This window comes from Nocardia rhizosphaerae (assembly GCF_042650365.1).
GTDB lineage: Bacteria > Actinomycetota > Actinomycetes > Mycobacteriales > Mycobacteriaceae > Nocardia > Nocardia rhizosphaerae.
Window position 1 is genome coordinate 440,142 of the sequence record NZ_JBHSBA010000015.1, and the last position, 115,343, is coordinate 555,484.

Annotated in this window: 102 protein-coding genes, 5 pseudogenes and 1 riboswitch (1 of these 108 only partly in view); of the genes and pseudogenes, 66 read left to right on the plus strand and 41 right to left on the minus strand. The window is 67.6% G+C overall.

The window, feature by feature from the left end; translation table 11 throughout:
* The 3 genes and pseudogenes from ACFOW8_RS24200 to ACFOW8_RS24210 all read left to right on the plus strand — a co-directional run.
* A pseudogene (locus tag ACFOW8_RS24200) lies at window positions 1-541 on the plus strand (pyridine nucleotide-disulfide oxidoreductase); the annotation flags it as partial.
* On the plus strand, window positions 538-1,692 hold the full coding sequence (locus ACFOW8_RS24205; protein ID WP_378553756.1) for an Mrp/NBP35 family ATP-binding protein: 1,155 nt from the start codon (window positions 538-540) through the stop codon (window positions 1,690-1,692). The pseudogene ACFOW8_RS24200 and the gene ACFOW8_RS24205, both read left to right, overlap by 4 nt.
* A 53-nt stretch (window positions 1,693-1,745) precedes the next feature.
* Window positions 1,746-2,579 carry an IclR family transcriptional regulator gene (locus tag ACFOW8_RS24210; RefSeq protein ID WP_378553757.1) on the plus strand — a complete coding sequence of 278 codons (834 nt, stop codon included), beginning with the start codon at window positions 1,746-1,748 and terminating at the stop codon, window positions 2,577-2,579.
* A gap of 2 nt (window positions 2,580-2,581) precedes the next feature.
* Here ACFOW8_RS24210 and ACFOW8_RS24215 read toward each other — a convergent pair whose 3' ends face one another.
* On the minus strand, window positions 2,582-4,276 hold the full coding sequence (locus ACFOW8_RS24215) for an FAD-binding dehydrogenase (protein ID WP_378553758.1): 1,695 nt from the start codon (window positions 4,274-4,276) through the stop codon (window positions 2,582-2,584).
* A 66-nt stretch (window positions 4,277-4,342) separates the two neighbouring features.
* On the opposite strand from ACFOW8_RS24215, the gene ACFOW8_RS24220 reads away from it, so the two are divergent.
* The gene (locus ACFOW8_RS24220) at window positions 4,343-4,588 is read left to right on the plus strand and encodes a hypothetical protein (protein ID WP_378553759.1); all 246 of its coding nucleotides are present in this window, start codon (window positions 4,343-4,345) and stop codon (window positions 4,586-4,588) included.
* A gap of 281 nt (window positions 4,589-4,869) precedes the next feature.
* Window positions 4,870-5,433 carry a cutinase family protein gene (locus ACFOW8_RS24225; RefSeq protein ID WP_378553761.1) on the plus strand — a complete coding sequence of 188 codons (564 nt, stop codon included), beginning with the start codon at window positions 4,870-4,872 and terminating at the stop codon, window positions 5,431-5,433.
* Between the two features lie 13 nt (window positions 5,434-5,446).
* On the opposite strand, the gene ACFOW8_RS24230 is transcribed toward ACFOW8_RS24225, so the two are convergent.
* Window positions 5,447-6,049, minus strand: coding sequence for a TetR/AcrR family transcriptional regulator (locus tag ACFOW8_RS24230; RefSeq protein ID WP_378553762.1), 603 nt, complete (start codon window positions 6,047-6,049; stop codon window positions 5,447-5,449).
* Between the two features lie 140 nt (window positions 6,050-6,189).
* Here ACFOW8_RS24230 and ACFOW8_RS24235 point away from each other — a divergent pair, with 140 nt between their 5' ends.
* Genes ACFOW8_RS24235 through ACFOW8_RS24245 form a run of 3 tightly spaced genes read left to right on the plus strand, consistent with a single transcriptional unit; the run spans window position 6,190 to window position 8,767 of the window.
* The gene (locus tag ACFOW8_RS24235; protein ID WP_378553763.1) at window positions 6,190-7,413 is read left to right on the plus strand and encodes an alkane 1-monooxygenase; all 1,224 of its coding nucleotides are present in this window, start codon (window positions 6,190-6,192) and stop codon (window positions 7,411-7,413) included.
* On the plus strand, window positions 7,413-7,589 hold the full coding sequence (locus ACFOW8_RS24240; protein WP_378553765.1) for a rubredoxin: 177 nt from the start codon (window positions 7,413-7,415) through the stop codon (window positions 7,587-7,589). Before ACFOW8_RS24235 ends, ACFOW8_RS24240 begins: the two co-directional genes overlap by 1 nt.
* Entirely contained in the window at window positions 7,586-8,767 is a 1,182-nt protein-coding gene (locus ACFOW8_RS24245; RefSeq protein ID WP_378553766.1) for an NAD(P)/FAD-dependent oxidoreductase, read from the plus strand. The genes ACFOW8_RS24240 and ACFOW8_RS24245 overlap by 4 nt, the downstream gene beginning before the upstream one ends.
* A 378-nt stretch (window positions 8,768-9,145) precedes the next feature.
* On the opposite strand, the gene ACFOW8_RS24250 is transcribed toward ACFOW8_RS24245, so the two are convergent.
* The 5 genes from ACFOW8_RS24250 to ACFOW8_RS24270 all read right to left on the minus strand — a co-directional run bounded on the left by ACFOW8_RS24250 (window position 9,146) and on the right by ACFOW8_RS24270 (window position 16,274).
* The gene (locus ACFOW8_RS24250) at window positions 9,146-11,173 is read right to left on the minus strand and encodes an SDR family oxidoreductase (protein ID WP_378553767.1); all 2,028 of its coding nucleotides are present in this window, start codon (window positions 11,171-11,173) and stop codon (window positions 9,146-9,148) included.
* Between the two features lie 276 nt (window positions 11,174-11,449).
* On the minus strand, window positions 11,450-12,553 hold the full coding sequence (locus tag ACFOW8_RS24255; protein WP_378553768.1) for a glycosyltransferase: 1,104 nt from the start codon (window positions 12,551-12,553) through the stop codon (window positions 11,450-11,452).
* Window positions 12,550-13,881 carry a glutamate-1-semialdehyde 2,1-aminomutase gene (locus tag ACFOW8_RS24260; RefSeq protein WP_378553769.1) on the minus strand — a complete coding sequence of 444 codons (1,332 nt, stop codon included), beginning with the start codon at window positions 13,879-13,881 and terminating at the stop codon, window positions 12,550-12,552. Before ACFOW8_RS24260 ends, ACFOW8_RS24255 begins: the two co-directional genes overlap by 4 nt.
* Entirely contained in the window at window positions 13,881-15,134 is a 1,254-nt protein-coding gene (locus tag ACFOW8_RS24265) for a GNAT family N-acetyltransferase (RefSeq protein WP_378553770.1), read from the minus strand. The genes ACFOW8_RS24260 and ACFOW8_RS24265 overlap by 1 nt, the downstream gene beginning before the upstream one ends.
* Before the next feature lie 42 nt (window positions 15,135-15,176).
* Window positions 15,177-16,274 carry a hypothetical protein gene (locus ACFOW8_RS24270; protein WP_378553771.1) on the minus strand — a complete coding sequence of 366 codons (1,098 nt, stop codon included), beginning with the start codon at window positions 16,272-16,274 and terminating at the stop codon, window positions 15,177-15,179.
* Between the two features lie 216 nt (window positions 16,275-16,490).
* Here ACFOW8_RS24270 and ACFOW8_RS24275 point away from each other — a divergent pair, with 216 nt between their 5' ends.
* Genes ACFOW8_RS24275 through ACFOW8_RS24300 form a run of 6 tightly spaced genes read left to right on the plus strand, consistent with a single transcriptional unit; the run spans window position 16,491 to window position 23,414 of the window.
* Window positions 16,491-17,318, plus strand: a complete 828-nt coding sequence (locus tag ACFOW8_RS24275; RefSeq protein WP_378553772.1) for a glycosyltransferase family 2 protein — start codon at window positions 16,491-16,493, stop codon at window positions 17,316-17,318.
* A gap of 6 nt (window positions 17,319-17,324) precedes the next feature.
* Entirely contained in the window at window positions 17,325-18,689 is a 1,365-nt protein-coding gene (locus tag ACFOW8_RS24280) for an O-antigen ligase family protein (RefSeq protein ID WP_378553774.1), read from the plus strand.
* A complete protein-coding gene (locus tag ACFOW8_RS24285) occupies window positions 18,686-19,759 on the plus strand; it encodes a glycosyltransferase family 4 protein (RefSeq protein WP_378553775.1) in 1,074 nt (357 codons plus the stop codon). Before ACFOW8_RS24280 ends, ACFOW8_RS24285 begins: the two co-directional genes overlap by 4 nt.
* Complete coding sequence (locus ACFOW8_RS24290) at window positions 19,756-21,351, plus strand: oligosaccharide flippase family protein (RefSeq protein ID WP_378553776.1); 1,596 nt, start codon at window positions 19,756-19,758, stop codon at window positions 21,349-21,351. The genes ACFOW8_RS24285 and ACFOW8_RS24290 overlap by 4 nt, the downstream gene beginning before the upstream one ends.
* Complete coding sequence (locus ACFOW8_RS24295) at window positions 21,260-22,327, plus strand: beta-xylosidase (RefSeq protein WP_378553777.1); 1,068 nt, start codon at window positions 21,260-21,262, stop codon at window positions 22,325-22,327. The genes ACFOW8_RS24290 and ACFOW8_RS24295 overlap by 92 nt, the downstream gene beginning before the upstream one ends.
* Entirely contained in the window at window positions 22,314-23,414 is a 1,101-nt protein-coding gene (locus ACFOW8_RS24300) for a glycosyltransferase family 4 protein (protein ID WP_378553778.1), read from the plus strand. The genes ACFOW8_RS24295 and ACFOW8_RS24300 overlap by 14 nt, the downstream gene beginning before the upstream one ends.
* A 30-nt stretch (window positions 23,415-23,444) precedes the next feature.
* Here ACFOW8_RS24300 and ACFOW8_RS24305 read toward each other — a convergent pair whose 3' ends face one another.
* Window positions 23,445-24,539 carry a class I SAM-dependent methyltransferase gene (locus tag ACFOW8_RS24305; protein WP_378553779.1) on the minus strand — a complete coding sequence of 365 codons (1,095 nt, stop codon included), beginning with the start codon at window positions 24,537-24,539 and terminating at the stop codon, window positions 23,445-23,447.
* 14 nt (window positions 24,540-24,553) lie between these two features.
* Between ACFOW8_RS24305 and rfbC the strand changes: the two genes are divergently transcribed.
* A complete protein-coding gene (gene rfbC, locus ACFOW8_RS24310; RefSeq protein ID WP_378553780.1) occupies window positions 24,554-25,117 on the plus strand; it encodes a dTDP-4-dehydrorhamnose 3,5-epimerase in 564 nt (187 codons plus the stop codon).
* Here the strand turns inward: rfbC and ACFOW8_RS24315 are convergent.
* From ACFOW8_RS24315 to ACFOW8_RS24330, 4 genes are read right to left on the minus strand one after another with little or no spacing between them, the layout of a single operon-like run.
* Window positions 25,095-26,129 carry an NAD-dependent epimerase/dehydratase family protein gene (locus ACFOW8_RS24315; protein ID WP_378554660.1) on the minus strand — a complete coding sequence of 345 codons (1,035 nt, stop codon included), beginning with the start codon at window positions 26,127-26,129 and terminating at the stop codon, window positions 25,095-25,097. The genes rfbC and ACFOW8_RS24315 overlap by 23 nt on opposite strands.
* A gap of 2 nt (window positions 26,130-26,131) precedes the next feature.
* On the minus strand, window positions 26,132-26,779 hold the full coding sequence (locus ACFOW8_RS24320; protein WP_378553781.1) for a PIG-L deacetylase family protein: 648 nt from the start codon (window positions 26,777-26,779) through the stop codon (window positions 26,132-26,134).
* Entirely contained in the window at window positions 26,776-27,552 is a 777-nt protein-coding gene (locus tag ACFOW8_RS24325; RefSeq protein ID WP_378553782.1) for a glucose-1-phosphate cytidylyltransferase, read from the minus strand. Before ACFOW8_RS24325 ends, ACFOW8_RS24320 begins: the two co-directional genes overlap by 4 nt.
* Complete coding sequence (locus ACFOW8_RS24330; protein ID WP_378553783.1) at window positions 27,549-28,790, minus strand: methyltransferase domain-containing protein; 1,242 nt, start codon at window positions 28,788-28,790, stop codon at window positions 27,549-27,551. Before ACFOW8_RS24330 ends, ACFOW8_RS24325 begins: the two co-directional genes overlap by 4 nt.
* A gap of 484 nt (window positions 28,791-29,274) precedes the next feature.
* Between ACFOW8_RS24330 and ACFOW8_RS24335 the strand changes: the two genes are divergently transcribed.
* Entirely contained in the window at window positions 29,275-30,771 is a 1,497-nt protein-coding gene (locus ACFOW8_RS24335) for a sugar transferase (RefSeq protein WP_378553784.1), read from the plus strand.
* 33 nt (window positions 30,772-30,804) lie between these two features.
* Here the strand turns inward: ACFOW8_RS24335 and ACFOW8_RS24340 are convergent, their stop codons facing one another.
* From ACFOW8_RS24340 to ACFOW8_RS24350, 3 genes are read right to left on the minus strand one after another with little or no spacing between them, the layout of a single operon-like run.
* Window positions 30,805-32,436: an ABC transporter permease gene (locus tag ACFOW8_RS24340; protein WP_378553785.1), complete on the minus strand. Its 1,632-nt coding sequence runs from the start codon at window positions 32,434-32,436 to the stop codon at window positions 30,805-30,807.
* On the minus strand, window positions 32,433-33,344 hold the full coding sequence (locus tag ACFOW8_RS24345; protein ID WP_378554661.1) for an ABC transporter ATP-binding protein: 912 nt from the start codon (window positions 33,342-33,344) through the stop codon (window positions 32,433-32,435). The genes ACFOW8_RS24340 and ACFOW8_RS24345 overlap by 4 nt, the downstream gene beginning before the upstream one ends.
* Window positions 33,319-34,011, minus strand: coding sequence for a TetR/AcrR family transcriptional regulator (locus ACFOW8_RS24350; protein ID WP_378553787.1), 693 nt, complete (start codon window positions 34,009-34,011; stop codon window positions 33,319-33,321). The genes ACFOW8_RS24345 and ACFOW8_RS24350 overlap by 26 nt, the downstream gene beginning before the upstream one ends.
* A 101-nt stretch (window positions 34,012-34,112) precedes the next feature.
* Here ACFOW8_RS24350 and ACFOW8_RS24355 point away from each other — a divergent pair, with 101 nt between their 5' ends.
* Entirely contained in the window at window positions 34,113-36,044 is a 1,932-nt protein-coding gene (locus ACFOW8_RS24355) for an acyl-CoA dehydrogenase family protein (RefSeq protein ID WP_378553788.1), read from the plus strand.
* Here ACFOW8_RS24355 and ACFOW8_RS24360 read toward each other — a convergent pair.
* The 3 genes from ACFOW8_RS24360 to ACFOW8_RS24370 all read right to left on the minus strand — a co-directional run bounded on the left by ACFOW8_RS24360 (window position 36,029) and on the right by ACFOW8_RS24370 (window position 39,024).
* Entirely contained in the window at window positions 36,029-36,640 is a 612-nt protein-coding gene (locus tag ACFOW8_RS24360; RefSeq protein WP_378553789.1) for a phosphatase PAP2 family protein, read from the minus strand. The two genes, ACFOW8_RS24355 and ACFOW8_RS24360, sit on opposite strands and share 16 nt — an antisense overlap.
* Before the next feature lie 17 nt (window positions 36,641-36,657).
* On the minus strand, window positions 36,658-37,536 hold the full coding sequence (locus tag ACFOW8_RS24365; RefSeq protein WP_378553790.1) for a nuclease-related domain-containing protein: 879 nt from the start codon (window positions 37,534-37,536) through the stop codon (window positions 36,658-36,660).
* Between the two features lie 114 nt (window positions 37,537-37,650).
* Window positions 37,651-39,024 carry a DUF2252 domain-containing protein gene (locus tag ACFOW8_RS24370; protein WP_378554662.1) on the minus strand — a complete coding sequence of 458 codons (1,374 nt, stop codon included), beginning with the start codon at window positions 39,022-39,024 and terminating at the stop codon, window positions 37,651-37,653.
* Window positions 39,025-39,160: 136 nt separating this feature from the next.
* On the opposite strand from ACFOW8_RS24370, the gene ACFOW8_RS24375 reads away from it, so the two are divergent.
* From ACFOW8_RS24375 to ACFOW8_RS24425, 11 genes are all read left to right on the plus strand, one after another.
* Window positions 39,161-39,796 carry a CDP-alcohol phosphatidyltransferase family protein gene (locus tag ACFOW8_RS24375; RefSeq protein WP_378553791.1) on the plus strand — a complete coding sequence of 212 codons (636 nt, stop codon included), beginning with the start codon at window positions 39,161-39,163 and terminating at the stop codon, window positions 39,794-39,796.
* A 42-nt stretch (window positions 39,797-39,838) separates the two neighbouring features.
* Window positions 39,839-40,237 carry a glycine cleavage system protein GcvH gene (gene gcvH, locus ACFOW8_RS24380; RefSeq protein ID WP_378553792.1) on the plus strand — a complete coding sequence of 133 codons (399 nt, stop codon included), beginning with the start codon at window positions 39,839-39,841 and terminating at the stop codon, window positions 40,235-40,237.
* Between the two features lie 181 nt (window positions 40,238-40,418).
* Entirely contained in the window at window positions 40,419-40,904 is a 486-nt protein-coding gene (odhI, locus tag ACFOW8_RS24385; RefSeq protein ID WP_189034283.1) for an oxoglutarate dehydrogenase inhibitor Odhl, read from the plus strand.
* 70 nt (window positions 40,905-40,974) lie between these two features.
* Complete coding sequence (ftsR, locus tag ACFOW8_RS24390; RefSeq protein ID WP_378553793.1) at window positions 40,975-41,757, plus strand: transcriptional regulator FtsR; 783 nt, start codon at window positions 40,975-40,977, stop codon at window positions 41,755-41,757.
* Window positions 41,758-41,908: 151 nt separating this feature from the next.
* Window positions 41,909-42,382 (plus strand): bifunctional nuclease family protein, encoded by a 474-nt coding sequence (locus ACFOW8_RS24395; RefSeq protein ID WP_378553795.1) that lies wholly within the window; start codon window positions 41,909-41,911, stop codon window positions 42,380-42,382.
* 170 nt (window positions 42,383-42,552) lie between these two features.
* The gene (locus tag ACFOW8_RS24400; protein ID WP_378553796.1) at window positions 42,553-43,110 is read left to right on the plus strand and encodes a MerR family transcriptional regulator; all 558 of its coding nucleotides are present in this window, start codon (window positions 42,553-42,555) and stop codon (window positions 43,108-43,110) included.
* A 66-nt stretch (window positions 43,111-43,176) separates the two neighbouring features.
* A riboswitch (glycine riboswitch) is annotated at window positions 43,177-43,275 on the plus strand.
* 158 nt (window positions 43,276-43,433) lie between these two features.
* A complete protein-coding gene (gene gcvP / locus ACFOW8_RS24405) occupies window positions 43,434-46,244 on the plus strand; it encodes an aminomethyl-transferring glycine dehydrogenase (RefSeq protein WP_378553797.1) in 2,811 nt (936 codons plus the stop codon).
* A gap of 46 nt (window positions 46,245-46,290) precedes the next feature.
* Window positions 46,291-46,656 (plus strand): DUF2255 family protein, encoded by a 366-nt coding sequence (locus tag ACFOW8_RS24410; protein WP_378554663.1) that lies wholly within the window; start codon window positions 46,291-46,293, stop codon window positions 46,654-46,656.
* 288 nt (window positions 46,657-46,944) lie between these two features.
* Complete coding sequence (locus ACFOW8_RS24415; RefSeq protein WP_378553798.1) at window positions 46,945-47,832, plus strand: exodeoxyribonuclease III; 888 nt, start codon at window positions 46,945-46,947, stop codon at window positions 47,830-47,832.
* A gap of 168 nt (window positions 47,833-48,000) precedes the next feature.
* On the plus strand, window positions 48,001-48,261 hold the full coding sequence (locus tag ACFOW8_RS24420; RefSeq protein ID WP_378553799.1) for a DUF3658 domain-containing protein: 261 nt from the start codon (window positions 48,001-48,003) through the stop codon (window positions 48,259-48,261).
* The gene (locus tag ACFOW8_RS24425; RefSeq protein WP_378553800.1) at window positions 48,258-49,028 is read left to right on the plus strand and encodes an AAA family ATPase; all 771 of its coding nucleotides are present in this window, start codon (window positions 48,258-48,260) and stop codon (window positions 49,026-49,028) included. Before ACFOW8_RS24420 ends, ACFOW8_RS24425 begins: the two co-directional genes overlap by 4 nt.
* A 43-nt stretch (window positions 49,029-49,071) precedes the next feature.
* Here ACFOW8_RS24425 and ACFOW8_RS24430 read toward each other — a convergent pair whose 3' ends face one another.
* Window positions 49,072-49,659: a hypothetical protein gene (locus ACFOW8_RS24430; protein ID WP_378553802.1), complete on the minus strand. Its 588-nt coding sequence runs from the start codon at window positions 49,657-49,659 to the stop codon at window positions 49,072-49,074.
* A 182-nt stretch (window positions 49,660-49,841) separates the two neighbouring features.
* Between ACFOW8_RS24430 and ACFOW8_RS24435 the strand changes: the two are divergent.
* The 15 genes and pseudogenes from ACFOW8_RS24435 to ACFOW8_RS24505 form a co-directional block, all read left to right on the plus strand.
* Window positions 49,842-49,997 (plus strand): annotated as a pseudogene (locus tag ACFOW8_RS24435) (aldehyde dehydrogenase family protein); the annotation flags it as partial.
* Window positions 49,998-50,537: 540 nt separating this feature from the next.
* Window positions 50,538-51,530 carry a glycosyltransferase gene (locus ACFOW8_RS24440; protein WP_378553803.1) on the plus strand — a complete coding sequence of 331 codons (993 nt, stop codon included), beginning with the start codon at window positions 50,538-50,540 and terminating at the stop codon, window positions 51,528-51,530.
* Window positions 51,531-51,549: 19 nt separating this feature from the next.
* Window positions 51,550-52,191, plus strand: a complete 642-nt coding sequence (locus ACFOW8_RS24445) for a dTMP kinase (RefSeq protein WP_378553804.1) — start codon at window positions 51,550-51,552, stop codon at window positions 52,189-52,191.
* On the plus strand, window positions 52,179-53,411 hold the full coding sequence (locus ACFOW8_RS24450; RefSeq protein WP_378553805.1) for an MFS transporter: 1,233 nt from the start codon (window positions 52,179-52,181) through the stop codon (window positions 53,409-53,411). The genes ACFOW8_RS24445 and ACFOW8_RS24450 overlap by 13 nt, the downstream gene beginning before the upstream one ends.
* The gene (locus tag ACFOW8_RS24455; protein WP_378553806.1) at window positions 53,408-54,094 is read left to right on the plus strand and encodes a WbqC family protein; all 687 of its coding nucleotides are present in this window, start codon (window positions 53,408-53,410) and stop codon (window positions 54,092-54,094) included. Before ACFOW8_RS24450 ends, ACFOW8_RS24455 begins: the two co-directional genes overlap by 4 nt.
* Before the next feature lie 89 nt (window positions 54,095-54,183).
* Window positions 54,184-55,404 carry a nucleotidyltransferase family protein gene (locus ACFOW8_RS24460; protein ID WP_378553807.1) on the plus strand — a complete coding sequence of 407 codons (1,221 nt, stop codon included), beginning with the start codon at window positions 54,184-54,186 and terminating at the stop codon, window positions 55,402-55,404.
* A gap of 188 nt (window positions 55,405-55,592) precedes the next feature.
* On the plus strand, window positions 55,593-56,402 hold the full coding sequence (locus tag ACFOW8_RS24465; protein ID WP_378553809.1) for a hypothetical protein: 810 nt from the start codon (window positions 55,593-55,595) through the stop codon (window positions 56,400-56,402).
* 8 nt (window positions 56,403-56,410) lie between these two features.
* Window positions 56,411-57,043, plus strand: coding sequence for a hypothetical protein (locus tag ACFOW8_RS24470; RefSeq protein ID WP_378553810.1), 633 nt, complete (start codon window positions 56,411-56,413; stop codon window positions 57,041-57,043).
* Between the two features lie 197 nt (window positions 57,044-57,240).
* The gene (locus tag ACFOW8_RS24475; protein ID WP_378553812.1) at window positions 57,241-58,068 is read left to right on the plus strand and encodes a class I SAM-dependent methyltransferase; all 828 of its coding nucleotides are present in this window, start codon (window positions 57,241-57,243) and stop codon (window positions 58,066-58,068) included.
* Window positions 58,069-58,075: 7 nt separating this feature from the next.
* Complete coding sequence (locus ACFOW8_RS24480; protein ID WP_378553814.1) at window positions 58,076-59,224, plus strand: DegT/DnrJ/EryC1/StrS family aminotransferase; 1,149 nt, start codon at window positions 58,076-58,078, stop codon at window positions 59,222-59,224.
* Window positions 59,225-59,277: 53 nt separating this feature from the next.
* A complete protein-coding gene (locus tag ACFOW8_RS24485; RefSeq protein WP_378553815.1) occupies window positions 59,278-60,300 on the plus strand; it encodes an NAD-dependent epimerase/dehydratase family protein in 1,023 nt (340 codons plus the stop codon).
* A 2-nt stretch (window positions 60,301-60,302) separates the two neighbouring features.
* Entirely contained in the window at window positions 60,303-61,355 is a 1,053-nt protein-coding gene (locus ACFOW8_RS24490) for an NAD-dependent epimerase/dehydratase family protein (RefSeq protein ID WP_378553817.1), read from the plus strand.
* On the plus strand, window positions 61,348-62,064 hold the full coding sequence (locus ACFOW8_RS24495) for a hypothetical protein (protein ID WP_378553818.1): 717 nt from the start codon (window positions 61,348-61,350) through the stop codon (window positions 62,062-62,064). Before ACFOW8_RS24490 ends, ACFOW8_RS24495 begins: the two co-directional genes overlap by 8 nt.
* Window positions 61,958-63,085 (plus strand): DegT/DnrJ/EryC1/StrS family aminotransferase, encoded by a 1,128-nt coding sequence (locus tag ACFOW8_RS24500; protein WP_378553820.1) that lies wholly within the window; start codon window positions 61,958-61,960, stop codon window positions 63,083-63,085. Before ACFOW8_RS24495 ends, ACFOW8_RS24500 begins: the two co-directional genes overlap by 107 nt.
* A 7-nt stretch (window positions 63,086-63,092) precedes the next feature.
* Window positions 63,093-64,919 carry a hypothetical protein gene (locus ACFOW8_RS24505; protein WP_378553821.1) on the plus strand — a complete coding sequence of 609 codons (1,827 nt, stop codon included), beginning with the start codon at window positions 63,093-63,095 and terminating at the stop codon, window positions 64,917-64,919.
* A gap of 159 nt (window positions 64,920-65,078) precedes the next feature.
* Here ACFOW8_RS24505 and ACFOW8_RS24510 read toward each other — a convergent pair whose 3' ends face one another.
* Complete coding sequence (locus ACFOW8_RS24510; RefSeq protein WP_378553823.1) at window positions 65,079-65,426, minus strand: IS110 family transposase; 348 nt, start codon at window positions 65,424-65,426, stop codon at window positions 65,079-65,081.
* 61 nt (window positions 65,427-65,487) lie between these two features.
* Window positions 65,488-65,742: a hypothetical protein gene (locus ACFOW8_RS24515; RefSeq protein ID WP_378553824.1), complete on the minus strand. Its 255-nt coding sequence runs from the start codon at window positions 65,740-65,742 to the stop codon at window positions 65,488-65,490.
* 242 nt (window positions 65,743-65,984) lie between these two features.
* Here ACFOW8_RS24515 and ACFOW8_RS24520 point away from each other — a divergent pair.
* Window positions 65,985-66,125: pseudogene (locus ACFOW8_RS24520) on the plus strand (ISAs1-like element ISMul1 family transposase); the annotation flags it as partial.
* Window positions 66,126-66,241: 116 nt separating this feature from the next.
* On the opposite strand, the gene ACFOW8_RS24525 reads toward ACFOW8_RS24520, so the two are convergent.
* Window positions 66,242-67,054 carry a VOC family protein gene (locus ACFOW8_RS24525; RefSeq protein ID WP_378553825.1) on the minus strand — a complete coding sequence of 271 codons (813 nt, stop codon included), beginning with the start codon at window positions 67,052-67,054 and terminating at the stop codon, window positions 66,242-66,244.
* A 138-nt stretch (window positions 67,055-67,192) separates the two neighbouring features.
* On the opposite strand from ACFOW8_RS24525, the gene ACFOW8_RS24530 reads away from it, so the two are divergent.
* From ACFOW8_RS24530 to ACFOW8_RS24545, 4 genes and pseudogenes are all read left to right on the plus strand, one after another.
* A complete protein-coding gene (locus ACFOW8_RS24530; RefSeq protein WP_378553826.1) occupies window positions 67,193-67,459 on the plus strand; it encodes a hypothetical protein in 267 nt (88 codons plus the stop codon).
* 91 nt (window positions 67,460-67,550) lie between these two features.
* Window positions 67,551-67,926 (plus strand): annotated as a pseudogene (locus ACFOW8_RS24535) (transposase); the annotation flags it as partial.
* Window positions 67,927-67,959: 33 nt separating this feature from the next.
* Entirely contained in the window at window positions 67,960-68,214 is a 255-nt protein-coding gene (locus ACFOW8_RS24540; RefSeq protein ID WP_378554664.1) for an FAD-dependent oxidoreductase, read from the plus strand.
* 82 nt (window positions 68,215-68,296) lie between these two features.
* Window positions 68,297-68,533, plus strand: coding sequence for a hypothetical protein (locus ACFOW8_RS24545; RefSeq protein ID WP_378553827.1), 237 nt, complete (start codon window positions 68,297-68,299; stop codon window positions 68,531-68,533).
* A 257-nt stretch (window positions 68,534-68,790) separates the two neighbouring features.
* Here ACFOW8_RS24545 and ACFOW8_RS24550 read toward each other — a convergent pair whose 3' ends face one another.
* The 8 genes from ACFOW8_RS24550 to ACFOW8_RS24585 form a co-directional block, all read right to left on the minus strand.
* Entirely contained in the window at window positions 68,791-70,458 is a 1,668-nt protein-coding gene (locus ACFOW8_RS24550; protein WP_378553828.1) for a VWA domain-containing protein, read from the minus strand.
* 112 nt (window positions 70,459-70,570) lie between these two features.
* On the minus strand, window positions 70,571-70,825 hold the full coding sequence (locus tag ACFOW8_RS24555) for a WhiB family transcriptional regulator (RefSeq protein WP_378553829.1): 255 nt from the start codon (window positions 70,823-70,825) through the stop codon (window positions 70,571-70,573).
* A complete protein-coding gene (locus ACFOW8_RS24560) occupies window positions 70,822-71,364 on the minus strand; it encodes an HNH endonuclease (protein ID WP_378553830.1) in 543 nt (180 codons plus the stop codon). Before ACFOW8_RS24560 ends, ACFOW8_RS24555 begins: the two co-directional genes overlap by 4 nt.
* A gap of 266 nt (window positions 71,365-71,630) precedes the next feature.
* The gene (locus ACFOW8_RS24565; protein ID WP_378553831.1) at window positions 71,631-73,184 is read right to left on the minus strand and encodes a GMC family oxidoreductase; all 1,554 of its coding nucleotides are present in this window, start codon (window positions 73,182-73,184) and stop codon (window positions 71,631-71,633) included.
* Window positions 73,184-74,698 carry an aldehyde dehydrogenase family protein gene (locus ACFOW8_RS24570; protein WP_378553832.1) on the minus strand — a complete coding sequence of 505 codons (1,515 nt, stop codon included), beginning with the start codon at window positions 74,696-74,698 and terminating at the stop codon, window positions 73,184-73,186. The genes ACFOW8_RS24565 and ACFOW8_RS24570 overlap by 1 nt, the downstream gene beginning before the upstream one ends.
* Window positions 74,695-76,875 carry a choline BCCT transporter BetT gene (gene betT / locus ACFOW8_RS24575; protein ID WP_378553833.1) on the minus strand — a complete coding sequence of 727 codons (2,181 nt, stop codon included), beginning with the start codon at window positions 76,873-76,875 and terminating at the stop codon, window positions 74,695-74,697. The genes ACFOW8_RS24570 and betT overlap by 4 nt, the downstream gene beginning before the upstream one ends.
* Before the next feature lie 69 nt (window positions 76,876-76,944).
* On the minus strand, window positions 76,945-78,234 hold the full coding sequence (locus ACFOW8_RS24580; protein ID WP_378553834.1) for an acyl-CoA dehydrogenase family protein: 1,290 nt from the start codon (window positions 78,232-78,234) through the stop codon (window positions 76,945-76,947).
* Window positions 78,235-78,236: 2 nt separating this feature from the next.
* Window positions 78,237-78,890, minus strand: coding sequence for a TetR/AcrR family transcriptional regulator (locus ACFOW8_RS24585; RefSeq protein ID WP_378553835.1), 654 nt, complete (start codon window positions 78,888-78,890; stop codon window positions 78,237-78,239).
* Window positions 78,891-79,114: 224 nt separating this feature from the next.
* Between ACFOW8_RS24585 and ACFOW8_RS24590 the strand changes: the two genes are divergently transcribed.
* A complete protein-coding gene (locus tag ACFOW8_RS24590) occupies window positions 79,115-81,292 on the plus strand; it encodes a malate synthase G (protein ID WP_378553836.1) in 2,178 nt (725 codons plus the stop codon).
* Window positions 81,293-82,406: 1,114 nt separating this feature from the next.
* On the opposite strand, the gene ACFOW8_RS24595 is transcribed toward ACFOW8_RS24590, so the two are convergent.
* From ACFOW8_RS24595 to ACFOW8_RS24635, 9 genes and pseudogenes are all read right to left on the minus strand, one after another.
* Window positions 82,407-82,784 carry a VOC family protein gene (locus ACFOW8_RS24595; RefSeq protein WP_378553837.1) on the minus strand — a complete coding sequence of 126 codons (378 nt, stop codon included), beginning with the start codon at window positions 82,782-82,784 and terminating at the stop codon, window positions 82,407-82,409.
* 7 nt (window positions 82,785-82,791) lie between these two features.
* Window positions 82,792-83,655: pseudogene (locus ACFOW8_RS24600) on the minus strand (IS110 family transposase); the annotation flags it as partial.
* Between the two features lie 276 nt (window positions 83,656-83,931).
* Window positions 83,932-84,603 carry a hypothetical protein gene (locus ACFOW8_RS24605; protein WP_378553838.1) on the minus strand — a complete coding sequence of 224 codons (672 nt, stop codon included), beginning with the start codon at window positions 84,601-84,603 and terminating at the stop codon, window positions 83,932-83,934.
* On the minus strand, window positions 84,594-85,556 hold the full coding sequence (locus ACFOW8_RS24610) for a hypothetical protein (protein WP_378553839.1): 963 nt from the start codon (window positions 85,554-85,556) through the stop codon (window positions 84,594-84,596). The genes ACFOW8_RS24605 and ACFOW8_RS24610 overlap by 10 nt, the downstream gene beginning before the upstream one ends.
* A 207-nt stretch (window positions 85,557-85,763) precedes the next feature.
* Entirely contained in the window at window positions 85,764-86,435 is a 672-nt protein-coding gene (locus ACFOW8_RS24615) for a LuxR C-terminal-related transcriptional regulator (protein ID WP_378553840.1), read from the minus strand.
* 49 nt (window positions 86,436-86,484) lie between these two features.
* On the minus strand, window positions 86,485-89,034 hold the full coding sequence (locus ACFOW8_RS24620) for an ATP-binding protein (RefSeq protein WP_378553841.1): 2,550 nt from the start codon (window positions 89,032-89,034) through the stop codon (window positions 86,485-86,487).
* 33 nt (window positions 89,035-89,067) lie between these two features.
* Window positions 89,068-89,595, minus strand: coding sequence for a hypothetical protein (locus tag ACFOW8_RS24625; RefSeq protein WP_378553842.1), 528 nt, complete (start codon window positions 89,593-89,595; stop codon window positions 89,068-89,070).
* Window positions 89,596-89,737: 142 nt separating this feature from the next.
* Window positions 89,738-90,181: a hypothetical protein gene (locus ACFOW8_RS24630; RefSeq protein WP_378553843.1), complete on the minus strand. Its 444-nt coding sequence runs from the start codon at window positions 90,179-90,181 to the stop codon at window positions 89,738-89,740.
* 186 nt (window positions 90,182-90,367) lie between these two features.
* Window positions 90,368-94,390, minus strand: a complete 4,023-nt coding sequence (locus ACFOW8_RS24635) for an outer membrane protein assembly factor BamB family protein (RefSeq protein WP_378553844.1) — start codon at window positions 94,388-94,390, stop codon at window positions 90,368-90,370.
* Between the two features lie 165 nt (window positions 94,391-94,555).
* Here ACFOW8_RS24635 and ACFOW8_RS24640 point away from each other — a divergent pair, with 165 nt between their 5' ends.
* The 15 genes from ACFOW8_RS24640 (at window position 94,556) to ACFOW8_RS24710 (ending at window position 112,976) form a co-directional block, all read left to right on the plus strand.
* Window positions 94,556-95,551, plus strand: a complete 996-nt coding sequence (locus ACFOW8_RS24640; protein ID WP_378553845.1) for a PASTA domain-containing protein — start codon at window positions 94,556-94,558, stop codon at window positions 95,549-95,551.
* 2 nt (window positions 95,552-95,553) lie between these two features.
* Window positions 95,554-98,058, plus strand: coding sequence for a VWA domain-containing protein (locus ACFOW8_RS24645; RefSeq protein ID WP_378554665.1), 2,505 nt, complete (start codon window positions 95,554-95,556; stop codon window positions 98,056-98,058).
* A gap of 598 nt (window positions 98,059-98,656) precedes the next feature.
* Complete coding sequence (locus ACFOW8_RS24650) at window positions 98,657-99,754, plus strand: J domain-containing protein (RefSeq protein WP_378553846.1); 1,098 nt, start codon at window positions 98,657-98,659, stop codon at window positions 99,752-99,754.
* The gene (locus ACFOW8_RS24655) at window positions 99,751-101,283 is read left to right on the plus strand and encodes an Hsp70 family protein (RefSeq protein WP_378553848.1); all 1,533 of its coding nucleotides are present in this window, start codon (window positions 99,751-99,753) and stop codon (window positions 101,281-101,283) included. The genes ACFOW8_RS24650 and ACFOW8_RS24655 overlap by 4 nt, the downstream gene beginning before the upstream one ends.
* Entirely contained in the window at window positions 101,280-101,777 is a 498-nt protein-coding gene (grpE, locus tag ACFOW8_RS24660; RefSeq protein WP_378553849.1) for a nucleotide exchange factor GrpE, read from the plus strand. Before ACFOW8_RS24655 ends, grpE begins: the two co-directional genes overlap by 4 nt.
* A gap of 150 nt (window positions 101,778-101,927) precedes the next feature.
* Entirely contained in the window at window positions 101,928-102,596 is a 669-nt protein-coding gene (locus ACFOW8_RS24665; RefSeq protein WP_378553850.1) for a LuxR C-terminal-related transcriptional regulator, read from the plus strand.
* Complete coding sequence (locus ACFOW8_RS24670; protein ID WP_378553851.1) at window positions 102,563-103,753, plus strand: ATP-binding protein; 1,191 nt, start codon at window positions 102,563-102,565, stop codon at window positions 103,751-103,753. The genes ACFOW8_RS24665 and ACFOW8_RS24670 overlap by 34 nt, the downstream gene beginning before the upstream one ends.
* A complete protein-coding gene (locus ACFOW8_RS24675; RefSeq protein ID WP_378553852.1) occupies window positions 103,750-104,799 on the plus strand; it encodes a hypothetical protein in 1,050 nt (349 codons plus the stop codon). Before ACFOW8_RS24670 ends, ACFOW8_RS24675 begins: the two co-directional genes overlap by 4 nt.
* Window positions 104,800-104,922: 123 nt before the next feature.
* Window positions 104,923-105,177, plus strand: coding sequence for a LuxR C-terminal-related transcriptional regulator (locus ACFOW8_RS24680; RefSeq protein WP_378553853.1), 255 nt, complete (start codon window positions 104,923-104,925; stop codon window positions 105,175-105,177).
* Between the two features lie 340 nt (window positions 105,178-105,517).
* Entirely contained in the window at window positions 105,518-106,135 is a 618-nt protein-coding gene (locus ACFOW8_RS24685; protein WP_378553854.1) for a hypothetical protein, read from the plus strand.
* Window positions 106,136-107,112: 977 nt separating this feature from the next.
* Complete coding sequence (locus ACFOW8_RS24690; protein WP_378553855.1) at window positions 107,113-108,537, plus strand: condensation domain-containing protein; 1,425 nt, start codon at window positions 107,113-107,115, stop codon at window positions 108,535-108,537.
* Between the two features lie 5 nt (window positions 108,538-108,542).
* Window positions 108,543-109,799: a glycosyltransferase gene (locus tag ACFOW8_RS24695; protein WP_378553856.1), complete on the plus strand. Its 1,257-nt coding sequence runs from the start codon at window positions 108,543-108,545 to the stop codon at window positions 109,797-109,799.
* On the plus strand, window positions 109,796-110,740 hold the full coding sequence (locus tag ACFOW8_RS24700; protein ID WP_378553857.1) for an ATP-binding cassette domain-containing protein: 945 nt from the start codon (window positions 109,796-109,798) through the stop codon (window positions 110,738-110,740). The genes ACFOW8_RS24695 and ACFOW8_RS24700 overlap by 4 nt, the downstream gene beginning before the upstream one ends.
* A gap of 20 nt (window positions 110,741-110,760) precedes the next feature.
* Entirely contained in the window at window positions 110,761-111,597 is an 837-nt protein-coding gene (locus ACFOW8_RS24705) for an ABC transporter permease (RefSeq protein WP_378553858.1), read from the plus strand.
* Window positions 111,598-111,608: 11 nt separating this feature from the next.
* A complete protein-coding gene (locus ACFOW8_RS24710; RefSeq protein ID WP_378553859.1) occupies window positions 111,609-112,976 on the plus strand; it encodes a hypothetical protein in 1,368 nt (455 codons plus the stop codon).
* Here the strand turns inward: ACFOW8_RS24710 and ACFOW8_RS24715 are convergent.
* The gene (locus ACFOW8_RS24715) at window positions 112,967-113,227 is read right to left on the minus strand and encodes a hypothetical protein (RefSeq protein WP_378553860.1); all 261 of its coding nucleotides are present in this window, start codon (window positions 113,225-113,227) and stop codon (window positions 112,967-112,969) included. The genes ACFOW8_RS24710 and ACFOW8_RS24715 overlap by 10 nt on opposite strands.
* A gap of 119 nt (window positions 113,228-113,346) precedes the next feature.
* Between ACFOW8_RS24715 and ACFOW8_RS24720 the strand changes: the two genes are divergently transcribed.
* Window positions 113,347-114,354, plus strand: a complete 1,008-nt coding sequence (locus ACFOW8_RS24720) for a lipase family protein (protein WP_378553861.1) — start codon at window positions 113,347-113,349, stop codon at window positions 114,352-114,354.
* A 98-nt stretch (window positions 114,355-114,452) separates the two neighbouring features.
* Window positions 114,453-114,932 (plus strand): hypothetical protein, encoded by a 480-nt coding sequence (locus ACFOW8_RS24725; protein ID WP_378553862.1) that lies wholly within the window; start codon window positions 114,453-114,455, stop codon window positions 114,930-114,932.
* A 357-nt stretch (window positions 114,933-115,289) separates the two neighbouring features.
* Here the strand turns inward: ACFOW8_RS24725 and ACFOW8_RS24730 are convergent, their stop codons facing one another.
* Window positions 115,290-115,343, minus strand: the final stretch of a protein-coding gene (locus tag ACFOW8_RS24730) for an MFS transporter (RefSeq protein WP_378553863.1). It continues 1,566 nt past the right edge of the window; the window shows 54 of its 1,620 coding nt (coding positions 1,567-1,620); its start codon lies off the right edge, out of view — the gene reads right to left on this strand; it ends in the stop codon at window positions 115,290-115,292.

Sequence of the window (115,343 nt, forward strand, 5' to 3'; positions counted from 1 at the left end):
CGAGTCCCCGGCCGAGATTCTCGGTGAGGACGGCAAGGTCGTCGGTCTCAAGACCGAACGCACCCAGCTCGACGGCACCGGCAACGTCAAGGGCACCGGCGAGTACAAGCAGTGGGACGTGCAGGCGATCTACCGCGCCGTCGGCTACCGCTCCGGCGATCTCGCCGACATCCCCTTCGACGAGCAGTCCGGCACCATCCCGAATCTCGCGGGCCGGGTCCTGTCCGACGGGCAGCCCCTGCCGGGTGTGTACGTGACCGGCTGGATCAAGCGCGGCCCGGTCGGCCTCATCGGTCACACCAAGGGCGACGCCAACGAGACCGTCGCCTGCCTGCTCGCCGACCGGGCCACCCTGACCCGCCCCGCGCACTCCGATCCCGGCGCCGTACTGGAGTTCCTCACCGGCGCGGGCATCGCGTTCACCACCTGGGACGGCTGGTATCGGCTCGACGCGCACGAACGCGCGCTGGGCGCTCCCGAGGGCCGCGACCGGGTGAAGGTCGTCGAACGCGCGGACATGCTGCGCGCGAGCCGATGTTGAGCACCCCGACCGAGGCCCGGATCCTCGCGGCCCTGGCCGAGGTCGACGATCCGGAGATCGGCAAGCCGCTGACCGAACTGAACATGGTCGACGGTGTCGACATCGAGACCGCCGGGCGGGTGGTGGTCCGCATCCTGCTCACCGTGGCCGGCTGCCCACTGCGCGCGCGGATCACCGACGACATCCGCGCCGCGGTCGGCGCGGTCCCCGGCGTCACCGGAGTCGAGGTCGGCTTCGGTGTGATGAGCGAGGATCAGCGCCGGGCCCTGCGAGTCCAGCTGCGTGGGCCCGAGACCGCGGCGGACGACGGCCTGACCGCCCCCGACACGCCGACCCGGATCTACTGTGTCGTCTCGGGCAAGGGTGGCGTCGGAAAGTCCAGTGTCACTGTGAATCTGGCCGTCGCGCTGGCCCGGCGGGGGCTGCGCGTGGGCATCATGGACGCCGATGTGCACGGGCATTCGGTGCCCGCGATGCTCGGCATCACCGCGGCCCCCACCCTCGTGGACCGGATGCTGATGCCGCCGAGCGCGTTCGGCATCCGGGTCATCTCGATCGGCATGTTCGCCGACGGCAACGCGCCTGTCGTCTGGCGCGGCCCGATGCTGCATCGTGCGCTGCAACAGTTCGTCCATGACGTGTACTGGGGTGAGCTGGATGTGCTGCTGGTCGACATGCCGCCCGGCACCGGGGATATCGCGATCTCGCTGGCCCAGCTGCTGCCCGCCGCGCAGCTGCTGGTCGTCACCACACCCCAGCGCACCGCGGCCCGCATCGCCGAGCGCGCCGGCGCGATGGCGGCCCAGACCGGCCAGCGGGTGGCGGGCATCATCGAGAACATGTCCTGGTACGACACCCCCGACGGCACCAGACACACCCTGTTCGGCGCGGGCGGAGCCACCGCCGTCAGCCGGACGCTGAGCACCCTGCTCGACACCTACTGCCCGGTGCTGGGCCGCATCCCCTTCGACCCAGGGGCCTGCGCGGCGGGCGACGCGGGCACACCGTTCATCCGGACCGACCCCGACGGCCCCGCGGCGCGCGCGGTCGCGGAGATCGCCGCGATACTGGCCCCGCGCCGGTCCGTGCCGGCGGGCAGGCTGCTGCCGGTCACCCCGATGAACCGGTCGGTACAGCGAAATGGTGCGTAAGCGGACGGGACGGGCCTAGTCTGTATCCGCTGCACACTGTGGAGGGTGGAACAATGACGGTCGAAATCGTGACCGAACCGGCGCCGGAAGACCTGTGGACCGGATCGGGCCGCACGGCCGCCGCACCCCCCACATCGATGATCGAGCGGATGACGCTGATCCTGGACGCGTTCGACGCGACCACCCCCACCCTCACCCTGCTCGGGCTCGCCGAACGCACCGGTCTGCCGCGCTCGACCGTGCACCGCATCCTCGACCAGATGATCCGGCTGCGCTGGCTGGCCCACACCCCCGGCGGCTATCGGCTGGGGCTGCGGGTGCTCGAACTCGGTGGACTCGCCGCCGAACACAACGAACTGCGCGAAGCGGTCGGCCCGCTGCTGCACGATCTGAGTCAGCGCACCGGCCTGACCGGGCACCTCGCCGTGCTCGACGGACGGGAGGTGTTGTTCCTGGACAAGGCAGGCGGCCGCAGCCAGATGGCCATCCCGACCAGGGTGGGCGGCAGGCTGCCCGCGCACTGCACCGCCGTCGGCAAGGCGCTGCTGGCGACCTTGGAGCCCGGCATCGCGGAAGCCTCGTTGCGCGGCAACACCACCGCGCGCACCGCCCGCACCATCGTCGACCGCGCCGAGCTGCATCGCGAACTGGCGCGCATCCGCAACCGGCAGGGCGTCGCCGTCGACACCGAGGAATCGCTCCCCGGCGTCGGGTGTGTCGCCGTCCCGATCCGGGGCCGCGGCGTGGCGCTGGCCGCGATCTCGCTGTCGGGCACCCTGCCCGGCGACCGCGGTGCCCTCGACACCGCCCGGCTGGCACGGGCGCTGGCCGCGGTCGCGAAAGAGGCGGCCCGTGCCCTGACCCCACGGCACGGCCGCCCCCAGTAGGTTCAGCCGCGCGGACGCCGGGCCATCGCGCGGCCCGCGGCCCGGCCGGAGAAGATGCAGCCGCCGAGGAACGTGCCCTCCAGCGCGTTGTAGCCGTGCACACCGCCCCCACCGAAACCGGCGACCTCACCGGCGGCGAACAGCCCGCCGAACACCTCGCCGTCCGGTCGCAGCACCCGCGAATCCAGGTCGGTCTGCAGACCGCCCAGGGTCTTGCGGGTGAGGATGTTCAACCGCACCGCGATGAGCGGGCCGTGCGCCGGGTCCAGGATGCGGTGCGGCTTCACCACGCGACCGGCCTTGTCACCGAAGTACTTGCGCGCGTTGGTGAGCGCGGCTACCTGGGCGTCCTTGCCGAACGGGTTGGTGATCTCGCGGTCCCTGGCCACGATCTGGCGTTCCAGCGCGCCCACCTCGAGCTGGGGACCCCGCGCGATCGCGTTCATCCCGTCGACGAGCTCGGCCAGAGTGTCGGCGACCACGAAGTCCACTCCGTGCTGCTTGAACGCCTCCACCGGGCCCGGCGCGCCCTTGGCGACCCGGCTGCGCAGCGTGAGCTTGAGATCCTTCCCGGTGATATCTGGATTCTGTTCCGAACCCGACAGCGCGAACTCCTTCTCGATGATCGTCTGGTTCAGCACGAACCACGAGTAGTCGTGCCCGGTGGCCAGGATCCGCCGCATGGTCGCGTTCGTGTCGAAACCGGGGAAACACGGTGCGGGCATCCTGATTCCGTCGGCGTCGAACCACAGCGACGACGGTCCGGGAATGATCCGGATGGCGTGGTCGGGCCAGATCGGGTCCCAGTTGTTGATGCCCTCGGTGTAGTGCCACATCCGGTCCCGGTTCACCAGCGCCGCGCCCGCCTGCTCCGAGATGCCGAGCATGCGCCCGTCCACGTAGGCGGGCACTCCCGAGATCAGCGTCTGCGGGCACGGCCCGAGCCGCTCGGTGGGCCAGTTGCGGCGGATGAGGTCGTGGGCGTGGCCGATCCCGCCGGAACTCACCAGCACCGACGGCGCCTGGAAGTCGAACTCACCCACTACCTCCCGGTCGGACGCCACCCCGCGCTCGGTATCGCTGGGCGCGAGCACGCTGCCGCTGATCCCGGTGACCGCGCCGTCGGTGACGATCAGCTCGTCGACCCGGTGGCGGAAGGCGAACCGCACCAGTCCGCGTGCCTCTCCGGCCAGCACCGGCTCGAGGAACACTCGCACCACCTCGGGGCCGGTACCCCAGGTGAGATGGAACCGGGGCACCGAATTGCCGTGCCCGTCGGCCAGCCCACCGCCACGTTCGGCCCAGCCGACCAGGGGCGTGACCCGCAAACCCAACGCGTGCAGGTAATCCCGTTTCTCCTCGGTGGCGAACCGCACATAGGCCTCGGCCCACTGCCTGGCCATCCGGTCCTCGTCGTCGCGGTCGAATCCGGCCGAACCGAGCCAGTCCTGCAGCGCCAGCTCGTAGGAGTCCTTGATGCCGAGCCTGCGCTGTTCGGGGCTGTCCACGAAGAACAGCCCACCCAGCGACCAGAACGCCTGCCCGCCCAGATTGGCGCGGTTCTCCTGGTCGACCACCAGAACCTTGCGGCCTGCCAGCACCAACTCGTGGGTGGCGACCAGGCCTGCCAGCCCGGCACCGACGACAATCGCGTCCGGGGTGAAATCTTCGATGGGCTCAGTGGCTGCGCTCGACATACCCGGAACGTAGCATTGGTCTGTCGGGGGCCGGGGGTAAGTCTTGGAAAAAGGCCCTGACCAGCCATGTTTCAGTGTAGAGAGGTCCTCGAATCCATGCAGATCCGTACCAGGGCGGGTGCCGCCGTGCTCGTTTTCGCGGTTATGGCCGGTCTCGGCTCCACGTCGTGCTCCCGGACCGAGCGCTGGTGCGAACGTGACCGCGGCGACGTGCTCGTGGAGAACTCCTACTGTGAACGCGGCGTCCCGGGCTACGAGTGGGAGCCCGACCACGACAAGCCCAAGAAGAAGAAAAAGCCGAAGAAGCGCTGATCGCGCGAGCGGCGTTGGGCCGCACGCGATCCGAGACCCGGTCGTGGCGCAAGTGATGCCGAGATCGCGCCGGGTCGTTGCGGGCAGGCGGGTACCCACTGCGTAAGCGAGCCGAAAACCCTTGCGGTAGACGGTGATATCGCTCGTTCGAATTCTCACAACGGCGTGAGTGGGTGGGTGCCATGGCCTCTCGAAAGGTAATACGTTACGTCGCACGACAGACAGCGCGAGCACTGTCGATAGCGCTCCTGGCCGCGGGCATCGCGACAGCGATGTCACCGATGCCGATCGCGCTGGCACGCAGTTGTGCCACCGTGGACATCGTGATCGCCCGTGGCACACAGGAACCCGGCTATCTCGGCGCCGCCGTCGGTGACCCGCTCTACGGGGTGCTCCGCGCGCACCTACCGGTCGACACCACCGCACATCGCGTGGAGTATCCGGCGGACCTGCTGGTGCCGAGTTCGGTCAGCGACGGAACGAGGGCGATGGTCGGGCACCTGTCGGCTCAGGCGGCGGCCTGCCCCGACCAGCGCTTCGTTCTGGTCGGCTATTCGCAGGGTGCCGTGGTGACCCATGGCGTGCTCGGTTCGGCCGCGGCCACCGCGCTGCCGGGGATCTGGGTCCTCGATCCCGGGCTGTCGCCGCGCATCGTCGCGGTGCTGCTGTTCGGCGATCCACTGCGGCTGGTCGGCGGCGCGGTGGCGCCGCTGTACGCCGATCGCACCGTGAACTATTGCACCGCGGGCGATCCGGTGTGTGCCGGTGGCGTGTTCCCGACCGCGCACGGCGCGTACGGTTGGGCCTTCACCGCCGCCGCGCGGCACGTGGACGCGCGGCTGTGAGGGCGGCTGCCCGTCACGCGGCGGGCAGCACCCCGGCCAGCACGGCGCCGATCTGGGTCACCGCACGGTCGACAGTGCCGGTCGGCTGGAACAGGTGGCTCAGGGTGAGCCGCACCATGATCTCCACGACCGAGGTGAGCTCCGCGTCGGACAGTCCGGCGAGGCGGTAGCGTTCGCGGACGGTGCCGGTGAGCGCGGCGACCGCCCGGCCGAGCACCGGCTCCGGTTCACTCAGCAGTGCGGGCAGCAGTGCGGTGTCGGCGTCGGCGCGCGCCGACAGGACGGCCTTGATCAGCGTGTTGTCGCCGGCGTTGCGCAGGGTGTAGTCGGCGGCGGCGGTCATGCCCTCGCGCGGGTCGTCCGGGTGCTCGGCCAGCGTGTCGGCGATCCCGGCCAGGTAGATCCCGAGCTCCCGTTCGATCAGGGCGTCGGCGAGTGCTTGTTTGGTGCCGATCTCCTTGTAGAGCACCGGCCTGCTGATGCCGACCTCCTTGGCTACCCGCGACATGTTCACCGCGCCCCAGCCCTCGGTCACCACCATGTCGCGCGCGGCGTCGAGCATGCGGTCGCGCAGCACCTGGCGCATTTCGGCGTGGAAGTTCGGTGATGCGGTCACCGGCTCATCGTACATGTCTGCCGAAAGAGGATCGATCATTGACAAAGTGGCTGTGACTGTCTTCACTAGAACACATTCAGTAGATGTGTAAACGAATGCGGCACCACTGCGGTCTGTGTTCGGCGGACAGGAGGACGACGATGACGACGTCTCGGATCGAGCACGACGGGTCGGTGCCGGAGCTGCACTGGCGCGATCCCAAGCGGTACCTGTGGCTGCTCGGGCTGGTCGCGCCCGGCGCCGCCATCCTGGCCTGCGGCTTCGTGTGGGTGTTCGGACAGCTCGGCTGGGGTGCGGTGGCCCCGGTGTGGTGGTGGATCGGGCCGCTGCTGGTGTACGTGCTGCTGCCGATCCTGGATCGCTTCTTCGGCCCCGACGGCACGAACCCGCCGGAGGAGGTGATGGCCGCGCTCGAGCAGGACCGGTACTACCGCTACTGCACCTACGCCTATATCCCGCTGCAGCTGGTGAGCCTGGTGCTGGCCTGCTACCTGTGGTCGGCCGACGACCTGTCCTGGCTCGGTCTCGACGGCGGTCTCGGCCTGGTGTCGAAGATCGGGCTCGCCTTCACCATCGGGGCCATGGGCGGCATCGGGATCAACACCGCGCACGAACTCGGCCACAAGAAGGACGAACTCGAGCGCTGGCTGTCGAAGATCACCCTCGCCCAGACCGGCTACGGCCACTTCTACATCGAGCACAACCGCGGCCACCACGTGCGGGTGTCGACCCCGGAGGATCCGGCCAGCGCCCGCTTCGGCGAATCGTTCTGGGCCTTCCTGCCGCGCAGTGTGTGGGGCAGCCTGCGGTCGGCCTGGGAGCTCGAGCGCACCCGGCTGGAGCGACTCGGCAAGGGGCCGTTCACGATCCACAACGACGTGCTCAACGCCTGGCTGATGACGGTGGTGCTGTGGACCGCGTTGGTGGTGGCGTTCGGTCCGGTGATCCTGCCGTTCCTGCTGATCCAGGCCGTCTACGGATTCTCCCTGCTCGAGACCGTGAACTATCTCGAGCACTACGGCCTGCTGCGGCGTAAGACCGCCTCGGGACGGTACGAGCGCTGCACCCCCGAACACAGCTGGAACAGCGACCATCTCGTCACCAACATCTTCCTGTACCACCTGCAGCGCCACAGCGACCATCACGCCAACCCGACCCGCCGTTACCAGACGTTGCGGCACATGGACGGCGCTCCCGAATTGCCGAGCGGCTACGCCAGTCTGATCGGCCTCGCCTACCTGACCCCGCTGTGGCGCCGGGTGATGGACCCGCTGGTGCTCGCGCACTACGACGGCGACATCACCAGGGTGAACATCCAGCCCGCCAAGCGGGACCGGATCCTCGCCGCCTACGGAGCCCGCTGATGACCGTGTACGTGTGCCCTGTGTGCGACTACCGCTACGACGAACAGCTCGGCGCTCCCCGGGAGGGATTCCCCGCAGGCACCGCCTGGTCGTCGATCCCCGACGATTGGTGCTGCCCCGACTGCGGGGTCAGGGAGAAGCCCGATTTCGTTCCGGGTGAGGCGGTTTCGCGATGACCGGCCGGATCATCGTCGTCGGCGCCGGTGTCACCGGTGCCACCGCGGCCCAGACGCTGCGACGCGAGGGCTACGCGGGGGAGATCCTTCTCCTCGGGGCCGAAACCGACCTGCCCTACCGCAGGCCCGCGGTCTCCAAGGACCTGCTGTCCGGTGCGGGCTCGTTCGACCGGACTGTCCTGAAACCGGCGAAGTTCTGGGCCGACAACCGCGTCGGCTTCCGTCCCGGCTTCCTGGTCGAGTCGATCGACACCGACCGCGCGACAGTGCGATCGGACACCGGCGCGGAATTCGGATACGACAGTCTGTTGCTTGCCACCGGAGCGCGGGCCAGGAGCTGGGAGACCGCCGCCACCCGGGTGCACACGCTGCGGACCCGCGCCGACATCGCGGCACTGCGGACCGCGGTGGTGGCGGGCGGGTCGCTGCTGATCATCGGCGGTGGGCTGATCGGCTGTGAGGTCGCGGCCACCGCCCGCGGGCTCGGCGCCGAGGTGACGCTGCTCGACGCGGCACCGGCGCTGCTGGACCGGGTGCTGCCCGCGCCGGTGTCGGAACTGATCCGGGATCTCCACGAGCAGCACGGAGTGCTGGTCGAGACCGGGGTGACCACCACCGGACTCGCCGACAGCGGCGCCGGGGTCACCGCGACCGCCGCGGACGGTCGAACCTGGTCGGCCGCGACCGCGCTGGTCGCCGTCGGATCGGTTCCCGAGACCGGACCGGCCGAGGCCGCCGGCATCGCCGTGCGCGACGGCATCGTGGTCGACCAGCACTACCGCACCTCGGCACCCGGGGTGTTCGCCGCCGGCGATGTGGCCTCCGTGTACCACCCCCTGCGCGGGGAGTTCGAGCGCGGACAGCACTGGAACGCGGCACAGTCGGCCGGTGCCGCGGCCGCCAGGTCGATGCTCGGGAATCCGGCCGAGCCACCCGAGGTGCCGTGGGGCTGGACCGAGCAATACGGGCGGTCCTTGCAGTTCGCCGGGTGGGTACATCCGCACGACGAGCTGGTGGTCGACGGGGTGCTCGCCGCTGGGGACTTCCTGGCCGTGGCATTGCGGGCCGGTCGCCCCGTCGGGGCCGTCGCCATGGGCAGGCCGCGTGAGCTGCGCGCGACGCGATCGCTCATCGCCGCCGGCGAACCCTGGTCGAGCGCGGTGCCCGCCGCCGGGTGAGACGTCGTTCGCCTCCGCGGTCCCCGATGTCGTCTCGACGGCGGCAGATCACCCCGCCGCCGTTCCTGGTGTGGTCGCTGCTCGCCTGGACCCTGTTCTGCGCCGTCATCTTCGAGCCTGCGCCGATGGATCGTGGCGACGGGCGCCGCCGTCGCAATGCTGCTCGGCATCCGGCGCGAGGCCTAGCAACCCGCCCCGCTCGGCGCCGGCCACACTGATGTCTCACCCGGCGGTTCGACACGGCCGCGCTGGTACCTCGGCGCCGCGGCCTGCGGATTCAGCTCGTGGCCGTGGTGGGGCCGGTGGCCGGGGCCGCGAGCGCCCCGCGCTGACCGATACTGCCGGTCGCGACCACGTCGCGACCGGCAGTATCGCGGTCTACCAGTGCACGCCGGGCAGCATCCGGCTCATCCGCGCCGCGGGGCTGGGCATCACCATCAGCGGGGTGAGCACCGGCGCGAGTACGGTGAGTGCGTTGCGGCTCGGCTCGGCCGGTTCCGGCGCGGGCTCGGCGGGGGCAGGCGCGACGACAGACTTACCCTGCGCAGCGGTGGATTCGCCGAACAACCGGAATCCGGTGTGCAGGATAGTGCGCTTGAGCGAGGGCAGAAACATCTCGACCGCCTGGGCGAAGGTACCCACCGGGGTGTCGATCCGGTCCGGCCGCTCCAGCAGCGCCCTGACCACGATGTTCGCCGCGCGTTCCGGATCGGGCAGCGGCAGCGCGCGGTAGAGATCGGTCGGCGCGATCATCGGCGTGCGCACCAGCGGCATCCGGATGGAGGTGAAACTCACTCCGGCGCCACGGTTCTCGACCGCGGCGATCTCGCTGAAGTTGTCCAGCGCCGACTTGCTCGCCGCGTAGGCGGCGAACCGGGGCACCTTGGTTTGCACCGCGATCGAGGAGATGTTCACGATGTGGCCGAAGCGCCGCTCGCGCATGGATGGCAGCAGTGCCAGGATCAGCCGCACCGCGCCGAAGTAGTTGACCGCCATGGTGCGCTCGAAATCGTGCATGCGATCCACCGAGTTGGCCACCGAGCGGCGGATCGACCGGCCCGCATTGTTCACCAGGTAGTCCACGTGGCCGTGCTCGCGCAGCAGCGCGCCGACCAGCTCGTCGACCGCCGCTGCGTCGGTGATATCGCACGGGTAGGCGAACGCCGTCCCGCCCCCGGCCCGCACGGATTCCGCTGCGGCGGTGAGGTCTTCGGCGCCACGCGCGACCATGAGCACCGTCGCGCCCCGCGCGGCGACGGCGTGCGCGGTGGCGAGCCCGATGCCGGAGGACGCGCCGGTGATGAGCACGACCCGGCCGGCGAGCCGGTCGGCGTCGGGTGCGGGACGGCCGCGGTGCGGATCCAGGTTGGCCCGCCAGTAGTCCCAGAGCCGCTGGGCGTAGGTGTCGAACGAGGGCACGGCGAGTCCGGGCAGCTGGGCCCGGGTGGACTCGGCGACGAACTCGGCGGTGAACCCGACGTGCGGCGCCACCTCGGCCGGAATGCCCGCCTGCTCGAACAGGAAATCGCGGACCGCGTGCGCGCCGGGGACATGGCCGAGCCCGCTGAGCGCGCGGGCACTGCCCGGCACCGTGCCGATCCCGGTGGGCCCACCCGCCGCGGTCGCGAGCGCGCGGTAGATGTCGCCGAACGGCTGCGGTTCGGGATTGACCAGGTGGAAGGTGCGCCCGTCGAGTCCGTCGCGGCGCACCAGCCGCACCATCGCCTCGGCGACGTAGTCGACCGGGACCACATTGGTCGCGCCCAGGTCCGGCAGCGGCAACGGCAGGTCGGCGGGCAGCGCGGCCAGGGACGCGATCGCCTGGAAGAAGTAGTACGGCCCGTCGATCTTGTCCATTTCGCCGGTGCGCGAATCGCCGACGACGATGGCCGGGCGATACACCCGCCACCGCACATCGGTGGCCTCGCGCACCAGCTTCTCGGCGGCGAACTTGGTGCGGTGGTACGGCGAGGTCAGGTTCTGGCCGAGGTCGAAATCCTCCTCGAAGAACTTGCCACGATGGTCACCGGCGACCGCCACCGAGGACACGTGGTGCAGCACGGCGCCGAGCCGGCGTGCCAGCTCGATGACCGAGCGGGTGCCGGCCACATTGGCGGCGTGCGCGGTGGCCTCGTCGGCGGTCATGTCGTAGACCGCGCCCAGATGCAGGACGTGATCGGCGCGCGGCGGCTCGTCGCCGAGGCCGAGGCCGTCGGCGGTGAGATCGCCGACCAGCGCGAAGACCCGGTCGCCGTCGGGATGCTGCGCGGTGAGCGCGGTGAACTTGGTCAGCGATTCGGCACGCACCAGCACGTGCACGATGGCCGTCGGGTCGGCCGCGAGCAACCCGCGCACCACCCGCCGACCCAGAAAACCGGTACCGCCTGTCACGATGTAGGAAACCATCGCCCCTCCTGAAATTCTCGAAACACGGTGTCGTGCAACAGTGATCCGGCATGCGGCGGTGGATGCGGGCATCAACGGTCGATTCCAGCAACGCAGTGGCTGGAGAGAAACCGGGCACATCGTCGTCCCGGCAGGGCTCAACCGTACTCGTCGGTAACCTGGCCGGGCAAGCTCGTGGCGCCCGGTCGCCGTGTGGGAATTGTCACCCGTCGCCGCAGGTCAAATGGTGTGTGTAACAGTAAATTTCAGTAACCGAGAGTTGCGGAAACCTTGTGGCTATCGTCCCGCGACGACCGCGTCGACCACCTCGGCCATCCGTGCGCGGAACACCTCGGGGGCGAAACCGAGCGCGTGCTCGCGCACCTTGGCTGCATCGTAGGCCGCCGGGTCGAACGTGCGCATCCGTTCGGCCAGCGCGGCGACCACGTCCTCGTCGGACCCCGCGGGCACGTACTCCCCGGTGACGCCGGGCCGGACCGTATCGCGCGCGCCGCCGGACCCGACCGCGAGCACCGGCGCGCCGCAGGCCATCGCCTCCACGGGCACGATGCCGAAGTCCTCGATGCCCGGCATGAGCAGTGCCCGGCAGCGCCGGTACATGTCCTGCAGCTCGTCGGCGGAGGTCGCGCCGAGGAAGGTGGTCTCCGGGCCCGCGATCGCTTCCAGCTGCGCGCGGAAACGACCGTCGCCGAGCACGACCAGGCGCACCCCCGCCCGCTGCGCCGCCCGGATCGCCAGGTCGGCGCGCTTGTAGGGCACCAGCCTGCCCGCGCAGAGAAAGAAGTCCTCGCGCGCGATGCCCGGATCCGGAGTGAACCGCGCGACCTGTACCGGCGGGTTCACCACCGAGGCGGGCAGCCCCCACCAGTCGGTCACCCGCTGGGCGACGGCATGCGAATTGGCGACGATGTGCGTCAGGCGCGGCGCGGCGCGCAGCTCGCCACGGCGGGCCAGCGCGCCCAGCGCGCCCAGCGCGAGCTGGCCTGCCCGGCCGCCCGCCTCCTGCGCCCGGAACTCGCGATCCCACGCCCAGCGCGCCGGACTGTGCACATAGGCCACAACCGGCGCGTCGGTAGCCAGCGCCGCCTGGGTGGCGAAGGCGTGATGGCTGATCACCACGACATCGAACTCGCGCAGCGGCAACCCGCGCAGCCTGCCAGGCACCAGCGGCAGCAGCGGCGCGTGCCTGCCGCCGAGCAGAGTGTGGGCGCGGCTGAGCCAGCTGTCGTTGACGGCACGGACGGGTTCGCGCAGCCCGCCCGGCGCGACGATGGGCGCGAAAACCTCGGCGCCGGGCCAGGTGTGGACGAATTCGCCGACCACCGCCTCGGAACCGCCGAACTCGGTGAAACGTTCGTGGACCAGGGCCACACGGGTCATCGGAGAACACTCGTTTCGATCTGTCGGGGCGCCGCCGTGCGGCGCAGGGCGGGGGCGACCGGTCGGCCGCGCAGCAGCCCGTCGACCGTGCCGCGCTCGATCGCGCGGCGATAGACCAGGGCGGCCTCGGCGCAAGCCTCGACGGTGGCGTCGACGGCACCGTCGTCGTGCGCGGCCGAGGTGACGAAGGACTGGCCGAGCACGCCACGGTCGAGCAGCTCCTGCAGAAATAGCGTCCGGAACGCTTGGGACGGTTGACCTTCGGCGTCGAGCGTGCGGAAGATCAGACAGGACGGCCTGCCCGCCACCTGCAGGTGGTCGGTGAGATCGTTGGCCGCGGCGATCGCGTTCACCGCCTCGGCGAGCCTGCGGCCCGCCGCCTCCATCCGGCCGATCGGATCCTCGGTGCGGTAGGCGTGCACCACCGCGCGGAAGGCGGCCAGCCCGGCGGTCTCGGGCCCGTGCGTGGTCGACAACAGGAACACCCGGTCGTGCCCGGTGCGCAAACCGCCACGCTCCATGTACTCGCGCCTGCCCGCCAGTGCCGAGATCGGGAACCCGTTGCCCATCGCCTTGCCCCAGCACGACAGATCGGGGCGTACCCCGTATACCTGCTGCGCGCCGCCCGCGGCCCAGCGGAACCCGGTGATCATCTCGTCGAAGACGAGCAGCGCGCCCGCGCGGTCACAGGCCAGCCGAACCCCTTCCAGATACCCCGGCGCCGGTTCCGCCGTCGCGGTCCCCGCCTCCAGCACGACCGCGGCGATCGCCGACTCGGCGAGCAGGCGTTCCAGCGCGGGGAGATCGTTGAACGGGAACGTCACCGTGTCGACCGCGGGAATCCCCGCCGACATCGGGCCGGTGCCGATGAACCAGTCGTCGACGGAGAAGAACGGCTGCGCGCACACCGCGATCCGTTCGCGCCCGGTCACCGCCCTGGCCAGCCGCACCGCCGCGGTGGTGGCGTCCGAGCCGTTCTTGGCGAACTTCACCATGTCGGCACCGGGAACCAGCGCGAGGAAGTCCTCGGCAGCACGCAGTTCGAGTTCGGTGGGCCGCGAGAAACTCAGTCCGTCGGCGGCGGCTTCGGCGGCCGCGCGCAGCACCGGTTCGTACCCGTGCCCCAACGTGACCGACCGCAGCCCCATGCCGTACTCGACGAACTCGTTGCCGTCGACATCCCAGACCCGGGCGCCCTTGCCGCGCACCAGGATCGGCGCCATCTGCTCGGGGTATTGGTCGGCACCGCGGGCGTAGGTGTGCGCGCCGCCGGGAACGAGGTCGTGCAGGCGCGCCTGGATGGCGTTGCTGCTGGTGAAATCGCGCATCAGGTCAGTCCCCAGAGGTCGTGGTCGGTGGTGTGCCCGCTCGGTCCGCGATGGCCGGTGAGTACCCCCTCGTGGTGGAATCCGGCGGCATCGAGCACCTTCGCGGCGGGGGCGTCCACGGGGACCTCGGCGGCGAACCGCCGCACGCCGAGCGCGCCGAATCCATGGTCGACCACCGCGCGCACCGCCGCGGCCCACAGGCCGGCGTCGACGCGATCGGGGTCGGCCCAGGTGTAGAGGCCGGTGGCCTGGCACGGCAGCGGTGAGTCGTACAGCCGGATCTCCCCGGCCACCGACCCGTCGACCTCGAGCACGAGTCGCAGGCCGGTGGGGGAGTGCAGCCCGAAGCGGGCATGCCACCGGGCGCGGTACCACGCACCGCGGCCACTCGGTTCGCAGACCGAAGGCGCGTACCGCAGCCAGGACTCCCGATCGGCGCTGGTCAGGGTGCGTACCACCGTGTTCGGCTGGTCGGGTACCGGCAGCGATACCGGCCGGGTGGGACGGTAGCGCCGGAGGCGTTCGCGGAGCCGCCAGACCCACAGTCGCGTGGCGGCGAGCGCGAGCACCCGACGTGAGACCGCGCGCGCCGCCGCCGCGGGAGTCGGCCGATGAGCGTCGGCCGGAATGAGCGGCGGGAGCCGATCGGTGGCGAGGTCGGCCGGTGTCATCGCCCACAGCGCGTGGTCCTTGCGCGCCCCGCCCGCGTCGTAGGCCAGCGCCATGGTCGCCTGGTGGCGGAAACCGAGTCCGGCCAGGCAGCGCTGCGCCGCTCGGTTCTCGGTCGACACCGGCGCCAGCAACCTGGTGATGCCGTGGGTGCCGAACATCGTGTCGCACACCAGGAACAGCGCGAGTCCCATCAGCCCACGCCCGGCCGCGTCCGACTCGATCCAGGCGCTGACCTCCGCGGTCGCCGACACCGGGTCGACGACGGTGTAGTCGACCTGGCCGGCGAATTGCCCGTCGATCTCGACGACCCCCGAGTAGCGGCGCCCGGCTCGCATCGCCGCTCGTGCGACCAGGCACTCGCGCGCCCAGAGTCGCGGCGTGTGCCGTTGTTCCCACGCCAACGGTGAACTGGCCCAATAAGGTTCGATATGGGCGCGGTCACGCAGCCGGATCTCGCGCCAGCGCGCGAAGTCCGACAGACGTGGCGGGCGCAGCCGCACGACCGCATCGCCGTGGCGAACCGGGCCGAATACCAGCCGCGACGGATCCGTCGTCGATGCCTCGGATGTCCAGATCGACACCGGCAGGTCTCCCTCTCGTTCGCCCCGCGCCACCGGGCCGGGTCAGGAATCGCGTGGTGTGCTGGACTTGCGTACCGGAGCGGCACGCATCGGCACCTGCCGGGGCAGGACCGTGGTCTCCGGGTCGAATACCCCAGCGAGGGCGGCTCCGCTCTCTCGTGCCACGACCGGTCCGGCACTCGCCGAGAACTCCGTGGCATCCGGTGGCGGAGTGGCGGCCCTGCCGGTGATCACCGGCTGCATCCGCACCGGCTCGGTGGTGGCCGGTGCCGCGGTGGTCGCCGCCCCGCCGCCGGCGATCGCCTGCTGTGCGCCGACCGGCGCCCCGCCGTCGGTGGGTGGCGTGGGATCGGCACCCCCGCGTCCGCCGTTCCGGCGGCGCAGCGCCGCGCGGGCGAGCACGACGGACTCCGCGACGACGATCAGCGTCGCCAACCCGGCGAACAAGCCCTCCTGCACCGGATGCGGAGCCACCAGCTGGGATTTCGGACTCGAGATCACGGTCAGTCGCGGCATGCCCGTCACCTGACGGAACTCCATCTCGCGCGCCACATCCCTGGCATCGAAGCTCAGTTCCGGGCGTAGCGGATCCTCGGAAAGCCGATCGGTGAACGTGTCCTCGACGGCCCGGCGATGCACCTCGAGATCGGCCGCCGAGCGGGCGATGGCCTCGGTCCGCATCTGGGAGGCCACGCTGTCGAGCGATTGCTGTACCGCGAAGACCAGCTTCTCGGCCTGCTCGGGTGACCCGGCCTGCGCCGTGATGATCAACAGCGACGGGGCGGGCCCGGTCATGGCCGAGACGCGCGGACGTAGATCCTGTTCCGAGGGCGCCAGTCCGTTCTTCACGACATCCGACAGCACCCGGCTCTCGGTGACCAGCACGATGTAGGGCTGGGTGAGTTCGTTGAACACCGCGCCGATGGACTGCTGGGAGATCTGCGCGGTCAGGCTGGCCTCGTAGGTGCGCGGGCTGCCGTCACGAACGAGCCACACCGCGCCGCCGACGAGGGCCGCGACCAACGTGGCGATCGGCAGCGCGCGAACCAGATTCCGCAAATGTCCAGCAATGTCCACTCCGGACATCGCCGGACCCGCGGCGCCGGCGTCCCCGGTCGCCGCCGGATCGGTCTCGCTCACGCTGTCCCCACATTCCGCCGAAGATTCCCAGCGATGTTAGCTGGGCTTCCGCTGTGCTGTGAACTCGAACGGATGTGGCGGACGTCATGTCATCCGGCCCCGGGAAATCGGTAACTCCTGCCCGTCCTTCGCCGATGTGAACGATGGTTGCTCGGCGGGTACTGTGCACGAAACGGGACGCGACGCCTGCCCGCCGGATGTGGAGGAAATGCTGTGATGGGGGTGCCCGTTTCGGTGTGTGTCCCGGCGTACAACGCGGCTCGCACCATCACCGAGACCCTCGCGTCCATCCGCGCGCAGACGTTTTCCGACTTCGAGATCGTCGTCGTCGACAATGCCAGCACCGACGGGACCGGGGATCTGGTGCGCGCCGTGGACGACGAACGAATCCGGCTCCACACCAACGACACCGTGCTACCGATGGTCGAGAACTGGAACCGGGCCGTGCGCTGTGCCGGGGGCGAGTTGGTGAAGCTGGTATGCGCTGACGATCTCATCACCCCGGACTGCCTGTCTGTGCAGGTGGAAACCCTCGGCGAGCCCGGAATCGCGGTCGCGGGCGCGAAATTCGACGTGATCGACGATGCCGGTGCGGTGTTGGCCACCGCCCGTGGTCTGGCAGGCCTGGAAGGACGGCGGTCCTCGCGTGCCGCGCTGCGCGCGTTCGTCCGTCGATTGCCCGACGATCTGTGCCCGACCGCCGCGTTTCTCTTCCGGCGGCGCGAGTTCGCGGCGGCGGGCGGATTCCGCGGCGACTTCTTCTACGCCATGGACATCGATCTGGTCGCACAGCTGTGCTCCCGCGGTGCGTTCTACGGGCATGACCGGCCGTTGGCAGTGAGCCGGGCCTCGATGTTCAATCATTCCTCCAGCACCTCCACACTCAGCAAATTCTCCGATGTCGTGCGGTTCAACCATGCCGCGCGCCGCGACTACCGCGACCTGGTGGCGCCGATGGATGTGCTGGCGGGCGATCTCGTGGTGCTGCGCCAGGCGGTCGTCCGGCTCGGTGTCCGGGTCACCGGCCTGGTCGGGCGGAGCTGAGCTGTCGTGAACCCGCTGCTGTATCTGGCCGCTATCCCGGTGGGCTGGGTCTTCCTGCGCTGGATCCGGTTCCGGCCGCAGCGCGGTGTGCTGCTGGTGGCCGCGCTTGTCCCGTTCAACGGCCTGCTCGAGATCGCGCCGGGCTGGATGCAGGTCAACGGCTGGAAGGAGGCGCTGCTCTGCCTGACACTGGCGGTGGCGCTGTTCGTCCCGCACCGCCGGTCCGAACCGCGGCCTGCGTTGCCGTGGTGGTCGTTCGGCGTCGCGCTCTGCGTGTTCGGGGTCGTGTCGGCGTTCGTGACGGCCGGAATGCTCGGCCTGTTCGCCATCAAGATCACGTTCTTCTATTTCCTCGTCGTCCCGCTGATCCTGTATCTCCGTCCGTTCACCGCACGGGACCGCGATCTGCTGGTCACGATCATGATGGTGGAATCGGTCGGGATCGCGCTGTTCGGCCTGGCCCAGCAGGGGATCGGTGGAGCCGGGCTCGCGCGCATGGGCTACGAATACAACGAGACGATCCGCTTCGCCGGTGGTGTGCTGCGCTCCTTCGGCACCTTCAATCAGCCGTTCCCCTTCGCGTTCTACCTGGTGATGGTGCTGCTGGTCGGTGGTTCGGTCGCCCTGGCGAATCCGCGGCGCCCGCGCAACCGGGTGTTTCTGATGGCCACGCCGATCCTGGTCCTCGGCGCGGCGGCCAGTGTGGTGCGCGCGGCCCTGGCCGGGCTGCTCGTCGGTGCGCTGCTGCTGGCGGTGGTGCGTTACCGGCGCCAGCTGATGCCGGTGATCCTCGGTTCGGTGGCGGTCCTCGTCGTCGGCGGTGTCGCGGTCTCGCAGGCGGGCAGTTCGCTGTTCTCGGCATCGAGCCTGGCCGACCGCAGCACCGGGTGGAACACCGTCATCCGGACCGTCGGCAGTCATCCCTTCGGCGACGGCCTGGGCTCGACCGGCGCGGCCGCGGCCAAACTCCTTGTCCAGGAACTGGGGCCGATGGCCGAGAAACTGCCCTATGCCACCGGTGAGGTGCAGATCTACGGACGCCCCTATCAGCCCGACAACTACTACGTGAAGTTGCTGATCGAGCTGGGGCCGATCGGATTGTGGTTGTTCTCGGTGATCCTGGTGGTGATCTATCTGATGGCGGTGCGCGCCGCGCGCACCCTGCGCGGTCCAGACGCGGCGCTGGCCCTCGGCGTCGCGGCGTCGGTACTCGCCAGCGCGGTCGCCGCCCTGGCATCGAGCTACTTCGAGATCTTCCCGAGCGACTTCTATTTCTGGTTGCTCGCCGCGGTGGTCGGCTGTGCCGTCACCCAGCAGTCACCGTCTCCGGCCACCGTGCCGGACGCCGTCGGAGAGCAGGTCACGCGATGAAGGAACCGTCCAGCCCCACCGCCGCGTCGACCGCGCTGTGCTTCGGCGCACTCGCGCTGCGGCCGAACGGGGCAGGCGTCGCCACCTACCAGCGCGAACTATTGCCGCGCCTGGCCGAACTGCTGCCGGGCACCGCGCTGTCGGCTCTGGTCCAGGCAGATGCCGTGCCGGTGCTGCCGCCGGGGGTCACCGCGCGGGCGCGCCCGGTCGCGGCGGGTGCGCGCCGCGCCTGGCACGGCTTCGCGCCGCTGCGCGCAGTGGAGGTCTTCCACGGTCTCGACGTCGACGTACCGCTGGTGGGGCCCCGCGCCTCGGTGAGCACAGTGCACGACCTGTCGGTCTTCGATGTGCCGTGGGCCTTCAGCCGATTTCGGGCCCGCGGCGAGCGCCTGCTGGTGCGCGGCGCGCTGCGTCGCGCCGACCTGCTCATCGCCGTCTCCGAGTTCACCGCGGAGCGGATCGCCGACCGGTTCGGCCGCGAGGCGGTGGTGGTGCCGCTGGCCCCGGCCGCCTGGGCGCGGGTACCCGACGCGGCGGCCGTCGAGCGGGTCCGCACCCGGTTCGCGCTACCGGAGCGCTTCGTCTTGCAGGTGGGCACCGTCGAGCCCCGCAAGCAGGTCGCGCTGCTGGCCGAGGTGGCCCGCGCACTCGACGTTCCGCTCGTGCTGGCAGGTGCCGGGTCCGACGGTCCGGACGCGCCCGCGGGGGCGCACGGTCTCGGCTATGTGGATCTGGCAGATCTCCCCGCGCTCTACGCTGCCGCCACCGTGGTCGCCTACTGCTCGCAGTACGAGGGGTTCGGATTGCCGCCGGTCGAGGCGATGGCCTGCGGTGGGGCGGTGGTCGCGAGCGCGGTCGGCGCGCTGCCGCAGGTATGCGGTGACGGCGCGGTCCTGGTCGAACCCGCGACCACCGACGCCTGGGCACGCGCGCTGCGCCCGCTGCTGCACGACGCGGCCGCCAATCGTGAACTGCGCGAGCGTGGGCTGATCGCGATGGCGAAGCTGAGCTGGCAGGCGACCGCAGAGGCCACCGTCGCGGCCTATCGCACGGCCGGGTTGCTACCGTGACCGAATCGGTGCCGGTGGCCGCGCTGGACGAACCGCCGGAGAGCGTGCGCCGCGCGCAATCCGGTCGTGCGGCCGCGAGCAACACCGCGGCGATGCTGGGGGCCAGGATCTTCGCGGCCGTGCTCGGGTTGCTCGGCACCACGCTCATCGCCCGGTCGCTCCCGGCCGTCGAGTGGGGCTACTTCTCCTTCGTCTTCGGATTGCTCGGCATGCTGGCGATCGTCACCGACCTGGGTGTGGGGCGCGCGGTGATCGGCAAGCTGGTCCACGGCGACGCGGAGGAGGCCGCCGGGGTCGCCACCTCGTTCATCGTGTTGCGCGCCGTCCTCGGGCTCGTCGGTTACGCGCTGGCCATCGGCTATGTGCTCGTCCTGCGGTGCCCGGCGCCGGTGGTTGCCGCGACCGCGCTGGCAGGCCTGGTGGTGGTGATCGCGACCCCTAGCCATGCGCTGACGATCCTGTTCCAATCCACCATGCGGTTGACCCTGGTCGCCGCGGCGGAGTCGCTGGCCAGGTGCGTGCAGCTGGCGCTCACGGTGGCCGCGGTGCTGTGGGCACCGACCCTGCTGTTCGTGGTGGTGCCCGCCATCGCCTACGAGGTGGTCGCGGTGATCGTGAAGGTCGTCGCGGTGTCGCGCGGGCTCGGTGGACCGGTCCCGGCGCGACGGATCGAGCTGCGCTGGTGGGGCCCCATGTTGCGGGAGGCGTTGCCGCTGAGCATCGGCCTCGCGCTGATCATCATGCTGCAGAAGGTGGGGCTGCTGCTGCTCGGCCACGCCGACAGCTTCGAAGCGGTCGGTCTGTTCGCCGTCGGCATGAAATTCGCGGATCTGCTCGACACCGCCGCGATGGCGGTGGTCGCACCGCTGACCACGCTGTTGATCGCCCTGTGGCCCGACGACCCGCTGCGGTTCCGGCGCTACTTCCGGCAGGCGAACGTGGTCCTGCTCGGCCTCGGCCTGACGGCGGTGGTGGCGTTCTGGCCGGTGGCCGAGGACGTGATCGGGCTGCTGTTCGGCGGGAACTTCGCGGTGGCGGCGGACGCGAGCCGGATCCAGGTGGTGGCGGGCCTGCTCGGGGCGGTGGCACACCTGGGTCTGGTCGCGCTGATGGCGACCGGGCGCGTCGTCCTGATCCCGTGGATCGCGGGCGGTGCCCTCGCCGTGAATCTTGGTGTGGCGTGGCCGCTCATCTCCCGGATGTCCTACGAGGGCGCCGCCATCGCCGGGCTGTCGGCCCAGGTGGCGCTGCTGGCGGCGGTGTGGGTCGCGGTGGTCGCGACCGTCCGGCTGCGGCGGCTGCTCCCACTCGCGACACCGGCCGCGATCAGCGTGACCGCCGTCGTCGTGATCGCCACGGCAACCGCGGTGCACGGGCGCTGGTCGCCGCCATGGATTCTCACCTCCGCCTGCGCCTGCCTGATATACCTTCTGATCGCCGGAAGCATCATGCGAAGGGCCGAAGGATTGCCGATACGAAGCCTGCGAGGACCGAAAACCGATGACACTGTGGCGAATCGCGCGGGCGAGTGTGACCGTGATCGTCCTGGCGGCGATGCTCGGTTGCGCGCCGGAACCGACGGCGAGCAGTGAGCCGGTGGCGCGGTCCGGCCTCGGCATCTCGGGCGGGCACTCCTGGCTCCAGCTCGGCGCGGCGGAACTGGACAAGCAGATGGGCCTGGTCGCGGAAACCGGCGCCACCTGGGTCCGGATCGATATCGATTGGTCGGTGATCGAACCCGTGCGTGGCAGCCAGGATTGGTCGGCCACCGACCGCGCGGTCCGCGCGGCACGAGCGCACGGCCTGTCGGTGCTCGCGATCCTCACCTACGCCCCCGCCTGGGCGAGCCCACACGGCGGTGAGGGTGGCAGCAAAGCCGTGCCGCAGCCGGTGCTGTTCGGCCGGTTCGTCGGCGACGCCGTCGCGCATTACCGCGACCAGATCTCGCACTGGGAAGTCTGGAACGAGCCGAATGCCGGCGCCTTCTTCGCCCCGCGTCCCGATGTGGCCGTGTACGCGCACCTGCTCCGGCAGGCCGCCGAGGCGGTGCGCGCGCGTCAGCCGCACGGGCAGGTGATCGTCGGTGGCTTGGCGCCCGCGCTCGACGACGGCCGCGATATCGCACCGACGACCTTCGTCGAAACGCTGTACGCCCTCGGTGCGGGCAAGGACTTCGACGCGATCGCGGTACACCCGTACTCCTATCCGGAGCTGCCCGACTCGGCGAGCTGGTACAACGCCTTCACCAACCTGATGCGGATCCGGCGGATCATGGACGCCAACAACGACGGCGCGATGCAGTTGTGGCCCACCGAGTTCGGCGCGCCGACAGGTGCCGGGGCGCGGGCGGTGAGCGAACAGACCCAGGCCGAGATCATCGACCAGGGACTCGGCATGGCCGCTGCCATCCACGATGTCGGTCCCGTGTTCGTATACTCGCTGGTCGACGCGGGCCAGGACCCGCACGATGTCGAGGACAATTTCGGGGTGCTGCGCCGGGACTACACCGAGAAGCCCGCGCTTGCCGTGGTGCGCAGGCATGCGGAGGTGCTGCGTGGCGGCCGATAGTCGTGCGCGGCGAGTGGTGTTCGTCGCCCACACCGGTAACGCGTCCGGGGCCGAGAAGGTCATGCTCGACCTGGTCGGGCTGGCCGTGGCGCGCGGAATCCGGGTCGAGGTGGTGTGCCCGGCGGGTCCGCTCAGCGCGCGACTGCCTGCCGAGGTCGGGCACGTGCCGATCCCTGAGCTCGGGCTCACCGGCCAGCGGGGTCTCGCCCGCTGTGGTGCCGCGCTGGTCATGTTCTGGCACTGGGTGCTGGCCGCACGGGCATTGCGGGGGCTCATCCGGGACGGGCGCACCGACGTGGTGGTCAACTCGACCATGGCTTTGCCCGCGGTGGCGTTGTCGGGCTCGCGGCGACGGTCGACGATATGGCTGGTACACGACGTGCTCGCCAGCACAAGACAATTCGCGGTCGCCCGGCTGGGCAAGCTGACCGCGGGACGTGCGGTGGCGGTGTCCGAGCGGGCCGCCGCCCCGGTGCGCGCGCTCGGCTATCCGGTCGAGGTCGCCTGGCTCGGTGTGCCGTGGCCGGTCGAGCCCGCCCCGGTAGTGGCGCGCCGACCTGCGGTGATCGGCATTCTCGGCGTCATCACCGCGTGGAAGGGACAGCACGTGTTGCTGGAAGCCGTGGCCGAGTTGCCCGAGCTGACGGTCGAGATCGCGGGTACCGCGTTGCCGGGCGACGAGTTGTATCTGGCGACCCTGCACGAGCGCGCGGCCGCGCCCGACCTGGCGGGCCGGGTCCGGTTCGTCGGTCAGGTCGACGCGTTGTCGACCATCCGCGGCTGGGACGTTCTCGTTTCGGCGAGCGTGCTGCCCGAAGCCGGCCCGCTGGTGGTGCTCGAGGCGATGAGTCTCGGTGTCGCGGTGGTGGCTACCGACCACGGCGGCAATGCCACCGACGACGTCGCACTCTGCGTTCGCCCCGACGACCCGATCGCCCTGCGAGCGGCCCTGCGGCGCCTGCTCGACGACCAAGGCCTGCGCGACCGGTTGCGCGACGCCGGGCGCGCGCGCGTCGCGGCCCGCCACGATCGTTCCCGCACGCTGCCCAGGCTGTTCGCCGCCGTCTTCCCCGACGCAGTGGACTGAGAACGGCCGCCCGCCCGCGTGACGGGCTCGCTACGGCATCGCGGGCCGGCGGGGACCGGCCGGGTCGTCGACGAACCAGCGGCCGTCGAGTTCGGGAAGGCGGGTGCGTACCTCGGCGAGCAGATCGGGCAGAGTCAGCAGGACGGCGTCCGGCGCCGCCGCGACCAGCTCGGCGGGCGAGATGATCGGAACATCGGTGCCCGGCATCCGCCGCCCCTGCTTGGCCGGGGCCGCGTCGGCGACGCCCGCCAGCAGTTCGCGCCGGGCGCCCGCCATCGACAGCAACGCCACCGCGCGCGAGGCCGCCCCGTAGGCGTAGACCCGAAGTCCTTTCGCCGCAGCGGCGTCCAGCCACGCTGTGAGCGCGTGCACATGCCGGTCGACCACCTGCTGCAGGTCCGCCGCGTGGTCGACCACGCCCGCTTCGGCGGCAAGAACCCGCGCGACGGTCGCGTCGGCGGGATGGTCGCCGTGCCGCGCGGCCAGCAGCACCGTGCCGCCGTACAGGTCGAACTCCCACACGGTCACCACGCTCATCCCGGCGACGCCGAGCAGAGTGCGCAGTGCCGACAGGGAGTAGTACGCGAAATGCCCGTGCCGCAACGCATTCCACTGGCCCTGCGCGACGATCGCGGCCAGCGAGTGGTATTGCACGAGCAGGACCCCGTCGGGTGCGGTCGCCCGCGCGCGGGTGGCGAACGCCGCGCGCTGATCCGGTTCGTGCATGATGCCGAAGCAGTCGAGGACCACGTCGGCCTGCCGCGCGGTCTCGGTGAAACCGTGGCCGGTGAGCAGCGGCAGCCAGCTGCCGCCGTGTGGGCTCCCGAACTCGGTCACCGTGTCCCCACACAACAGTCCCGCTGACCGCACCCGAGCCACCGCGTCGGCGGCCTGATCGCGCAGCGCCTGCGGTTCGATGCCGCGCGGCTCCGCGGTCACGGTGTCGTCGTCGGCGAGCTGGGCTAGCCCGCATCGACCGCAGCGATCCATCCGCAGCGGATGGGCGGCTTCGGTGGGCTCGACCGGGGTGTCGCGGGGAGGAAAATGGTCGGCGGCGGGCACCGCACCGAGATCGAGGACGGTGGTGAGCGTGGTGTGACCGCAGCCGCGGCATCGGCGGGTCATGGCAGGATGTCGGGGTGCGTATCGAACCCACCGACCTGGCCGATGTGGTGGTGCTCGCGCCGGAGCCGTTCCGCGACGAGCGCGGCCTGTTCACCCGCACCTTCGACGCCGAGGAGTTCGATACCCATCTGGGCGTCCCGGGCGCTGCGGCGGCGTTCGTCCAGGACTCGCAGTCGCGGTCGGTGCTCGGTGTGGTGCGTGGGCTGCACGGCAGAGGGGGACGTGGCGAAGCGAAGCTGGTGCGTTGTGCTCACGGTGCCGTCTACGACGTGCTCGTCGACATCCGCCCCGGTTCGCCGACTTTCGGTGCGCGGCAAGCCTTCCGGCTCGACGACGAGTTGTTCCATCAGCTGTATGTTCCGCCCGGTTTCCTGCACGGCTTCCAGGCACTCACCACGACCGCCGATGTCTGCTATCGCATCGACCGGCCGCACGACCCGAGCGAAGACCTCGCCGTCGCCTACGACGATCCCGAGCTGGCCATCGATTGGCCGCTGCCGGTGAGCGTGGTGTCCGCGCGGGACGCGAGTGCGGGCAGCTGGGCGCGGTTGCGCGCTACGCTGGTGCCCGCACACTGATCCGGCGCAATCGATCGTCGAGCACGGCGGCCTCGCAGAGCCCGCGCAGGTGGGGTAGCCGGGTGAACCGATGGAAGAACGCCTCCTCGGTGAGCCCGCGCGCGGTGTACTCGGTGTAGAGCTCGGCGGCACCCGCGGGGACCGTCCACCTCGCCTCGAAGCCGAGAATGTCACGCGCGCGGGAGAAGTCGACCCGGTAGGACCGGGGGTCGGCGCCACTCTCGCCGGTGATCACCAGCGTCGAGCCCGGCACGGTGTCCACCACCGCGCCCGCGATCTCGGCGACGGTGAGGTTGTTGACCTCCGTGCCGATATTGAACGCGCGCGCCGACACGTCGACCGCCGCGGCGGTCAGACACAACTCGAACGCGGTCGCGATATCGGCGGCGTGCACCAGCGGCCGCCACGGGGTGCCATCGGAGAGCACCTTCACCTCGCCGGTGAGCACGGCGTATCCGACGAGATTGTTGAGCACGATGTCGGCGCGCAATCGCGGGGAGAAGCCGAAGGCCGTGGCATTGCGAAGGAAGACCGGGGTGAAATCGGCATCGGCGAGCGCGGCCACATCGTCCTCCACCCGCACTTTGCTCTGCGCGTAGGGGGTGATCGGGCGCAGCGGCGCGTCCTCGGTGACCAGCCCGTCGCCCGCGGCGCCGTACACCGAGCAGGTCGAGGCGTAGAGGAATCGGCGTACCCCGGCCTGCTTGGCCAGCCGGGCCAACCGCACCGACGCGTGATGGTTGATGTCGTAGGTGATCTCGGGCGCCAGTGCCCCGAGCGGATCGTTGGACAGGGCGGCGAGATGGATCACCGCGTCGAACCCGCGCAGGTCCTCGACGGTGACGTCACGAAGGTCGACGCGCCGCCCCGCTGGATCGCCCGCGAAGCCGCCGAGCACACAGTCGGCGAAGTAGCCGATGTCCAGGCCGGCGACCTCGTGGCCCGCGGCCCGCAGGATCGGCACCATCACGGTGCCCAGATACCCCTGGTGCCCGGTGACCAGTACCCGCATGTTCATTCTCCCCATCTGATGGTGGCTTTTTCGAGCACGAACGCCTCGGCGTACGGTGCGTGGCATTGCACGCCGCGGATCCGGGCGAGGCCGAGGAAGGCCTGCTCGTCGAACCAGTCGCGGCCGGTCTGGGACAGGTAGTACTCGTGCAGCAAGCGCGACTTACGATGCGCGAGTTCGGCGGTGAGCGGGTGGTACAGCGCCGGGGTCGGGGTGTCGGTCTCCCACTTGAGGATCTCGTAACCGAGGATCAGGTGGTCGCGGAACTCCGTCGGCACGAGTTCGGCCAGCAGCCGGTGGTCCTGGTGGGCGTCCCCACGATGTGGCGCGAACACCACGTCGGGTTCGCCCCCGCGCCGGAACTCGGCGAGCGCGTTCTTGATCCGGTCCCAGTGTGCCGGTGCTCGGCCGTCCGGGACGTCGAGCACCTCGAGCAGCGGTGGCCGGCCGGCGCAGAAGGCGGTCAGCGCCGCCCGTTCTTCCGCCTCGCGCGCGGTGCCCGCACCCGAAAGCACCAGGGCGCGTACCTCGACCTCGGGGTCCGCGCCGGTCAGCGCCAGCAGGGTGGCGCCCATCCCGATCGCGATGTCGTCGCAGTGCGCGCCGAGCACGGCGATCCGCCGCGGCGGGCGGGCGAACAATCCGATCACGCCTGCTCCCAGACCATCCACGGTCGTGAGCCGTTGCGGTAGGCGTCGTCGAGTTCGGCGCGCTCCTTGAAGGTGTCGGCGGGCTTCCAGAATCCGAGGTGTCGATAGCCGAAGAGCCTGCCCTGGCCCGCCAGCGTGCCGCAGGCATCCTCCACCAGATCGCCGCCGGGCGGCAGCAGATCGAAGATCTCCTGGCTGAGCACGAAGTAGCCGCCGTTCTCCCACAGCGGCATGCGCGCGACCGGGATGATGTCCTTGATCTCGCCGCCGTCGCTGATATCGACACAGTGGAACGAGGACTGCGGCGGCACCACCATCATGGAGGCCGCTGCGCCCGAGGCGTGGAACCGCTCGATCATCGTGTCCAGTGGCGCGTCGGTGAGCACATCGGCGTAGTTGGCCAGGAAGTACTCGTCACCGCCGAGGTGCGCACGCACCCGGCGCAACCGCTCGCCGATCGCGGACTCGACGCCGGTGTCGACGAAGGTGATCGTCCAGTCGCTGATATCGGCGCCGAGCAGCTCCACCCGGCCGTCGCGGATGACGAAATCGTTGGAGGCGGTTTCCTGGTAGGTGAGGAAGAAGTTCTTGATGTGCTCGGCGCCGTAGCCGAGACACAGCACGAACTCGGTGTGGCCGAAGTGCGCGTAGTACCGCATCACATGCCACAGCAGCGGCCGGGGTCCGACCAGCTGCATCGGCTTCGGGACGACATCGCCGGAACCGCCACGCATCCGCATGCCGTAACCGCCGCAGAACAGCACGACCTTCATCGATTCACTTTCGTTTCCAGTGCCCCGCGGTGCAGGACCGGTAGCGGGTAGATCAGTTCGCCACCCCAGTCACCGACATGGCGCAACTGGGCGGTGATCTCGGGCTCGAGATTCCATGGCAGGACCAGCACCACGTCCGGCCGGTCGGCATCGATGCGCTCGGGCGGATGGATCGGGATGCGCGTGCCCGGGGTGTAGCGACCGTGCTTGTACGGGTTGCGGTCCACGGTGTATTCGAGCAGGTCGGGCCGGATCCCGCAGTAGTTGAGCAGGGTGTTGCCCTTGCCCGGCGCACCGTAGCCGACGACCCGCTTGCCGTCCTCCCGGCACCGCAGCAGGAAACGCAGGAGTTCCTGGCGCACCGATGCCGCGCGGCCTGCCAGATCGGTGTACCCGTCGGGAGTGTGCAGACCCGCCGCGCGCTCGAGCTCGAGGACCTGTTCGACCCGTTCGGCAGGTCGGGCAACGGCATCGGGCCGCGCCCACAACCGCAACGAACCGCCATGGGTGTCGAGCAGTTCGACATCGACGACGGTGAGTCCGCCCACCGCCAGTGCCCGCTGGGCGGAGTGCAGGGTGTAGTACTGGAAGTGTTCGTGATAGATGGTGTCGAACTGGCCGAGGCGCACCAGGTTCAGCGCGTGATGGACTTCGATGCTGAGCCATCCGTCGTCGCTGAGCAGCTCGCGCAGGGCGCGGGTGAATCCGCGCAGGTCGGGAATGTGCGCGTACACGTTGTTGGCGACCACGAGGTCCGCGGGCCCGTGTTCGGCGCGGATCGCGGCGGCCGACTCCTCGTGCAGGAACGTCGTCTCCGTGGGCACACCGACCGCGCGGGCCGCGGCACCGACATTGACAGACGGCTCGATGCCGAGGCACGGGATGCCGCGTGCCACCGCGTGCCGCAGCAGATATCCGTCGTTGCTGGCCACTTCGACGACGAACGATTCGGTGCCGAGACCGAGGCGGGCGGCGGCGGTCTCGACGAACCGCTCGGCGTGGCGAACCCAGCTGTCGGAGAACGAGGAGAAGTAGGCGTATTCGGTGAATGTCTCCGCGGGGGTGATCAGCGCCGGGATCTGTAACAGCAGGCAGGACTCACACAGGCGCAGGTGCAGGGGATAGGTCGTCTCCGGCAGCTCCAGTGCGGCCGGTTCCAGAAAACTCTCGCACGGTGGCGTGGCACCCAGATCGAGGACACTGGTGAGCCGATCGGATTCACACAGCCGACATTGCACGCGGTCCACCTTCACCAGACACGAAATTGTTCCGGCAGATACCGGACATGCCGGAATTCGGTCCGGACGGCGGAGACGTTACAGGTGCATCGGCATTGCGTGATGTTCGGAACAGTGCGGTCAGGCGGCCCGGAATCGGTGCGGGATGCGATCGCCGCAGGTCGCCCCCATCCCGGCTACCTTCTGGCGAAGTGTGAAATCCTCACCGGAATGTGAGATCAGGCACCCATGAAGGTCACTTTCCTGCATTCATGTGGAAATGCGATCGAGCGCGACGTGCGTCCGGCGTGCGATCGGGCCGTGATGGGCTAATCTCTGGAATGCCTTGGAGCGCTTCAGCTTCGATGTGGAGATTTTCCTGTGGTGTGTAACGATCGTCCCACGGGGTTCGAATCGAGGGGCGTAGCGGTCATCACAACGGTCGCATTCTGGTCGATGGCGATCGGAACAGTTCGACTCCCGATAGGGGAGGTGTGTCGGTTTCATGAGCTACGAGCTCACCAGAGGTGGCGATATCGATGCCGTCGCCGGAGTGCGTTCGCTACGGGGCGCGCAGCGGGTCGGCTGGCAGTCCGCGTTCGTGCGACGGCTGGCGGTCACCGATGCCATCGCCGTGTTCGGTGCGGTCGGCACCGCGCAGTTACTTCGATTCGACGGGCCGGAGGATCCGCCGCTGGCCTGGCCGCTGCCCTATGAGATCGGCTACTCGGTCGTGTCGCTGGTCCTCGCGGCGGGCTGGCTGGCGTTGCTGCACGGATACGGCTCACGCACCCCCCAGGTGATCGGTGCGGGGAGTGAGGAATTCCGCAGGCTGGTCTCGGCGTCGTTGAAGCTGTTCGGCGTGCTGGCCATACTGGCCCTGCTGTTCCGCATCGAGTTCGCCCGTGGCTATCTCGCGATCGCGTTGCCTGCCGGCTTACTCGGTCTGATTGCGGGCAGGTTGGCATGGCGGTGGCAGTTGCGTGGTCTCCGTGCCGACGGGCACTGCCAGGCCTCGGTCCTGGTCGTCGGGTCGCCCGAGGCGGCGCGCGCGATGGCGAGCGCGTTCACCGACAAGCCCGACTCCGGATACCGGGTGGTCGGCGTGTGTGTACCGCCGGGTGCCGGTGCCGATGTCGAAACCGTCGGCGGCGCTTCGGTTCTCGGCGACGACCGCTCGGTACTCGAGGCTGTGCGCCGCAGTGGTGCCGACTCCGTCGCCGTGGCGGCCACCGATCATCTCGGTCCGGCCGAACTCCGGCGCATGGCGTGGGACCTGGATCCGCTCGGCGTCGACCTCATCGTGGCGCCGGGGGTGGTCGATATCGCGGGCATCCGGCTGAACCACCGGCTGGTGGCCGGGATGCCGATGCTGCACATCGACCGTCCGCGCTACGGGCGGGCGAAGTCCCGGCGCAAGGCGGCATTCGACTTCTGTTTCGCCGCGGCGGTCGTGCTGTCCAGCGCGCCGCTGCTGCTCGCCATCGCCGTGGCGGTGAAGCTGAGCAGTCCTGGCCCGGTGTTCTACCTGTCGGAGCGAATCGGTCGCGACGGGACACCGTTCCGGATGATCAAGTTCCGCAGCATGCAGACCGGTGCCGACCTCGCCGTGCACGAGCTGATCGCCGAGCACGGCGGCAATCCGGTGTTCTTCAAGGTGAAGGACGACCCGCGGGTGACCCCGGTCGGCCGGTTCCTGCGCAGGTACAGTCTCGACGAGCTGCCACAGTTCTTCAACGTGCTGCGTGGCGAGATGAGCGTGGTCGGTCCGCGGCCGCAGGTGCAGCGCGAAGTGGACGCCTACGACGGCGAGATGCGCAGACGGCTGCTGGTGAAACCGGGACTCACCGGATTGTGGCAGGTCAGTGGACGCTCGGACCTGTCACCGGAGGACTCCGTCCGGCTCGACCTGTCCTATGTCGAGAACTGGTCGATGGTGCTGGATCTCGCCTTGATCGCCCGCACGATCGGGGTGGTCACGCGCGGCGAAGGCGCCTACTGAGCCGGTGCGCCGTCGCGCACCGGCTCGAGGCGGTCACCGAAGATCGCGCCGCCGGAAGGCCGCCAGCCCAACGGCGAGCCCGGCCACGGCGACCACCAGCAACCAGAGCAGCGGGGTGAGTGCGAAGGTGCCGCCCGGCAGCTTCGGCGGATGCACGAACGGCACCAGGTCCATCACCCACTGGGGAAAGGTGCCGAACGCGCCGAGGAGTTCGATGCCGATCATCGTGCTCAGGACCGCCCAGGCCACCGACGCGTACTTCGGCAGCACGCCGAACAGCAGCACCGCGATCGCGGTGACCACCCAGACCGCGGGCAGCTGTACCGTGACGGCCGCCATGGATTCGCCGAGTCTGCCGCCGATGTCGCCGTCGCCCGCTCCCCACACGAGGCCGATTCCGACACCCGCGACCAGCAGAGCTACCGCGGGTGCAAGGAGCGCGAACAGCAGGTGGCTGGTCGTGTAGGTGACCCGTCCGACGGCCGCGGCCAGCACGGTCTCGGCCCGTCCGGTGTTCTCCTCCTCGTGCAGGCGCAGCACCGACGAGATCGAGTACGCCGACGCCGCGGCGGCCAGCATCATGATGGCGTAGGCGATGAACGACTTCTCCAGATCGGCCGAGCCGCCGAGCGAGGCCATGATGTCGCGCAGGTTGTCGCTGCCTTCCAGCATGCCGCCGATGCTGCTGATCGAACCGCCGATCAGCAGCCCGTAGAGAGCGAATCCGACGGTCCACGCCAGCATCGACCCACGCTGCAGCCGCCAGGCCAGGCCGACCGGTCCCGCGAGCGAGCCGCCCGCCATCGCGGGGCCGGGTCGTTCGGCCAGCAGGCCTGCGCCGATATCGCGAGTGCGCAGCAACTGATAGGCCAGCAGCGTGGCGCCGGCCGCGAGGGCGACCAGCGGCAGCAGCACCCACCAGCGTTCCTCGGCGAACGGCCGGATCTGCAGCGACCAACCGAGCGGTGAGAACCACGACAGCACACCGTTTCCGGCGTCACCGACCGCGCGCACCGCGAAGGCGGCGCCGAGCGCGCCGAGGGCGAGCCCGCGGGCGATCCGCGCGCCGGTGCTCACCTGCGCGGCGACCGCGGCGAGCGCGCCCCACACGATGGCCGACATGGCCAGCGACACGCCCCACGCCACCGAACCCGCGACCGGCAGGCCGGTGGCCAGCAGCGAAGCGGTACAAGCGATTCCGGCCACCGTGGCGGCGCCGAAGGTGAGCAGCAGGGTGCCGGTGAGACCCGCGAACCGGCCGATGCTGGTGGCGCCGACCAGTTCGGCGCGGCCGGTCTCCTCTTCGACCCTGGTGTGCCGGATGACGGTGAGTACGGCCGCGATGGCGATCATCGCGTACATCGCCCCGGCCTTCCAGGTGCCGATGGACCCGAGGCTGGAACCGAAGACGGGTCCGTACATGGCCAGCAGCGCGGGACTCGACGCGGTGGTCGCGGCGAAGGTGTCCAGTTGCTGCTGGGTGGCGTAGAGATCCTTGATCGAGACGATCTGCAGGGCGGGCATCAGCCCGATCGCCAGCGACCACAGCGGTGCGATCACCCGGTCTCGGCGCAGTGACAGCCGCAGCATCTGGCCGGTGCCGGCGAATTCGCTTGCCGTGTGGGCTCTTGCGAGCAGGCCGGGAGCGGCCGTGATGGCGGTCATGCGCGCACCCCCGCTTCGGTCTCGGCGCCGACATGGTAGTGCCGCAGGAACAGTTCCTCCAGCGTCGGCGGCGCACTGGTCAGGCTGCGCACACCCGCGGCACCGAGCACCCGGATGAGCTCGCCGAGGTGCTCGGCGTCGACCTGGCAGCGCAGGGTCGAGCCGTCCAGCTCCACATCCGCGACTCCGGGCAGCGCGCTGAGATCGCCTGGGTCACCGACCAATTCGGCGGTGATGGCGGTGCGGCTGAGATGGCGCAGCTGGTCGAGCGAGCCGGATTCCACGGTGCGGCCCGCGCGGATGATCGTCACCCGGTCGCACAGATGCTCGACTTCGGACAGGATGTGGCTCGACAACAGGACGGTCACCCCGCGCGCGGCCGCCTCGCGCACGCACTCCTGGAAGATCTGCTCCATCAACGGATCCAGACCCGAGGTCGGCTCGTCGAGCACGAGCAGATCGGCGTTCGCCGAGAAGGCCGACACCAGAGCCACTTTCTGGCGGTTGCCCTTGGAGTAGGCGCGGGCCTTCTTCGTCGGGTCGAGCTCGAACCGCTCGATCAGTTCGGCGCGGCGCGCGGTGTCGATGCCGCCGCGCATCCGGGCGAGCAGATCGATCGTCTCGCCGCCCGACAGTGACGGCCACAGCGTGACATCGCCTGGCACATAGGCGATCCGGTGATGCAGCGCGACCGCCTCGGCCCACGGGTCGCGACCGAAGAGGGTGGCTTCGCCGCCGGAGGCGCGCAGCACACCGAGCAGAATGCGGATGGTGGTGGATTTGCCGGAGCCGTTGGGGCCGAGGAAGCCGTGGATCTCGCCGGTGCGCACGCGCAGGTCGAGCCCGTCGAGCGCGGTGCAGCGCCCGAAGTTCTTGCGCAGGTCACGGACCTCGATGACCGGGTCGATGGTGGGGGAGGACATCGTCATACTCCTCGAGAAAGTTGTCGAGCAGAGTCGAATCGGTCAGCACGCCCTGGGTGTAGAGCTCGAGTGCCGGGAAGGTGATTTCCTCGGAGAGTTCCCGGAGCGCCTTGCGGTAGTCGAGTTTTCCCTCGTGCTGGATCCGCATCTGCAGGTAGAGGTTCATGGCTCCGACGTGGCAGAGCACGATGTACCTGGCCCGCGCCGCGGGGTCACGGCTCGGTTTGAGCTTGCCTTCGTCCACCGCGGTCTGCATGTACTGCTCCGCATCGGCGATCATGTGCTCGAGCAGCGACTCCGCCAGGGTGCCCCCGGCTTGGAAGCTACGCAGGATGTAGGCCACCAGTGGGGCATACATCTCGATCTGGGCCATCGCGTCGAGCATGCCGGTGGGGCCGGTGGCGCGGATGGCGCGCAGTTTCTCGTCGCGGATGATCTCGAGCACACGCTCGTCGCAGGCGGCGCGCAGGCCGTCCTTGGAGCCGAAGTGATGGTTCACCAGACCGGGGGACACACCGGCCGCCGTGGCGATCGCCCGGACGCCGACCCGGAAACCCTGGTCGCCGAACAGGTCGATCGCGGTATCGCGAATGCGGGCCGCGGTGGTCAGTTCCGGGGAGGGTCCTTGCGATACGGGCTGTTGGCTGAACACATGTTCAATATACTAAACGACTGTTCAATCGGCGGGCAAGAGTTCGCGCGTTCGAGTTTCGGGCCGCCACCTTCGGCCCGGTCCGGGCTAGGGTCGAAGCCATGGCTACCGGCACATCGACGACGGCACAACAGCTCCGCGCAGCGCTGGACGGACCGTGGCGCGAGCTCAGGGATCAGGCCCGGGTCCAGCTCGCCGACGAACGCTTCAGCGGCGACCCGGAACTCGACATCCACGCGGCCCGCGCCAGGGTGCTCGAACAGATGAAGGTGATCGCGACACTCGGCTACCCCGACCGCGGGTTCCGGCCGGAGCACGGCGGCACCGGCGACCCCGGCGGTGCGGTGACCAGCCTGGAGATGCTGGCCTACGCCGACCTGTCGCTGTGGGTGAAATCCGGCGTGCAGTGGGGTCTGTTCGGCGGTGCCGTGGAGAACCTCGGCACCGAGCGGCACAGCGACTACATCAAGCGCCTCATCTCGCTCGACCTCCTCGGCTGTTTCGCGATGACCGAATCCGGCCACGGCTCCGACGTCGCGAACCTGGAGACCACGGCCACCTACGATCCGGCCACCCAGGAATTCGTCATCCACACCCCCACCCCGTCGGCCAGGAAGGACTACATCGGCGGTGCCGCGGTGCACGCCAGGATGGCGGCGGTGTTCGCCCAGCTGATCACCGACGGGACGAACCAGGGCGTGCACTGCCTGCTGGTGCCGATTCGCGACGAGCTCGGCGCCGACCTGCCCGGCGTCACGACCTTCGACGACGGGCTCAAGGGCGGGCTGCCCGGTGTCGACAACGGCCGCATCGTCTTCGACCGGGTCCGCGTGCCGAGGGAGAACTTGCTCAACCGCTACGCCGACGTCGCGCCCGACGGCACCTACAGCTCCGAGATCGAGAATCCGAGCAGGCGCTTCTTCACCACGCTCGGGACCTTGGTGCGCGGCCGGGTCAGCGTCGGTGGTGCGGCCGCGGCCGGTGCCAGGGTGGCGCTGAGCATCGCGGTGCGCTACGCGCTCGCGCGCCGCCAGTTCGCCGACCCGGACACCGGCGCCGAAACCCTGCTGCTGGACTACCGCAGTCACCAGCGCAGACTGCTGCCACTGGTGGCCAAGTCATTCGCGCTGTCGTTCGCGCAGAACGACCTGGTGCGCCGGATGGACCTGATCCAGCGCGGCCGCGAAACCGATCCCGCCGCCCAACGCGCGCTGGAGAAGCGAGCGGCGGGCTTGAAGGTGATCCAGACCAAGCACGCCACCCGCGCCATCCAGGAATGCCGCGAGGCCTGCGGCGGCGCCGGTTACCTCACGGAGAACCGCCTGGTGACACTGAAGGCCGACACCGATGTCTTCACCACCTTCGAAGGCGACAACGTGGTGCTGACCCAGCTCGTCGCCAAGGAGCTGCTCACCGCCTACTCCGACGAAGTCCGCGATCTGGACGCGCTGGGCTGGGTGCGGTTCGCCGCCACCATGGCCGGTGACGTGGTGCGCAAGCATTCCGGGGTGCGCCAGATGATCCAGACCCTGCGCGACCGCTCCGACGAGAGCGTCGACGAGGGCGACCTGTCCAAGCGCTCGGTGCAGGTGCAGCTGTTCGCCGACCGCGAGGACTACCTGCTGCGCACCGCCGCGCACCGGCTGCGGGCCAGGGCCGCCGATACCGGGCCGTTCGAGGCGTTCAACAACGCCCAGGACCACATCCTGGCCGCGGGCGCCGCCCACATCGACCGGCTGGTGCTGGAGGAATTCGTCGACGGGATCGCCGCGATCGAGGACCCGGCGGCCAGGGAGCTGGCCGAAACCGTCTGCGATCTCTACGTGTACGCCACGCTGGAGGAGAACCTGGCCTGGTTCATCATGCACCGGTTCATGTCGGTGGAGCGGGCCAAAGCGGTGCGGCGCGGGGTGAACGAGCTGGTCGACCGGTTGCGCCCGGACGCGCTCACCCTGGTCGAGGCGCTCGGTGTGCCCGAGTCCATGTTGCGCGCCGAAATGCTGCACGACGCCAGCGTCTACGACCGGAGCTGAGCTCTGCGCCACTCGGCCAGGACGCACAGCGTGGTCGCCACCGCGACCGCGGCCGCCACCCCACCGAGCACGTCGGTGGGGTGGTGATAGCCCAGTTCGACCATGCCGGGCACGGTCGCGGCCACCGCGAGGGCGGTCACCAGCGCGACCGTGATCCGCGCCGCCCGGCTCGTCGCCAGGAACACGAAGGTCGTCGCGACCGCGACGAGATGGACGGTGTGCCCGCTCGGATAGGCCGGGTAGTCGTGCAACTGCCGGTCCCACAGCGGTTTCAGTACCCAGGTGTTGATCGCCACCGCCAGCTCGGGCACCGCCAGCATCGTCGCCGCCCGCCACCACTGTCGCCGCACCACGAACCAACCGCAGGCCGCGAGCAACAGGGCCAGCACCACCGGAGCACTGCTCGGGGCGACGAGCAATTCGCCCGCACCGGGGGACAGGCCCGCCGTGATCGGGTCGGCGAGCGCCGAGTCGAGCGCACTCGGCCCGCCGTCGGCGGGGAAAGTCAGCGGGACCGCCGCGGTGACCGCGACCCCGGCGCCGATGGCCGTCGCGCGGGCCGCGGTGCGCATCCGCGGGGCGAGGTCGTCGGACACGGACGCGGTGACCGCGCTCAGGCCGGGCCGTAGGTGAGCACCGCGGTGACCACGAACCACAGCACCCAGGCGATGGCGATGATCATCCCGAGCGCGAGGGTGATCCGCAGGAACGCCCTGCCGAAGTCCAGATCGCCCCGCACCCGCGGGTACAGCTTCCACGGGCTGTACCAGGGGGCGACCAGGCCGCGGGACTGCAGCTCCCGCTCGCGTTCGGCCTGCTCCTCGGCCCACTGCTCGGCCTGGGCCTGGGTGGGCCCGCCGTGCCACAGGGTGACGTCGACCGGGCCGAGGAATCCCTCGTTGAGCAGATCCTGCGGCGCGGGCAGATAGGGCAGGATGCCGAGGCCGCGGAACGCGATCGCGATGTCGTTGACCGTCCAGCGGTTGTGCTCCTTCTCGGCCAGCACCTCGAAGTACTGTTCGAGCCGGTGCGGATCGTCGGTGACGATCACGTCGAAGCTGGGATCGCTCCAGCCCTGGTGCACGTCGATCTGCGCACCCGGCTGCGGCACGATGACACCGAGCCCGTGCACCGCGCGCTGACCGAGCCCGCGCGCGGCCAGGTAGTCCTGCAGCGCGAAAGTGTGCTCGCGGGAACGTTCCAGCGGCGTCGACTTCTCCCCGCCCGCGAACTGGGCGAGCTCACCGGAGACCATCCACGGGCCGTTGAGCGGGATCTCGAGCACCCCGTCCTGGGCGACGGTGAAGGTCTCGGCTTCGATCACCACGCAGCTGGTCGGCGTCCATACCACCGCGTCGAAGTGGTGCAGCCGATCGTCGTGGAACAGGCTGCAGTTGATCGTGGCCACGCCGTGTGGGCTGGTCGGGTCCTTCCAGGTACGCAACCAATCGATCAACGCGAGCTCGGCATCGGTGCCTGCCGCATTCTGCACGCGCACGAGCATGGAAACCGCCCTTCCTGGTCGTTGGCGCCGCGGGCCGAGAACCGTTGGCGTACATCGTAGCTCGCCGACACACCGATCCCGGTCAGGACGGGCGCCGGGTGTTCAGCTCGGTTCGGCCGCGATCCGGCCCGCCGCCACCGCGGCGACCAGCTCGGCGTGATCGGCCTCGGTCCGGTCGGCGTAGCGCACCGCGAAGCGGGCGATCGCGGTCTCGAAATCCTCGTCGTCGGCATCGAGATATCCGGCCGACACGCGCGGGTCGAGCGAGCGGGCGTGCGCCCGCGCCAGCAGCGCACCCGCCAGCCTGCCGTAATCGTCGAGGTCGTCGGCGGACAGCCCCGCCGGGTCGATACTGCCCTTGAGGTTGCGGAACTGCCGCACGATCACCGGCACCCGCCGGTCCAGTTCGAGCGTGGACCAGCCGAGCAGGATGTCGGTCTCGGACTGCACGCTGCGCGCGCCGGCCACGACGCGCTCACCCTCGTGCCGTGGCGCGGCCTGCGGCAGGAACGGGGCGAGCGCGGACGGATTGGCCTGCTTGAGCTGCAGGACCAGGGCCTCGCCGTCGTTGCCGTGCAGCAGGGCGACATAGCTGTGCAGGCCGACGCTGCCCGTCCCGACGATCCGGAAGGCGACGTCGGCGACCGCGAACCGGGCGAGCAGGGCGCGCCTGGACTCGCGGATAGTGCCCGCGTACCGTTCCAGGCCATCGATCACGGCCTCGGCGACCTGCTCGTCGACCGGAGTGAGAATCGGCGGATCGCTGACGAAACGGTGCTTGCTGATCCCGGTCTCGTGATCGTCGAGATGTTCGGTCCACTTCGCGACGACTTTGGCGCTGGTGTTCTTGCGTGCCTTCTTGGCGGCCTTGGCGAAATCGTCGACCAGGTCCTGCGCCTGTGCCGCGGACAGGATCGACTCGTCGTGCATGGCGGTCCACGACCGCAGGAACGGCAGCTCGGCGAGTTCGGCGACGGTGCGGCGGTAGGAGCGGGCGGCATCGCGGGCGGCGCGCGCGCAGTCGTCCTCGGTGGCGCCGCTCTCGCGTCCGGCGAGGACCAGGCTGGCGGCCAGCCGTTCCAGGTCCCATTCCCACGGACCGACGATCGTCTCGTCGAAATCGTTGATGTCCATGACGATCTCGCCGCGCTGGGTGCCGTACAGGCCGAAGTTCGCGGCATGGGCGTCGCCACAGATCTGGGCGGGCAGCCCGCTGTCGGGACCCGCCGCCAGATCGGCGGCCATCAACCCGGCGGCGCCGCGGAAGAAGGTGAACGGCGAGGCCGCCATCCGGCCGATCCGTAGCGGGACCAGCCGCTCGATCCGGCCCGCGTTGCTCGCCTCGACGAACTCGAGCACGGTCGGCCGATCATGCCCGGCCGCCGCTCGGTCCCGCGCCAGGACCGGCACCAGGTCGCGGGCCGCCCGGCCACGCGCGCGGGCCTGCTCGGCGGAGACATAGGTGCGCAGATCCATCACACTGTCGGACACAACCGCCCAGGCTAGCGGGCGCGCGGCGGAATCGGCGATGCGTCGGTGGGCGAGTGTCCGGTATCAGACGTTTCGGCGTGTGCGGATGGCGCTGGTGGGGGTCGGTGCGGTATGCAGGGGCGTGGCAACCGAATCGGGACCGCCGGCACGCAACGACACCGAACCCGGTGGCGTGTTCAGCGATCGCATTCTGACCGTGCCCAATGTGCTGAGCCTGCTCCGGCTGATCGGTATCCCGGTTTTCCTGTGGTTGATGCTGGTCGAGCGGGCCGACGGCTGGGCGTTCGCGCTGCTGATCGCCAGCGGCGTCACCGACTTCCTCGACGGCAAACTGGCCAGGCTGCTCGACCAGTCCTCGCGCCTGGGCGCCCTGCTCGACCCGTTCGTCGACCGGTTATACCTGGTGACCACCTTGGTGGCGTTCGTCGCACGCGGGCTCATTCCGTGGTGGATCGCGGTGATCCTGATCGGGCGCGACGCGGTGCTCACGGTGACCCTGTCGGTGTACAAGCGCCGTGAGCTGCCCGCTCCGGAGGTGATCTACCTGGGCAAAGCCGCCACCTTCGCGCTCATGTCCGCGCTGCCGTGGCTGCTGGCCGGGGAGATGGACTGGGCGGGGGCCGGTTTCGGGTGGGCCTTCGGCTGGGCACTGCTGATCTGGGGCACCGCGCTCTACGTCTGGACCGGGGCGCTCTACGCCGGGCTGGCGGTCGCGGTCGCGCGATCCATACCGCCTGTGCCGCACCGGGGGAGCTAGTCGATACTGTTGCGTGCAACGTTCACGACGAAAGGACGTCCTGTGACCCGGACCCCTGAGGATCTGCGCTACACCGAGGAGCACGAATGGGTGCGGCGGACCGGCCCAACGGCGGTTCGTGTCGGCATCACCGACTACGCCCAGTCACAGCTGGGTGACGTCGTGTTCGTGCAGCTGCCCGATGTCGACAAGGATGTGACCGCGGGCGAGGGCATCGCCGAAGTGGAGTCCACCAAGAGCGTGTCCGACATCTACGCCCCGCTCGGTGGCAAAGTCGTTGCGGTGAACGAGGATCTGGTGTCCGCGCCGGAGACACTCAACACCGATCCCTACGACGCGGGCTGGCTGTTCGAGCTGGCCTTCGACGATGCGGCGGCGCTGGACGCCGCCCTCGCCGAACTGCTGGATGCGGCGGGTTATCAAGGAGTTATCGGGGGCTGAACCAGCCTTCACAGTTCTCCCTGCACGGGCACGCCCCGGCAGGGTACGGTCAAAGCCAAGCGGATACGTCGGGGAATCCACGCCGGGACACCATTTCGGCGGCGATGGGATCGCGCCGGTCGTGTCAGGCTAAAACAGCACCTGCTTGCATGGATAATCAGGTTCGAGGAGGAGAGAAACGGTGAGCGAGAACAGGGACCCGGGTTACGGGGAGACCGCGGCCGAGACGACGTCGGTCTTCCGCGCGGACTTCCTCAACGAGGTCGACGCGTCGCGCTCCGGAGAGCCGACCGGCGAACAGCCGGTTCAGGGCGTCGAGGGCCTGCCGGTCGGCGCGGCCCTCCTGGTGGTCAAGCGCGGCCCGAACGCGGGCTCGCGTTTCCTGCTGGATCAGCCGACCACCTCGGCCGGTCGCCACCCCGACAGTGACATCTTCCTCGATGACGTCACCGTCAGCCGTCGGCACGCGGAGTTCCGTCAGGACGACGACTCGTTCCAGGTCGTCGATGTGGGCAGCCTCAACGGCACCTACGTCAACCGGGAGCCGGTGGACTCCTCGGAGCTGCAGAACGGCGACGAGGTCCAGATCGGCAAGTTCCGGCTGGTGTTCCTGACCGGCCCGCGCGCGCAGACCAACGAATCGGCGTCGGGCGCGGGGTCGCGATGACCCCTACGGTGCTGGTGCCCGCGAAGGGCACAGTGCTGTGACGGGGGCGGCGCAGTGGGCGCGCGGAGGGATGTCGATCGGCTCCGTACTCGACCTGCTGCGACCAGATTTTCCGGACATCACCATCTCCAAGATCCGGTTCCTCGAGTCGGAGGGTCTGATCCGGCCGGAGCGCACACCGTCGGGCTACCGGCGGTTCTCGGTGGCCGACTACGAACGGCTGCGTTTCGTGCTGACCGCGCAACGCGATCAGTATCTGCCGCTCAAGGTGATCAAGGAGCAGTTGGAAGCGATCGACAGCGGCGCGGCGACGCTGGGCGTGCGTGAGGCGCGCGCCCGCGCGCATTCGCGCCACAGCGCCGCGGAGGCCGGATCACCGGGATCCGGCCCCGCGCGCGCGGACGGCACCGAGCAGGCGCCGCCGCGGCGGCTCGGCGTGGTTCCCGGCGAGATCACACCAGAGGAACTGCGCGTCGAGGTGGGGGTGCGGCTCACCAGGGCCGATCTGCTTGACAAGGCAGGCATCGACGAGCGCTTCCTCGACGACCTGCTGCGCGCCGGACTGATCGTCCCCGGCCCTGGCGGTTTCTTCGAATCCGACGCGGTGACGCTGGCGCGCGCGGCGAAGTCGATGGCCGAGTTCGGGCTGGAAGCCCGCCACCTGCGCGCCTTCAAGCTGGCCGCCGATCGCGAGGCGGCCCTCGTCGCTCAGATCGCCGCGCCCATCGCCAAGAGCCGCGACGCCGATGCGCGGGCCCGCGCCGAGGAGACGGTGCGCGAACTCGCGGCACTGTCGCTGAACCTGCACGCGGCGCTGGTGAAGGCCGCGGTCCGCGCCGCCCTCGGCAACTGACACCGCGTGGCGCCGGATCCGGTATCGCGGCGGCAACACGCAGATTTCGGCTCGGCCGTCCCCGTTGCAGCGCCGCAAGTTCGCCTAGACTCGTGGTACGGCTGGCCCGACGGTGGTCGCGTCGGCCTGCGGCGAGTATTGGGAGGACAGCATGAGTGAGATGCGGGTCATCGGCATTCGTGTCGAGCAGCCACAGAACCAGCCCGTGCTGCTGCTGCGGGAGGCGGAGGGCGAACGGTACCTGCCGATCTGGATCGGGCAGGCGGAGGCGACAGCGATCGTGCTCGAGCAGGAGGGTGTCACCCCTATCCGGCCACTCACCCACGATCTGATCAAGATCTTGATCACCGAGCTCGGGCGTACGCTCGAGGAAGTACGGATCGTCGATCTGCAGGAGGGCACCTTCTACGCCGATCTGGTGTTCGACGGCGACCTGCGGGTCTCGGCTCGCCCCTCGGATTCGGTGGCCATCGCGTTGCGGGTCGGCTGCCCGATCTTCGCCGAGGAACCGGTGCTCGCCGAGGCCGGGCTGGTGATGCCCGACGAGCGCGAGGACGAGGTGGAGAAGTTCAAGGAGTTCCTGGAGTCGGTCTCGCCCGACGACTTCAAGGCCACCGACAGCTGATTCACTTCCGATCTTCTAGACCTGAAGTAGAGGTCGAGGGAATCGCCGCGTGCGGTGCTTGGTGCGACAACCATGCGCGTCCGACAATGGCAGGAGTAATCTCGAAAGCCGGGCAACATCGGTCGTGCCTGTCGGTACTTCGAGAACGTCGGCAGAGCAAGGAGTGGTCAGTGGAAGAGCAATCGCAGGATGTGGTGCAGCCTGGCTTGTTCCCGGACGACTCGGTTCCGGACGATCTGGTGGGGTACCGGGTGCCGAGCGCCTGTCAGGTCGCCGGGATCACCTACCGGCAACTCGACTACTGGGCCCGCACCGGGCTGGTCGTGCCGTCCATCCGTGGCGCCGCCGGCTCGGGAAGTCAGCGGCTGTACTCGTTCAAGGACATCCTGGTCCTCAAGATCGTCAAGCGACTGCTGGACGCGGGGATCTCGTTACAGAACATCCGGATCGCCGTCGATCACCTGCGCAGCCGCGGCGTGCAGGATCTGGCGGGGATCACCCTGTTCTCCGACGGCACCTCGGTGTACGAGTGCACCTCGCCCGAGGAAGTCGTCGATTTACTGCAGGGCGGGCAGGGCGTCTTCGGAATCGCGGTCAGCGGCGCCATGCGGGAACTGACCGGCGCCATCGCCGACTTCCCCGCGGAGCGGGCCACCGCCATCACCGACCGGCCCGAGGACGAACTGTCGTTCCGGCGCAAGGCCAGGGAGAACCGCAGAACCGGGTGAGTGATCAGCGCGACACCCGCCGCGGCGCGGTGGTCGCGCACTGGTACCTCTAGACTGGGTGAGCGTCGCCGTCGTGCGGGAGAGTCCCGGATCCGCAAGGTCCGGGCGCCGAAGGAGCAGCACCTCCCCGTCAATCTCTCAGGCAACAGGGACCGCGCGGTGATTCGACGCCTCTGGAAAGCGGTGGCATCCGGCTGCCCGCCCACGGGGAAAGGCACGCGGCCGTCGTCGGCCGGGTCGCCGAATCTCTCAGGCGCCACGACAGAGGGGGAGGGCTGGTACCCGTCGGCCGTCAGGTCGACCCGCCCGACCTTGGAGCTGCCGTGACCCGTTCGTTCGCCGACCGCCACATCGGACCCGATTCCGGTGAACTCGCCCGGATTCTCGACACCGTCGGCGTCGCGTCGATCGACGCGCTGGCCACCACGGCGCTGCCCGCCACGATCCTCGACGAGTCCGGCCTCGCGGCGCTGCCCGCGCCGGCCTCCGAACACGACGTGCTCGCCGAACTGGCCGGTCTCGCCCACGCCAACACCGTGGCGACCTCGATGATCGGCCTCGGCTACTACGACACGCTCACCCCGCCGGTCCTGGTACGCAACTTGCTGGAGAATCCGGCCTGGTACACCGCCTACACCCCGTACCAGCCCGAGATCAGCCAGGGCAGGCTGGAAGCGCTGCTCAACTTCCAGACCATGGTGTCGGACCTGACCGGCATGGATGTCGCCAATGCCTCCATGCTGGACGAGGCCACCGCCGCCGCCGAGGCGATGACCTTGCTGCGGCGCGCGGGCAAGTCGAAGTCGAACCGTCTTGTCCTCGACGCCGATCTGTTCCCGCAGACCAAGACCATCATCGGGACCAGGGCCGAGCCGCTCGGGATCGAGATCGTCGAGGCCGAGCTGGCCACCGGCGCACTGCCAGAGGGTGAGTTCTTCGGTGTGATCGTGCAGACCCCTGGCGCCTCGGGCCGGATCGTCGACTGGACCGAGCTGTTCGCCGCCGCCCACTCCCGCGGCGCGCTGGTCGCCGCCGGAGCGGACCTGCTGGCGCTGACGCTGATCACCCCGCCCGGCGAGCAGGGTGCCGACGTGTGTTTCGGCACCACCCAGCGCTTCGGTGTGCCGATGGGCTTCGGCGGACCGCACGCGGGCTATCTCGCGGTGCGCACCGCCTTCGCCCGCCAGCTGCCCGGCCGTCTGGTCGGTGTGTCGGTCGACGCCGACGGCGCGCCCGCCTACCGCCTGGCCCTGCAGACCCGCGAACAGCACATCCGCCGGGAGAAGGCGACCTCCAATATCTGCACCGCGCAGGTGCTGCTCGCCATCGTCGCCGCCATGTACGCCAGCTACCACGGCGCGAACGGCCTGCGCGCCATCGCCCGCCGGGTGCACGGGCACGCGGCGGCGGTCGCGACGGGCATCGGCTCGGCACTGGTGCACGACACCTTCTTCGACACCGTGCTCGCGCAGGTGCCCGGCAACGCGGAAGCCGTAGTGGCCAAGGCGAAGTCGCAGGGCATCAACCTGCGGCTGGTCGACGCCGACCATGTCGCCATCGCCTGCGACGAGGCGACCACCGACGTCCACGTCGCCGCGGTCGTCGAATCCTTCGGCACCGCACAGGCTCCCGACGCCGCGGCGGGCAACCAGCCCGCCACCATCGAGACCCGCACCTCGGAGTATCTGACCCACCCGGCGTTCACCCGCCACCACACCGAGACCGCGATGCTGCGCTACCTGCGTTCGCTGTCGGACAAGGACATCGCGCTCGACCGCAGCATGATCCCGCTCGGTTCGTGCACCATGAAGCTCAATGCCACCGCCGAGATGGAGGCCATCACCTGGCCCGGCTTCGCCCGCCTGCACCCGTTCGCCCCCACCGAAGACGTGCCCGGCATTCTGAAGCTGATCGGCGATCTGGAGCAGTGGCTGGCCGAGATCACCGGCTACGACGCGGTGAGCCTGCAGCCCAACGCCGGCAGCCAGGGCGAGTACGCCGGACTGCTCGCGATCCGGCGCTACCACCTCGACCGCGGCGACGACCACCGCGACACCTGCCTGATCCCGTCCAGCGCGCACGGCACCAACGCGGCGTCGGCGGCGATGGTCGGCATGCGGGTCGAGGTCGTGAAGTGCCGGGAGAACGGCGATGTCGACCTCGACGATCTGCGCGCCAAGATCGCCGACCACGCCGAACGGCTGGCCTGCATCATGATCACCTACCCGTCCACGCACGGGGTGTACGAGCACGAGGTGGCCGAGCTGTGTGCGCTCGTGCACGACGCGGGCGGCCAGGTGTACGTCGACGGCGCGAACCTCAACGCCCTTGTCGGACTTGCCCGTCCGGGCCGCTTCGGCGGCGATGTGAGCCACCTGAACCTGCACAAGACCTTCTGCATCCCGCACGGTGGCGGCGGTCCGGGTGTCGGCCCGGTGGCCGTGCGCGCCCATCTCGCGCAGTACCTGCCCGGTGACCCGAGGCAGGCGGGCTCGCACGCGGTCTCGGCCGCGAACTACGGCTCCGCCTCGATCCTGCCGATCACCTGGGCCTACATCCGGATGATGGGTGCCGATGGCCTGCGCGCGGCGACACTCACGGCGATCGCGTCGGCCAACTACATCGCCCGCCGCCTCGACGACTACTTCCCGGTCCTCTACACCGGCGAGAACGGCATGGTGGCCCACGAGTGCATCCTCGACCTGCGCGAGATCACCAAGCGGACCGGTGTCACCGTCGACGACGTGGCCAAGCGCCTGACCGACTACGGATTCCACGCCCCCACCATGAGCTTCCCGGTCGCTGGGACGCTGATGGTCGAGCCCACCGAGAGCGAGAACCTGGAAGAACTCGACGAGTTCATCGCGGCCATGATCGCCATCCGCGGCGAGATCGATCAGGTGGCCGCCGGGGTCTGGCCGGTGACCGACAATCCGCTGCGCGGCGCCCCGCACACCGCGGCCAGCCTGGTCGGCGAGTGGGATCACCCCTACAGCCGTGAGGTCGCGGTGTACCCGCGCGGGATCGGCCACACCAGGCCCAAGGTGTGGCCACCGGTGCGCCGCATCGACGGCGCGTTCGGCGACCGCAACCTGGTGTGCTCGTGCCCGCCGCTGGACGCCTACGAGGACTGATCTCCGCGACAGACGGGCCCCGCCGATAGTCGGCGGGGCCGCGACCCTGCCCGGCGGTACCACCCCGAAGACCGTCGACATCTGGTCCGTGCCGGTCGGCGACCGGATCTTCATTCGTTCCTACAACGGCACACGAGGCAGCTGGTACGGCCCGGCACTCGAGACCGGCCGGGGACGTATCCGCGCAGGCGGCGTGGAGAATACCGTGCGCTTCGTACCCGTCGCCGCGGATGACGAGCAGACGAACCGAGCCGTCGACGCGTCGTATCGAGCGAAGTACGCCGACAGCGAGTACTCACGCACCGCCGGTTCGGATCGGTTCCTGTACCCGTATTCGAGGTGCCCATGGCGCGGGGTACATCGAAGACGGGACGCCCAACCTGGGGATCTGCTCTGGGCGACTGGTGATTGAAGCGAAACCTCGGTATGACATGCACGGCAGCAGCCGTGCGCATCGAAGGTGTCGGGTGGCAGGAGCAGGTCCAAGGTATCGGGGAGTGTGAACTCGGACCGCACGGGATTTCCGGTCTGAGCTGCCAGCGCTTCGGCGTCGATAAGCCGAGTGCCGTTGGGGGAAGCGAGAACACGGTCCCATCCATCGGCTTGCGCGAGGAACCAGTTCGCCGACCTCCCCGGCGCACCGAGGTCATATACCGGAGCTGCCCGAGCGGGTGACGGGGGACTCCGGCACAGTGTTGCCATGGGTTCGTCGGTCGCTGATTCTTTCACTGTCGCCACATTCAACGTGAACGGAATCCGTGCGGCACGTCGTCGTGGATTCGACCGGTGGTTGCGGGCGCGGTCGGTCGATGTGCTCGCGTTGCAGGAGTTGCGTTGTTCCGCAGCGGATGTGGGCACTTTCGCGGGCTATTCGGCGGCGGTGGACGTGGGTTCTGTGGCTGGTCGTAACGGGGTGGCCGTACTGACGAGGGTTCCGGCCGCTGCCGTGCGGACGTGGGTGACGCACCCACCCAGGGCCCGCGGACTCGGTGAGTTCGCCGCGCAGGGACGCTATATCGAGGTCGACCTGGCCGACCGACCGGTGACGGTGGCCTGCCTCTATCTTCCCAAGGGTGGTCTGCCCTCGCATCTGCAGCGCCCGGGATCTATGCGCGAACAGCCCGACGGTGGGGTCAAGTACGAACGGAAGCAGAGATTCCTCGCGGCGTTCGCCCGCGAAGTGCACCGGAACCGGCTTGCGGCGCTGAGCGCGGGACGTGAGTTCGTCCTCACCGGCGATCTGAACATCGCGCACACCCGCCACGATGTGACCAACTGGCGTGCCGCCCGCACGATGGACGGCTTCCTGCCTGCCGACCGCGAGTGGTTCAGTTCGATTCTCGGCACGCGCCGGCTCGTCGACGTGGTGCGCCAGGTGCACGGCGATCGCCCCGGTCCACTCACCTGGTGGAGTTGGGCGGGTCGATCGTTCGCCAAGGATGTGGGTTGGCGAGTGGACCACCAACTCGCGACACCCGGTCTCGCCCGCCTCGCCACGTCTGTCGTCGTCGACAAGGAACCCTCACCCGCCGAGCGGCTCTCCGATCACGCCCCACTCGTGGTGACGTACTCGGCAGTCGACGGGTGATGCGTCTTTGCCTACCGTCCAACAGAAGGTGGCCGACCGCCTCCGGTACCGCTTCGGAGACGGCAGTCGTGGTGAGCGGGGGCCGCGCGACCTCGGCTCATGTGTGAAGGGGCGGCGGCGAGCTCCTGTCGACGAGCATAGGCATGAGACCCCAGTAAGATTGTCGGCATGGGGCTTCGCGTGGTGACCACGGCCGGATTGGCCTCGGTGGACGAAGACTTCTGCGACAAAGCACTCCTTGAGCACATCCCTGTAGAGCCGACGCCGATGACTCGCGCCATCGCAGATGCCATGGTTTCGCAACCTTTCCCGATCAGCGATTACGTCATACATCGCAGGCTGATCGACCTGATCAGGGCCGGGCGTGTAGCCGTGGATGGTGACCCCATGCTCATGGGAGAATCTCGACTGTCCGGTGTTGCGCAATGACCGCCCGCCCGTACGAGCTGAGCGAGGCCGTCCAACCTGTCGCCCACGGCTACATTCGAGATATCCAGATGACGCCCGGTCCCCACCCTCGCAAATATCCCTTCCACGTGCCGGCCGTGACCTACCTCGCACAGAACGGTAGCCTGCCTTTGGCTGAGGGTGTGACGTTTCTGGTTGGAGAGAACGGCAGCGGGAAGTCGACAATTCTGGAAGCGATCGCAGTTGCCGCTGGCATGAATCCAGAAGGGGGAAGCCAGAACTACCGGTTCGCCACGCGATCCAGCGAATCGCCACTGAGCGATCACCTCATACTCCGATGGGGCATAGACAAACCACGTAGTCGGTTCTTTCTTCGCGCCGAAAGCTACTACAATGTGGCAACCGAAACCGAGCGGCTCGGCCCCGACCAGGTGGCAGCGATGGGCGGGGTATCCGCGCATCACCGCTCTCATGGCGAGTCGTTCCTCGACCTGATGGTGCATCGCTTCCACCGCAATGGGCTCTACTTGTTGGATGAACCCGAAGCCGCACTGTCCCCTCAAGGATGCTTCGCCGCCATGAGCCGTCTCTCGGACCTGGTCGACCATGGATGCCAGTTCGTCATCGCAACCCATTCACCCCTCCTATTGGCTATGCCCGGCGCGAGTATCTACGAGATCGCCGACGACGGCGCAATCAGCCTCGTCTCCTATGACGACGCCCTCCCCGTTCGGCTCACCAGAGACTTCCTCGCAGATCCAGATCGATTCCTCCGCCACCTGCTCTAACCAACCGCTCGAGACGACGGGCTCTGGCACTCGGCCACCTATCTCAGGGAGACGGCAGAAGTGCGGTCGCGGCGATGAGCGTCGCGAGCGCGGTCGGCACCGCGAGCAGCAGACCGGTGCCTACGTGCCGCCTGATCCCGCCGAGCGCGCACAGGACCGTTCCGGCGATCAGCTGCAGTGGGCACAGCACGAGCCAGAGGGCCAGCAGGTAGGGCAGCAGGAACAGGATCAGGTACACGAGCAGGGCGGCGGTGAGGGTGGTCGGCGACCACGGGCCGAACCAATCCGACCGGGATCGCCGCGGGCTGTTGATGGCGTGGTTCACCATGGCGGGACCATCTCCGTCGCGATGAGCCACAACCGGACTCGTCGCCGATCCGCCCGTGGCGAGAGTACGCGGTCGCGGCTGTCGCCTCGCGAGTATTAGTACCAGGGCCACGAGCAGTGACACCCCGGCGGTGATCGCCATCGCCGACGTGACACGGTCGAAGCCGAGGACGTTCCACAACGCGAGAAACCCGCAGAACTCGACGACGAACAGTGCCGCGCAGCCGAGGGTGGCCGATTTCCAGGATCGCGAGTCGTCGGGCAACGCCTCTCGCCATCGGGTCGCTTGGCCAGGGCGTCTCATCACTGCTCCTCGTTGGCTGCGCGTACCCACCGTGGCGCCGGGTTCGCAACGCCGAGCTTACGCGCAGGGTCGACCACGAGAATTGGTGTGCGACAAGTGACCAGAGTGTCACGGTGTGGTGAGCGGCTCCACGACCGCCGTGCCGAAGCCGAGGTCGTAGCTGGTCGGAGGGTGGTATAGGTTCGGAAGCGATCGAAGCAGGCATGGTCGGAGTGAACCGTGGGATCATCTCCGACGTAGCCGGTCCGTTCGGCGGAATCAAACAATCCGGCCTCGGCCGGGAAGCAGGCAGCGAAGGCATCGACGAGTACCTCGGCACCAAATACGTTGCGCTGTAATCGGGCAACGGGGTGCGGTCGCGAATCGAGACCACCGTCGCGGCGATGTTCTCGGCCTGACGCAGCATCGCGAACGCTGTCCGCGGCTCTGGGTTCGAGCGACCAGACTGCCTGGCCATCCGCGCGCTCGCGGCGAATTTGGCTACGCACGAGCGGATCGTTCCGCTGTCAGTGCCGTGACCGGTGAGCCGAGCGGCTGTTCGGTACACCGGTCGGGGGCTGGGATGGTTTCGCCTACGTGGTGGTCCACGGGGAGTCGTGATACCCGGATGTGGTGTGGCCGGACCGGACGCAGACTCGGGGGGGATGACGTGCGATGACGTGCCGCGCGATTGCGCAGCAGCCGGCGATACATCTAGGCTCGGCCGACAGCGGCTGCTTCGTGGCGGTTACGTTGGCTCGTTGTACTCGGTACGCGCGGTGTCGGCAGCTCATCTCGGGAGGGGGCTTACTGGCATGGTGTATCGATGAGCTGACTGTGTTCCCGCGAATGATGGTCGTGGTAATAGAACCTCTCCCGCTGACAAGAATGGGGGCGAAATGCGCGAGATTGCTGTCTTGTTACCATGCCGGATAAATGAGGAGCATCAGGGGGCGAGCAGACTGCGGTTGACCATTGAATCATTCCTCAATCAAGATCTGCCGAACGAACTCTATGAAATCATCCTTATTGACGATGGCAGTGACGTGCCAGTCGAGGAGCTGTTGAACGAGTGGCAGATCGTTGCCGATAATCTCGTGGTGAAACGCCAACCGCCGACCGGTATGTGCACGGGCTACAACGTGGCCGCCGCAGCGGCGAGGGCCGAGGTGCTATTCTTCGCGATCGATGACAATCTCGCGGAAAAGAGCCTGCTTCGGCGGCATCTGCGCGCGCACCAGGCCGCAGGCGAAAGACTGGTGATCGGGCGGGAGTTGTACTGCTGGCCGACTCAGCTGCTGCGCGATGTCATCACCGGGGAGCGCAACGATATTATCGGCGATGACAGTGCGCATACCAGTTTGGTCGAGGCGATGCAGATCGGTGAGTTCACCCTTTCGGTCGCCGATGTGCGAGACGATTTCAATTGGATTGTCAAGATGTCGAAGCGGCCGCCGTCGTACGTGGATATCGAGGAAACAATAGCTTCTGGACGATTCGGCCGGTCGTCGGTGGGCTGGCTCGCGATGCGCTTCGGGAATCATTCGATGCCGAAGCGGCTGTTCGACGAACTCGGCGGGGTGGATGCGGGATTGGATCCAACGGGCTGGTACGCGGACTTGGAGTTCGGTTACCGGATCCAACGCCACGGGATCGTGCCGGTACTGGACACCGAGGCCATCACAGTGCACCTGCCACACGAAAAGCCCTATATGGTGCCGGAAGTCGGATATCGGTGTTTGACGGAGTTCTATTCGGTCACTGGGGATGTCACGGTGCTTATGGTGCCGTCGTTTTTCGCCGAGCGCATGACAATCGCGCAGTTCGAGCGCATTGTCGAGGGCGTCAAAGCCGTCGAACGAAAGCCAGTAGAAGTCGGTATCGGAGGATGACGACTGCGTGGGCCGAGAAATGCTGATCGTCTTCGAAGGCGTGCACAGCTCCGGCAAATCATCGCAGCTTGCGCTGACCAGGGAGCATTTGCGTGGTGCCGGCATCGAAGCGATTGTCACGACATGGAATTCGGCGGAGGGGCTCGGCTCGGGTGTCAGCAAGCTCAAGATCGACGACCGGCTCGATCCCCTGGCTGTCGTGTGCCTGGAGGCGGCCGACTTGCGTATTCGTCTGCGAGATGGCGTTGAGCAAGCAATACGGGAACGCGTAGTGCTGGCCGATCGATGGTTCTATACAACCTTCGCGCGGGGAATCATGCGTGGTATAGCCCCGGCGCTGCTGACTGATGTGTTCGCGGGAGTGCCGGAACCGGATGCGGTCATCTGGATACGGACGCCCAGCGCGGAAACCTGTCGGCGTCGGATCGCCGCAGGCCTGCCGTTGCGTGGCCACCAATCGGGTCACGACCACGAGCCGGAGAGCACCTCGCTCAAGCAAACATTCGTGCGCTACCAGGACCGTCTCGACGCGGTGTACGAATCCGTTCTGCCCGACCACACGTACGAACTAGCCGGTGGGCGCAGTGTCAACGCGATTAGAGCGGATGTGCTCGCCGCGGTCGATAAACTGGTGGCTGGGGAACTGTCATGTCCGTGTTGACCGACCGCCTTCGTATCTCGGAGAAGTCCCTGTCGTGGTTTCTGGCGGCGCGCGGCGTATCGGTGTTCGGGGACGGAATGACCGCGGCTGCATTGGCGTTCGCGGTGCTCGCGCGGGGAACAGCCACCGACCTCGCAGCCATCATCGTCGCGCGGACCCTGGCAATGTTCCTTTTCGCATTGATCGGTGGGAGCATCGGCGATCGATATTCGCGTATGCGGGTGATGGTGGCCGCCGACATCGTATCCGCATTGTGCGTCGCGGCCTCGGCGATCCTGCTGATGCAGGATGAGCTGAACCTGACCGCGCTCTGTGCGCTGTACTTCGTCTACGGGATCGCGCTGTCGTTCTTCCGGCCCTCGCTCGGCGGGATCATACCGCTGTTGCTGGTGGAGCAGTCGAATCTCAAGGCCGCGAACGCGGCTCACAACTTCGTGTATTACCTGTGCATTACTATTGGGCCTGCGGTGGGCGGTGTCCTGGCTACAGTATTCGCACCAGTAGATGTGCTACTCGTTGACAGCTGCACGTTCTTGGCGTCGGCGCTGCTGCTCGCCGGTGTGCGGCTGCGTGATATCGAACGCGAGCGTGGTTCGGGATCCGTGTGGTCGGGCGTGGTACACGGCATCAAATTCGTGGTCGCCACCCGATGGCTATTGGCCATGATCTGTGTGGGCGCCGGCGCGCAGTTCGTTTCGCAGGGCATCATCGTTACCGTCGGGCCCGCCGTGATGAACGAGGTGGATGGCGGCAAGATCGTCTGGGCGGCGTCTATTTCCGCAGCCGGTGTCGGTGCGTTGATCGGCGCGCCGGTCGCGGCCCGGTTGAACTTCGTGAACGCCTATCGGACAACGTGTTTGACGTCGCTTTTTGTTATTCCGCCAATCGTTCTGCTCGGCGCGCCTGTGGCGCCGGTCGCCATCATTACCGCCTTCGGTATCAGCGGGTTGGCGACCTGTGTCGCCGATACTTTTCGTGAGACGCTGATTCAGCGTGTGATTCCCGCCGAGTACCTGTCGCGGGCGTCATCGGTCGAGTGGGTGATTGAGAGCAGCTTCCGCATGTTGGGCATCGCGTGCGCACCGGTCCTGTGGAACGTGCTCGGCACCACCGCGCTGTTCGTCTGCGGCGGTGTGTTTCTGGTGGTGTTGTTCATCGGCGCCGCCCTCGTCGAGTACAGCGGGATTCTCGAGGTACCCCGCCTGCCTGTGGAGGCATGAACGCGATGGTTGTGATGGTGGCGCATCAGCCTGCCTATTTACCCTCGCGAAGGTTGTTGGACAAGATTTCCGCCGCTGATGTGTTCGTGCTCCAGGATGACCTCCAGTTCACCCGCCGCGATTTTCAGCATCGCAACAGGATCGCGGGTGGCCGATGGCTGACGATACCTGTGCACAGCGGCGAAAAGACGCGGATTTGCGATGTCCGCCCGGCAGATTCCCGATGGCTGGACAAACATGATCGGATAATTGCCGCACATTATCGGACCAGCCCGAATCTAGCGGCATGGCACGCGATCAGAACAGCGATCGGAGCGCAGGGAGCAGATGCTCGCCTCTCGGATATCGGATACGCCTGCCTAGTCGCCATGATGGCGTTTCTGGATATACGAACGCCGATGATACGACAGAGCGAACTGGGGCTGACAGATATCGATCACCGCAGTCCTTCTGCGCGGTTGGTGGCGCTGTGCCGCCTTATCGGTGCGCGCACATATCTCTCCGGCAGCGGGGGGTTGAATTACCTCGAGCAGGACTTGTTCACAGAATCCGGCATTACTGTCCGGTGGCAGAACTATCAGGTGCCGCCGGGCTGCCCGGAACTGTCGTTTCTGCACGATCTGCTAACCGTGGAAGGATTGAGTCGGTCATGTCCGGACCGGACACTTGTTGACCGCGCCTGAGCTGGAAGGACTCAAATCTGCGGTTGAGAAGGAAAAATTTATGGGATACGGTGAACATGTTCTGAAAGGTGATCCGGGGGAGGGTCTTGGTGCGCGAAACAGTGGGTGAAGTGCCGACCGCCAAGGATATTCCGATAGACGATATCGCGGGGACTTTCGCCGCCGGCCGTCCGGACGCAAAGCCATTTCTACGGGCCCGAGTGGCTCGCGGTGAGAATGGTGGTTTGCCGACACTGGTGAGCGCCTGGCTCGCAGGCGGAAATCGGGTGAGTGAACCGTATGCGACGGAGTTGCAGTTGCACCGCGAGCGGGTGGATCGGTATCAGGCTGTTCTTGACGAGCTCAGGGACGTCGAGCCCCGTACAGTCTGCCTGAAGGGGCTGTCTGCGGCGCTCTGGTACCCGGACGAGCTGGTTCGCGATATGGCGGACCTGGATCTGGTACTCCCCGATGTCTCAGCGATATGGCGGTGTGGCCGTCGGCTCGCCGAATCCGGCTGGGTGCCAGGTGGGATTCGGGTCTGGCACGTCGGTGGCCGGATGGAACTCACCCTGGTGATGCGACGACCGGCGGTTCATCCCGACCTGACCTATCCGGATGAGGTCGATCTGTCGACAATCTCCTACGAGGGCGATCGGGTCACGATGCCGCCACGGCACCGTGTTTGGCCGGCGGATCCCACGCTGACACTGGCGGACTGCGTGATGTGTCTGCTCGAGGAGTTGCGCGATCGTCGGATCCGGATGCGTGATGTGTTCGATCTGGCGGTGTTCGTGGGACGAATACGGCCCGTTGACACCCGCGAGATTGTCGACCTCGTCGTCGAGTATCGAGCGCTCGCGCCGTTGCGTTCGTTGATCGCGGCCGCCAGTATCCATTTGCCATCGGCTGTCCCGTGGTTGTCGGAGGTTTATGCCCTGGCGCGACAGCGGTCCCGGCTTCCGCACATGCCGTGGTGGGTGACCCGCGCTCCGGTCACCTCGATACTCGCGGTGGCCGCAGAGGTCAGCCGCCGCCGATCCGGAATCCACGCCGAGCTGGCCGAACGTCTGTTGATCGGTGCGCAGCGCGGGTTCGGTGCGGATCGCTTGATCGCAATGGGTGCTGCCCTTGTCGGTATGCCGGTGAGCGAGTCGGGAAGCCGTGGGGGGCAACTGTACCGCCATGGTCGGCAGCTGCTGGACGAAGCCGAGTTGGTGACCGACGGTGCCCGCGCCCATCTTTCGACGCCGGTCGGGCAGTTCGTCCTGACGCTGGGTGGCTCGGTGTGCGAGGAGTGGCTCGACGAGTTTCCGCTTCGGGCGGAATAGGCCCAATGAAAAAGTCGTGGAGGGAAGGGGGTGATGTGTTATGGGTGCAGCAAGTCCGATTTTGGTGCTTCGTAGGAAGAAGTCGAAGAAGTCGAAGGACGCCGTGAAGTCCAAGTAGCGGCTGAGGTGGGGCAGGTCGGTCGGCTACAGGCGCCTGCCCCACCCTTCAAACAAGAGGGAGACAATCGGTGTCCGCTGGGGCCGTGGAAATGGTGACGTCGCTGCACGACGTGTTGGACGCGCTGACTGTTCCATACGCAGTGCCGTGTATCGAGGAGTGGATCAGCGAGGGGCAGCTCTATAGGTCCGATGCCGTTCCCTTTCTCACCGGTATCGACGTCGATCCGGTCACCGGCGTACAGACCCGGATCGTACGGTTCGGGGCGGTGCCGACACCTACTGCGGTGCGGGCGATGCTCGGTTGGGCAGGCGCAGACGGAACCGAGGAGATGCTTTCGGTCGAGGTGCCCGGTGCGGCCGACCTGCTGCATATGCCGTGCAGCCAAATTTATGTCGAGCGGGCGCCCGATGACTATGCAGGCGCCGATGTTCGGCGATCGGCGCTGGCCGACGCGCCGGCGTGGGTTGTGGCGAGCCTCGAAACGTCGCTGCGTAATGGCGCGGCAGCGCGCGGGCTCGTCTTCGAGGAGCCGGCATTGGCGGGCTACCTCGCCTGCCTACTCGACGATCCGGACTGCTTCGCCTGTTATTCCCCCTCGGATGCGCTCGCCGCAGTATTGCTGCTGGTCGAGGACGACTGGGATGGCTGTGAGCGGCTGGAGTTGTTCGACCTTGTGGGTGCCGATACACGGCAGGCGGAGCCACTGCTGGCGAGTGCGGCGCGATTGGTCGGGGTCGATCGGGTTCGCGGGACGGTCACGATGGGCTCGGATACGCGCGGACCGAAGGTGTGGGCCGCGCTGCGAGGACGGGGGTGGCGCCGTATCGGCTGCCAGGTCATCGCGAAGCGGCACGAGTTCGAGGAGATGGCGAATTGAGCGGGAACATGGATGAAATCATCGAGCCGCTGCACTTACTCGATTGGGACGACATCGGTGCGGTCGAGCAGCATACGAGTGCGGCGCTCGAACAGATAATCGCGCGCCCGGGCGTCCTGGCGGCTGCGGTCCGGCGGCTGCCGGAGCGCCCCGAATTGCTTCGTTTGTGCGAGCATCAAGAGTTTTATTCCGTGGACAAGCTCGTTCTCTATTCGGATGAGGACTCGGGTATCAGGGTCAGGCTCCATGTGTTTCTTCCCAATCACTCGGACCAGCCGCACAATCATCGTTGGACCTTCGCGACTTCCGTCCTGAAGGGCGAGTACCACCATGTGCTGTACGGCGACGCCCCGGAAGGAACTCTGCCGCTGATCGTGCACGCACGGAGTGAGCGTCCCGGCGATGGATATGTTCTGCACCATTCGGTGGTTCATGCGGTGACGGCGGCGCCGGACACGGTTTCCCTGATGATCCGCGGTCCGGCGGTGAAGGACCGATCGGTGGTCTTCACTCGGCAGATGGTCCGGTGGCACTACAGCGCAACGCAGGATTCGGTGGCAGATACCGCAAACAAGGAGCTGACGCCTGCCCGCTTGGCGGAATTGACCGATCTTCTCGAGGAGTGGGGTCTGTTGGGTTGATTTCGTCGACGATATACAGCCCTCGCATGCTGGTGTCCGCACCGGACACAAATTTAGGACGCGTGACCTGCAAACCGGCCGGAATGCTGTTGATGGGTCCGTCGGGCTTGTTCTAGATTTGTAGAATAATTCGGGGTTGAATAACGGAGGCTCCGCCGGGGTGGCGGAATCGCGTTAACTGGACAGGGAGGAATTTCATGGCGGAAACGTCGCGGCGATATTCGTCGAATTTGGCTGCCGAGTATTGGGGTCGGACGCGTCTTCCCGCCGCACGCGACAATTTGGAAGCTGTTCTCGCTTTCGGCAGATCGAGCGAGTGGAATCACACCTATGACCGGTGGCACCGCGCGGTGCTCGACCGGGTGCTGCCGTCTGATATCTCGGACCTGCGGATTCTGGATGTCGGTTGCGGTATCGGGCGGATCTCGGTGGGACTCGCGCGCCGCGGCGCCGTAGTGACCTGTGTGGATGCGTCGAACGAAATGCTCGAGGTGCTTCGCACCGCGGCCGCCGAGCATGCCGTCGAGGTGGACACCGTACAGGCCAACGCGCTGACCGTCGCCGAAAAACAAGGCTATGCCGACGGATTCGACGTCGTCGTGTGCCTCGGCCTGGTCGAACATCTTCCTCCGGAGGCCATGGATCTGTTTCTGGCCGACCTGGTGCGGATGTGCAAGCCAGGCGGGACCCTGGTGCTGGAAGTCAACAGCGAGAACAGCGTATTTCTCGCCGGGAACGCGGATAACCCGTTCCGCTCGAAACAACAGCAACCCAACGGATACCTCTGCAATGTAGTGCCGACCAGGGCGGTGCTGCGCCGCCTCGTCGACTGCGGGATGGCAGTCTACGAGCTCTATGGCAGCCCCGCGACGACCGTGGCGCGTCATCTCATCGCGAACAATCAGACCGAGGTCGCCGCCAAGATGCGCGAGTTTGCGGTCGAAGCCGACTCGCGGCCGGTCGACGACGTTGCCGACCAGCTCTCCGAACAGTTCATCTACGTCATGCACAAGCCGAGTCGATAGTCGAACGATGACCGAGTTCATACCGTTCAGCAAACCGATTATCGGTGAGGCGGAGAAAGTCGCCGTCCTGCAAGTTCTCGACTCGGGCTGGCTCACCAGCGGCCCGGTCAGCGAGCAGTTCGCGAGAAAATTCGCGGACATGATCGGCGACCGGCCCGCCATCGCGGTCTCGAACGCCACCGCGGCACTGTTTCTCGCGCTGCGCGCCGCCGGTATCGGTTCCGGAGACGAGGTCATCACCAGCGATTACACGTTCGCGGCCACCGCGAATGTCATTGTGGCATGTGGTGCGTCGCCGGTACTCGTCGACGTGACGCTGCCCCACCTGCGGCTCGATGTGGAACTGGTGGAGGCCGCGATAACACCGCGCACCAGAGCAATAATGCCGATCCACATGGCGGGTCATCCCGACGACATGGACGCGCTGCGTGCGATAGCGGCCGCGCGGGGCCTCCTCATCATCGAGGACGCCGCGCACGGAATCGGTGCGTCCTATCGAGGCGCACCGGTCGGCTCGTTCGGTGACTGGTCGGCGTTCAGCTGTTATGCCAACAAGAATATGACGACCGGCGAGGGCGGGATTTTGATAGCCTCCGAGGAGAATCTCGATATCGCCAGACTTTTTGCGAATCACGGCATCCGGAAGACATTGACCGGTCGGATAGACGGCAGCAACCCGTATTACGAGGTAGTTGTGGCGGGGTTGAAGTTCAATATGCCCAGTATGTCCGCGGCAGTCGGTTTGGCTCAGCTCGAGCGTCTCGTGGACATGCAGAACAATCGGAACAACATCGCCAGGCGATACGACGCTACGCTCGGCGCGCTGAGCGGAATTCGGCTACCGAGCGTCGCTGCAGAGGTGATGCACGGCTGGCACCTGTACATGCTGGAGTTGGATCCGGCCCTAATCGATTGTGAGCGTGGCAGATTCATCGAAGAGCTGCGTGCCGGGGGCATCGGAACCTCGATTCATTTCACACCGATCAGCAGCCAGCCCTTCTATCGAGACGCGCGGCTGCACACGAGAGGGAAGTCCGTTGCCAAATCTGTGGCGGCAAACATATTCAGCATTCCCATGCACGGTGGCTTGCTGCAGGAAGAGGCGGACCGCGTGGTTGAGGTCATTGGGGAGACTTTGCACAAGCATCGCAGGTAGTGCCCTTGTGCGCCAGGGAATATTCAAGTCCGCGAGGGTAGAGAAGGTGAGCAATGCGCGGTAGCGAAGTCGATGTGCGAGGTCTGAAGTTTCTGGTGACCGGCGGTGCCGGGTTGGTGGGCGGCTCGATCTGTCGCAGTATCGCCGGTTCCGGCGGGCAGGTGCGGGCCTTCGATGACCTCAGCGCCTACCCCGACGAGAGCCTCCGATATCTGTTCGACACCGATGCCGGGATCGATCTGATAGTTGGGGATATCCGCGATGGTGCGGCCATGGCGGCCGCACTACGGGATCAGGATGTCGTGATACACGCGGCGGCGCTCGCGGATGTGGCCGCATGCACCCGAGTCCCCGCCGAATGCGAGAGCGTGAACGTGGATGGCACCGCAACGGTTCTGGGCGCCGCGCGCCGGGCGGGAGTGCGGCGGGCGGTGTTCGTCTCCAGCGCGAGTGTGTACGGAAACGGTGGGCTCGGAGGCGATGGCCCGCAGGTCTTCGCCGAGTCTGCGGCGCCGGATCCGATCTCCGTGTACGGCAGGTCGAAGCTTGCAGGAGAGCGAATCGCGCTGGCAGCCGACGCACCCGACCACACCGTGGTAGTGCGCTACTTCAGCGTCTATGGTGCACCGCAGATTCCGAAGGAAGGCAGCCATAGCTGGGCGGTCGCCATCTTTGCCATGCGCGCAATGTTGGACCTGCCGATCCAGCTGAACGGAGGCGGCCATCAAATCCGTGACTTCACCCATATCGACGATATCGTCGAGGGAACCATCCGAGCTGCGGTGACGGACCGAGCATCGGGGCGAATCATCAATATCGGCAATGGGATTGGGACATCCATTTGCGATGTGGCAACGGAATTGGCGGAGTACTTCCCGGCGATGGACGTGGTCTCCACGAATATGCCGGCCGGTGATCCCGCGGGTGGTGTCGCCGATCTGGAGGTATGCCGCGGGCTCCTGAATTGGCAACCCGGCGTCAGCTTTTCGGAAGGCGTGCGCGAGTACGTGGATTGGATCAGCAGGAATCCGTCGGCCATTCCGGCGTGGCTGCGGGTGATGGCGGAAGGAGCGTGAGTATGAAAGTCACGGTGCTGGGCGGTGCCGGCTATCTGGGCAGCGCCATCGCGAGCTACCTCGCTAGGGCGGGTCATACCGTCCGCGCTGTCGACAACTTCATGTACGGACATCGCTGGAGCGACGAGATGTGCTGCGGTGATATAGAACTGATCCGTGCCGACTATCGGTGCAAGGATACGTTGACCGAGGTCCTGCGGGGCGCCGACGCGTGCGTTCATATGGGCGGCCTGGTGGGAGAGCCGGCCTGTCAGGTGGACGTCGATCTTGCCGTGGAACTCACCTATACGAGTGTGATCGGTGCGGCTCAGGTTGTTGACGAGTTGCACATACCGGTCTTCGTCGCCGCCTCGACGTGCAGTGTTTACGGTGCCGAGACGGCAGTGGTCGACGAGACATCGACGCCGAGTCCGCTCGGTGTCTATGCCGCCACCAAGATTGGAATCGAACGAGTTGTCGGCTCCATCCTGAGCGGGCGAACCGCTTATGCCTTCCCGCGTTTCGGTACCGCGTTCGGGATTTCACATCGGCCCCGGCTCGACACCGCAGTGAATCTGATGAGCGCGAGGGCGGCGGCGGGCATCGCACTCGAAGTGCGCGGTGGTGCCCAATGGCGGCCCTTTGTTCATGTCCTCGATGTCGCCAGGAGCGTGGAGCTGCTGATGTCGGCGGGTTATGTCGGACCGATCAACGTCGGGTCCGACGAGGACAATCTCACCATCGCCGAGCTCGCAATGCGGATCGGTGCGGAAGTGCCCGATGCGACGGTGCGGTTCGGTGATCCGGCCGACGGCGAGGATCTCCGCAGCTACCGTGTTGATTTCCAGCGGCTGGCCGAACTCGGTTATCGGAAGACCCGTACGGTTGAGCAAGGCATTTCCGAAGTAGTGCACGCGGTCCGGTCCGGTGCGATCACCGATATCGAGAATGACGCCTATAGCAATATCCGCTCCCTGCGTCGCGTGATTGCCTCCGGTGGTGTGACGCAAGATCAGTCGATCTGGATGAACGAGATCGCCGCCGCCTATCCGCTGCAGGTGCTGGATCATGCGTGACCACGATTGTGATTTCACGTTCTCGCACTACGCGTACTGCCTTCGACGAGCGGTAGATCTCGGTTATAAGTTTATGCGGTGCGCGGATCTAGTCGGTACGGCGCCGGGCGACCGGACGATCGTACTTCGACACGACGTGGACGAGGCACCGGAGCGGGCTGCAAAGTTCGCGGCGATCGAGAACTCCCTTGGCGTACTGGCGACGTACTACTGGCGGGTCTCGGCGAACGGGTACAACGTCTTTGGTTACGAGGTCTACAGCCTGGTCAAGGACTTGCAGGCGGCCGGGCACGAAATTGGTCTGCATGCGGAGCCCCTCGATTACGAGTCGGCGACCGGTGTCCCACGTGAGCGAGCGCTGCAACTTCAGGTCTCGATCTTCCGGTTGCTGGCGGGGACCGACGAGCCCCCCGGCGTCGCGAGCCATCGTGATCAGACGCCAGACAATAATCTGGACTTCCTGTCATCTATTGATCCGGCCGCCCATGGGTTTTCGTATGAGGCCTACGGGTGCGAGCCGCTCGGTCTCTTTCACGCATCGCGATACGTTACCGACAGCCTCGGTTGCTGGCGGCGATTCGACCGCGGAATCTTGACCGACGATGCGCGTTGCCTGTGTGCGCAATTGGCCGACCGGCCGACCATTCTCTACGTGCTCACCCACCCACACAATTGGTACGAAAGGCATTTCCATCGTGTCAGATACTGACTCGGATCTCTCGCTCTTTCGGCCGGATTTGACCGCCGCGGATGTGTGCGCGGTGACCCGTGCCATCGAGTCGGGGCGGGTGGCCGCTGGCTCGGAGGTCGCTGCGTTCGAGTCGAGAACGGGCCAGCGGCTGGGTCGGCGTACCATCGCCACCTGCTCCGGCAGCGTGGCGCTGTGGATTGCATTGCGGCACATCCTGTCCGGCGACCGCCGTGAGGTGATCACCAGTCCGATTGTGTGCGAGGGCGTCGTCGACGTTATCCGTTTTGCGGGCGGGACCCCGGTATTCGCCGATGTGGTGCCGCAGACACTGGCATTGTCGGGGGAGTCGTTGGCGGATTGTCTCACCGAACGCACCGGAGCCGTGGTGTATGTGCACTACGACGGACTGGTCGGCGAGAGCGCGCCGGTTCGCAACCTGTGCGAGTCGGCGGGCATTCCGTTGATCGAGGATTGCGCGTCGGTACTTGGCGGCACGACGCGGGACGGACCGGTCGGACGCGACGGTGAGTTCGGTGTGTTCAGTCTGCACGCCACGAAGAGCATCACCTCCGGGGAAGGCGGCTTGTTGGCATGGACTCCGCGCAGCCCGAGCAAAATCTCGCCGATCGATGGCTATCCGAAGGTGGGCATGAGCGACGTCACCGCCGCGATGGCGAATGCGCAGTTCGATCGCCTGGACGACATTCTCGACGCCCGTCGCGACGTCGCGACGGGATATGCTGAGCGGCTGGGGGATGTCCCGGCCGCAGAATTGCTGACGGGCGCGCCTGGGTCGCGGGGCACCTGGACCTCCGCGCTGATTCGGTTCGATTCGGCGCATGGGCGCGTACTCGCCGAACGGGCACTCATCGGCGATGGGGTGCCGGTTCGGGGTGTGGATGCGATCCTCGGCGCCTCCTTGCCACCAGGGGCCGATCAGGCGTGGAACACGGTATTGCGTGTTCCGTTGCACACACGAATGACAGAGCAGGACATAGACCGCGTGACGAAACTGTTGTCCGAAGCCGTGGGGAGGTGAGGTACGGGTGACTGCCACCGAATACTTGCTACAAGATGAAACTCCGGAAGACGTCTCCGACGACGAAATCCGGCAACGAAACCGGATCCTCGAGTTTCTGCGATCGGTTCCCGATGACGCATTCACCCGGCTTCAGTATTTCCAACCACAGATAGGATGCTTCAACAGATGTGCATTCTGTAGCCAGCACGCAGCAAATGTGGTGTGGCAGTTGCCCAGGAGCTCGTTGCGGGCACTGATCTGGGCGATGCGCACGACGGCGTCGGAGCGAGGCATCGCCATCGCGAGCGAGCGGACACACAAACCGAGAGTGCTTTTCCCTTACATCGACAACGACATCGGATCATATTCCGAACTCCTGGATTACGTGCGGTTGTGCTCGGCGGAGCTCGGCTGCGGTGTTCGTATCACCACTGTCGGATTCGCTCGGTCGAACCCGCAGTTGCAGCAGATGCACAGTGCACTGGCCGAACTTCCGGTCGACGCGCTGGCCGGCGTCCGATTGTCGTTTACTCCCTGGACCTGGTCCTATACCGCTGCAGCCGAATCGCGTCGGCCCGGTGCGCGGCAGGAGTACCTGCTCGACTTTGCGAATGTGCTGCGGACGTACACGCCACGGTTCACCGCGGCCGAGTCGGTGCGTGAACGCACCTGTGTCGAGCTGCGTTTCGCACCGCTGGTGGGCAGAGCAGAGGTAATCGATGAGTTCGTGGACGGGCATCACCGGATTCGTTGTGGTCCGCATCTACTGGTCGCGGTGAATCCCGCGCCCGAGGCTCCATCGATGACACGGATAACGGGGTTGGACAGCCGGTGCGCGCCGGATGGAGAGCCGATGGCGGCCGGCCCGGTTTTCGATCTCCCGGCCACAGAGTACTGGCACGCTGTTGTAGCACCGATGACGGATGTCTCGAATGACGACATCGAGCGGATTGGTACGCGCCGGAGGCTGTGTCTGCTGGAGAACGTCGACGGCGCCTACTACGCGGTGGATCCAGGCTTTGATGAAGACGGGTTCTCCGGCTTGAATATCTACCCCGAGTCCTTGACCCGCAAAGCGGGCTATAACGACATGCAGCGGGTGTTCCTGACCGCTCTGCTCGCGGTGAAGAAGTCGGCGGGCATCGGGCGGCGGGCGGAATGGCCGGACGCGACGGCTGCGGACGTGGATGCGGTGCTGTCCGAGATTCGCGCTCGGGCCGACGCGTGGTCGGCGCGAGACCCGCGGAAATGTGAACACATCAGAACGAGTGTTCTTCCGCTGGTCGAGGACTACTGGTGGGCCCTGAGTACCGCGGGTCTGCCGCCGTCCTATTTCTTCTCCAGAAATTTCACCGTCGACACCGGTCAGATCGTGAACCAGGGGCGTGCCAACAACTTGTTCCGTGGTCTGGTTTCGGTACCGGATGAGCCGGTGACGCCCTGGGAGGTGCGTGGCAATCTGGTCTCGAACTCGAAGGGGGACATCTGGCGGATCTGCCCGGTTTCGACTGCCCCGGAGCCGGTCGTCACCGCCGGGGTGCCGGCGACGGAACGGCTCGCAGGGAAGAACCTGGTTGGCGGCGCGGCGGGGATCGCCGTCGAATGTCTGGTTCCGGAACGCATCTCGAATATCGCCAAGACCGGAGGTCGGCTTGCCCGCTACACGGTCGAGCAGGTCCCGGTTGAGCGGGTTTCGTTGCGCGCGGCGGAGGACCGTGGATTGTTTCCTGGCTCGCTGACCTCGGCGCAGAGTGAACCTGCCGGTGATCCGACGCTCGAGATTCGCCATGTCGGCGCGGACGTGCCGTTTCAGCCAGCATCGACCGAGTGGAAGGAACGAAAATCGGGGTAGCTCACTACTCACGACGCACTTGACAGGCTAGTTGAAGAACTATCGAACGGCAGACCCTTGCCGGATTTCGATGAAAGACTTCCGAATGCTGATGTCGAGCCCTGAGACCGATGTCAAGCCGCAGCGGTAGCGGGCGGTGCGCCTTGGTAGCTCGCTCCGTCACGGATCGTGGCCCGCAAGATACTCACGCGACGGCGCGCGAGCGCCAGCAGCGCCTGTTTGTGCGGGTTTCCCTCGGCTCGTTTGCGTTTGGTAGAACCCCTTCGATGCCGGGCAGGTATGCAGGCTGGACAGGGTCGACAGATACATCGCGTCAAGCAGGCCGCGGTGAAAGCGGCGGGGTCGGCGGAGGTTTCCGCTGACGCGCCCGGAGTCTCGTGGAACCGGTGCCAGGCCGGCGTATCCAGCAAGCCGGTCAGCGCTCTCGAAAGCGTCCATGTCACCGCCGGTAGCGGCCAGGAAGATTGCTCCGAGCTGCTTACCCATACCAGGCAGGCTCAGGATCACCTCGGCGTGGCGGTGCTCGCGAAATCGGTGCTCGACGAGGGAATCGGTCTCGGCGTTCTCTTCATCGAGGGCCGTTACCCCCCTTCGCCAGACAGACCTCCATCGTCGCGGCCAGTTTCTCGCCAGGAAGTGCGGTGAGCTGTTCCTCGGCCGCTGCGACCACAGTCTTGGCGAGGTCGGCGGCGCCGCGCACCCTACGGTTACGCAGCCATGCCTCGATCCGGGTGAGGCCGCTGCGGTGGATCGCTGCCGGGGTCTGGTAGTCGGTGAGCAGCACTACCGGGCCATTGTTGGTCAGATCCAGCGCGCGTTCCAACGCTGGGAAGATCTCCAGCAGTTGTGCTCGGAGCTGGGTTGAGCTGACGGGATTGGTCGCAGACCAGGTCGGTGCGGTGAGTGATCGGATTCCCGGGTGCGGTCCAAGTCCCGCGCGTCACCCGTATCCGCACCGTGTCCTGCCGCCATCGCAACCACCGCGAACAGGCTCGCGAAACCGCGCACCTCGTGGCGAGTCTGTCGGTCACCGACGCAAACCACCAGCAGATCACCGGAAAGTTGCGAGGCCACTGGCAGATCGAGAATTCCGTCCACCACGTCCGCGACGTCACCTTCGACGAGGACGGTGGCCAGGTCCGCACCGGCAACGGAACCCGAGCGCTGGCAACGTTGCGCAACAAGAACATCAGCCTGTTCCGGCTGGCCGCTCACCCTCAGCATCGCCGCCGCGTTACGACACCACCCCCGCGACTTCCACCGACCTGTCGAACTACTGCTCACCTGCTGAAACCGACTTTGCCGAGGCCCTGGGAAGTGCCCTACTTCTGTGCGCTGGCTGACACAAAGAAGAACGCGTGGCCTGCCGGATCGAGGAGCACTGCCGACCGAGAATGAGGATACGATCTAGCTCGATTCGCTCCGAGGCCGAGCGCACGCACTTCGAGTTCGGCCGCGTCTTCGGTCGCGACTATACCGAAATAGATTACCGGACTATCTATCGATGTTGGTGCTAGATAGTCTTTGATCCTCTGCGCGACGACTGTGAGTGCGGGAGAGATGCTGACAGCGATGCTTTCCGAATCGCCCCAAAGTACTTGTCCTTCTAGGAGTTTCAAGTAGAATTCGGCAAGACTATCCGGATCGTCACATCCCAAGTAGATCCCGGTGGGTGCAGCTAGGGGGCTGTAGGACGCCTTCGCGCCGTGGCGCATCCACCCCTGGTTGCTCGCGGTTAGCGTGGGCGGGCGTCCGCTTGGAGTTTGGCGTCGGCCCTTCCTTGCTGGTTGCGCTGCATCCCAAAGCTGCCTCCATTCACGCAAATTGAGCAGATGTGCCCGCACCGGACCGCGTCGCCTAGCGCGGTCGCCAAGGACAGTCAGCACGGGTATCAACGTGTCGAACCGCGCCGGGACATTTCGTCCAGACTTCCAGTCACTAATACGTTGGGCTGAGACGTGGGGTTGATACCTGCCCTGTGGCCCAGACCCTGCGCGCCGCGCAGCAGCAGCAACCCAGCGTAACGATGGCTTTCCTGCGGCAAGGTGCAGTTTAGCGAGCTGTCCTGCAAACTCTGTGCGTGGTGACTGGGCAGCTTCAGCCTCACTTGACGTTGTTACGTGTGCAGATTCCATCTATCCCCCGAAAGCTTGTGGGCAGTGAGCCCTCCGATGTGACCGGGATGGCCGTCCTCCTACATGGTTAGATGCCCGAAACCCGCCGTCGGTTCCATTGATTACCAACAAATTTGGGCAGCGATGCCCCGGACCTCAATGCGAGGCGCACGCGCACAGCTACTCGACCAATCGGAAAATGATGGTGACCTGGGCAGACCACAGCTGCCGAAGGAGCCGGCACCGGGTCTGTTCGATGTCGCGGTCGAAGACTTCGCCGACCTGCCCGCGCGGCTGGCGCGCGCGGAAGCACGACTGTTCCGAGTCGGGGTGTATCTCACCGTGCACGCCGACACCGAAACCGAACTGGTCGACGAAGTCGCCGCCGTGCGGGCACTCGCCGCGAGCCTGCTCGTCGACACCTGAACCCTCGCCCTATCGGGACTGTCGGGATAACGGCGGATCTGATCCTGGTCTGACCGGCCGGACTTGATGGTTCGGCAGGAAGGACCGACTGATGTCGGAGACACTGACCGCCGTGGCGAAGAAGGGCGCGGCGGACACCAAGAAGCTGGCCGAGCAGTTGCTGGCTCAGGCTAAGGAACAAGGAATCGATCTGGTCGGTCCGGGCGGGCTGCTCAACCAGCTGACCAAGACCGTGCTCGAAACCGCCCTCGAGGCGGAGATGACCGAACACGTCGGATACGAGAAGCACGATCCCGCCGGACGTGGAACATCTCACTCCCGCAACGGAACTCGGTCGAAGACGGTGGTGACCGAGATCGGGCCGGTCGAGATCGACGTGCCCCGCGACACCAGCTAGTCGTTCGAACCAAGATCGTGAAAAGCGGCAGCGGCGCGTGACCGGGGTGGACGAGATCGTTTTGTCGCTGAGCCCCGGCGACGCGGTCCCGCGGATCGACGAAGTGATCCCCGGCGCCGCGCAAGCCTGGACCGGATCGTCGCTGACCTACAACTGGCTGGGAAACCCCTGCACTTTCGGCTCGACCGCCTACTACCGGCGAGGTCAGTTCACGAAGTTCGCCGGGGTCGAGGCGCTCAGGGAAGGCAACTACCACTTCGCGGGCGAACACACCGGCTCGTTCTTGAGCGGTGTGAACGACGCGGTCAGCAGCGGGTTCCGCGCGGTCTACGACATCATCAGCGAAATCCAGTACTGACCTCGACCGGCAGGTAGGACGGTCAGGTCGGCATTCCGGACCCGGCACGCACAGGCGACGGTCCATTCCATTCTTCACCGCTTTGCAGATCTGTTCGGAAGGACCGCGTCATGTATTCCCCGATGACCCCATTCGTCAAGACGATGTCGCCCGGAGACCACGTATCCGCCCTGATAATCGGGGCACCTACCGCGAGGTCGATACCTTCATCTCGTTCGACGAACTCTCCGGCATCACGACTTGGAGCGATAGCCTTGGGATCGTCGTGGTCGTCGGCATCGACCAGATCGACGGCATCGTGATCGACGAATATCAGTGAAGAACGCTCACCCGTGGTTGCGGGATGCACTCTGACGAGCCCGGATCGGCGTGTTGGTCGGGCGGCCGAGCCGAGGGTGGCTCATTTCCAGGACCGCGAGTCGTCGGACAACGCCTCCGGCCGTCGGGTCGCCACGCCAGGGCGTCTCATCACTGCTCCTCGTAGCTGCGCGCACCCACCGTGGCGCCGGGTTCGCAGCGGTGACCTTACGCACACCGTCGACCACGAGAAATGGTGTGCGACACATGATCAGAGTGTCACGGTGTGGTGAGTGCCTCCACGACCGCCGTGCCGAAGCCGAGGTCGTTGCTGGTCGGGAGGGTGGTGTAGGTGCCGCCGGTGTTCTCGGCGATGGTTCGCAGGGTTTGGGTGCCCTGGCCGCCGATCACGATGACGTCGATCCGGACCGGGCGGCCTGCGGTGGTCGCGGCGGTGATCTGCTCGAGGAGCGCGGGGCCGGTGAGCGCGGAGTCGTCGTCGGGGCCGTCGGTGATGAGCAGGACGGAGTTGGTGCGGCCGGGGGAGTAGGCCGCGATCGCTGCCCGGTAGGCGGCGAGCAGGCTGGGGTAGGCCTGGTCGGTGCTCGACGCGGCGGCACGGACACCGGTCACCGCCGAGCCGACGGCGGTGCGCTGGGTGTCGGTGAGTAGTTCGGTGGGTACCTGCACCTCGTAGGGTGTCGTGCCATCGAGATTCTTGGCGAAGGTCCACAGGCCGAGACCGAAGTCGGACGGCATCACGGTCAGCGTCGAGGCGATCGCGGCGCCGGCGTTCGCCAGCCGCGTGGTCGACCCCTCGGCGGCGCCCATCGAGGCCGACACATCCAGCAGGACGGTGGCGTTCACGCCGAGGACCGGGTTGGCGAGGATGTGCTGCACTTGCTGCAGGGCGGCCTTGTCGGGGTTGGGCGGTGCGGTGCCGATGGCCGGGCCGAAACCGGCGGCGGCCAGCGCGGCGGCCTGCTCGGGCGCGCGCAGGAAGTCGATGAACCGGGACGCGATGAGATTCTGGGTGGCGTCGACCCACGGCCCCGACAGCAGCGCGGCCGGATAGTCGGCCAGCGGCGCGGTCCCGACCGGCCGGAAGGCGGTGAGCCCGCCGGTGCGCAACTGCTGTTCGGTGGCCGCCACGGCATGCACTTCGTCACCGGCCGGTTCGGCGGTGATCGCGGTGATCGCGGCCAGTTGGTCGGCCGGTGTCGGCGCGCCGGCGGCCAGCCCGGAGATCGCCGCGACGACCTGACCGGATTCGGCGGCCTGCGCGGTGAGCGGGTCGGTGCCCGAGACGGCGCCACCGACGGCGGCCGCCGCCGCGGTGGTGGCGTCACCGGCCGGCAGCGCCATCCGCAGCCCACCCCACCCGGACAGTCCGAGTTCGTCGAGCGAACCCTGTTGCAGGCGTGGCAGATCCGACCAGGCGACCTGGTTCTGTTCGAGGGCTTGGCGCAAGGCATCGGGCACGGCGAGCACGATCGGGCTGGTGGCGACGGACGCGGGTGTGCCTTCGATCAGGCCAGGCACCCGGACCAGGTCGATCGAGCGGCTCGAATCGGCGATCCAGAGTCCGGGCTGCGGCCCGAGCGCCGGGTCCCAGGCGGTCGCCTCGGTGAGGCCTGCCACCAGCGCGGCCGAGGGCTGGACCGCGATCCTGACCTCGGCACAGTGGTCACGCACCCGCGGGGTGCTCGCGTTGAACGCCTCGGCGGCGGCGCGCACCGGCTCGGCGACGGCCGGATCGACGGTGACATCGAGCGAGGCCGGTCCCTCGACGCATTCGGCCGCCGCCGCGTCGTCGGTGCTGGCGGCGCGATCGCTGAGCTGGAACCAGGCGAACACCGCCACCAGCACCAGCACGAGTACCGCCGCCGCGATGACCGGACCCTTGCTGATACCCCGAGACGTGTCCGCGCTGCGATGTGTACCCACGCGGGCAAGTCTAAGGACACCGCGCCATCGCGCCGCATCGCGCGTCCACGCCGAGCGGCGCGCATCACGCCGGGAAGCCGGGTGTCACGGCGGACACCCGGCTCCGGGGAGTTCACTCGCGGACTACTCGCCCGCGGTCGTACTCCCGGCCGCCCCAGACCCCCGACTGGCCGGTCCGCGCCGCGTACTCGGTGCACCCCGCGAGCAACGGGCACCCGGCGCAGATCCGGCGGGCGTAGTCGAAGTCCTGGGACGGGTAGGGGAACCACGCCTCGTGGTTCGGGTCGCCCCGGCACGCGGCCCGGTGCCACCGGCCCGAATCGGACAGGGTGAGCAGTTCGGTCAGGGCGAGTTCGGTGGTGGTCACGGCGCGTACTCCTTCCAGATCCGGCGCTGGGCGCGGGCGAGCGGGTCGGGAGCCTTGGGCTCCCACAGCAGCCGCATCCCCGCCTCTTCGGGGGTGCGGTCGGCTTTGGACGAATTGCAGGGCGCGCAGCAGGCGATCAGATTGCCCCAGGTGTTGGGGCCCCCTCGGCTGCGTGGACGGATGTGGTCGACGGTCTGCGCCCAGCTCGCGCAGTAGCCGCAGCGGTGCTTGTCGCGGCGCAGCACCGCGGCGAGCGTGGCGCGGCTGTCCTCGCCGACCGCGGCGACGTGGCCGAGGTAGACGTAGCGCAGCAACCGGATCGTCTCCGGCAGCGCCACTTCCAGCCGCTGCGAGCGGATCGGAAAGCGCGGCACCCGCTCGATGACGGCCTCGGCGGCACCGCTGAGCAGTAGTGTCACCGCCCGGTCGGCGGTGATCTCGTCGAGCGCCTCGTAGCTGGCGTTGAGCACCAGCACGCGGCTGTGTATCCAGGTTTCGGCGGTGGGTACCGCCGGGTCGACGGCATGACGAAGCGACATCGGAATCACCATGTTCCACAGAAGGAATGAGCAGAAAGAGAAAGGAAGGCGGCGGAATCGCTCAGCCGCGCACGATGGGGAGACGATCGTCGCCCGCACTGCGGGTCGCCATGGCGGCGAACCGGTAGGCTTCGTCCGACTTATGCTGTCGCATACCGTATTTCACGATCGTCTCCTCCTCTCCGTGCTGCTCCTGCGGCTGCGCTGTGCTGCGCTCTGCCGCGTGTACATCATGGTGACAGATGGGGCCGGAATTGTCGGGTGATTTATTTCCGGTCGGCGGCCACGAGTTCGGCGCAGCGTTCACCGACCAGCATCACGGTGATGTTCGGGTTCACCGTGGTGTGCTCGGGGAACACCGAGGCATCGGCCACCCGCAGACCCTCGACGCCCTTGACCCGCAGCTGCGGGTCGAGCGGGCTCAGCGGATCGTCGGCCGAGCCCATCCGGACCGTGCCCACCGGGTGGTAGACGGTGTTGTGCGTGCGGCGAATGTAGTCGGCGAGCTCGGTGTCGGACCGTACCGACGGCCCCGGGTACAGCTCGCGCGCCACCCAGTCCGCCAGCGGCGCCGCCGCGGCGATCTCGCGCGCCTTGCGCAGCCCGGCGATCATCACGCGCATGTCGTGGCCCTCCGGATCGGTGAAGTACCTGGGGTCGACGCGGGGCTTGTCGCGGAAGTCGCGCGAGCGCAGCCGCACCGTGCCGCGGGAACGCGCGTGCGTGACGTTCGGGGTGAGGCAGAAGGTGTTCTCGGCGGTCGGATAGCCCTGCCGCAGGGTGTGTATGTCGAACGGGACGCTGCCGTAGTGCATCATCAGGTCCGGCCGGTCGAGCCCGTCGACGGTCTGGGTGAAGATGCCCGCCTCCCACCACTGGGTGGAGGTGCGCACCATGGGCCGGGTCGTCTCGAAGCCGATCACCCCTTCGGGATGGTCCTGCAGGTGCGCGCCGACACCGGGGGAGTCGACCAGCACCTCGACGCCGTGCTCGCGCAGGTGATCGGCGGGCCCGATACCGGACAGCATCAGCAGCTTCGGGGAGTCGATGGCACCGGCCGAGACGATCACCTCGCGACGCGCGGTGACCAGGGTGGTGCGGCCGAAGGCGTTGTCGGTGAGTTCGACCGCGACGGCCCGGCCGCCGTCGAGCACGATCTTCTTCACCCACGCGCCGGTGCGCACGGTGAGGTTGGGCCGGTCCAGAATCGGATGCAGATAGCTCACCGAGGACGAGGCCCGCGTCCCGTCGGCCTGCCTGTTGATCTGGAAGAAGTTGGCACCGTTGACGACGGTCCGATTCGCGTTGAACTCCGCCCTGGGAATGCCCACCGCCGCGCAGGCGTCCAGCACGGCGACACCGCACGGATCCGCGGGCGGCACCGTCATGATGTGCACCGGGCCGCTGCGTCCGTGGTGGTCGCCGGGCGCATCGTTGGTTTCGATCTGCGAGTAGAGCCGGTACACCGAGTCGGCGCCCCAGCCTGCGCAGCCGTGGTCGCGCTCCCAGGCGTCGAGGTCCTCGCGTGGCGCCCAGAACGCGATGCAACTGTTGTGCGAGGAACAGCCGCCGAGCACCTTCGCGCGGGCGTGCCGCATGAACGAGTTGCCGTTCTCCTGCGGTTCGATCGGGTAGTCCCAGTCGTAGCCCGACTCGAGCAGCTCCATCCAGCGGTCGAGCTGCAGGATCGCCGGGTCACCGACATCGGACGGGCCCGCCTCCAGCAGGCACACCGTCACCGCCGGGTCCTCGGAGAGCCGGGCCGCCACCGCGGCACCCGCGGAACCGCCGCCGATGACCACATAGTCGAAGTCGCTCATCAGGACTGCTCCCCTCGATCGGCGAACCAGCCGGTGACGCCCGGCCGGAGGTTCTCGTACACGTGTTTGGCCTCCCGGTATTCGTGCAGGCCCGACGGACCGAGCTCGCGACCGACCCCCGAATGCCCGAACCCGCCCCACTCGGCCTGCGGCAGATAGGGCCCGAAGTCGTTGACCCACACCGTGCCGTGCCGCAACCTGGCCGCGATCCGGCGGGCGCGCGCCGCGTCACCGGACCACACCGCGCCCGCCAGGCCGTACTCGGTGTCGTTGGCGATCGTGACCGCCTCGTCCTCGGTGGTGAAGGTCTCCACGGTGACGGTCGGTCCGAAGGCTTCGTCGTGCACGCAGGCCATCGCGCGGGTGGCGCCGTCGATCACGGTGGGCAGATAGAACCAGCCGTCGTCGAGCGACCCCGAGCCCTGATCACCGGTGGCGAACGCACCACCGGTGCGGATCACCGCCCCGTCGGCGCGGGCCCGTTCGACATAGGCGTGCACCTTGTCGCGGTGCGCCGCCGAGATCAGCGGCCCGGTCTCGGTACCTTCGGCGAACGGCAGTCCGAGCCGGATCTGCTCGGCCCTGCGCACCAGCTCGTCGACGAACCGGTCGTGCGCGGACTCCTCGATCACCAGCCGGGCACCGGCCGAACACACCTGTCCGGAGTGCAGGAACGCGGCGTTGAGCGCGTTGTCGACACAGGCCGCGAGTCGTTCCGGGGTGTCGCACGCATCGGCGAACACGACATTGGGGTTCTTGCCGCCGAGCTCGAGCGCCACCTTCTTCACCGTGGCGGCCGCTTCGCGCGCGATGAGCCTGCCGGTGATCAGGCCACCGGTGAACGAGACCAGGTCGACATCGGGATGCGCGGACAGCGGCGCCCCCGCGGTGGCGCCGGCGCCGAGCACCAGATTCGCCACCCCGGGCGGGAGCCCCAGCTCGTCGAGGACCCGCATCAGCAGGATGGCGGTGTGCGGGGTGAGCTCGGCGGGCTTGAGCACGAAGGTGTTGCCCGCCGCGAGCGCGGGCGCGATCTTCCACGCCGCCTGCAGTAGCGGATAGTTCCACGGGGTGATCAGCCCGCACACCCCGACCGGCTCGTAGACGATGCGCGAATCCACATCCGGGGAGCCGGCGTCGACCACGCGGCCCGCGTCCTCGGCGGCGAGTTTGCCGAAGTAGCGGAAGCAGTTCGCGATATCGGACATATCGATATCGGACTCGTAGGGGCGTTTGCCGGTGTCGAGGGTCTCGGCGCGGGCGAACTCGTCGCGCCGGTCGTCGATCCGGTCGGCCACCCGCAACAGCAGGTCGCCGCGCTCGGCGGCCGAGGTCTGCCGCCACGGCCCGCTGTCGAAGGCCCGCCGGGCCGCCGCGATGGCCGTCTCGGTGTCGGCCGCACCGGCCTCCGCGACCACTCCGACGAGGGAATCGTCGGCGGGACAACGGATTTCCCTGGTCTCGCCGGACGCGGCCGACCGCCAGGTGCCGTCGATGTACAAGGTCTCGCTCATGTCGTCGTGGTCCTTTCCGGATCACCGCCGTCGGCATCGCGCTCCTCCGATGCCGGCTCGTACTCGTACTGGTCGTGCTCGGCGTGCCGCAGGTGCAGGTAGCCCAGATGCCGTTCGTACTGGTCGAGAATGTCGCCGATCACCTGTTCCCGGCTGTACCCGTTGAGCGAATACCCCTGCGAGCCTTCGGACAGGTACACCTCACAGCGGAAGTAGCGGTCGTTGGACCGTTGCGCCAGGACCGCGTAGTGCGGGGTCGGGGCCGAGACCGGCCACACGCCGTATTCGAACCGCGGGTCGTCCACCTGGTCCACGTACAGTCGCGGCGACGGCAGCCCCTCGTTGCTGCCAGACTCGTCGATGGTGGCGGTGACACCCATGCGGCCCATCTCGTCGGCGACCGCCCGCATGGCCGGGACGATGGTGTTGTCGACGAACTTGCGGGTCGCCGTCGCGCCGGGGTAGTGGATGGTGCCGAGCAGGCGCCGTCGCCAGCCGCCCTCGCCTGCCATGCCGCGCCCGGCCGCGATCGCCTTGGGCAGGGTCGTGCGGAAACTGTCGAGCTTGTAGGACTCGTGGCGCACCGAACGCAGCAGGGCGATCCCGATTCCGGCGAGCACGAACGAGAACGGCAACCCCATGATGATGGTGGCGTTCTGCAGGGTCGTGATGGAGCCGCCGACACCGGCGAACAGCATCGACAGCGTCAGCAGACCGATCGCCAGCGACCAGAAGATGCGGGTGCTGCGGGCGCAGTCGGCCATCGGATCGGGCAGCCGCGAGGTGAAGTTGCCCATCACCAGCGAACCGGAGTCGGCGCTGGTCACATAGAACAGCAGACCGGTGATCGTCGCGATGCCGAGCAGCATCGGTGCGCCTGGGTAGCGCTCGAGCAGGGAATAGAAGCCCACTTCGGCTCGCGCCGCGGTGGTCTCCGCGAATTCGGGGTTGTCGCGCGCCTGCTCCAGCGCGCTGTTGCCGAAGATCGAGATCCACAGCAGGATGAAGCTGAACGGGACGACGAGCACGCCGAAGATGAACTGGCGCAGAGTACGGCCACGGGAGATGCGGGCGAGGAACAGCCCGACGAACGGCGCCCAGGCCACCCACCAGGCCCAGAAGAACAGGGTCCAGCCGTCCAGCCAGGCGGTCGGCTCGTTGACGGTCTCGGGGTTGCGGTCCCAGGCGAACGTGTCGAGGGTGCGGTCGAGGAAGGTGGCGAAGTAGTCGCCGATGTTCTGGGTGAGCCCGTTGAGCAGGAAGTCGGTGCGTCCGGCCACCAGAATGTAGACGAGCAGGGCGATCGCCAGCACGACATTGAGCTCCGACAGCCGGCGGATGCCCTTGTCGACACCGGTGGTCGCGGAGATGGTCGCGATGATCACCGACAGCGCGATGAGACCGATCTGGGCGGCCTTGCCCTGCGAGATCCCGAACATCTCGTGCAGCCCATAGTTGAGCTGGACGATGCCGATGCCGAGCGAGGTGGCGATGCCGAAGATGGTGCCGAGCACCGCGGCGACGTCGATGGCATCGCCCCAGCGGCCGTGCACCCTTTTGCCGAAGATCGGGTAGAGCGCGGCCCGGATGGTGAGCGGCAGGTTGTGCCGGAACGCGAAGTAGCCGAGCGCACCGCCCATGAGGGCATACATCGCCCAGCCGGTGACCCCGTAGTGGAAGATCGTCCAGGTGGTCGCCTCGCGGGCGGTCTCGTTGGTCTGGGCCGGACCGGTCGGCGGGTACAGGTAGTTGTACACGGGCTCGGCGACCGAGAAGAACATCAGATCGATGCCGATGCCGGCGGCGAAGAGCATCGCCGTCCAGGTGAACAGGCTGTACTCCGGCCGCGACTCCTCCGGCCCGAGCCGGTAGCGGCCGTACTTGCTGGCGCCGATGAACACGACCAAGCCGATGATCGCGGTCGCGAGGATGAAATACCACCACCCGAACCAGGTGGAGATGAAGTCCTTGACCTCACCGACAACGGTTTCCGCGCTCTCCGGCGAGGCCAGCGCCCAGATCGCGAACGCGAGCACGATCGCGGCGGAGGTGAGGAACACCGGCCGGTTCACCGAACCGCGCCCCGCCTCCGGGTGTTCGGCCGACGGCTCCCCGTCGTGTGTCGGCACCGGCGGACGGCCGGTCTTGTCGTCTCCCGGATTCACGACGCCACCCATGGGTCGAAGGGTAGTGCGAACCCGGCACCGGATCGGGGACCTCGGCCGGTCCGGCCCGTCCGGTCCGGTTCAGAGGTCGCCGACCTCGCGGTCGAGGCGCTCGGCGACCAGCGCCCTGGCCTGCTCGCGCAACGCGGGCCGGTACCCGCTGGGATACACCGGGTCGGCGGGTGCGTACTTCTTCAGCACCTCCTTGGCGAGGGTGATCTTGTGCACCTCGGTCGGTCCGTCGGCGATGGCCATCACCTCGGCGTAGGTGGTCATGTCGAGGAACGGCAGGTCATCGCTCACGCCGAGCGCGCCGTGCAGGTGCAGGGCCCTGCGCGCGATGTCGTTCATCACCGTCGGCATGGCGATCTTGATGGCGGCGATGTCGGCGCGCACGGCGCGGTAGTCCTGCGCCTTGTCGATGCGCCACGCGGTGCGCAGCACCAGCAGCCGGAACTGTTCCATCTGGATCCAGCTGTCGGCGATGCGCTCCTGGGTCATCTGGAAGCCGCCGAGCACACCCTTGCGGGCCGGGCGCGACACCGCGCGCTCGCACATCATGTCGAACGCCTTGCGCACCAGCGCGACCGTGCGCATCGCGTGGTGCACCCGTCCGCCGCCGAGGCGGGTCTGCGCGACCAGGAATCCGGCGCCCTCGGCACCGAGCAGGTGATCGGCGGGGACCCGGACATCGGTGAACCGCAGGTGCCCTTCGTGTTCGCTGAACCCGGGCACGGTGAAGTTGCGGACGAGTTCGAGGCCGGGCGCGTCGGCGGGCACGATGAACATCGACAGCCGCCGGTGCGGTTCGGCCTCCGGGTCGGTCACCACCATCACGATGTGGAAGGTGGCGAACTCGGCAGCGGAGTTGAACCATTTCTCGCCGTTGATGACCCAGGAGTCGCCGTCGCGAACCGCGGTCGTCTTGAACGCCGTCGGATCCGAGCCGCCGGTCGGTTCGGTCATCACGTAGCAGGACCCGATCTCGCCGTCGAGCAGCGGCCGCAGGTATTTCGCCTGCTGCTCGTCGGTGCCGAAATGGGCCAGGATCTCGGCATTCCCGGAATCCGGTGCCTGGCAACCGAACACCAGCGGCGCCCACATGGAGGTGCCGAGCACCTCGTTGAGCAGCGCCAGTTTCAGCTGGCCGTAGCCGGGCCCGCCGAGCTCGGGACCGAGGTGACAGGCCCAGAGTCCCTGTTCCTTGACCTGTTGTTGCAGCGGCCGCATCAGCGCGCGGATCGCCGGATCGGCGCGGTCGTAGGGGTTGGGGTAGAGCAGATCCAGCGGCTCCACCTCGGTGCGGACGAACTCCGCCACCCAGTCGAGCTTGCGCTGGTATTCCGGGTCGGTCTCGAAATCCCAAGCCATGGTCAGCCTTTCGTGTCGGTGGCGGCGAGGCCGGACAGGACGGTGTCGGTGAGGAGTTCGGCGATCTCGGCGGGGGAGTGCGGGCCGTGTTCGCGGTACCAGAAGCCGAGCGAGTTGAGCATGCCGAGCAGGCCGTTGGTGACCACGTGGTCGGCGGTGCGCAGCCGCCCGGCCGCGTAGCCCGCGTCGAGCACGTCCTGCCACACGCGTTGCAGGCGATCGCGCAGTCGCTGCAGATCCGCAGCGCGTGCCCCGGTGAGCGCGTCGGCGTCGCGCAGGTGCACGGCCACCGCGCGCCGATGGGTGACGATCAGGTCCACATGGCTGCGGATGAGCGAGCGCAGCGTTCGCAGCGGGTCGGTGCGGTCGGCGGCGATGCGCTCGGCATCGCCGAGCAGCAGCTCGGTGTAGTCGCGCAGGATCTCCCACAGCAGTTCTTCCTTGGAACCGATGTGGTAATACAGCGCGCCGCGCTGGACATCGGCCTCGGCGCCGATATCGGCGACGCCGGTGGCGTGGAATCCGCGTTCGGCGAAGAGCGCGATGGCGGCTTCGCGGATGCGCTCGCGGGTCTCGACGGCGCCGCGAGCGGCCGCCGGTGGCCTGCCGCGTCTGCGTACGGGGGCACCGGTTTCCCCGGACCGCGCACTGTGCACCGGGGCTCCCTCCGTCGGGAAAATGTTCCGGTCAGTACATTAATTCCCTGCCCGCCTACAATCAAGAGGTGTGCCGCCACGCCCACCCGCCGACCTCGGCGCCTCGGCGTGGCGGAATGGACGAGGCCCGACGGGCGTTCGTACCCGCACGGGGTGTCGGCACTACCCACGGGTAACATGACACCCACTTTCCCCACCCGGCTATCTCAGAAGTGAGGCAGTAGATGACAGAGCGGATTCAGGTCGGCGGGCTCGGCGTGGCCAGCGTTCTCCACGATTTCATCGAGAACGAGGCGCTCCCCGGTACCGGTGTGGATTCCGCCGCGTTCTGGGCAGGCGCCGAGCAGGTCATCAACGACCTGGCCCCGCGCAACCGTGCCCTGCTGGCCGAACGCGACGAGATCCAGGGCAAGCTCGACGCCTGGCACCAGGAGCGCCCCGGCGCCGGCTACGACAAGGCCGCCTACAAGCAGTTCCTGACCGAGATCGGGTACCTGCGCCCCGAGCCCGCCCCGTTCCAGATCGGCACCGGCAATGTCGACGCCGAGATCGCCACCACCGCGGGCCCGCAGCTCGTGGTGCCGGTGATGAACGCGCGCTTCGCGATCAACGCCGCCAACGCGCGCTGGGGCTCGCTCTACGACGCGCTCTACGGCACCGACGCCATCTCCGAGGCGGGCGGCGCCGAGAAGGGCACCGGCTACAACCGCGTGCGCGGCGACAAGGTCATCGAGTGGGGCCGCAACTTCCTCGACGACGCCGTCACCCTGATCACCGGCTCGCACATCGGTTCGTCGTACTACAAGATCGTCGACGGCGAGCTCGAGGTCGGCCTCGAGGACGGCACTGACATCGGTCTGGCCGACCCGTCGCAGCTGGTCGGCTACCTGGGCGATCCCGAGGCCCCGACCTCGGTGCTGCTCAAGCACAACGGCCTGCACATCGAGATCCAGATCGACGCGGACTCGCCGATCGGCTCGACCGACACGGCCGGTGTCAAGGACATCGTGCTCGAGTCCGCGCTCACCACCATCATGGACTTCGAGGACTCGGTCGCCGCGGTCGACGCCGAGGACAAGGTCGTCTGTTACCGCAACTGGCTCGGCCTGATGAAGGGCGACCTGGCCGAAGAGGTCAGCAAGGGCGGCAAGACCTTCACCCGCACCATGAACCCGGACCGCGTGTTCACCGCACTCGACGGTTCCGAGCTGGTGCTGCACGGCCGCTCGTTGCTGTTCGTGCGCAACGTCGGCCACCTGATGACCTCCGACGCGATCATCGACGCCGAGGGCAACGAGGTGCCCGAGGGCATCATGGACGGGCTCATCACCTCGCTGATCGCCATCCACTCGCTCAACGGCGACACCCAGCGCCTCAACTCGCGCACCGGTTCGGTCTACATCGTGAAGCCGAAGATGCACGGTCCCGACGAGGCCGCGTTCACCAACGAACTGTTCGGCCGGATCGAGGACGTCCTCGGCTTGACCCGCAACACTCTCAAGGTCGGCATCATGGACGAGGAGCGCCGCACCACGGTCAACCTCGCCGCCGCCATCGAGGCCGCCAAGGATCGCGTGGTGTTCATCAACACCGGCTTCCTCGACCGCACCGGCGACGAGATCCACACCTCCATGGAGGCCGGGCCGATGGTCCGCAAGGCCGAGATGAAGGCCCAGACCTGGATCACCTCCTACGAGGACTGGAACGTCGACACCGGCCTGGCCAAGGGCCTGCCCGGCAAGGCGCAGATCGGCAAGGGCATGTGGGCCATGCCCGACCTGATGGCAGGCATGCTCGAGCAGAAGATCGGCCACCCCAAGGCAGGCGCCAACACCGCGTGGGTGCCCTCGCCCACCGCCGCCACCCTGCACGCCACCCACTACCACCAGGTGGACGTGTTCAAGCGGCAGTCCGAGATCGCCAAGGGCGGCCCGCGTGCCACCGTCGACCAGATCCTGGAGATCCCGCTGGCCCAGTCCACCGACTGGTCCGACGAGGAGAAGCGCCAGGAGCTCGACAACAACTCCCAGGGCATCCTCGGCTACGTCGTGCGCTGGATCGACCACGGTGTCGGCTGCTCGAAGGTGCCCGACATCAACGACATCGGCCTGATGGAAGACCGCGCCACCCTGCGCATCTCGAGCCAGCTGGTCGCCAACTGGCTGCGCCACGGCATCGTCTCCGAGGCCGACGTGATCGCCAGCCTCGAGCGCATGGCGCCGGTCGTCGACCGCCAGAACGCCGGTGACAAGGCCTACCGCCCGATGGCGCCGGACTTCGACGCCTCGATCGCGTTCCAGGCCGCCAAGGAACTGGTGCTCGAGGGCACCAGGCAGCCCAACGGCTACACCGAGCCGATCCTGCACCGGCGCCGTCGCGAGTTCAAGGCCGCGCAGAAATGATGCTGTCGACGGTGTGAAAAGTAGCTTGTAGCAGTACTTTTCGCTTGCGGCCCCGCATCGGAGAAATCCGGCGCGGGGCCGCTGTCTTCACCGGGGATCACCCTGGATACCGGCTCATCACCCTCAAAACGGTCACAAAAACGGTCACAAAACGAACGTGCCCATCATCGTCCTAGGAAGTGGCCTACCTGCGGATTCACGTCTCGTGCTTGGAGGTGACCTACTCGGGAACCGACGACAGGTAGCCGTACGGCGGACGTCCGTCTTGGTGTCGGCCTTCGTTGAGGACTCGGGCGTTCATGCGGGCGCGCGTGCGTTGTCTGGATGTGCTGGCGTTCGGGCTCGCTGAGTCCGCCGAGCATGTTCATCATCGTGGTGTGGTGACGTTGCCAGGGTCGAAGCGGCCGCGCGTTCGAGGCCGCAGATTGAGACGTAGTAGGCGCGGATGCGGAGCGCGACGAGGCTGAACTGGTTGCCGAACCAGCAGCGGGCACCTCACCGACGACGATGCCGGCCCAGCCGCGGTGAGGGTCACGAAGTTCATCGAGGAGTTTTGACGGCTTCGGTCCGTCGGTGCCAAGGGAGTGATCAGGATTGGCCGACGTCGAAGTAGCTCTTCACAATTCGTCCGCTGACGAACTTCTCGGCGTTGCCGAGCTGCTTACCTCGACTGTCGGTTCCCACGTTGGATCGACAACCGTGCCGTCCGGAAGGACACGCCAGGCGTGCTGGATCGGGATTCCAGCGGCAACACAACTACAAGCGAAGCCTCGGCGTACAACAGTCCGTGGTCCCTGTACGCGCGGATCGAATCACACCCACCTGCGGTCACCTGCCGAGCTCGCAGCAAGGATGTCCCGAAACCGTCAACCCGCACCATGAACACGTCACAGAAGTTCCGAGCCTGCCGCTGATCTCCTGAACGTGAATCGTCAAGAAGGACTTGAACCGCCACCTGACAGAGCACCTCGGCAGCGGCCACCGTGCTGCGGAGCGGCCGCCGGCGCGGGTGGTGTCCGGCCCCCCTGCCGTGTCCTGGCCTGGCGTACCTGGCCTCCGCGCTGGGGGGTGTCCCTATGGGTTTCGTCAAACCGTGCAGTGACCAGTCGGTGCCTCAACGGAAGTATTGGACCAGGCAGAACTCGTGCTCCTCGGGATCGCGCATGACCATGACAACTCCTTCGTCGTAGTCGTGCCGCTCGCCGGACCAGCGGCCCCCCAAGTTCTCGACCTGACAGCGACCGGCTTCGATGTCATCAACCTCGATGTCGAGGTGGATGCGGACCTTTCCGATCTTGGGCTCAGCCACTCGTTGGAAGGTCAAGCGTGGCCTGCTATCAAAGCGCGAGCCGATGGTTGCCCATCCCGGATCATCGCCATGTTCGGCGGTAGCGGGGATTCGCAGGATCGCGCTCCAAAACGAGGCCAGTAGCTTGGGGTTCGCGCAGTCGATCGTGATCCCGACCCATCGATTTGCCATGCCTACCAGCATGAACGAAAAGGATGCGGGCGCCGGTCCTGACTCCGATGCCCGGCATCGAGGTCAGGACCTGGGAAAGAGGGTGATCGGCCAGCATCTCCTCGATATCGACAGCGACCTGTTGCCGTTGCAGCAGAACAGTTTTCAACGAGTCGGCGAGTTTCGGCAGGACACTCTCGGCGGAGCGCGAACCAGGAACGACGACTGTCTGTGCGGGCAACGCGGCCAGGATTTCCTCGACCAACCGTGCGCCCATCCGGGGCGCGTGTTTTGTCGCGATGGTGGTGAGTTTGCGTCGGCCGGCCGCCCGGATTCCTTCGGGACCGCCGCAGCGCGACAAGATTTCCAGCACGGCAGGGTGCGCAACGCGTGGCCCGAGGATGCGTTCGAGGGCGGGGTGGATGCTGGTCAGCAGGCCGCGGATTCGGTTGCTGGTGCGGGTCGCTTCTCCAGCAAGGTCGTCATCGAACCCGACGAGGCCACCGAGCTCGGTCAGGGTTTCATCGCCGGTGTCGACTCGACGCAGGGTGTGGGGCATGGTGCGAGCGGCGTCGGCGATGATGTTGGCGTCGCGGGCGTCGGTCTTGGACTGGCCCGGGTAGAGATCGGCGATGCGGCGCATCGATAATCCGGGCAGATAGGCGATGTCGTGGCCGCAGGCGCGGGCGACGGTGACCGGCAGGGCGCCGATGGTGTTGGGCTGATCGACCACGATCAACAGCCGGCCTCGGATAGCGAGCTGGTCGAACACTGCCCGCAGTCGGGATTCGTCGTTGGGCAAGGCTTTGTCGAAGAGCCGTTTGCCGTTCGGGTCCAGGCCCACGGCGTGGTGTTCGCCTTTGCCGACATCGATGCCGCAGAACACGGCGTATGCCTGTGTCACTTCGTGTTTCCTCGTCGAGTGAGAAACCGCTGGCGGATACGGTCACCGATCGAAGCGTCAACGCCCGGCACCCACGTTACGAAGAGACCTGAGTAGCGGCCCTGTCCCCATCAGCGGTCCGTCGACGCCACCGGTGCCGGCGACACCACCCCCCGGATCATGCGTTCGACTCGGGGAAGTAGTCATACCGGGCCCGGTGACCGTGGGCCCGGTTCCGGGCCCACGAACAAGGTAACGGGGATAGTAGCCGGCTACCGTTGTTCCAGTAGGGCCGAACTACTCGGGGATACGCGCATCAAACCGTTCGATCTGGGCATTGAACATTCGCTCGATCAACGTTCGCGAATCTGCGGTGACCGCGTTGCGTGGACCACTCACTGACGCCATCACCAGGATGCCCCGGTGCGATCCAGCCGCCCAATGGGTGAGCTTGTCGCTCGCTACGCGAGCGGTCTCGACGACGACTGCCCAATCGGGCAACACCGTCGATGTCGCGGCACGCGATTCCTCTTTCGAATCGGTGCGTGGCAGGCAACGCATCTTCCAGGCCACCACATCCAGGTCTTCGCCCACTGCGAACAGTTGGATACTGTATCGGAGCCGTTCGTCCGCGCCCACCATCACGTTTGCGGCGGTTTCCTGATCCCCGTCGCGGACCCAACCTCGGGGATCGCAGCTGTCGGTGGGCGCGTCGAGATTGCGAACAACCTCGATCGCGGAACGGTGAAATTCACCGCCGGCCGGGAAGTCCGACTCCGGGAGCAACAGATCCTCGGTCAGGTGACGGATCTGGGACCGTCCCGACACTGCCGATGTGGATCCAGCGATCGTGTTATTCGGCGGCTGTTGCTGGGACGTGCAGCCAGCGACAACACCTATCGCGATAGCGAGAATCAGGACACGGGCAGCGGGGTGCAGCACGATTCGGCCCCGATAGCTCATCGCCATCCCACCAGCGTCCCTTGGCCAGGCGCGACCGCCAACTTCTCCGGTGTACCGCCATCGATGCCCACCGTGTACAGAGAGAAGTTCCCGTCGGTGTTGCGATACATGAATGCGATCCGGCTGCCGTCGGGGCTCGCGACCGGATTCAGTACCTTCGCACGATTGGTCGCGGGAAGCAGGTCGAGCCAGCCTCCACACGACCCGATCGCGCGCGAGGAGTTCTCGGTCGAACGAGACAGTTGTGAACCCTTGGCGAACACGTACCTTTCCCCTGCCCAGGTCTGGGCGCTGATCACCGAGCAGCCATCCGCTACATCGAAGTCGAGGTCCCCGCTCGCGGTGAGAAGGGGCCGGGGGATTAACCCGGTTCCACCGACGGTGTGCACGACCGTGCCGTCGCGTACCGCGCCCGCTTCGAATGCGAGGATCTGAGTTTGTTCGCCGATTTGGTGCGAGTAGTAGAAGCGGCCCCGACCGTCGAAACCGTATCCGTTGCCTGTGATAGGGCCACTGAAATCGGTTTTCGGCCCCTGCACCGCGGCAGTCACATCGGTGAACGCGCCGGCTCGATCCAGCCACCCCGCATGGAGGTCTCCATCGATCTTCCGGTTGACCAGCACTTTGGTCAGATCGGGCGAGACCAGAGTTCGGAACCCGAGTTCGCTATCAAGTCCGGGCTGGTGCAGACCGCCGAGCAGTGTTGCACCAGGAAAGCGGGCGAGAGTACCGCGATTTCCGGTGGACGGGTCGACGATCTCGATCACCAATGCCTGCGGATTCTGTGCGTACTGGGCGAAGATCAGGCCGTGCGCCGGCGGCTGGGGCATCGTCGTGTCTTCCCGCGTGGTGGACTCCTCCGCGGGCATCGATTGCGGGCTCGCGGTGTCCGACGAACAGCTGATACCGCTCCCGGACAGGGCGATCACCATGACAAACAAGGTGAAACGCAACTTCATGTGATGCTCCTCGAGGTGGCAGCGCTCAGGGGTTTCGTGAGGAAACCGTATGAGCTGCACCGCCAGTCGAGTATCTGCCGAACAGCGGACAGGACCGCACGGATTCGCGGGCCTGCTCGCGATGCGGCTCGAGGCAAGTGGCGTCGTCGGTAGCGTCTTCGTCTGCGCGGGTCACTGGGTGAATACGATCGCGATCCCCGAGACACCTTATAGCTGTTCAGGGTCGACGAGCCCGTCCTGGATCGCTCGGGCGACGAGCGCGGCTTTGGTGGACGCGGGGCGCCCGACTTGGGCGTACTTCGCGCGGATCCGTTCGAGGTGGGTGTTCACGGTTCCGGGGGTGATGAACAGTCGTTTCCCGACCAGCGCCTTGGATTCGGTTTGGAACCAGGCGAGCAGGACTTCCCGTTCACGCGGTGACAGAGTGGGTCTGTTCAGCCGGGTGTCCTGGCTCATCGCCTGAGCCATTGTGGGGCTGAGGTAGGGCCGGTTGGCTCCAGCGGCGTGGAGTGCAGCGACGAGGTGGACCTCGCCTTCCAGTTTGGATAGGTAGGTGACCACCCCCAGGTCGAGGCAGTCGAGGACCAGGTCGCTGCGAGTGTGTTGGGAGAAGACCACGATCCGGAACCCCTTCTCGCACAGTGCTGCTGTGGAGCTCAGGTCGGGTCTGGATTCGGCGAACTGCAGATCCAACACGACCGCGGCGAGGGTGTCCGGGTTCGCGTCGGGGTCAGCCAGGATCTCGCCGGGGCTGTGGTAGCGGGCGGCGACGCGGATCGGTGGGTCCGCGGCGGCACACCAGCCGGTGATGCCGGCGTGAACGACGGAGTGGTCGTCGATCACCGCGACCGGCATGCCGCTGTCACTGGGGTGGGGCACCTTCACCTCTGTTGTCCGGAACAGTGTCTGCGCCCGGACTCCAGTCGGGTCAGGGCAGCGGCACTGTCGCCCAGACCAGACCGTCGGAGCTGATCAGCGTGGCCTGTGGTGAGCTTGCGGTGACGGCCTCGGTGCAGGTGTCGTCGCAGTCGCAGGTGATGCTGAGGTCGGCGCGCTGGTCGGGCGTGCCGGTGATGACGATCTTGGCTCGGGTTCGGGTGCCTGCGAGCAAGATTATCGCGGCGGTCAGCGCCTCGGTGTGCGCTTGTGGATCGAGTTCGACGGTGCTGCCGATCGAATGGGTGGCTACTGCGATACCGCGTGCTTCGGCGGCTTCGATCGAGGGGGCTAGCTCGTCGAGCAGCGCTGCCGTAGCGAGTGGGTCCTCGGCGAACAGCCGTCGTAGCCGGGTCGACTCGAGCGAGCATGCCGCTCGGACCGCCGGTTTCGACGCGGAGCCGGGGTCGTTGGCCAGCTGTTGCAGAACAGGAACGAGTTGGCGGGACATGCGCTGGTAACGCTGACGGCGGTCCCGGTGCAGTGCCGCGGTGAGTGTGGTCTGGATCTGGAGGTCGGCCAAGTCGGTGCCTGCTTGTCGTGTCCGCCGCACGGCCCAACGCAGGAAGTCGCTGAATCCGAGCGCGACGCCCTGCAGGACCGTCACGCTGATCACGGTGTACAGCAGTGTCGACAGAACTCCGACGGAGGCGACCGCGACCGCCGTGGCTGTTCCGGCCGACCACAACGCACCGAGCAATCCCAGGCCGATGCGGCTTCCTCGACGGACCGAGAGGGCGGCGAGTTGCCAGCCGAGTGCGGCTACCGCCCAGTTGGCGCTGCTGGTGACCTGCTCGGGGGCCAGGAGTGCCGTCTGCAACGGAGCGAGTATCAGCACGACCGTCGCCGCGATCCACCACAAGGCCGTGGGAAGGGCATAGCGGATCTCCGCTATCGCGACGAACGCGGTCAGCACGGCAGCGGTCAGGATGCCGATTTGCGCCATCGGGTGCGCGGCGGAGAGGGCGTTGAGCCCCTGCAACCCGGAGACGACGACGGCGATCACCACCAGCCCGTACCCGTAGCCGCGCAGCAGTCGTAGCGCGTCGTCCACATCGCGGCGCAGGTCCGGTTCAGGGGCCATGCCCCATCGGATCTCGACCGCGGTCCCCGCGCCGGGCGACGAAACGATCTCGACCGTGGCTCCCGCATCAGCGAGACGACGTCGGATCGAGTTCCGTATGCCGAACCGGTCAGGTGAGAGCGCGGCGTCGCGGGGATCGAAGCCGATTCCGTCGTCGACGATGCGAAGGTTAGTTCCCCCGAATTCGATCGTCACCAGGTTCGCGTCGGCATGTCGATCGACATTGGTCAACGCCTCGCCGACCGCGGCCACCACTGCCTGGCTGGTGCGGGGGTTGTCCGGACCTGCGGCGCGACCACAGAACTGGACCGAGGTAGCGGTCTCTCTCACGCGCTCATCGATGCGGCGGGCGAAGTCATCAGTGTTCAGCGCCTGAGCGCCGCGCCGTACGGCCTGCAGGTCGCGACGGGCTTGGGCACGTAACCGGTCGTCGTCGACAACGATGCCCTGGCCCACCATCGCCAACGTCGATGCGGCGGTGTCGTGCAGCGTCGCCCACGTTTCGCGCTCGTCGCGGCGGCGCGCCGCCATGACCTCAGCATCGATTCTGCTGGACGTGTACTGGGCGAACGCGTCGTCGGTGATCTGCGCCGACCGCAAGACCAGCGAACGCAACACCGCGGCGACGGCCCACTCGACCACCAGGAAGTCGAGGCTGAAGATGGTCCATGGCCGGTCGACCCCGGGTACCAACACCGCACCCGATGCCCAGGCGGAGACCACGATCATGGTGGCGGGAAGCGACACCCGGACCGCGCGCGACATCGCCACCGTCACCACCACAGTCCCAGCGACCGCCAACATAGGACTGGCCGCCGTGGTGAACGCTGGACCGTCCACCACCAGTGGTGTACACAGCAAGTACACCCCCGCCACGATCAACTCCGAAGGCGGACTCCACGGCCGGTTCCACCGCCACAGTGCCCACCCCAGCAACCCCGCATGGATTAGCATCGACACGGCCCCGACGCCACCACCGCCCAGGTACACCACGGCGACAGCCGCCTCGACCGCACTCAGCGTCGAGGCCGCGATCCGATCGATCCGCGCACCCAGCACCGGCCGCGTCGATGCCGCACCTGAACTCACCCTCGCCATTATTCGCCCACCAGTCCCGGCCAGGCACCTGAGATGGGCCCGGATCCGTTCGGCCCGATGAACCTCGGCGGCTAGGGGAGAAGTGGCCAATGAATCCGCCCCGACTACGAAATAGCAGACGCCATTGTTGCCCTTCGCCTTCGCGATCGCAGCGGTCGGCGCGCCGCACACCCGACGAGACGGATCAGGACACGTTCGAAACGATCGCCATGACAGCATCCTTCTCGAGTCCCGCCCTTCGATGTCGAGACGCCAGGCACCAGCGAGCACGCCGACGCGCTGGCAGGGCAACCGCGCAATCTCGCCTCGGCGGCAACCCACGGACACGGTCGAGTTGCCGCCGGCGCCGGCCACGGACATGCTCCCGAGTTCGCCTCCGGTCCAGGTGAATACCTAGGGGCAGCGGACGGTGTAGTCCCATTTGGTGCCGCTCGGGCCCGTGACTCGGACCGTGACCGACGTCGCTGCACCGGCGGGGATCGCCACGACCGCAGAGCCGGTGCCCTGGTTGATCTGATCACCCACATAGCCGGTGTCGTGAACCTGGGCCCCTTGATAGAACACCTGGATACGATCGGGAACGTCGTAGGTCTCATAGACCAGAACGAAACTGGCCGGGCCGCCTGTGCCGAGCTGATGAATCGTCGTGGTGACGCCCTCGCCTCCGGACTTCGTCGAGTTGTTGCACTGCTGCGTCGCCGCCGATCCGCTGCCGAACAGCTCACCCAGGACGCCACTTCCGCCATCGAGGATTCCGCTGCCGGTATCGATGACGCCATCGAGCACCCCGCTACCGGTGTCGATGACCGCGCTGCCGGAATCAGCGCTGCCGGTATCGGCCAGCGACACACCCGGCGCCGCCCCGATCGACAACGCCAACGCCGCAAGGCTTACCGTCGCCCGAACGGTCTTCGAACTCATGGTCGTGCGCACTCTGTTCCTCCGCTTGTTCCGATTCTCTTCATCAGGCAAGTTCATGCAACTGACTCGAAAACCGTATGACGCGAACGGAGAACGCGGTATCGGTCGAACAGGGGACGCCGAATTCGATCGACGTACAGCTTCACGAGGGCGGGCCGGAAAGCTTCCACCCCAACAGCGTAAAACGGTTTCGAAGCATTGGCGAGTCACTTCCGCTATTCTCCGAGCCCCAGTCGCATACCTTCCATGAGCCGTTCTCCTTTCTCATCTCGAACCCGACCTTCAGGTGATCGGTATCTGGCTCGGCTCGTAGCCCGCGCGCGGCGATATCCCATAGGGTGATCGTCGCTTCAGCGTATGCGGCGTCGAGTCCCGGACTGATATACATTTCTCCGGTTCCGCTGTGGACATCGATCTCCGTACCTCTGGTTCCTGCGGAGCTATTGCCCGCGGAAGCTTCTGGAGCCTTGAAGTATCGGTTTTCCGCGCATGTCAGTTGCTGTCGAGCTTCGACGTTGTTCACACCGTCGAAGGTTTCCGCCCAAAGCATCGGAGTCGATTCGATTCGCCAGGTTCCTTCCTTCAAGCTCCAGACGTGCCGGTGCTGAGCTCAACAGTTGGCTTGGATCTTCAGCGATTCCGAGTCCGAGGTGTGTCGTGCGCTTCGACCAAAGCCGCGCTGGTGGCGCGTGCGCTGCAGACGGCTGCGTTCGGCTCGACGATCTGTAGGTGGTGCGTCGGCACTCACCGGCACTCATCGGCAGGCGGGATGTCAGCGGTGGCGGTAACGGGTGGTTCCTTGCGGGTCGCGGGTGTCGCTGACAACTTTGGCGAAGCATTCCTCGATCGGGATCCGTTTCGCATCGCACCAGTTGTTGGCGGAATCCGGGTCCGGGAAGGTCGTTCCCGCGATGGTGACCCACCACCCACGTAGGTCGAAGGTTCGCCATTCGTCACTGCGGACCAGGCGTACCTCGGGGTACTGCAGGCGTAGCCGCAGGTGCTGCTCGAGGATGGTGGTTGCGGTCCATGTCAGCGTCCGGCCATCGGTGTCGGGGGCGACGAGACCGGGCTGTTTCGACGACAGTTGCGGTAGCCAGCGGTCGGCGAGGTCGCGTTGGACCCATGGCCGGTCGGCGTCGGCCTGGGCGCGCAGGGCATCGAGCGCTGCGGCCTCGGCGTCGATGCCGGCCGCGGCGCCGACCGCGGTGGAGCTCGCGGCTGGTCCCGGGCGCTGCACCTGCTTCTGTGGGGCCTGATTGCCGGCGCCGAGGTTTGTGCACGTCACGACATGTGTGCTGAACGCTCCGTTGATCTGGCGGGCCTCGGGGTCGCTGCCGCCGAGCGTGTTCGGTAGGCGCCAGAACGTGCCGACGGGAAACACGAACTCGTGCACAATCGCGGTGCTGTCATCGGCCGGCGGCAGCACCAGCGGTTGATGGGAGAAATCGAAGACTCCGTCGGCGATTGTCTGGGCGCGGTCACTGATTCGCACCCGTAGCGCGTTCGTGGAGACGATGTCGCCGCCTGCGCACGTGGCCCGCAGTTCCATGCGCGCGATCAAACCTTCGGTGCTGGTTCGATAGTGGACCGGCGTCAGCTCCGGCGTCTGCGGGCACCGTGTGACGGTCGAATCCGCGCGAGGTTCGGCCGCGCGGTCGGTGGGGCCTGTCGTGGGTGGGCCGGTCGGCGCGTAGTAGGTCAGCGTCGAGGCATCGATGGTCGCGAACCCGTCGCCGGCGCGCTGCGGGTTGCCGTCGCCCGCCGGTATCGACCAGGTGATCGCTCCCGAACCGAGGTCAATGGCCTCGATGTGTTCGTCCTTGGCGAAGATCACCCGTTCGCGGTCGGTGAGCCACTGGAAGGGCACCGTGAAGGAGTCGGAGGCCTCGAACGTGGTCGTCCATCGGGTCGTTCCGGTCGCGAACTCGTGGGCCGAGAGCGTGTGGGCGTCGAGGTGAACGACGGTGCTGTCGATGATGTCGGTCACGCCGGACCCTGCCGACCAGACCCGTTCACCGGAAGCGAAATCGTAGGCGGCGCCGTCGATAAGGTAGAGGTCCGGCGCGGCGGGCAGCACGAGCGGGGCAGTGAATCCGCCGTAGGTTTCGTGGGTGCGCAGGTGCTCACCGTGTGCGTTCACGACCACGGTGGCGCGCACCGACCGCGACCCGCCCGGGCAGACCGCGGCCGTGAGACCTCGGCCGGGATAGATTGCGACCGAGATCGCATCGGTTGCGACTACTGGTATGCCGTCGTGTGCCCGCAGCACCGTGCTGCCCGCATCGTTGCCGAAGTAGACGAAATCTTCTGTCGCGCCGAAGTACTGGGTATCGCCGGAACCAGGGCAGCGTTCGGTGGAGGTACGTTCGACGCTCCAGTGCCTTCGCAGATCGCTGGTCGTGCCACGCGAGATCCGGTCGTAGCCAGCGGTGATCACGTCGTGGCCGACCACCGCGACCCGGGCGACGTTCGAGATGGGGATCCGGTGGTCGACAGAGCCGTCGGAGATGCGGAAGAACGACACCCCTTCGAACTGGTCAGGGCCAGGACCCGGCTTGCTGAAACAGGGCAGCAGGCCGTCGACGGTATTCGCGGCGCACGAGCCGTAGAATCCGAGCGGGGTGTGCCAGCGCAGGGCGCCAGTGTCGGCCTCGATCGCGACGAGTACGGGGTCTTGATCGGTTCCGGGCTTGACAGCGATGGTGACCATGACCTCGCCGAGGTCGAGGAAGCCGGGCGGGTTGGCGCCGGTCGGGGACGGTACGGGTGCGGCGAACTTCGCGCCCGCGAATACCGATGTCGCGTCGAAGGACCAGGTGGCATCTGGGCGCTGCGGGAAGGTCGCGCGAAGACTGTTGGCGGTGCCCGTGTTGGCCGACGGCTCGACTGTCCGGTCGAACAGGTACCAGACGGCGCCGGCGCCGAGCGCCAGTAGGGCGACGATGCCGAGCGCGATGACGACCGCCGCATTGTGTTCTCGAGTCGGGCTGAGGGGTGTCGGCTGTTCGATCTGCGGGCGCGGCCCCATCGCGGGGTGCGTGATCGGCGCTGCGGCGTCGGATGCGCCGCCCGGCGTCGGTGGCTCGGCGGGTTCGGTGCCGATTGTGGGCTTGTGCAGGCTGATCGGAGGAGTGGCGTGCGGTGGCGTCGGGGCTGCGGGTTCCGTCTGGTCGTGGTGCAATGTGGGCAGGGTCCGGCTGGCGGATGATGGTTGTTCGCCGGTCGACGTACTCAGCGGCACAGAGGTTTCGGATGGCGTTGTGGGCTCTTGGGCGCCGGCGTCCATTCCGTGGACGAGTGCCGCCGTGGAGGGCAGCGCCGTCACGGCGGTGGGCAGGTCAGGTGTCGTAGGCCGGGACGGTTTGCGCAGGGAGACCGGCGTCGGTGTGGCGTTCGGTGCTGGGCTCGGACCGTCGAGTCGGTCACCGGTGGCGTGGTCCTCCGGTGCCTCATGGCCGCCGTCGACGTGCGGTGCGGACGCGCGTTGCGGCGCAGACCGGGAATGCGGTGTTGTGTTCTGGTCCGGTGGACTCGGTGTCGAGGTGCCGGTCGTGGGCTCGGTGTCCTCGGCGAGCTGCGCGCTGACGAGCAGGTCGTGCACCCTTGGCGGCCACGGCACCTTGTTGGTTCGGGTGCGCCACTCGACGTATCCGCAACCCGCGGCGATGATCAGCCACGGAATGCCGGGAAAGTCGAGCAGCGCGAACAAGACAGCGGTAGCGATTCCGACGCGCGCGAGATGATATGGGCGCAACGCGACCACCGGACCGACCCTCGGCGTGGTCGGGCGGGGGACAGGCGCCTCGGTGCACGAACCGGACTGTTCTGCCCGTTCGCGGCGCAGCTGGTCACCGTAGTCGCCCTGGCGGATCCGCAGGTCGGTGTAGACGAGTGCTTGGGCGGTACGGAAAACCGGCAGCGCAACACAGAGGTAGGCGAGCAGGAATACGGCCCAGGCCAGTTCGACGGGAAGCCCGGCGAGTAGTCCATTACTGACGAGCCAGGTGGCCAGGCCGAACGGCATCGTGATGAGGACCAACACGACCATGATCAGCACCGCCCACGCGGTGTGCAAGCCGAGCAGGCGCCAGAAGGCGGGTCGGGCCAACTGCACGGACCGCTTCAAGGCCGGTGTGACTCCGGTGCCCTCCACGACAAGCACGACCGGCGCGAGGCTGAACAACACGCCCATCGCGAACTCGGCCACGAAGATCAGCGGGAACAGCATGAACACCGCCGGCCCTGCCCCTGCCAGGAGCAGCAGGATCGGAACCAGCCAGACCGGCACGATGATCACTACGTAGAACGCGGCCATCAACCTACACAGCGGCCAGAACCGTTGTCGCATTTGTCTGACGACCTCGGCGAACGCCACCGGGGCGCCACGGATCGCCTGGTTCGCGGCAATGATGGTCACGCCGTTGATCGCGGCGTCACACGGGATGCCGAGGACGAAGACCAAGCAGAGATAGGCCGCCAGGATCAGCCCCGCGCCGACTATCAGCCCGGTCATCATGTCCGTGGAACTCGCCATCGAGTCCAGCACCTTCTCGGCAGCAAGCGTCACCACGAACAGCGCCGCGAGGAAGACTGCGACGAAGGCGGTGACGGCGGCCGCCGTGAAGCCCACCGTCACCCGCCAGTGCCGGGCGACGGCGCGCACCGCGCCCACAATCAGGTCATTGAGCGTCAGCGGCCGGATCGGGATCACCGCGACCGCGGAATCGAACAGCGATCCGAGCAACGATTCGGCCGGCCCTCGCCGGCCGGGATTCGGAGATCCTGACGACATCTGCTCAGCATGACCGGCACCGTGCCGCACCGGTATCGGCTATCCGGCCGACAGACAACTCCGGTTGTCGGTCGTTCGGACGACAGCGCACGAGGCGGGACGGCGGCTACCCTTCGGCTCTGCGCGCGGAGACCGCGCTGACATCGGTGGCGGAAGGGCTGGTTCATGGATAGGCCGACGACCACGTCCAATGGGCGGCGGCTGCTGGTGTTCGCCACGCTGGCAGCGATCCTCGGCCTCTTCGGCGCGGGTGCCGCGACCGGGTTCTGGGTCAACAACACCCGCATCGCCCACGAAACGGCCGTCACCGAATCCAGTCCTGCGCGTGAGGATTCGGTTCTGCCCGCTGACTCGATGGTGATGCCGGACGTGCGCGGCCTGACCGAGGAAGCCGCCCGGCAGGTCCTTGCCGACTCCACCGCCGCGCGAGCCGTGGTCGAGACCCGCACGGTGCCGTTCTCCGGGCTCACCGGGATCGTGATCGACCAGCAACCGGCCTACGGTGCACCGATTTCCGGCACCGTGGTGGTGACAGTGTCAGCTCCCGCCGCGGTTCCCGAGATCGCGGGCCTGACCGAGGTGCAGGTGCGGACCCATCTGGTCGAACTCGGCGCTGAGCTGGTGGTGAACCGGCAGTACGTCCCTGGTGCGAATCCGGGCTCGGTGCTCGGCATCGAGCCCCCGGCGGGTTCACCGCTGCCCGACATCGTCACCGTCGTCGTCGCGGATGTCCCGGCGACGGCCTACCTGGCGAACATCGACACCACCCGGGACGGGTGCGGCACCGGCAGCTACACCCAGGCCGGCGCCGAACAGGACAACGCGCTGTCGTGCTCGGTGCGCGATCGGCCGAGTACACCACCGCGAGGGCCGCTGTGGGAGTTCGGGGGAGCGGTCGAGGACGTGGACCTGAGTTTCGGTCTGCCGACCGACTCACAGCCGGGCAGTACGGTACGCGTGGAGGTCTTCGCGGATGGTAACCGGGTCGCCGAGGCCGAAGTCGCCTACGGCCGTACCGCGAAGGTCGCGGTGCCGACGCCGGGTGCGCTGCAGTTCATGATCGTGCTGACAGCGGTCGCCGGCGACCCGGAACGGATCACCGTCACCGGGTCCGTCCGTGGCAGTCGCGACGGCATCGTCGCGCTGACCGAGGAAGGGTGAGTATGCGTGCGATCGCCTGGCTGGTCGCCGCCGCCGTGGTCGGGGGTAGCGCGCTCGTTGGCGGCCCGGGCGCGGCCCCCGCCGTGGCCGCTCCCGCGGCGACGCACAACGATGCGCCCGTGCTCGTGGTCCTCGACACGTCGGGGTCGATGGATGAATCGGATTCTGCGGGAGTGCACAAGCTCGACAGCGCGAAACGATCGGTACTCGGCATCGTCCGGGAATTGGACGACAGTGCGCCGGTCGGGGTGTGGACGTATCCGGGAGGCGGATCCTGCGATTCGGGTGGCTTCGTCGACGAGCTCGACATGCGTGCGTTGTCACCGGGCACCCGAACCACGCTCACCGCTGACGTGCTCGCCCTGCGCGCCGACGGCAGCACCCCGATCGGACCGGCGTTGCGTGACGCCGCCGACGCGTTGTCCGACAAAGGGTTCCGATCAGCGGCGATGGTCTTGGTCTCCGACGGAGAAGCGACCTGTGGCGGCGACCCATGCGAGACAGCGAAGCAGATCCGTGCGGAAGGCTTCGACCTTCGGGTATATGGTGTCGCCTTCGAGCTCACCGGCAAAGGTGCCGAACAACTGACATGCATCGCGAATGAAACCGGCGGACAGTTCTTCAGCGCCGACAACGGCCGACACCTGATCGACACACTGTCGAACCTGGCCGCCAACAAGCTTCGGCTCGAGGTGGACGCGCCGGCGAAGGCGATCGGCGGTGGCAGCGCCACCATCCGGCTGACAGTGCACAACACCTCGCTGACCGGCCGGGCGAACGATGTGCGGGTCTCGCTGGCCTTCGTCGCGAACGCGCACTTGTTCCCCGCGGTGACACCCCCGCTCGTGCGGATCGGGAATCTGCCACCCGGCGCGCACCACTCATTCGACTGGGAGCTACCGGTCGGCCACGCGAGCGGCGAGGCCGCGTACCGGATCGTCGCGGTATCGGCCAGTGGAGCCAGCGGTAGGCACGACGGCACCATCACCGTCGCCGATGCTGGTGACTACACTGCGGTAGCCGGTGACTGGTTGAAGAAGCTGATGGCCGAAGGCACCGTCGGCGTCTTCGGGGACTCCTACGCCTCCGGCGAAGGCGCGGGCACCTACGAACCGGCAAGCCCCGCGGCGAACGCACTGTGCCATCGGTCACCGAAAACTCATGTCGCGCAGCTGATCAGCGCCGATCAGGTCAGAAACTACGCCTGCTCGGACGCAGTCCAGGTCAATCTGGTTGCCCCGCAAGCCGGCAGGGTGCCGGACATGTCGCAGATCGAACAGATGAGCCGTGCCGACGAAGCCCTCGACGCGGCGTTCCTGAGCATCGGCGGCAACGACATCGGGTTCGCCGGCATCGTTATTCGGTGCTTGTTCCCGAACGAGCTGCCGGTGACCGTGTATAGATCGCCTGTTACCGGGGTGGAATGGCAGGCCGCCATCGACATCGAGTGCGGACACAGCGACGCCGCCGCCGACGGAACCCCCATCGGAACGAGCCTGGCCGACCGCGGGATCGCCCAGCGAATACACGAACTCGGCACCCAACTGCCCGATACCTATCGTGCGCTGTACGACGCGATCAATGTCGAACGCTACGTCGCCCGGCGAGGTCACGAAGCGCCACTGATCGTGCTCGGTTACCCGATGGTGTTCCCGAACGTTGTCGGCGTCGGTTGCGGCGAGTTTTCGGCCCGCGAGGTGACCTTCGCCAACCGGATCGTCACACAACTGAACGAAGCGCTGGCCCTCGCGGTGCACGCCGCAGCCGGCGACAGCCGCAAGATCTACTTCGTCGATGCGGTCGAGAGTGCGATGCAACCCGCCAACACCCTGTGTGACGGGGACCGGTCGGGGATAGTCCCCGCAGCCCTTCTCGACGGCGCGGCCAAGACGTTCACCGACCAAGCAGGCCTGCAAGAGCTCATGCATCCGAACACGACGGGCTACGGGCGCATCGCGGGAGCGATCGCCACGTGGTCCTCGGGAACGGACGAACCCGGCGATACCAGCGCCACCACCGGCCGACGCCCACCGACAGTCACCACCGGCGAACGCACATGTATGCCCATGGCGCTGACGATGGCACGCAGGCAACTGGCCGTCGAGCAGGGCGTCTGCCTGTACGCACACCGAGAATGGACCGAACCCAGCACCTATTGGGCCGAGGTCCACAGCACGCCGATCACGTTGGGGGCAGGCCGGATCGAACCTGGTGACGGCCCGATCCGCCTCGATATCCCCCCGACCCTGCCCCCGGGCAGGCACACGCTGCATCTGGTCGTGATGACCGAGTCCGGGGAGGTCACCAACTACACCGCCGACCTCGTGGTTGCTGTCCCGCTGCCCTGGTGGTGGTGGGCGATCGTGGTCGGTTCCGCGGTGAGCCTGCTCGGCGCGGCGGTCCTGGTGGTCCGGGTGTGGTGGTTGCGCCGTTCCCCGGAACCCGGCCGCGGTCACAGCCCCGATCCAGCCCCAGACCAGGTGCTCCCACGCGACGCACCGCAATGACCCACCGGCCGGCTGCTTCACCTCGGCAGATGTGGGATGCATTGTGGCGCGGACAATTGCGGACCGCGCGGCCGCCACCACGAACGCGGAGCGTGCCTGTCGCGTTGTGCCGCCGACCGCAGCGCTGCCCGAGACGGAACCGGCGTCCCGGCGTCGGCGTACGTGGCCCGAATCCGCCGTGGCGACACGTTCACCGTGTGTGGGCTGATCTCGAGCTCGGCGAGGGACGCCGCCGCCGACACTTGTCACTGGGCTATTTCCAGTGTTTGCCGTGATCGGCGCACACCAGGCCCTGCGTGCACTGACCACAATGCAGCGGGCCGAGAATGCCGCTCGATCCGCCTTTCCCCTTGCAGCCCTGGCAATCGATCAACGGGCGACCACATTTGCATTTCAAGCCGGCCACAGTATTCCTCCTTGGGTGCGTGATTCAGTATGCCCCGCAACGGTATCGACGCGAACACCCGCCGTCTGTCCGCTCCTCGACCGACAGTCGGCGGCGATGTCGTCCGAATAGCGGATACCGGCGAACACTCCGCAGATGCGACCGTGGTGATGAGCCAGAGATACTGTCGCTGAACGAATTCGGAGTCAACCGGTGACTGTGAAAGTCGACTACTACGATCTGCTCGGTGTCGCACGCGATGCCGACGACGACACCATTCGTACGGCGCACAAGCGCCAGACACGGATTTGGACCAAACGGACCGCGAGCGCCGATCTCAGCACTCGGCAAGAGGCCGAGACCAAATCCACCCATTTGCGCGAGGCATACGAGATTCTGCTCGAGCCCGCGAAACGGCGAGCCTACGACCGTGACCTGAGCACGGGTGGCGTCGTGGGTCCCGCCGCACCGGTCGAGGGCGGTGACTGGCTCGCCCAGGCCCGCGCGGCGCTGGGCCGCGGCGACTACCGATCGGCCGCCTACGCGGCCAGGGAGGCCACGCACACCGCAGGAAACTCGCCCGAAGCGTGGATCATTCGTGCGCGCGCCAACGCGGGGATCGGTCAGTTGCAGGACGCGATCTACGAAGCCAGGCAAGCGACCACCATCGCGCCGAACAACCCTGAATACCTGTTCCAGACCGCGCTGATCCAGGAACAGATGCAGCAGTGGGCCGATGCGCTGAGCAGCTATCAAGCCGCGGCACGTTTGGCGCCCGAGGAGTTCATCTACCATGTCGCGATCGGCGGCGTCTACCTGCAGCACGGCCTGGTGGACAAGGCGCTCGAGGTGCTCGAACCGGTCTATGCCCGGCACAGTGGTGAGGAATTGGTCGCTTTCTACCTTGCCAACGCCCTGCTCGACAAGGCCGAGAAGACCCCTCGGGTGCAGAACGACGACAGCTACGTGGTGACTTCCGAGGACGAGATCACCGCGATGCGCACGCTGGTCGAGCGAGCAACGAGCCTGCCGAGCAACGACTTCGACATCGCCAATCGGGCGCGTGACATCCTCGAGTACCTCGACGGGATGGAACAGATGGCCTGGGAGGTGCCCGGTCTGTTCGGGTTCTCCACACCGCGCGCGATCGGGATTCCGCTGGTGGCCGCGGTCCTGGCTTTCATCATGATAAGCGCGGGCGCGGCGGGCATCGGATTCCTGCTCGTCCTCGCGGCGGCGGGCATCGGATTCCTCGTCTACACGACCTGCTGGGTGCCGCGCTGGAAAGCGGCGGGTCGGCTCACCCGATGACCGCACATGTTCTCGGCATCGACCTCGGAACCACGTATTCGGCGGTCGCCGCGATCAATTCGGCGGGCAGCGCGGAGATCCTGCCGAATCGCGACCGCGAGAAATTGACACCGTCGGTGGTCTTGTTCACCGGCGCCGACATCGTTGTCGGCACTCACGCGAAACGCCAGTCGAGCGCCTTTCCGCTGGACACGGTACAGTTCGTCAAACGCCACATGGGCAACCCTGATTTCCGCTTCTATCCTGAATCGAGCGACACCGCGTATCGCCCGGAAGAGGTTTCGGCCCTGATCCTCAAATCCGTGGTCGCGGGCGCAGGGTTCACACTCGGCCAGTACGTCGCGGACGCTGTGATCACCGTGCCCGCCTACTTCGACGAAGCCCAACGCATGGCGACTCGGCAGGCGGGCGAGATCGCGGGTCTCTCGGTCCTCGGCATCGTCAACGAACCGACGGCGGCGGCGGTGAGTTTCGGGCTCGGTCGAAACTATCGCGGACTCCTGCTCGTCATCGATCTCGGCGGTGGAACCCTCGACATCACCGTGATGCGCTGCACGGGCGAGGCTTTCGATGTGCTCGCCGTCGGCGGCGATCCCCAGCTCGGCGGCTATGACTTCGACAACGCGATCATCACCTGGGCGCTCTCGGAATTCGTGCGCACCGGCGGGACCGCCTTCGACGAGGACTCGGTCGCGGGCGCACAGCTGCGCGAGCGCGCGGAGGACGCCAAACGCAGGCTCAGCACGGCCGAGTCGACCACCCTGTTTCTCACCGACCAGGAACGCTCGACGACGCTGAGACTCACCCGAGCCGGATTCGCCGGCCTGTCCCGCCACCTGCTCGTGCGCTGCGAGTACCTGATCGTGGAGACGGTGGAGGCGGCTGGAGTCGGCTTCGCGGACCTGGACAAGGTGCTGTTGGTAGGTGGATCGACGCGGATGCCGATGGTGCGTGACCTCGTCGAGCGCGTCACCGGAACAGCGCCGGACATCTCGGTCCATCCCGACGAGGCGGTCGCGCTCGGCGCCGCGATCATCGGTGAACTGCGTCATGCTGCCGCGACGAGCCGACTTCCCGTCCTGGCCGGTCGGCGCATCGTCGAGATCAACGATGTGGTTTCCCACGGGCTGGGTGTCGTGGCCGACGACGACCGCGGCGTGCCGTCGAATTGCATCGTGGTCGAGCCGAACCGAACGGTGCCGTGTCAGGTCACCGCCGACTGGTTCACGACCGTCACCGACGGACAACGCACCCTGTTGCTCCAGGTCACCGAAGGTGACGAAGACGGCGTCGACCCGCGATTCGTCCGGATTCTGGGCCGGGCTCAGCTCACGCTGGCGCCCCGGCCCGCAGGCTCACCGATCCGGGTGGTGTTCTCCTGCGATATCGACGGCACCCTGCATATCGAGGTGGTCGACCTGGTCGACGGGGCGTTCCTGGGTGAAATGGAGATCGAACGCGCCGCCAATCTCACCCCCGCCGACGTAGCGACCAGCCGGTCCCAGCTGACCTGGACCAAGGTGACATGAATCCGGACAGCGCTGCGCCGATCCACACTCACCTCGACGAGATCAGCACCCAACTGGCGGGCCTGACCGACCTGTTCACCCGTCGATTGCTCGACGACCGGGGCTACCGCCAGCTCGTGGCCTCACTGCAGCAGCGGGTGGCCGTGGCCGAATCAGGTCTGGCCACCGAGTATCTGCTCCCCATCGCCCTGCGATTGGCGCGCGTGATCGACCGGGCCGAGCTCAGCGAACCCGAGCCGGATTCACCGCTGGCGTCGCTGGTCGAAGAGCTCGAGGTGATCCTGGACGACTGTGGGGTTCGCCCGATCGGCCGCCCGGGCGAATCGGTCGATCCCGCCGTCCACGAGGTCCGGTCGGTGCGTGGCGAACCGGGCCCGACGCTGCGGGTCGCGACACTGCTCCAGCGCGGCTACACCTGGCGGGGAACGGTCGTGCGGCCCGCCTGGGTGGATGCGATCTACGCCGATACCGATCACGGAATTGCCAACCGGTAACGTGGCGAGCCGTAGATGAGACTATGTACGCGTGATCGGTCACCAATACCGTGTTCTCCCTTCAGGATGCGATTCCCACCCGGAGTTCGCCCGCACGCGCACCAGACCTCGACAGCCCTGCCGGGTCGCCGACCGAGACAGGCGACGACGGTGAGCGCCGCGTACACCGGGCGGCAGTACCGGATCGGCGTGGTCGACGATCACCGCGTCACCGTCACCGGCTTGCGCTACCTACTCGCTGCGGCACCTGAGGTCACAATCGTTGCGGACGCTCCGTCGGTCGGCGAACTGCTCGCCGTCACCACCGATCTCGACCTGGCTCTCCTCGATCTGCGGCTCCCTGACGGCTCCTCTCCCACGGAGAATGTGCGGCACCTGCGGGCGGCGGGCATCGAAACGCTGGTCTTCACCTCAGGGGAAGAACTGTTCCAGGTCCGAGCCGCGGCACGCGCGGGGGTGCTAGGGGTGGTGCGCAAGTCCGACCGCGAGGAACACATCGTCGATGCGGTGCGTCTGGCTGCGCGCGGCGAGCTCGCCCCGACCATGGACTGGGCGGCGGCGATCGACTCCGATACCGAGGTGGGCGATCTCGGCCTGAGCCCGCGACAACTGGATGTGCTGGCGCTCTATGCCTCCGGCGAGTCCGCCGAACGTGTCGCGCGGTTGCTCGGGATCTCCAAGGAAACAGTGAACGTCTACCTGGCCCGGGTCCGGCAGAAATACGCCGAGGCGGGCAGGCCGTCCCCGACCAAGACCGAGCTCTACAAACGCGCACTGGAGGACGGGTGGTTGCCGATACCGCGGCGCAAACAACGCTGACCACCGAGAACGACAGCGCCGAGTCCAGGGTGACGCGGCTGTTCGGCCGCTTCATCGCGTGCGGGTTCGGCTTCTACCTCTTCCTACTGGCCGGTGACATCGTGGAGCAGGCTGCCCACCTCGACCTCTGGTGGACGCTGTTCGCCGTTCCCTCGGTATTCGGCCCGCCGATTATGCTGGCAGCCTTGTCGTTTCGCGACGAAGTGGCGGCACTGCGGTCCGTCGCCGGGATCGGCGCCATCGCGTTCGTCGCCGCCGCGGTATCGTGGCCACTCGCGTGGCACGGCGAGTCGCTGAGTCGCGATCCGTGGATCACGACGATTCCCGGTTTGGCCGGCCTGCTGGCAGCGCTCGTGTGGCCTCCCACACCGACTCTCGTCGTGCTCGTCGCGGCCGTACTACCGAGCCAGCTCGACGCATACCTGTCGCGCGGGGCCGAGCGATCCACCCATCTGCTTCCCGACGTACTGTTCTCACTGTCGTTCTGCCTGCTCTACGTCGCCGCAGCCTTGATGGCCTTCCGTATCGGCCGGGTCCTGGACGACACCAGGACCCAGGCACACGCCGCCGCTGCCGGAGCGGCCGCGAACAGGGCTCGTATGGTTCAGCGCTCCCGCTTCAATGGTCTGCTACACGACTGGGTGATGTCGACGTTGCTGGCGACCGCCCGCACCACCGACCGTGGCGAGGTGCGCAGGCAAGCCGAGATCACCCTCACCAAACTCGCCGAATTGGAGCCCGACGAAACCCGCGACCTCACTCCTGCCGAGTTCGCCGCATACCTGCGTACGGCGATCGCCGACGTCGACTCGACGCTCCCGATCGACATCACCACCCACGCCGACGCGGTGATCATCCCGGCCGCCGCGGCGCACGTCCTCGCCGATGCCGCAGCGGAAGCCGCTCGCAACAGCGTCCGCCACGCGGGCGCGGCGGCAGTACGGGTGGTACGGGCGCGGATCGGCTCGGACCGGCTCGATATCGCTGTGTACGACAACGGAATCGGCTTCGAACCCGCGGCTGTCGCGCCGCACCGGCTCGGGATCGCAGTCAGCATACTCGGTCGCGTGCGCCAATTGCCCGGCGGCGCGGTGCAACTCGATTCCCATCCGGGGGCGGGGACAACAGTTCAGCTCAGCTGGCAGGCCGCACAGTGAGCGGACACCGTAGCGACGCCCGCGCGCTGCTCGGCATGGATACCTCCGGCGCCTGGCTGGTGGCCGGCTTGTATCTGTGCGCGCTCGCAAGCCTGATGATCAGCTCGTGGGGAGATGTCGCAGTGCGTTGGCCCCTGGTGGCGGCGTTCGTTGTGGCGGCCGGTGGCACCGCGGTGCTACTGATCGCCCGGTCCGACCCCCTGGCCCTGACACCGACCATCTGTGCCACCGCGACGATCCCCGGATCGGTGCTGCTGGTCCTCAGCACGATTCCGTTTCCGCCCACCGTCACGACGCAGGTGGCGTGGCCACAAGCCGCCGGAACGGCCATCGCGACATTCCTGTGTGTGCGTGGTCGTACCGCCGCGGCCTGGCTCGGTATGGGCGCCATGATTGCCCTCCACAGTGCGTGGTCCGCACGCCATGGCGCCGGCGCCGCGTTCGGGTTCGTACTCTCGTTCATCAATCTGGGACCGCTGTTGATGGCCACCTTCTTCGCCTACACCATCCGGCCCGCGGCCGCCGAAATCTTCACCCTGCACGAAGAATCCGCGAAGCGTACGGCTGTGGCGGCGGCCGCGGAGGCAACCCTGGCCGAACGCCACGACCAAGCGGTCGCCCTCGACCGGCTGGTGCGACCGGTGCTCGTACGGATCGCCGGTCCGGATCAACTCGTCGAGGCCGACCGCGCGGAATGCCGTGCGCTGGAGGCTCAGCTACGTGACGCGCTGCGGGCGCCCGCCTTGGCGACGGGACCGGTGGTCGAAGCGGCGCGCGCCGCGCGTGATCGCGGGGTCGAGGTGGTGCTCGTCGACGATTACGGCTCCAACGGCGCCGATATCGACGCCGATCTGTACCGCCGGTTGCGTGGACTAGTCACGACCGAACTGCGGCGAGCTGCCGCAGGCAGCGTCGTAGTCCGAGTACTACCGCCAGGCCGGGCCACGATCGCGACGCTGGTCGTGACCGATCCCGACCAAGGCGTCCGTCGAGTCGAGATAGACGGCGACGGGACACCCCGCGAGATCTCCGACGCGGGCCACTAGTTCGTCGCCGTCACTACCTTTGACCCCCAATTCAGGGTCAACCAAGTGGGACTGATGCCCAACCAGTCAATTCCGTAGCGTGGAAAGCATGTTCGGTGTGACAGCAGGTGAGAGGTGATGGTGATGACGGATACACTGCTCGACCAGCCGATTCGGCCGGCGTTGAGCCCCCGGGAACGTGAAGTCCTGGTCGGGTGGATTCTCAGTGATACCAAATCCGATGCCTGCGCGAAGTTGCATATCGCAACCGGAACGATGAACACCCATCTGGAACGCATCCGCGAGAAGTACGAGCGTGCCGGCCGACCTGCCCACACCAAAGCAGCCTTGCTCGCCCGAGCACTGCAGGACGGATACCTGCGGCTAAGCGACCTCTGAGGAGCGCGTATCCAATGGCCAATGCCTGCGCGGTGGAGCAATCGGTGGCAGGAAAGTCTCGACCTGTCGAGTGTTAGGTGAGGTCTGGCCTGGGCGGTTGTCTCGATCTGCGTGTTGGTGGTCGAACGGCTGGCCGACAGCGCGACGGGTGGGGTCGAGGCCGAAACCACCGTCAGCGTTGACACGCATCGCGTTGCGCCGTGGAACACGTTTGCGGCTCTGCTGGTGTGTTGGCGGCGGTGATGGGTCGTGACTGTGACAACCCGGCGGGGGAAGCCGAGATTGTCGTCTACGACAAACCACCGTCCCTTTCGCAGCAAACCGACTTGGAGTACCGACCATGCCCGTTCCTGGCTCAGCTGACCCGAGTTCCGGCCCACTGAAAAAGGCGTTGGCCGGGATCGTCGTTGGCGACTTGGTGTGCGCCACCTTCTACAACTCGTACGACCAGTCATTCACCGTCATCGCTGAAGTCGACCTATCGTCCGCCGGCGGAATGCAGCTGGCCGGACACGCCTTGACAAGCGGAACCAGCAACCAGCCGTCACAGGCGCTCATCTCGATCCGCGGCGCCGACGCGCACGAGTTCCCCTCCGACCTGTCTCCGGAAGCGCTTGCTGAAGAAATCGGCATGCTGTCGACCAGCTATGGAATCTACTGTGAGATCGCAGCCGTCACGACTCGGCCGCAGGGCGGCCGGGTTCTCCTGCAGGGGCTCACCAGCATCGATATCGATGGAACCGTGTCAGTAGGCGGTTTCGCGATCGGGCAGGCGATACCGCTCTACCGTCCCAGTCCGCTCTGGTCTTTGCGTCTGGAGGCGGATCGGCTCATGCGGCCGAGACCACTGCTGACATGGATCGAGGTCATGACAGAGGTCGTCTCGTGCCCTACCCCAGGACCACGCAGACGGCGGGAATGCACTGGGCCACTGCATCCTTTCGCGCGCCGCAGGTAGCCCAGCTGTCCGCTTGGTGCCTGATGGGCGTCGGGTGTCGACCTGGCTGATGCGCGATGGGGGCTGGTCATGCCGGCTGACCTACCAAAGCGTCCACAAACGGTCACAGGCCGACTACCGGCTTAAGTAGCTTAAGTAACAGCAGTTGAGGGCGGGTATCTGGTCCGAAGTAGCTACACCGAGCCGATCCTGCATCGCCGTCGTCGCGAGTTCAAGGCCGCGCAGAAGTAGTGGTATCGAGTGTGTGAAAAGTAGCTCATAGCAGTACTTTTCGTTTGCGGCCCCGCTCCGGAGAAATCCGGCGCGGGGCCGCTGTCTTCACCGGGGATCACCCTGGATACCGGCTCATCACCCTCAAAACGGGCACAAGACGAATGCGCCCACGCGGGCCGATCTCGTCGTGAGTGTCGGTGATCCGGTCGACGAAAAGCCGACTCACCGAACCGGCCGCGGTGCTCGACATCGACATCCGCCTGCTCGGAGCCTGAACCCACTCGGGACGCGCACCGCTTCGCCGCTGGGCTTGCGCGCCGGCGGCGAAGCCGTGTCCCGGTCCGCTCCGCCCGTGCTGGACCACGAGACCGGGCTGCCTCGAATGAACACCGGGAAAACGTTGGCGGACACCTGTTCGTCGGGTTTGTGAGGGCCCGCACAGCGGCAGATTCGAGTGTGTGAACAAAAGTGCCGGAAGACATCGTTGTGCCTCGATGAATTCCATCTGAAAATGTCTGAGCAGCAACCCGAATCATTCGTAGCATGGAAAAAAGCGCAGGCTGCGGAGTTTTGTTCAGGTGCGGTGTGGTAGCGATCACGCTCACGGAATACTGGGTCGCGGTTATAGCATCGAGCGCACTGAAACTTCCTGGACCTGGTCGCCGACGAAGTTGCAGAACCCGTGGAGACACACCGACGTGCCCCCTTTCTCACATTCACATTCCGCCGCTTCGGCACATTCTCGTCGCGAGGTGAACCCGGTCATGGAATACACCCATCTGTCCGAATTCGAGATTCGTTCCGGTCGATTGTCGATCTGGACGCCCTCGGTCCCCGACACGGCCTGGCAGGCCGACGACCGCCCGCTGGCCAGCGTCCACGCCGGGTACTGCGCCGGTATCGATCCCACCGATCAGCGGCCGGGTCGAGGGCGCTGGATCGGCACCGTCTTCGAGATGGACGCGGCATTGGACCGGGCCGCCTGGCGCGAGACGCTGCGCCGATGGCATGTCCGGCACGAAGGGCTGCGTACGACCGTCCGGGTCGAGACCGCGGGCGAGCCGCGCCGCCTCGTCGCCGCCGACACCGCGCTCGCCGTCGTCGAGCGGCCGATCGATGCGGTCACCGACGGTGCCGCGATCAACGAATTCCTGTGCGAAACACTGGAACTGGAACTCTCACCGCTGGTGTGGCCGCACCTGCTCGCGGCGACGGTCGAGCACGCCGGTACCGGCGACTTCACCGTTCTCGTCGCCGCGGATCACTCGGTGCTCGACGCTTACTCCCAGGCCATCCTCATCCTGGAGCTGCGTGGACTGTATCGGGAGGTGCTGGCGGGCGAGGCGGCGCGGGAGTCGGCGACTTTCGCCAGCGCCGCTGATTTCGCGGTGGTCGAGCGGGCGATCGCGGCCGAACTGCACCCGGGCGCGCCCTCGGTCGCCCTGTGGCGGGACTTCCTCACCGCCGGTGCGGGCGCCATGCCCCGGTTCACCCCCTACGCGCTCGGTTCCGTCACCGCCGACCTGCCGCAGCCGAGCGTGTCGCGCCGCCTGCTCGACCTCGCCGAACTCGAACAGGTCGAGGCGGTGCTCGACCGGATCGGGCACCGGCTGTCGGTGGCCGTGTTCGCGGCGCTGGCGGTGGCGCATCGACGGCGCTTCGGCACCGATCGGATGCGCGCGGTGATGCCGATCGCGACCCGGCCCGACTTGCGCTGGCTGGAGTCGATGGGCTGGTTCGTCAACGTGGTCCCGGTCGACATCGCCGTGCCGCCGGGCTCGGACACCACCGCCGTGCTCGACACCGCCCGTGCCGCCTTGCGGCGTTCGCGCACGGCCAACGACGCGTCCTGGGTCCGCGTGCTGGAGCTGCTCGGCGTCGCGGAAACACCCAGGTTCGGGATCTCGTTCCTCGACGTCCGCATCCTGCCCGGCTACGAACTGGTCGCCGACCTGCGTGGACGTACCTTGCGGGCCGAATCGTACTCGCGCGACGAGGTGTTCCTGTGGGTGGTTCGCTCGGGCGACGGCCTCTACGTCTCGACCCGCTATCCGGCCGGGCTACCGGCGGCGGTGATGGACGAATACCTCGCCGCGTTCGGCCGGGCGCTGTCCTCGATCACCGCCTCCGCGCGGGTCGATCCGGGCGCGCCGAGCACCGACGCGGCTGTCGTCGTGCGAGCGGGGTGATCCCGATGCGAGCACTGTTGGCCTTCCCCGGCAGCCGGGGCGACGCCCAGCCCGGCATCCTGCTGGCCCGCGCGCTGATCGCGCGGGGGCATGAGGTGACGCTCGCGCTGGCACCGAACCTGATCGGGCTGGCGACCGGCCACGGGGTATCGGCGGTCGCGTTCGGCTGCGACTCCGCCGCGCTGTTGCGCGCCCAGCGCGCCGACGCGCGATTCCGCTCGCGCGATCCGCGCGTCCGCCTGCGTGCCCTGCTCGACCTGCAGCGGCGCGGCGTGCCGGAAGCGCTCGCCGACCTGCGGAGGTTGGCGCCCGGACACGACGTGGTAGTGGCGGGGATGGCCGGTGAGGAACCGGCGGCCGTGGTGGCCCGCGAGGCGGGGCTGCCGTCGGCCGCGATCCACTTCTTCCCGATCCAGCCCAACACGGTCGTTCCGGTGGTACCCGCGCGGTGGGCCGCGCGGATGCCCGGGTCCGTACACCGCGCGGGGTGGGCGCTGCTCGCCCGCGCCAGGGCGGCGTCGCTGGCGCCGATCCTGCCCGCGGGTCAGCAGACCGCGCGGCTGCGGATCCAGGCCTACGACCCGGCGCTGTTTCCCGGCCTCTCGGCCGAGGTGCCCGGCCCGTTCACCGGGTTCCCGCTCGATGTCGACGGTTTCGGTGCCGCCGCGACTGATTCCGCGGCGAACGACGACGCCGGTGGTCGCGCGCTGCGGCAGTGGCTGGCCGCGGGTGCCGCGCCGATCTACGTGGGATTCGGTTCGATGGACGTGGGGGATCCGGCAGAGTTCGTGACGATGGTCCGCGCCGTCTGCGCGCGCCGGGGGCGGCGGCTGCTGCTCGCGGCGGGATGGGCCGCGATCGCGCCCGGCATCACGAGAGATCTGGCCGTCGCCGCCCAGGTCGACCATGCCGAGGTGTTGCCCCGATGCGTGGCGGTGGTGCATCACGGCGGTGCCGGAACGACTGCCGCGGCACTGAGAGCCGGTGTGCCACAAGTGATCTGCTCGGTCCAGGCAGATCAGCCGTACTGGGGGCAGGCGCTGTCCCGACTCGGCGTGGCGGCGACCCTGCCTGCCGGCGCGCTCACCGAGGCGCGCCTGCACGCTCTGCTCGACACTGTCTCGGCCGCCGAGGTCCGCCGTCGGGCCGCGACCCAGGCCGCGCGGTTGCGCACCGACGGTGTCGCGCGAGCGGCCGTCGCTGTCGAATCGCTCGTGCCGGTCGGCGCCGACCGGATCGGTGCCGACGGGAGGCTGTCATGACCACCGACATCGCGCTGCGCCTGCGCGGCCTCGGCAAGTCCTACGGCCAGTTCACCGCCGTCGACGCCGTCGACCTCGACGTCGCCGCGGGCACGGTGTTCGCGCTGCTCGGCCCGAACGGCGCGGGCAAGACCACCACCGTGCGCATGCTCGCGACCCTGATCCGACCCGATCGGGGCAGCGCCGAGATCTTCGGCTACGACGTGGTAGGCGACGCGACCGCGGTGCGCTCGATGATCGGGCTCACCGGCCAGTACGCCTCGGTCGACGAAACACTCACCGCCGGTGAGAATTTGCGTCTGCTCGGTCGTCTGCTCGGCTTGACCAGGCGCCAGGCGGCCCGGCGCGGTGCCGAGTTGCTGGCGGAGTTCGAACTGAGCGCGGTCGCCGACCGGCCGGTGGGACAGTTCTCAGGGGGCATGCGGCGCCGGCTGGATCTGGCGGCGACTCTGCTCACCGATCCGCCGCTGATCTTCCTCGACGAGCCGACCACCGGCCTCGACCCGCACACCAGGGACCGCATGTGGGCCATCATCGGCACCCTCGTCGGCCGTGGCGCCACCGTGCTGCTCACCACCCAGTATCTCGAGGAAGCCGACGCGCTGGCCGATCGGATCGCCGTCATCGATCGGGGCGCTATCGTCGCCGACGGCACCGCCGCCGAGCTGAAGTCCTCCCTGGGCAACCAGGTATTGCGCTTGGAGCTGGCCGATGCGGCCCAATCCGCGCGCGCCGAAGCCCTCGTCGTCAGCCACACCGGCCGGATCCCGGCCGGCTGCGCGAGTGCGACGCTCACCGTCGCGCTCGCCGACGCGAGCGCCGCCGCCGACATCGTCGCCGACTGCCGGGCGACGGGAATCGCGCTGCGCGGCTTCGCCGTCGACCGGCCCGACCTCAACGAGGTGTTCCGGGCACTCACCGGCACGGCACCCGCCGCCTGACCACGGAAGCCGAGATCACTATGACCGTCACCACCACCGAGGTCGTCGTCGAGGCCGTCGCGCCCGCGACCATCGATCGCCGACCCCGGATCACCCACCTCAGCGTCCGCGCCGCGCTGAACCAGTCCCTGATGATGGCCTGGCGTGGACTGCTGACCTTCCGGCACAGCCCACAACTGCTCTACGACGCCCTCCTGCTGCCCATTGTCGGGCCCTTGCTGTTCGGCAGTATCTTCGGTACCGCGATCGCGGGCAGCACGAGTGCCTACCTGCCGATCCTCGTTCCCGGCGTGCTGGTCCAGATCGTGCTCACTTCCGCCGTCGCCACCGGCGTCCAGCTGTCGGAAGACATTCGCTCCGGTGTGTTCGACCGATTCGTGGCCATGCCGATCGCCCGCTCCGCGCCGATCGCCGGGGCACTGCTCGCCGGCGCCGCGCGCTATGTCATCGCGGCGACGACCGTGGTCGTCGTCGGCTTCGCCATGGGCTATCGGCCCGCGCATCCGGCGGGCTTTCTCGCCGGGGCGGTGCTGGTCGTGGTGGCGACCACCGCGATCAGCTGGTTGTTCGCGTTCATCGGGGTCACGGTGTCGCGGCCGGCCGCCGTGCAGGGCATGTCGATGTTGGTGCTGACCTTTCTGAGCTTCGCCTCCAACGCGCTGGTTCCCGAGGAATCGATGCCGGCCTGGCTCGGCCATGTCTCCGACTACAACCCCGTCTCCTACCTCGTGTCGGCGGTGCGCACGCTCGCCGAGGACGGGGCCGTCGGCGTCGACGCGTGGTGGGCGGTGCTGGCCTCGCTCGCCGTCGTCGCCGTGTTCGCGCCCCTGACCGTCCGTACCCTGCGTGCGCGCTGAGAGGACTCACCATGACGATCACCGCTGCGGCGCACACGCCGGTCGCCGCCGTCAACCGGCTCACCGCCGACGACGATCTGTTCCTGAAGCTGCACAGCCTCTACGGCAACGCGCTGGTCAACCAGCTGGCGTGGCGGTTCGACGAACCCCTCGACCGTGACCTGCTCGACCGGTTCCACGCCCAGCTCGCCCACGGCTTCCTCGCGCGGCGGGTGCACGGTGCCCGGATGCCGTTCGCCCGCCCGTACTGGCTCCCGGCCACCGCGTCGATCCCGCTGGGCTTGGACCCGGTCCCGGTCGCCGACGACGAGATCCTGGACTGGTATTTCGCCCAGAGCCGGGTGGACTTCGACCCCGGGGCCGGGCTGGTGTGGCGACTGTCGGCCGCGCGCACGACGACCGGTGCGACCGTGGTGTCGTTGGTGACCTCGCACGTGGCCTCGGACGGGGGCGCGGTGCTGTTCGCGGTGGGTGACGCGCTGTCGCGCTTGGGCGAGCGGCCCGATCGGGCCGTGAGCTCCGGGGCGCTGGTCGGCCGTGCGCCGCGAAACGCCCTCGGCGCGAACGTGTCCGACGCGGCAGCTCAGCTGGTGGCCGTGGCGAGAGGAGTGCGGGCCGCGGTCGCGACCCGCACGGTCGCCGAACCCGAGCGCACGCCACGGCCCGCCGAACCGCGGCTGCCGTTGCCGGACCGCTGGACACCGGCCGACGTCGTCGTGCGGCTGTCGCTCGACGAGTGGAACGCTGTGGCCGCCGCCCATTCCGGCACCACGAACGGTTTGCTGATCGCGCTCGGCGCCGGCCTGCTCGGGCGCAGTGGACGCGTCGGGGACACCGCGGACATCCGCGTCGACGTGCCCCATTCGACGCGCATCCCGCACGATCCGCGCGCGAACGCCACCACCGGGCTGCCGATCTCGGTCCACTACCGGATCGGTCACCGCGTCGACCTCGGCGCTGTCAGGTCGGCGGTGAAGCGGGCGGCCACGGCCTACCGCGATCCGGCCACCACGCCGGCGCTGCAACACCTGCAACCACTGCAGATGGTGCTGCCCCGCGCCGTTCTGCGCTACTTCGCGCGGACGGCCACGGCGCCGGAGTGCCTGTGCACCAATCTCGGCGAGACCGCCCTGGGAGTCGCCGAGCTCGGCGGACACCGCGCCTCGGCGGTGCTGATGCGTCCGGTCGTCTGCACCAACGACCCCGCCGTGTTCCGGCGGATGGCCGCCGGGGTGAACTTGTCGTTGTGCACCGACGGCGAGACCGTCACCCTCGCCGTCACCGGCGCTGACCCCGATCGGTTCCCCAGCCGCGCCGCGCTGCGCGCCTTGCTCACCGCCGAGTTCGACTCCTGGGGTCTGACACCCGACTACTGGTGATCGCACGGCGCGATCCGCGCTCGGTTCGGCGCCCGGCCGTCCTGTTCGGTTCGCCGTGCGGCCAGGGTCTCGGCATAGGAGACCAGCATGTCTTCGACCAGGGTCAGGATCGAGGCATCGAGGTCGGGTCGCTGATAGACCCCGCGTACCACCGCTTCGCCGGAGAACATGTGCAGCATCATGAAGAACAGCGGTTCGCGGATCTGTGGCGGATAGTCGTCGAGCAGACGCGTGCCGTCGAGCGAGGCCACGATCTGCCGATCAGGTCGAGAGTGCCAACACCCGCGACGAGGCCATCGCGGCCGTCGCCACGGTCATCGTCCCGCACCGGCCCGCGCCGACCGACCGGCGTGCCCTGCTGTCGTTCCGGATGGCCGAGGACTCGTTGTCGATCAACGGCGCGCCCTCCTACAGCTTGCAGATGGGCTCGCTGCCGAACCCGCTCGATTCCGTACTGCCCGCGGAGTTCGTGGAGGCGCAGGCGATGCTGCAGCTCGGCCACGCCGTGGTGATTCCCGACCATCAGGGGCCCAACGCCGCCTACGCCGTCGGGCCCCTGGGCGCGCGGATCACGCTGGACGCCATTCGCGCCGCCGAACGGTTCGAACCCGCCGGACTTCCCGGCATCGACACCCGGGTAGCCCTGTGGGGGTACTCCGGCGGTGTCATCCCGACCGCGCACGCCGCCGAACTCCACCCCACGTACGCGCCGGAGATCGACCTGGTGGGCTCGGCGACCGGCGGTCTGCTGGCCGACATCCGGGCCGCCATCGACTACGACAACGGCACGTCGACCTTCGGCGGCGCGGTGCTCGGCGGGTTGCTCGGCGTGGCCCGCGAGTACCCCGAGGTGGACCAGTTCATCGACCGGTACATGAACCCGCTGGGCAAGGCGGTGCGCGTGGTGCGCGAAGGGCAATGCGTCGCACTGCAATTCGCCGGCTTCCCGTTCGTGAACATCAAGGGTCTGTTCGACTATCCCGGCGACCCCATGCTGGCCCCGCAGATGCAGCCGATCCTGGACGAACTCAGTCTCGGCCGTCGTGGCACTCCGACGGCTCCGCTGTACCTCTATCAGGCCCCGCTGGACGAGGCCATGCCGATCAACTCGGTGAACAAGCTCTACGACACCTACTGCGCCGATCCGGACGCCCGGGTGTTCTACACCAGGGAACTGCTCAGCGAACACGGCATCGCCGCGGTGAGCGGGGCGGGCAGCGCGGTGCTGTGGCTCGACGACCGGCTCAACGGCGTCCCGGCGCCACAGGGTTGCTCGAACCGCGACGTCGTCCTGCAGATCCTGGACCCCGGTGCGCTCGACGCTGTCGTCGCCGCGCTCGGGCAGACCCTGGCCTCCGCGCTCGGCCTGCCGGTGTAGTCCGGCCGCCGGTGGTCGTGAATCGCTGCCTCGGCGTCGTCTGACGACCCGATTGCGGGGTAATCGCTCCCGGGAATCCCTACTCAGGAGGTGTCATGATGTCAGTTGGACTGAGGCGCTGTGTCGCGTCGGCGGCGATGGCCCTGCTCGCGGTGACGGCGGCGGCCGGGCATGCGACAGCGGAGCCGGCGCGGGTATCGATCAACGGTGACATGCAGGTCGTGGGCATGGATGTGTTGCACATCGAGGCCCAGGGCAGTGGAGACGGACCAGCCACCGGTACGTATGTCGCGCAGGCGCGGGTGGGTGAGATGCCGTTGCCGATCCGGGTGACCGGGCCGGTGACCTGTCTGCGGGTCGTCGGTGACACGGTCTCGCTGGTCTATCCGATCACGACCGCGGAACCGGTCATGGTGTTCGAGCCCGACACGATGGCCATCCAGATCACGGTGACCAAGGGGCGTGACGGTGCTCCCAACATGATCGGCTACGGCGTGCCGATGCCCACGTCGATGCTTCGGGACTGTCAGCCCGGCGTGACTCCGCTGGTCTTCGACGGGACCATCGACATCGACTGATTCCCCGGTCGTCGTTCGCGCGCCGGGCGCGGTCTCACCGCGCCCCGCCGCGCGGGGTGCGCGCGCGGCCGGACCGGGCCAGGCGATTCCGGAGGCCGGGCGTCCACCGATAGGGTGGCGCACGGATTGTTCGTTCGATGTTAGGAACCTCGATGGGAAGCACTGTCCTCGACGTTGTCGCGTTGCTGGTCAACCGCGCTGCGGAGTTCTGGAATTGGATGGCGACCGGTTCGTCCGGGTTCCCGCCGCTGTGACCAGCTGACCCGAGTCCGCGACATCCCCCGGTGGCCGTACTGGCGCCGGGGGATGTCGCTGTCGGCGTCGGCAGTGTGGTCCGCGCGGCGAACGGCCGCCCGGTCAGTCGTCGTGCCGACGCCCCGGCGGGCTCGATTCCGTGACGGGTGCGCGGGG

What these genes read in the sequence shown, in the direction of transcription:
- ACFOW8_RS24210 (WP_378553757.1), top strand. Translation starts at nt 1,746, where the DNA reads ATGACGGTCGAAATCGTGACCGAACCGGCGCCGGAAGACCTGTGGACC.
- ACFOW8_RS24215 (WP_378553758.1), bottom strand. Translation starts at nt 4,276, where the DNA reads ATGTCGAGCGCAGCCACTGAGCCCATCGAAGATTTCACCCCGGACGCG.
- ACFOW8_RS24220 (WP_378553759.1), top strand. Translation starts at nt 4,343, where the DNA reads ATGTTTCAGTGTAGAGAGGTCCTCGAATCCATGCAGATCCGTACCAGG.
- ACFOW8_RS24225 (WP_378553761.1), top strand. Translation starts at nt 4,870, where the DNA reads ATGCCGATCGCGCTGGCACGCAGTTGTGCCACCGTGGACATCGTGATC.
- ACFOW8_RS24235 (WP_378553763.1), top strand. Translation starts at nt 6,190, where the DNA reads ATGACGACGTCTCGGATCGAGCACGACGGGTCGGTGCCGGAGCTGCAC.
- ACFOW8_RS24240 (WP_378553765.1), top strand. Translation starts at nt 7,413, where the DNA reads ATGACCGTGTACGTGTGCCCTGTGTGCGACTACCGCTACGACGAACAG.
- ACFOW8_RS24245 (WP_378553766.1), top strand. Translation starts at nt 7,586, where the DNA reads ATGACCGGCCGGATCATCGTCGTCGGCGCCGGTGTCACCGGTGCCACC.
- ACFOW8_RS24250 (WP_378553767.1), bottom strand. Translation starts at nt 11,173, where the DNA reads ATGGTTTCCTACATCGTGACAGGCGGTACCGGTTTTCTGGGTCGGCGG.
- ACFOW8_RS24255 (WP_378553768.1), bottom strand. Translation starts at nt 12,553, where the DNA reads ATGACCCGTGTGGCCCTGGTCCACGAACGTTTCACCGAGTTCGGCGGT.
- ACFOW8_RS24260 (WP_378553769.1), bottom strand. Translation starts at nt 13,881, where the DNA reads ATGCGCGATTTCACCAGCAGCAACGCCATCCAGGCGCGCCTGCACGAC.
- ACFOW8_RS24275 (WP_378553772.1), top strand. Translation starts at nt 16,491, where the DNA reads ATGGGGGTGCCCGTTTCGGTGTGTGTCCCGGCGTACAACGCGGCTCGC.
- ACFOW8_RS24285 (WP_378553775.1), top strand. Translation starts at nt 18,686, where the DNA reads ATGAAGGAACCGTCCAGCCCCACCGCCGCGTCGACCGCGCTGTGCTTC.
- ACFOW8_RS24295 (WP_378553777.1), top strand. Translation starts at nt 21,260, where the DNA reads ATGACACTGTGGCGAATCGCGCGGGCGAGTGTGACCGTGATCGTCCTG.
- ACFOW8_RS24305 (WP_378553779.1), bottom strand. Translation starts at nt 24,539, where the DNA reads ATGACCCGCCGATGCCGCGGCTGCGGTCACACCACGCTCACCACCGTC.
- ACFOW8_RS24315 (WP_378554660.1), bottom strand. Translation starts at nt 26,129, where the DNA reads ATGCGGGTACTGGTCACCGGGCACCAGGGGTATCTGGGCACCGTGATG.
- ACFOW8_RS24325 (WP_378553782.1), bottom strand. Translation starts at nt 27,552, where the DNA reads ATGAAGGTCGTGCTGTTCTGCGGCGGTTACGGCATGCGGATGCGTGGC.
- ACFOW8_RS24335 (WP_378553784.1), top strand. Translation starts at nt 29,275, where the DNA reads ATGAGCTACGAGCTCACCAGAGGTGGCGATATCGATGCCGTCGCCGGA.
- ACFOW8_RS24340 (WP_378553785.1), bottom strand. Translation starts at nt 32,436, where the DNA reads ATGACCGCCATCACGGCCGCTCCCGGCCTGCTCGCAAGAGCCCACACG.
- ACFOW8_RS24355 (WP_378553788.1), top strand. Translation starts at nt 34,113, where the DNA reads ATGGCTACCGGCACATCGACGACGGCACAACAGCTCCGCGCAGCGCTG.
- ACFOW8_RS24370 (WP_378554662.1), bottom strand. Translation starts at nt 39,024, where the DNA reads ATGGATCTGCGCACCTATGTCTCCGCCGAGCAGGCCCGCGCGCGTGGC.
- ftsR (WP_378553793.1), top strand. Translation starts at nt 40,975, where the DNA reads ATGTCGATCGGCTCCGTACTCGACCTGCTGCGACCAGATTTTCCGGAC.
- ACFOW8_RS24395 (WP_378553795.1), top strand. Translation starts at nt 41,909, where the DNA reads ATGAGTGAGATGCGGGTCATCGGCATTCGTGTCGAGCAGCCACAGAAC.
- ACFOW8_RS24415 (WP_378553798.1), top strand. Translation starts at nt 46,945, where the DNA reads ATGGGTTCGTCGGTCGCTGATTCTTTCACTGTCGCCACATTCAACGTG.
- ACFOW8_RS24420 (WP_378553799.1), top strand. Translation starts at nt 48,001, where the DNA reads ATGGGGCTTCGCGTGGTGACCACGGCCGGATTGGCCTCGGTGGACGAA.
- ACFOW8_RS24425 (WP_378553800.1), top strand. Translation starts at nt 48,258, where the DNA reads ATGACCGCCCGCCCGTACGAGCTGAGCGAGGCCGTCCAACCTGTCGCC.
- ACFOW8_RS24430 (WP_378553802.1), bottom strand. Translation starts at nt 49,659, where the DNA reads ATGAGACGCCCTGGCCAAGCGACCCGATGGCGAGAGGCGTTGCCCGAC.
- ACFOW8_RS24440 (WP_378553803.1), top strand. Translation starts at nt 50,538, where the DNA reads ATGCGCGAGATTGCTGTCTTGTTACCATGCCGGATAAATGAGGAGCAT.
- ACFOW8_RS24445 (WP_378553804.1), top strand. Translation starts at nt 51,550, where the DNA reads ATGCTGATCGTCTTCGAAGGCGTGCACAGCTCCGGCAAATCATCGCAG.
- ACFOW8_RS24450 (WP_378553805.1), top strand. Translation starts at nt 52,179, where the DNA reads ATGTCCGTGTTGACCGACCGCCTTCGTATCTCGGAGAAGTCCCTGTCG.
- ACFOW8_RS24455 (WP_378553806.1), top strand. Translation starts at nt 53,408, where the DNA reads ATGAACGCGATGGTTGTGATGGTGGCGCATCAGCCTGCCTATTTACCC.
- ACFOW8_RS24470 (WP_378553810.1), top strand. Translation starts at nt 56,411, where the DNA reads ATGGATGAAATCATCGAGCCGCTGCACTTACTCGATTGGGACGACATC.
- ACFOW8_RS24475 (WP_378553812.1), top strand. Translation starts at nt 57,241, where the DNA reads ATGGCGGAAACGTCGCGGCGATATTCGTCGAATTTGGCTGCCGAGTAT.
- ACFOW8_RS24480 (WP_378553814.1), top strand. Translation starts at nt 58,076, where the DNA reads ATGACCGAGTTCATACCGTTCAGCAAACCGATTATCGGTGAGGCGGAG.
- ACFOW8_RS24485 (WP_378553815.1), top strand. Translation starts at nt 59,278, where the DNA reads ATGCGCGGTAGCGAAGTCGATGTGCGAGGTCTGAAGTTTCTGGTGACC.
- ACFOW8_RS24490 (WP_378553817.1), top strand. Translation starts at nt 60,303, where the DNA reads ATGAAAGTCACGGTGCTGGGCGGTGCCGGCTATCTGGGCAGCGCCATC.
- ACFOW8_RS24495 (WP_378553818.1), top strand. Translation starts at nt 61,348, where the DNA reads ATGCGTGACCACGATTGTGATTTCACGTTCTCGCACTACGCGTACTGC.
- ACFOW8_RS24500 (WP_378553820.1), top strand. Translation starts at nt 61,958, where the DNA reads ATGCGCGTTGCCTGTGTGCGCAATTGGCCGACCGGCCGACCATTCTCT.
- ACFOW8_RS24525 (WP_378553825.1), bottom strand. Translation starts at nt 67,054, where the DNA reads ATGGAATCTGCACACGTAACAACGTCAAGTGAGGCTGAAGCTGCCCAG.
- ACFOW8_RS24530 (WP_378553826.1), top strand. Translation starts at nt 67,193, where the DNA reads ATGCGAGGCGCACGCGCACAGCTACTCGACCAATCGGAAAATGATGGT.
- ACFOW8_RS24560 (WP_378553830.1), bottom strand. Translation starts at nt 71,364, where the DNA reads ATGTCGCTTCGTCATGCCGTCGACCCGGCGGTACCCACCGCCGAAACC.
- ACFOW8_RS24565 (WP_378553831.1), bottom strand. Translation starts at nt 73,184, where the DNA reads ATGAGCGACTTCGACTATGTGGTCATCGGCGGCGGTTCCGCGGGTGCC.
- ACFOW8_RS24570 (WP_378553832.1), bottom strand. Translation starts at nt 74,698, where the DNA reads ATGAGCGAGACCTTGTACATCGACGGCACCTGGCGGTCGGCCGCGTCC.
- betT (WP_378553833.1), bottom strand. Translation starts at nt 76,875, where the DNA reads ATGGGTGGCGTCGTGAATCCGGGAGACGACAAGACCGGCCGTCCGCCG.
- ACFOW8_RS24580 (WP_378553834.1), bottom strand. Translation starts at nt 78,234, where the DNA reads ATGGCTTGGGATTTCGAGACCGACCCGGAATACCAGCGCAAGCTCGAC.
- ACFOW8_RS24590 (WP_378553836.1), top strand. Translation starts at nt 79,115, where the DNA reads ATGACAGAGCGGATTCAGGTCGGCGGGCTCGGCGTGGCCAGCGTTCTC.
- ACFOW8_RS24595 (WP_378553837.1), bottom strand. Translation starts at nt 82,784, where the DNA reads ATGCTGGTAGGCATGGCAAATCGATGGGTCGGGATCACGATCGACTGC.
- ACFOW8_RS24605 (WP_378553838.1), bottom strand. Translation starts at nt 84,603, where the DNA reads ATGGCGATGAGCTATCGGGGCCGAATCGTGCTGCACCCCGCTGCCCGT.
- ACFOW8_RS24610 (WP_378553839.1), bottom strand. Translation starts at nt 85,556, where the DNA reads ATGAAGTTGCGTTTCACCTTGTTTGTCATGGTGATCGCCCTGTCCGGG.
- ACFOW8_RS24620 (WP_378553841.1), bottom strand. Translation starts at nt 89,034, where the DNA reads ATGTCCGTGGCCGGCGCCGGCGGCAACTCGACCGTGTCCGTGGGTTGC.
- ACFOW8_RS24625 (WP_378553842.1), bottom strand. Translation starts at nt 89,595, where the DNA reads ATGAGTTCGAAGACCGTTCGGGCGACGGTAAGCCTTGCGGCGTTGGCG.
- ACFOW8_RS24635 (WP_378553844.1), bottom strand. Translation starts at nt 94,390, where the DNA reads ATGTCGTCAGGATCTCCGAATCCCGGCCGGCGAGGGCCGGCCGAATCG.
- ACFOW8_RS24640 (WP_378553845.1), top strand. Translation starts at nt 94,556, where the DNA reads ATGGATAGGCCGACGACCACGTCCAATGGGCGGCGGCTGCTGGTGTTC.
- ACFOW8_RS24645 (WP_378554665.1), top strand. Translation starts at nt 95,554, where the DNA reads ATGCGTGCGATCGCCTGGCTGGTCGCCGCCGCCGTGGTCGGGGGTAGC.
- ACFOW8_RS24655 (WP_378553848.1), top strand. Translation starts at nt 99,751, where the DNA reads ATGACCGCACATGTTCTCGGCATCGACCTCGGAACCACGTATTCGGCG.
- grpE (WP_378553849.1), top strand. Translation starts at nt 101,280, where the DNA reads ATGAATCCGGACAGCGCTGCGCCGATCCACACTCACCTCGACGAGATC.
- ACFOW8_RS24680 (WP_378553853.1), top strand. Translation starts at nt 104,923, where the DNA reads ATGACGGATACACTGCTCGACCAGCCGATTCGGCCGGCGTTGAGCCCC.
- ACFOW8_RS24685 (WP_378553854.1), top strand. Translation starts at nt 105,518, where the DNA reads ATGCCCGTTCCTGGCTCAGCTGACCCGAGTTCCGGCCCACTGAAAAAG.
- ACFOW8_RS24690 (WP_378553855.1), top strand. Translation starts at nt 107,113, where the DNA reads ATGGAATACACCCATCTGTCCGAATTCGAGATTCGTTCCGGTCGATTG.
- ACFOW8_RS24695 (WP_378553856.1), top strand. Translation starts at nt 108,543, where the DNA reads ATGCGAGCACTGTTGGCCTTCCCCGGCAGCCGGGGCGACGCCCAGCCC.
- ACFOW8_RS24700 (WP_378553857.1), top strand. Translation starts at nt 109,796, where the DNA reads ATGACCACCGACATCGCGCTGCGCCTGCGCGGCCTCGGCAAGTCCTAC.
- ACFOW8_RS24705 (WP_378553858.1), top strand. Translation starts at nt 110,761, where the DNA reads ATGACCGTCACCACCACCGAGGTCGTCGTCGAGGCCGTCGCGCCCGCG.
- ACFOW8_RS24710 (WP_378553859.1), top strand. Translation starts at nt 111,609, where the DNA reads ATGACGATCACCGCTGCGGCGCACACGCCGGTCGCCGCCGTCAACCGG.
- ACFOW8_RS24720 (WP_378553861.1), top strand. Translation starts at nt 113,347, where the DNA reads ATGGCCGAGGACTCGTTGTCGATCAACGGCGCGCCCTCCTACAGCTTG.
- ACFOW8_RS24725 (WP_378553862.1), top strand. Translation starts at nt 114,453, where the DNA reads ATGTCAGTTGGACTGAGGCGCTGTGTCGCGTCGGCGGCGATGGCCCTG.